Annotated in this window: 114 protein-coding genes and 4 tRNA genes (1 of these 118 only partly in view); 46 read left to right on the forward strand and 72 right to left on the reverse strand. The window is 66.5% G+C overall.

Going from position 1 to position 110490, the window contains the following annotated elements; translation table 11 throughout:
* Positions 1-148: 148 nt before the first annotated feature.
* Entirely contained in the window at positions 149-874 is a 726-nt protein-coding gene (gene hutC, locus AC1Q6E_RS00005; RefSeq protein ID WP_492572002.1) for a histidine utilization transcriptional repressor HutC, read from the reverse strand.
* Between the two features lie 262 nt (positions 875-1136).
* Here hutC and AC1Q6E_RS00010 point away from each other — a divergent pair, with 262 nt between their 5' ends.
* From AC1Q6E_RS00010 to hutG, 11 genes are all read left to right on the forward strand, one after another.
* The gene (locus AC1Q6E_RS00010; RefSeq protein ID WP_152792776.1) at positions 1137-2138 is read left to right on the forward strand and encodes an ornithine cyclodeaminase family protein; all 1002 of its coding nucleotides are present in this window, start codon (positions 1137-1139) and stop codon (positions 2136-2138) included.
* Positions 2135-2956, forward strand: a complete 822-nt coding sequence (locus AC1Q6E_RS00015; protein WP_492572003.1) for a phosphate/phosphite/phosphonate ABC transporter substrate-binding protein — start codon at positions 2135-2137, stop codon at positions 2954-2956. Before AC1Q6E_RS00010 ends, AC1Q6E_RS00015 begins: the two co-directional genes overlap by 4 nt.
* Positions 2953-4152 (forward strand): CaiB/BaiF CoA transferase family protein, encoded by a 1200-nt coding sequence (locus AC1Q6E_RS00020; RefSeq protein WP_296555557.1) that lies wholly within the window; start codon positions 2953-2955, stop codon positions 4150-4152. The genes AC1Q6E_RS00015 and AC1Q6E_RS00020 overlap by 4 nt, the downstream gene beginning before the upstream one ends.
* Positions 4152-5333: an acyl-CoA dehydrogenase family protein gene (locus AC1Q6E_RS00025; protein ID WP_152792774.1), complete on the forward strand. Its 1182-nt coding sequence runs from the start codon at positions 4152-4154 to the stop codon at positions 5331-5333. Before AC1Q6E_RS00020 ends, AC1Q6E_RS00025 begins: the two co-directional genes overlap by 1 nt.
* Before the next feature lie 42 nt (positions 5334-5375).
* Positions 5376-7106: a urocanate hydratase gene (gene hutU / locus AC1Q6E_RS00030; protein WP_152792773.1), complete on the forward strand. Its 1731-nt coding sequence runs from the start codon at positions 5376-5378 to the stop codon at positions 7104-7106.
* 11 nt (positions 7107-7117) lie between these two features.
* Entirely contained in the window at positions 7118-8035 is a 918-nt protein-coding gene (locus AC1Q6E_RS00035; RefSeq protein ID WP_492572004.1) for a fatty acid desaturase, read from the forward strand.
* 79 nt (positions 8036-8114) lie between these two features.
* On the forward strand, positions 8115-9080 hold the full coding sequence (locus AC1Q6E_RS00040) for a Bug family tripartite tricarboxylate transporter substrate binding protein (RefSeq protein ID WP_152792771.1): 966 nt from the start codon (positions 8115-8117) through the stop codon (positions 9078-9080).
* A gap of 44 nt (positions 9081-9124) precedes the next feature.
* A complete protein-coding gene (locus AC1Q6E_RS00045) occupies positions 9125-9706 on the forward strand; it encodes a HutD/Ves family protein (RefSeq protein WP_492572005.1) in 582 nt (193 codons plus the stop codon).
* 50 nt (positions 9707-9756) lie between these two features.
* The gene (hutI, locus tag AC1Q6E_RS00050) at positions 9757-10971 is read left to right on the forward strand and encodes an imidazolonepropionase (protein WP_492572006.1); all 1215 of its coding nucleotides are present in this window, start codon (positions 9757-9759) and stop codon (positions 10969-10971) included.
* Positions 10972-11023: 52 nt separating this feature from the next.
* On the forward strand, positions 11024-12427 hold the full coding sequence (locus tag AC1Q6E_RS00055) for a formimidoylglutamate deiminase (protein ID WP_296555565.1): 1404 nt from the start codon (positions 11024-11026) through the stop codon (positions 12425-12427).
* Positions 12428-12456: 29 nt separating this feature from the next.
* Entirely contained in the window at positions 12457-13281 is an 825-nt protein-coding gene (gene hutG / locus AC1Q6E_RS00060; protein ID WP_152792767.1) for an N-formylglutamate deformylase, read from the forward strand.
* 231 nt (positions 13282-13512) lie between these two features.
* Here the strand turns inward: hutG and yghX are convergent, their stop codons facing one another.
* The 20 genes from yghX to AC1Q6E_RS00160 all read right to left on the reverse strand — a co-directional run bounded on the left by yghX (position 13513) and on the right by AC1Q6E_RS00160 (position 25079).
* Entirely contained in the window at positions 13513-14400 is an 888-nt protein-coding gene (gene yghX, locus AC1Q6E_RS00065; protein ID WP_492572007.1) for a YghX family hydrolase, read from the reverse strand.
* Between the two features lie 124 nt (positions 14401-14524).
* Positions 14525-14911: a 50S ribosomal protein L17 gene (gene rplQ / locus AC1Q6E_RS00070; protein ID WP_152793449.1), complete on the reverse strand. Its 387-nt coding sequence runs from the start codon at positions 14909-14911 to the stop codon at positions 14525-14527.
* Between the two features lie 207 nt (positions 14912-15118).
* A complete protein-coding gene (locus AC1Q6E_RS00075; protein WP_152793450.1) occupies positions 15119-16105 on the reverse strand; it encodes a DNA-directed RNA polymerase subunit alpha in 987 nt (328 codons plus the stop codon).
* A 151-nt stretch (positions 16106-16256) separates the two neighbouring features.
* Positions 16257-16880, reverse strand: a complete 624-nt coding sequence (rpsD, locus tag AC1Q6E_RS00080) for a 30S ribosomal protein S4 (RefSeq protein WP_296556684.1) — start codon at positions 16878-16880, stop codon at positions 16257-16259.
* A gap of 318 nt (positions 16881-17198) precedes the next feature.
* Positions 17199-17600, reverse strand: a complete 402-nt coding sequence (gene rpsK / locus AC1Q6E_RS00085) for a 30S ribosomal protein S11 (RefSeq protein WP_087838298.1) — start codon at positions 17598-17600, stop codon at positions 17199-17201.
* A 29-nt stretch (positions 17601-17629) separates the two neighbouring features.
* The gene (rpsM, locus tag AC1Q6E_RS00090; protein ID WP_152793451.1) at positions 17630-17995 is read right to left on the reverse strand and encodes a 30S ribosomal protein S13; all 366 of its coding nucleotides are present in this window, start codon (positions 17993-17995) and stop codon (positions 17630-17632) included.
* A 42-nt stretch (positions 17996-18037) separates the two neighbouring features.
* Positions 18038-18151: a 50S ribosomal protein L36 gene (rpmJ, locus tag AC1Q6E_RS00095; RefSeq protein WP_087780027.1), complete on the reverse strand. Its 114-nt coding sequence runs from the start codon at positions 18149-18151 to the stop codon at positions 18038-18040.
* A 36-nt stretch (positions 18152-18187) separates the two neighbouring features.
* On the reverse strand, positions 18188-18406 hold the full coding sequence (gene infA, locus AC1Q6E_RS00100) for a translation initiation factor IF-1 (protein ID WP_124687634.1): 219 nt from the start codon (positions 18404-18406) through the stop codon (positions 18188-18190).
* Positions 18407-18413: 7 nt separating this feature from the next.
* Positions 18414-19736: a preprotein translocase subunit SecY gene (gene secY, locus AC1Q6E_RS00105; RefSeq protein ID WP_152793452.1), complete on the reverse strand. Its 1323-nt coding sequence runs from the start codon at positions 19734-19736 to the stop codon at positions 18414-18416.
* Between the two features lie 17 nt (positions 19737-19753).
* The gene (gene rplO / locus AC1Q6E_RS00110) at positions 19754-20185 is read right to left on the reverse strand and encodes a 50S ribosomal protein L15 (protein WP_152793453.1); all 432 of its coding nucleotides are present in this window, start codon (positions 20183-20185) and stop codon (positions 19754-19756) included.
* A gap of 10 nt (positions 20186-20195) precedes the next feature.
* On the reverse strand, positions 20196-20384 hold the full coding sequence (rpmD, locus tag AC1Q6E_RS00115; protein ID WP_152793454.1) for a 50S ribosomal protein L30: 189 nt from the start codon (positions 20382-20384) through the stop codon (positions 20196-20198).
* A 3-nt stretch (positions 20385-20387) separates the two neighbouring features.
* Complete coding sequence (gene rpsE / locus AC1Q6E_RS00120) at positions 20388-20909, reverse strand: 30S ribosomal protein S5 (RefSeq protein ID WP_152793455.1); 522 nt, start codon at positions 20907-20909, stop codon at positions 20388-20390.
* An 11-nt stretch (positions 20910-20920) separates the two neighbouring features.
* Positions 20921-21286, reverse strand: a complete 366-nt coding sequence (gene rplR / locus AC1Q6E_RS00125; protein WP_130356784.1) for a 50S ribosomal protein L18 — start codon at positions 21284-21286, stop codon at positions 20921-20923.
* Between the two features lie 18 nt (positions 21287-21304).
* Complete coding sequence (rplF, locus tag AC1Q6E_RS00130) at positions 21305-21838, reverse strand: 50S ribosomal protein L6 (protein ID WP_152793456.1); 534 nt, start codon at positions 21836-21838, stop codon at positions 21305-21307.
* 9 nt (positions 21839-21847) lie between these two features.
* On the reverse strand, positions 21848-22243 hold the full coding sequence (rpsH, locus tag AC1Q6E_RS00135; protein WP_152793457.1) for a 30S ribosomal protein S8: 396 nt from the start codon (positions 22241-22243) through the stop codon (positions 21848-21850).
* Positions 22244-22254: 11 nt separating this feature from the next.
* The gene (gene rpsN / locus AC1Q6E_RS00140; RefSeq protein WP_087838307.1) at positions 22255-22560 is read right to left on the reverse strand and encodes a 30S ribosomal protein S14; all 306 of its coding nucleotides are present in this window, start codon (positions 22558-22560) and stop codon (positions 22255-22257) included.
* A gap of 11 nt (positions 22561-22571) precedes the next feature.
* Positions 22572-23111, reverse strand: coding sequence for a 50S ribosomal protein L5 (rplE, locus tag AC1Q6E_RS00145; protein ID WP_152793458.1), 540 nt, complete (start codon positions 23109-23111; stop codon positions 22572-22574).
* A 15-nt stretch (positions 23112-23126) separates the two neighbouring features.
* The gene (rplX, locus tag AC1Q6E_RS00150) at positions 23127-23444 is read right to left on the reverse strand and encodes a 50S ribosomal protein L24 (RefSeq protein WP_152793459.1); all 318 of its coding nucleotides are present in this window, start codon (positions 23442-23444) and stop codon (positions 23127-23129) included.
* A 10-nt stretch (positions 23445-23454) separates the two neighbouring features.
* Entirely contained in the window at positions 23455-23823 is a 369-nt protein-coding gene (gene rplN, locus AC1Q6E_RS00155) for a 50S ribosomal protein L14 (protein ID WP_087780015.1), read from the reverse strand.
* 266 nt (positions 23824-24089) lie between these two features.
* The gene (locus AC1Q6E_RS00160; protein WP_492572008.1) at positions 24090-25079 is read right to left on the reverse strand and encodes a LysR family transcriptional regulator; all 990 of its coding nucleotides are present in this window, start codon (positions 25077-25079) and stop codon (positions 24090-24092) included.
* A gap of 109 nt (positions 25080-25188) precedes the next feature.
* Here AC1Q6E_RS00160 and AC1Q6E_RS00165 point away from each other — a divergent pair, with 109 nt between their 5' ends.
* Complete coding sequence (locus tag AC1Q6E_RS00165; RefSeq protein WP_152793461.1) at positions 25189-26367, forward strand: MFS transporter; 1179 nt, start codon at positions 25189-25191, stop codon at positions 26365-26367.
* A gap of 61 nt (positions 26368-26428) precedes the next feature.
* On the opposite strand, the gene AC1Q6E_RS00170 is transcribed toward AC1Q6E_RS00165, so the two are convergent.
* On the reverse strand, positions 26429-27379 hold the full coding sequence (locus tag AC1Q6E_RS00170; RefSeq protein WP_492572009.1) for a dioxygenase family protein: 951 nt from the start codon (positions 27377-27379) through the stop codon (positions 26429-26431).
* A 40-nt stretch (positions 27380-27419) separates the two neighbouring features.
* Entirely contained in the window at positions 27420-28940 is a 1521-nt protein-coding gene (locus AC1Q6E_RS00175; RefSeq protein ID WP_296556688.1) for a glucan biosynthesis protein G, read from the reverse strand.
* A 447-nt stretch (positions 28941-29387) separates the two neighbouring features.
* Between AC1Q6E_RS00175 and bglX the strand changes: the two genes are divergently transcribed.
* On the forward strand, positions 29388-31679 hold the full coding sequence (bglX, locus tag AC1Q6E_RS00180) for a beta-glucosidase BglX (protein ID WP_492572010.1): 2292 nt from the start codon (positions 29388-29390) through the stop codon (positions 31677-31679).
* Between the two features lie 19 nt (positions 31680-31698).
* Here the strand turns inward: bglX and cynS are convergent, their stop codons facing one another.
* The 16 genes from cynS to rpsL form a co-directional block, all read right to left on the reverse strand.
* Positions 31699-32142 carry a cyanase gene (gene cynS / locus AC1Q6E_RS00185; protein WP_152794666.1) on the reverse strand — a complete coding sequence of 148 codons (444 nt, stop codon included), beginning with the start codon at positions 32140-32142 and terminating at the stop codon, positions 31699-31701.
* Between the two features lie 351 nt (positions 32143-32493).
* Positions 32494-32757 (reverse strand): 30S ribosomal protein S17, encoded by a 264-nt coding sequence (gene rpsQ, locus AC1Q6E_RS00190; protein WP_152793464.1) that lies wholly within the window; start codon positions 32755-32757, stop codon positions 32494-32496.
* Between the two features lie 2 nt (positions 32758-32759).
* Positions 32760-32951, reverse strand: coding sequence for a 50S ribosomal protein L29 (gene rpmC / locus AC1Q6E_RS00195; RefSeq protein WP_087838317.1), 192 nt, complete (start codon positions 32949-32951; stop codon positions 32760-32762).
* A 10-nt stretch (positions 32952-32961) separates the two neighbouring features.
* On the reverse strand, positions 32962-33378 hold the full coding sequence (gene rplP, locus AC1Q6E_RS00200) for a 50S ribosomal protein L16 (RefSeq protein WP_087780002.1): 417 nt from the start codon (positions 33376-33378) through the stop codon (positions 32962-32964).
* A gap of 2 nt (positions 33379-33380) precedes the next feature.
* Positions 33381-34238 (reverse strand): 30S ribosomal protein S3, encoded by an 858-nt coding sequence (gene rpsC, locus AC1Q6E_RS00205; protein WP_152793465.1) that lies wholly within the window; start codon positions 34236-34238, stop codon positions 33381-33383.
* Between the two features lie 9 nt (positions 34239-34247).
* On the reverse strand, positions 34248-34577 hold the full coding sequence (gene rplV / locus AC1Q6E_RS00210) for a 50S ribosomal protein L22 (RefSeq protein ID WP_152793466.1): 330 nt from the start codon (positions 34575-34577) through the stop codon (positions 34248-34250).
* Between the two features lie 5 nt (positions 34578-34582).
* Positions 34583-34858 carry a 30S ribosomal protein S19 gene (gene rpsS / locus AC1Q6E_RS00215; RefSeq protein ID WP_152793467.1) on the reverse strand — a complete coding sequence of 92 codons (276 nt, stop codon included), beginning with the start codon at positions 34856-34858 and terminating at the stop codon, positions 34583-34585.
* Between the two features lie 12 nt (positions 34859-34870).
* The gene (gene rplB / locus AC1Q6E_RS00220; RefSeq protein WP_152793468.1) at positions 34871-35698 is read right to left on the reverse strand and encodes a 50S ribosomal protein L2; all 828 of its coding nucleotides are present in this window, start codon (positions 35696-35698) and stop codon (positions 34871-34873) included.
* Positions 35699-35998: a 50S ribosomal protein L23 gene (gene rplW, locus AC1Q6E_RS00225; RefSeq protein WP_087779997.1), complete on the reverse strand. Its 300-nt coding sequence runs from the start codon at positions 35996-35998 to the stop codon at positions 35699-35701.
* Positions 35995-36618, reverse strand: coding sequence for a 50S ribosomal protein L4 (gene rplD / locus AC1Q6E_RS00230; protein ID WP_152793469.1), 624 nt, complete (start codon positions 36616-36618; stop codon positions 35995-35997). Before rplD ends, rplW begins: the two co-directional genes overlap by 4 nt.
* A 2-nt stretch (positions 36619-36620) precedes the next feature.
* A complete protein-coding gene (gene rplC, locus AC1Q6E_RS00235) occupies positions 36621-37313 on the reverse strand; it encodes a 50S ribosomal protein L3 (protein WP_087838323.1) in 693 nt (230 codons plus the stop codon).
* A gap of 244 nt (positions 37314-37557) precedes the next feature.
* On the reverse strand, positions 37558-37869 hold the full coding sequence (gene rpsJ, locus AC1Q6E_RS00240; protein WP_087779994.1) for a 30S ribosomal protein S10: 312 nt from the start codon (positions 37867-37869) through the stop codon (positions 37558-37560).
* A gap of 180 nt (positions 37870-38049) precedes the next feature.
* Positions 38050-39240, reverse strand: coding sequence for an elongation factor Tu (gene tuf / locus AC1Q6E_RS00245; protein WP_152793470.1), 1191 nt, complete (start codon positions 39238-39240; stop codon positions 38050-38052).
* Between the two features lie 55 nt (positions 39241-39295).
* Complete coding sequence (gene fusA / locus AC1Q6E_RS00250) at positions 39296-41398, reverse strand: elongation factor G (RefSeq protein WP_152793471.1); 2103 nt, start codon at positions 41396-41398, stop codon at positions 39296-39298.
* Positions 41399-41476: 78 nt separating this feature from the next.
* Entirely contained in the window at positions 41477-41947 is a 471-nt protein-coding gene (rpsG, locus tag AC1Q6E_RS00255; protein WP_087838326.1) for a 30S ribosomal protein S7, read from the reverse strand.
* Between the two features lie 152 nt (positions 41948-42099).
* The gene (rpsL, locus tag AC1Q6E_RS00260) at positions 42100-42477 is read right to left on the reverse strand and encodes a 30S ribosomal protein S12 (protein ID WP_130356768.1); all 378 of its coding nucleotides are present in this window, start codon (positions 42475-42477) and stop codon (positions 42100-42102) included.
* 491 nt (positions 42478-42968) lie between these two features.
* Here rpsL and AC1Q6E_RS00265 point away from each other — a divergent pair, with 491 nt between their 5' ends.
* A complete protein-coding gene (locus AC1Q6E_RS00265) occupies positions 42969-43919 on the forward strand; it encodes an amidohydrolase family protein (RefSeq protein ID WP_152793472.1) in 951 nt (316 codons plus the stop codon).
* 53 nt (positions 43920-43972) lie between these two features.
* On the forward strand, positions 43973-44953 hold the full coding sequence (locus AC1Q6E_RS00270; RefSeq protein WP_296554858.1) for a Bug family tripartite tricarboxylate transporter substrate binding protein: 981 nt from the start codon (positions 43973-43975) through the stop codon (positions 44951-44953).
* 38 nt (positions 44954-44991) lie between these two features.
* Here AC1Q6E_RS00270 and AC1Q6E_RS00275 read toward each other — a convergent pair whose 3' ends face one another.
* Both AC1Q6E_RS00275 and AC1Q6E_RS00280 read right to left on the reverse strand, forming a co-directional pair.
* Positions 44992-46728 carry a M28 family peptidase gene (locus AC1Q6E_RS00275; protein ID WP_492572011.1) on the reverse strand — a complete coding sequence of 579 codons (1737 nt, stop codon included), beginning with the start codon at positions 46726-46728 and terminating at the stop codon, positions 44992-44994.
* A 27-nt stretch (positions 46729-46755) separates the two neighbouring features.
* Positions 46756-47802: a phosphotriesterase family protein gene (locus AC1Q6E_RS00280; protein ID WP_492572012.1), complete on the reverse strand. Its 1047-nt coding sequence runs from the start codon at positions 47800-47802 to the stop codon at positions 46756-46758.
* 280 nt (positions 47803-48082) lie between these two features.
* Here AC1Q6E_RS00280 and AC1Q6E_RS00285 point away from each other — a divergent pair, with 280 nt between their 5' ends.
* Genes AC1Q6E_RS00285 through AC1Q6E_RS00295 form a run of 3 tightly spaced genes read left to right on the forward strand, consistent with a single transcriptional unit; the run spans position 48083 to position 51395 of the window.
* Positions 48083-49189: a DJ-1/PfpI/YhbO family deglycase/protease gene (locus AC1Q6E_RS00285; protein ID WP_152793475.1), complete on the forward strand. Its 1107-nt coding sequence runs from the start codon at positions 48083-48085 to the stop codon at positions 49187-49189.
* 49 nt (positions 49190-49238) lie between these two features.
* Complete coding sequence (locus AC1Q6E_RS00290; RefSeq protein ID WP_296554852.1) at positions 49239-50219, forward strand: Bug family tripartite tricarboxylate transporter substrate binding protein; 981 nt, start codon at positions 49239-49241, stop codon at positions 50217-50219.
* A gap of 12 nt (positions 50220-50231) precedes the next feature.
* Positions 50232-51395, forward strand: a complete 1164-nt coding sequence (locus AC1Q6E_RS00295) for a M20 family metallopeptidase (protein WP_152793477.1) — start codon at positions 50232-50234, stop codon at positions 51393-51395.
* 16 nt (positions 51396-51411) lie between these two features.
* Here AC1Q6E_RS00295 and AC1Q6E_RS00300 read toward each other — a convergent pair whose 3' ends face one another.
* On the reverse strand, positions 51412-52149 hold the full coding sequence (locus AC1Q6E_RS00300; RefSeq protein ID WP_152793478.1) for a FadR/GntR family transcriptional regulator: 738 nt from the start codon (positions 52147-52149) through the stop codon (positions 51412-51414).
* Positions 52150-52406: 257 nt separating this feature from the next.
* Here AC1Q6E_RS00300 and AC1Q6E_RS00305 point away from each other — a divergent pair, with 257 nt between their 5' ends.
* The 18 genes from AC1Q6E_RS00305 to AC1Q6E_RS00390 all read left to right on the forward strand — a co-directional run bounded on the left by AC1Q6E_RS00305 (position 52407) and on the right by AC1Q6E_RS00390 (position 69748).
* Positions 52407-52877, forward strand: a complete 471-nt coding sequence (locus tag AC1Q6E_RS00305) for an RrF2 family transcriptional regulator (protein WP_152793479.1) — start codon at positions 52407-52409, stop codon at positions 52875-52877.
* A 160-nt stretch (positions 52878-53037) separates the two neighbouring features.
* On the forward strand, positions 53038-54498 hold the full coding sequence (locus tag AC1Q6E_RS00310) for a catalase (RefSeq protein ID WP_492572013.1): 1461 nt from the start codon (positions 53038-53040) through the stop codon (positions 54496-54498).
* Positions 54499-54759: 261 nt separating this feature from the next.
* Positions 54760-55746, forward strand: a complete 987-nt coding sequence (locus AC1Q6E_RS00315) for a tripartite tricarboxylate transporter substrate binding protein (protein ID WP_492572014.1) — start codon at positions 54760-54762, stop codon at positions 55744-55746.
* Between the two features lie 30 nt (positions 55747-55776).
* The gene (locus tag AC1Q6E_RS00320) at positions 55777-56769 is read left to right on the forward strand and encodes an ABC transporter substrate-binding protein (protein WP_152793482.1); all 993 of its coding nucleotides are present in this window, start codon (positions 55777-55779) and stop codon (positions 56767-56769) included.
* Between the two features lie 7 nt (positions 56770-56776).
* Complete coding sequence (locus AC1Q6E_RS00325) at positions 56777-57640, forward strand: FAD binding domain-containing protein (RefSeq protein ID WP_152793483.1); 864 nt, start codon at positions 56777-56779, stop codon at positions 57638-57640.
* Between the two features lie 8 nt (positions 57641-57648).
* Positions 57649-58155: a (2Fe-2S)-binding protein gene (locus tag AC1Q6E_RS00330; protein ID WP_152793484.1), complete on the forward strand. Its 507-nt coding sequence runs from the start codon at positions 57649-57651 to the stop codon at positions 58153-58155.
* Complete coding sequence (locus AC1Q6E_RS00335; RefSeq protein WP_492572015.1) at positions 58145-60520, forward strand: xanthine dehydrogenase family protein molybdopterin-binding subunit; 2376 nt, start codon at positions 58145-58147, stop codon at positions 60518-60520. The genes AC1Q6E_RS00330 and AC1Q6E_RS00335 overlap by 11 nt, the downstream gene beginning before the upstream one ends.
* A gap of 74 nt (positions 60521-60594) precedes the next feature.
* Positions 60595-61320 (forward strand): SRPBCC family protein, encoded by a 726-nt coding sequence (locus tag AC1Q6E_RS00340; protein ID WP_492572184.1) that lies wholly within the window; start codon positions 60595-60597, stop codon positions 61318-61320.
* Positions 61321-61384: 64 nt separating this feature from the next.
* On the forward strand, positions 61385-61693 hold the full coding sequence (locus AC1Q6E_RS00345) for a non-heme iron oxygenase ferredoxin subunit (RefSeq protein WP_492572016.1): 309 nt from the start codon (positions 61385-61387) through the stop codon (positions 61691-61693).
* On the forward strand, positions 61677-62966 hold the full coding sequence (locus AC1Q6E_RS00350; protein WP_492572017.1) for an NAD(P)/FAD-dependent oxidoreductase: 1290 nt from the start codon (positions 61677-61679) through the stop codon (positions 62964-62966). The genes AC1Q6E_RS00345 and AC1Q6E_RS00350 overlap by 17 nt, the downstream gene beginning before the upstream one ends.
* A 22-nt stretch (positions 62967-62988) precedes the next feature.
* The gene (locus AC1Q6E_RS00355) at positions 62989-64293 is read left to right on the forward strand and encodes an aromatic ring-hydroxylating dioxygenase subunit alpha (RefSeq protein WP_492572018.1); all 1305 of its coding nucleotides are present in this window, start codon (positions 62989-62991) and stop codon (positions 64291-64293) included.
* A gap of 20 nt (positions 64294-64313) precedes the next feature.
* Complete coding sequence (locus AC1Q6E_RS00360) at positions 64314-64826, forward strand: aromatic-ring-hydroxylating dioxygenase subunit beta (protein WP_492572185.1); 513 nt, start codon at positions 64314-64316, stop codon at positions 64824-64826.
* Between the two features lie 11 nt (positions 64827-64837).
* The gene (locus AC1Q6E_RS00365) at positions 64838-65800 is read left to right on the forward strand and encodes an amidohydrolase family protein (RefSeq protein WP_296554840.1); all 963 of its coding nucleotides are present in this window, start codon (positions 64838-64840) and stop codon (positions 65798-65800) included.
* Between the two features lie 23 nt (positions 65801-65823).
* Complete coding sequence (locus tag AC1Q6E_RS00370; RefSeq protein ID WP_152793491.1) at positions 65824-66579, forward strand: maleate cis-trans isomerase family protein; 756 nt, start codon at positions 65824-65826, stop codon at positions 66577-66579.
* Positions 66580-66608: 29 nt separating this feature from the next.
* The gene (locus tag AC1Q6E_RS00375) at positions 66609-67436 is read left to right on the forward strand and encodes an alpha/beta fold hydrolase (RefSeq protein WP_492572019.1); all 828 of its coding nucleotides are present in this window, start codon (positions 66609-66611) and stop codon (positions 67434-67436) included.
* Between the two features lie 33 nt (positions 67437-67469).
* A complete protein-coding gene (locus AC1Q6E_RS00380) occupies positions 67470-68501 on the forward strand; it encodes a 2,5-dihydroxypyridine 5,6-dioxygenase NicX family protein (protein WP_492572020.1) in 1032 nt (343 codons plus the stop codon).
* 13 nt (positions 68502-68514) lie between these two features.
* Positions 68515-69159, forward strand: coding sequence for an isochorismatase family protein (locus AC1Q6E_RS00385; protein ID WP_152793494.1), 645 nt, complete (start codon positions 68515-68517; stop codon positions 69157-69159).
* A 79-nt stretch (positions 69160-69238) separates the two neighbouring features.
* Positions 69239-69748 carry a MarR family winged helix-turn-helix transcriptional regulator gene (locus AC1Q6E_RS00390; protein ID WP_152793495.1) on the forward strand — a complete coding sequence of 170 codons (510 nt, stop codon included), beginning with the start codon at positions 69239-69241 and terminating at the stop codon, positions 69746-69748.
* Here AC1Q6E_RS00390 and AC1Q6E_RS00395 read toward each other — a convergent pair.
* Genes AC1Q6E_RS00395 through AC1Q6E_RS00415 form a run of 5 tightly spaced genes read right to left on the reverse strand, consistent with a single transcriptional unit; the run spans position 69721 to position 74125 of the window.
* Positions 69721-70971 carry a LysR family transcriptional regulator gene (locus AC1Q6E_RS00395; RefSeq protein ID WP_296554867.1) on the reverse strand — a complete coding sequence of 417 codons (1251 nt, stop codon included), beginning with the start codon at positions 70969-70971 and terminating at the stop codon, positions 69721-69723. The genes AC1Q6E_RS00390 and AC1Q6E_RS00395 overlap by 28 nt on opposite strands.
* A gap of 22 nt (positions 70972-70993) precedes the next feature.
* Positions 70994-71911 carry an MBL fold metallo-hydrolase gene (locus AC1Q6E_RS00400; protein WP_152793497.1) on the reverse strand — a complete coding sequence of 306 codons (918 nt, stop codon included), beginning with the start codon at positions 71909-71911 and terminating at the stop codon, positions 70994-70996.
* 25 nt (positions 71912-71936) lie between these two features.
* Entirely contained in the window at positions 71937-72902 is a 966-nt protein-coding gene (locus tag AC1Q6E_RS00405) for a Bug family tripartite tricarboxylate transporter substrate binding protein (protein ID WP_492572021.1), read from the reverse strand.
* A gap of 11 nt (positions 72903-72913) precedes the next feature.
* Complete coding sequence (locus tag AC1Q6E_RS00410) at positions 72914-73579, reverse strand: cysteine hydrolase family protein (protein WP_492572022.1); 666 nt, start codon at positions 73577-73579, stop codon at positions 72914-72916.
* A gap of 12 nt (positions 73580-73591) precedes the next feature.
* A complete protein-coding gene (locus AC1Q6E_RS00415) occupies positions 73592-74125 on the reverse strand; it encodes a 3-hydroxyanthranilate 3,4-dioxygenase (protein ID WP_152793500.1) in 534 nt (177 codons plus the stop codon).
* Between the two features lie 239 nt (positions 74126-74364).
* Between AC1Q6E_RS00415 and AC1Q6E_RS00420 the strand changes: the two genes are divergently transcribed.
* Complete coding sequence (locus tag AC1Q6E_RS00420) at positions 74365-75360, forward strand: Bug family tripartite tricarboxylate transporter substrate binding protein (RefSeq protein ID WP_296554833.1); 996 nt, start codon at positions 74365-74367, stop codon at positions 75358-75360.
* Positions 75361-75370: 10 nt separating this feature from the next.
* On the opposite strand, the gene AC1Q6E_RS00425 is transcribed toward AC1Q6E_RS00420, so the two are convergent.
* From AC1Q6E_RS00425 to AC1Q6E_RS00440, 4 genes are read right to left on the reverse strand one after another with little or no spacing between them, the layout of a single operon-like run.
* Positions 75371-76918 carry a gamma-glutamyltransferase family protein gene (locus AC1Q6E_RS00425; RefSeq protein ID WP_492572186.1) on the reverse strand — a complete coding sequence of 516 codons (1548 nt, stop codon included), beginning with the start codon at positions 76916-76918 and terminating at the stop codon, positions 75371-75373.
* A gap of 29 nt (positions 76919-76947) precedes the next feature.
* A complete protein-coding gene (locus tag AC1Q6E_RS00430) occupies positions 76948-78396 on the reverse strand; it encodes an amidase (RefSeq protein WP_492572023.1) in 1449 nt (482 codons plus the stop codon).
* Positions 78396-80063 (reverse strand): amidohydrolase, encoded by a 1668-nt coding sequence (locus AC1Q6E_RS00435; RefSeq protein ID WP_152793502.1) that lies wholly within the window; start codon positions 80061-80063, stop codon positions 78396-78398. Before AC1Q6E_RS00435 ends, AC1Q6E_RS00430 begins: the two co-directional genes overlap by 1 nt.
* Positions 80060-81031 carry a Bug family tripartite tricarboxylate transporter substrate binding protein gene (locus tag AC1Q6E_RS00440; protein ID WP_492572024.1) on the reverse strand — a complete coding sequence of 324 codons (972 nt, stop codon included), beginning with the start codon at positions 81029-81031 and terminating at the stop codon, positions 80060-80062. Before AC1Q6E_RS00440 ends, AC1Q6E_RS00435 begins: the two co-directional genes overlap by 4 nt.
* A 243-nt stretch (positions 81032-81274) precedes the next feature.
* Here AC1Q6E_RS00440 and AC1Q6E_RS00445 point away from each other — a divergent pair, with 243 nt between their 5' ends.
* A complete protein-coding gene (locus AC1Q6E_RS00445) occupies positions 81275-82255 on the forward strand; it encodes a Bug family tripartite tricarboxylate transporter substrate binding protein (protein WP_152793504.1) in 981 nt (326 codons plus the stop codon).
* Between the two features lie 8 nt (positions 82256-82263).
* Here AC1Q6E_RS00445 and AC1Q6E_RS00450 read toward each other — a convergent pair whose 3' ends face one another.
* Genes AC1Q6E_RS00450 through AC1Q6E_RS00475 form a run of 6 tightly spaced genes read right to left on the reverse strand, consistent with a single transcriptional unit; the run spans position 82264 to position 87079 of the window.
* Complete coding sequence (locus AC1Q6E_RS00450; protein ID WP_492572025.1) at positions 82264-82971, reverse strand: isochorismatase family protein; 708 nt, start codon at positions 82969-82971, stop codon at positions 82264-82266.
* A gap of 13 nt (positions 82972-82984) precedes the next feature.
* Positions 82985-83710, reverse strand: a complete 726-nt coding sequence (locus AC1Q6E_RS00455) for a class II aldolase/adducin family protein (protein ID WP_296558596.1) — start codon at positions 83708-83710, stop codon at positions 82985-82987.
* Between the two features lie 10 nt (positions 83711-83720).
* Positions 83721-84521 (reverse strand): ABC transporter permease, encoded by an 801-nt coding sequence (locus AC1Q6E_RS00460; protein WP_152793507.1) that lies wholly within the window; start codon positions 84519-84521, stop codon positions 83721-83723.
* On the reverse strand, positions 84514-85317 hold the full coding sequence (locus tag AC1Q6E_RS00465) for an ABC transporter permease (protein ID WP_296558595.1): 804 nt from the start codon (positions 85315-85317) through the stop codon (positions 84514-84516). Before AC1Q6E_RS00465 ends, AC1Q6E_RS00460 begins: the two co-directional genes overlap by 8 nt.
* Positions 85314-86120: an ABC transporter ATP-binding protein gene (locus AC1Q6E_RS00470; RefSeq protein WP_152793509.1), complete on the reverse strand. Its 807-nt coding sequence runs from the start codon at positions 86118-86120 to the stop codon at positions 85314-85316. The genes AC1Q6E_RS00465 and AC1Q6E_RS00470 overlap by 4 nt, the downstream gene beginning before the upstream one ends.
* Positions 86117-87079 carry an ABC transporter substrate-binding protein gene (locus tag AC1Q6E_RS00475; protein WP_492572026.1) on the reverse strand — a complete coding sequence of 321 codons (963 nt, stop codon included), beginning with the start codon at positions 87077-87079 and terminating at the stop codon, positions 86117-86119. The genes AC1Q6E_RS00470 and AC1Q6E_RS00475 overlap by 4 nt, the downstream gene beginning before the upstream one ends.
* A gap of 134 nt (positions 87080-87213) precedes the next feature.
* On the opposite strand from AC1Q6E_RS00475, the gene AC1Q6E_RS00480 reads away from it, so the two are divergent.
* Complete coding sequence (locus tag AC1Q6E_RS00480; protein WP_492572027.1) at positions 87214-88422, forward strand: LysR family transcriptional regulator; 1209 nt, start codon at positions 87214-87216, stop codon at positions 88420-88422.
* Positions 88423-88494: 72 nt separating this feature from the next.
* Here the strand turns inward: AC1Q6E_RS00480 and rpoC are convergent, their stop codons facing one another.
* The 13 genes from rpoC to AC1Q6E_RS00545 all read right to left on the reverse strand — a co-directional run bounded on the left by rpoC (position 88495) and on the right by AC1Q6E_RS00545 (position 102732).
* Entirely contained in the window at positions 88495-92760 is a 4266-nt protein-coding gene (rpoC, locus tag AC1Q6E_RS00485; protein ID WP_152793512.1) for a DNA-directed RNA polymerase subunit beta', read from the reverse strand.
* 11 nt (positions 92761-92771) lie between these two features.
* Positions 92772-96884, reverse strand: coding sequence for a DNA-directed RNA polymerase subunit beta (gene rpoB, locus AC1Q6E_RS00490; protein WP_152793513.1), 4113 nt, complete (start codon positions 96882-96884; stop codon positions 92772-92774).
* 304 nt (positions 96885-97188) lie between these two features.
* Complete coding sequence (rplL, locus tag AC1Q6E_RS00495) at positions 97189-97572, reverse strand: 50S ribosomal protein L7/L12 (RefSeq protein WP_152793514.1); 384 nt, start codon at positions 97570-97572, stop codon at positions 97189-97191.
* Between the two features lie 87 nt (positions 97573-97659).
* Complete coding sequence (gene rplJ, locus AC1Q6E_RS00500) at positions 97660-98181, reverse strand: 50S ribosomal protein L10 (protein ID WP_296558585.1); 522 nt, start codon at positions 98179-98181, stop codon at positions 97660-97662.
* Between the two features lie 291 nt (positions 98182-98472).
* The gene (gene rplA / locus AC1Q6E_RS00505) at positions 98473-99177 is read right to left on the reverse strand and encodes a 50S ribosomal protein L1 (RefSeq protein WP_152793515.1); all 705 of its coding nucleotides are present in this window, start codon (positions 99175-99177) and stop codon (positions 98473-98475) included.
* Positions 99178-99179: 2 nt separating this feature from the next.
* Positions 99180-99611, reverse strand: coding sequence for a 50S ribosomal protein L11 (gene rplK / locus AC1Q6E_RS00510; RefSeq protein WP_152793516.1), 432 nt, complete (start codon positions 99609-99611; stop codon positions 99180-99182).
* Positions 99612-99745: 134 nt separating this feature from the next.
* Positions 99746-100279 carry a transcription termination/antitermination protein NusG gene (gene nusG, locus AC1Q6E_RS00515; RefSeq protein WP_124687571.1) on the reverse strand — a complete coding sequence of 178 codons (534 nt, stop codon included), beginning with the start codon at positions 100277-100279 and terminating at the stop codon, positions 99746-99748.
* Positions 100280-100297: 18 nt separating this feature from the next.
* The gene (gene secE / locus AC1Q6E_RS00520; RefSeq protein ID WP_152793517.1) at positions 100298-100678 is read right to left on the reverse strand and encodes a preprotein translocase subunit SecE; all 381 of its coding nucleotides are present in this window, start codon (positions 100676-100678) and stop codon (positions 100298-100300) included.
* Between the two features lie 126 nt (positions 100679-100804).
* A tRNA-Trp gene (locus AC1Q6E_RS00525) sits at positions 100805-100880 on the reverse strand.
* A 162-nt stretch (positions 100881-101042) separates the two neighbouring features.
* The gene (gene tuf, locus AC1Q6E_RS00530) at positions 101043-102233 is read right to left on the reverse strand and encodes an elongation factor Tu (RefSeq protein ID WP_492572028.1); all 1191 of its coding nucleotides are present in this window, start codon (positions 102231-102233) and stop codon (positions 101043-101045) included.
* Between the two features lie 53 nt (positions 102234-102286).
* A tRNA-Thr gene (locus tag AC1Q6E_RS00535) sits at positions 102287-102361 on the reverse strand.
* A 70-nt stretch (positions 102362-102431) separates the two neighbouring features.
* Positions 102432-102505, reverse strand: a tRNA-Gly gene (locus AC1Q6E_RS00540).
* Between the two features lie 140 nt (positions 102506-102645).
* Positions 102646-102732, reverse strand: a tRNA-Tyr gene (locus AC1Q6E_RS00545).
* 168 nt (positions 102733-102900) lie between these two features.
* On the opposite strand from AC1Q6E_RS00545, the gene AC1Q6E_RS00550 reads away from it, so the two are divergent.
* From AC1Q6E_RS00550 to AC1Q6E_RS00575, 6 genes are read left to right on the forward strand one after another with little or no spacing between them, the layout of a single operon-like run.
* Complete coding sequence (locus AC1Q6E_RS00550; RefSeq protein ID WP_152793519.1) at positions 102901-103866, forward strand: Bug family tripartite tricarboxylate transporter substrate binding protein; 966 nt, start codon at positions 102901-102903, stop codon at positions 103864-103866.
* Positions 103867-103887: 21 nt separating this feature from the next.
* Positions 103888-104664, forward strand: coding sequence for an enoyl-CoA hydratase/isomerase family protein (locus tag AC1Q6E_RS00555; RefSeq protein ID WP_152793520.1), 777 nt, complete (start codon positions 103888-103890; stop codon positions 104662-104664).
* A gap of 16 nt (positions 104665-104680) precedes the next feature.
* Positions 104681-105811, forward strand: a complete 1131-nt coding sequence (locus AC1Q6E_RS00560; protein WP_296554808.1) for a thiolase family protein — start codon at positions 104681-104683, stop codon at positions 105809-105811.
* Positions 105808-106218 carry a Zn-ribbon domain-containing OB-fold protein gene (locus tag AC1Q6E_RS00565; protein WP_296554806.1) on the forward strand — a complete coding sequence of 137 codons (411 nt, stop codon included), beginning with the start codon at positions 105808-105810 and terminating at the stop codon, positions 106216-106218. The genes AC1Q6E_RS00560 and AC1Q6E_RS00565 overlap by 4 nt, the downstream gene beginning before the upstream one ends.
* A complete protein-coding gene (locus AC1Q6E_RS00570) occupies positions 106215-107501 on the forward strand; it encodes a CaiB/BaiF CoA transferase family protein (RefSeq protein ID WP_492572029.1) in 1287 nt (428 codons plus the stop codon). Before AC1Q6E_RS00565 ends, AC1Q6E_RS00570 begins: the two co-directional genes overlap by 4 nt.
* A 23-nt stretch (positions 107502-107524) precedes the next feature.
* On the forward strand, positions 107525-108499 hold the full coding sequence (locus tag AC1Q6E_RS00575) for an NAD(P)H-quinone oxidoreductase (protein ID WP_152793524.1): 975 nt from the start codon (positions 107525-107527) through the stop codon (positions 108497-108499).
* A 7-nt stretch (positions 108500-108506) separates the two neighbouring features.
* Here the strand turns inward: AC1Q6E_RS00575 and AC1Q6E_RS00580 are convergent, their stop codons facing one another.
* Both AC1Q6E_RS00580 and AC1Q6E_RS00585 read right to left on the reverse strand, forming a co-directional pair.
* A complete protein-coding gene (locus AC1Q6E_RS00580) occupies positions 108507-109295 on the reverse strand; it encodes a GntR family transcriptional regulator (protein WP_152793525.1) in 789 nt (262 codons plus the stop codon).
* Between the two features lie 21 nt (positions 109296-109316).
* Positions 109317-109808, reverse strand: a complete 492-nt coding sequence (locus tag AC1Q6E_RS00585) for an Lrp/AsnC family transcriptional regulator (protein WP_152793526.1) — start codon at positions 109806-109808, stop codon at positions 109317-109319.
* A gap of 151 nt (positions 109809-109959) precedes the next feature.
* Here AC1Q6E_RS00585 and hppD point away from each other — a divergent pair, with 151 nt between their 5' ends.
* Positions 109960-110490, forward strand: partial view of a 4-hydroxyphenylpyruvate dioxygenase gene (hppD, locus tag AC1Q6E_RS00590; protein ID WP_152793527.1) — the 5' end (the start) only. Its footprint extends 573 nt past the window's final position; the window shows 531 of its 1104 coding nt (coding positions 1-531); it begins with the start codon at positions 109960-109962; its stop codon lies beyond the right edge, outside the window.

Consider the following 110490-nt stretch of genomic DNA (forward strand, 5'->3'; position numbering starts at 1 on the left):
TTCCCGCCCGAGTTCTGCGCCCGCCCCGGCCACCCTGTCCCCACCGGGTAGTCCCGCGCAGCGGGACCGGCTTCGCTTGCGACACGCCCGCCCCCCGGCCCCGGTGCCCCGGACAAGACCGGGTAAAGAACATCAATGTCGATTCAGCCTAGGCCGCGCTGGAGAAAGCCCCGATCAAACGGTAGCTGTGGCCCGGATGGTAGAGCCGTGCCACCGAGGCCACCCTGCCCTGCGACTCCGTGCGGCGCGAGACGCGCAGCAAGGCCGCGCCGTCGGCCACGCCCAGCAGCCGGGCCACGGCCGGCTCGGCATTGACGGCCTCGATCACCTGTTCGGCCGCCGTGAGAGGCGCGCGCGCAAACAGGTAGCTCGATGCGGTATGGCTGTCCAGGTCCAGGTCCAGGAAATCCGGAATCACTTCTGGATTGATGAAACGCTCTTCGAACTGGATGGGCACGCCGTTCTCGAAGTGCAGGACCTCGCAATAAAACACGTCGGACTGGCGCCCCAGGCCCATCGCATCCGCGATGGCGGCGCTTGCGCGCAGCTTTTGCCTGGACAGCACCTTGCTGCTGTGGCGATGGCCGCGCTCCACGATTTCCTGATGCACGTCCTTGACCATCAGGACATTGGAGATTGAGTTGAGGTCCGCCACGTAGGATCCGGAGCCGTGGCGGCGCTCGATAAGGCCTTCCGCCTGCAATTCCTGCAATGCCCGCCGCACGGTCAGGCGCGCGCACCCGAACTGGCTTTCGAGCGCGCGCTCGGAAGGCAGCCTGACCCCGGGTTTCCAGCCGCCGCGTTCGATCATTGCGCGGATCTCGGCCTTCACCTCGGAATAGCCGGTCTTCTGACCGGAGGCATTCAGCGACATTGGTCTCTCCCACAAAGCGCGCATTCCACATTCAAGCGACAGCCATGTTGCCACAACTGCGCAACCTGCCATCCCCGGCCCCATACCCGGGGAAACGCGAGCGCGGAACCGCCGCCAACACCCGGCGCGCAGGGTACCGGTCCCTGCCCGGCCCCTGGGTTAACCCCTGGGAATTGCCGTGCAAAGCACATTGACTCCCGTTGCCGCTCTCGCGTAAATTGGTATACACCACTTCATCAATCGCAAGCCGGAGCACAAGCACATGAAGTCGATCTCGATGACCTACCTGAACGGCCCCGACGTGGAACGCATCGCGTTGACCGACGAGGAAATCCTTGCCGCGGTCGAGGGCGGCCTGCGCGCGCAGGGCAACGGACAGACGGTGATCGAACCGCGCATGCACCTGATGCCCGACCCCGCCTTCAATGGGCACTTCAATGTGCTGCGCGGCTATGTCGCGCCGCTGAACCTGGCCGGCGTGAAGATCGTGGGCGACTTCGTGGACAACTACAAGCAGGGCCTGCCATCGGAGATGGCAATGCTGAACCTGTTCGACCCGCGCACCGGCATTCCCGTCGCCGTGGTCGACGCGACCTTCATCACCGATGCGCGCACCGGTGCCGTGACCGCGCTGGGCGCCAAGCACCTTGCGCGCAAGAACAGCAAGATCCTCGGCCACGTCGGCGCGCGCGGCACGTCCTACTGGAACGTTCGCCTGCTCGATCGCCTGTTCGACTTCGACGAGATCCGGGTCCACTCGCGTCGCCCCGAAAGCCGCAACGCGTTCGCCGCCCGCCTGGAGAAAGACCTGGGCAAGAAGATCACCGTGACCGAGGACTGGCAGTCCTGCGTCGAAGGCGCCGACATCGTGGTCGAGGCCTCTCGCCTGGATGCCCCCCGACCGCTGCTCAAGACCGAGTGGATCAAGAAGGGCGCCTTCGTCGTTCCCTACGGCACCATGAGCGCGGTCGAGCTTTCGCTGACCGACATCATGGACAAACTGGTGGTCGACGACTGGGGCCAGTGCAAGGGCGGCATCCTGGGTTCGCTGCGCCGCCACGTGGAAACCGGCCGCTTGTCCGAACAGACGCTGCACGCCGAACTCGGGCAGATCGTCGCTGGCAGGAAGCCCGGGCGCCAATCCGACGACGAGACCAACCTGTTCTGGCATCGCGGCCTGTCGCTGTCGGACATTGCCCTCGGCGACGCCCTGCTCAAGAAGGGCGAGGCGATGGGTATCGGCCAGAAGCTGGTGTACGCGTGATCTGCAACGCGCGCATGTATGCGCTGACACCGGCCATCACCGACGCCTGGCGCACCCTTTTGCTGCGTGTCGGCCAGCGCGCGAGCCTCGCGTGGGACTACGAGCCGCACGTGGCTCCCGCCCCCATGCGCAGCCTCTGGGACCGCGGCGACAACGCATGTGTGTTCATGTGCGGGCTGCCCTTCATCACCGGAACGCCGCGCCCCATCCTGCTGGCGGCCCCCGTTCCCTCGGCGCCGCGTTATGAAGGCCGGCCGATCTACTTCACGGAATTCATCGCGCGCGCCGACGGCGCGATGACGGATCTCGCCTCGGTCCCCGCGGGCACGCGCCTGGCGCACATGCTGCCCGAAAGCAACTCGGGCTACAACGCACCGCGCCATCACCTGCTCACCCTGCGGGGCGCGACCGGCGTATCGCCCTTCATCCGCGCCGGACAACCCACGCCCACGCCAATGGCCGTGATCCAGGCGGTTGCCGAAGGCCGGGCCGAACTCGGCGTGGTCGACAGCTATGTCCTCGATCTGTTGCGCCGGCACGCGCCACAGATCATGGCGCCGCTGCGCACCGTCGCCACCACCGTCGCTTCACCGATTCCGGTACTGGTCGCATCGCCGGGCAGCTCCGAAGACGAGGCCGCTCGTGCGCGCACGGCGCTGCTGTCGGCGCACGAGGACGAGGTCTGCCGCGCCGCCATGCAGCAGCTGCAATTGGCGCGCTTCGCCCAGGTGCGGGCGTCCGACTACAGCGTGCTCGCCGAACGCCAGGCCGAGTCCGAACGGCGCGGCTTCTCCCTCACAGAAGAGACGGCCCGATGAACACGCCGACGCACGACGATCCGCCGCTGGCCGGGCTGAAAGTACTGGACTTCACGCGCGTGCTGGCCGGTCCCTTCTGCACGGCCATGTTTGCCGACGCCGGCGCGCAAGTGCTCAAGGTCGAGCCTTTCGACGGCGACGACTATCGCCACATGGGCTTCCAGGTCCAAGGCCGCAGCACCAACTTCGCGTTCGTGAACCGTGGCAAGCACAGCTTGCGCATGAATCTCAAGAGTCCGTCGGCCGCACGCATCATCGACCGTCTCGCGCCGTGGGCCGACGTGGTGGTCGAGAACTTCAAGCCGGGCGTGGCCGATCGGCTGGGCATCGGCTATGAACGGCTCTCGGCCCTGAACCCGGGCCTGATCTACTGCAGCATCTCGGGCTTTGGCCAGCAGGGTACATGGGCCGACCGGCCCGCCTACGACACCATCATCCAGGCTTTGAGCGGGTTGATGGCGGCCAACGGCCATCCCGACGGACCGCCCACCGTGGTCGGGGAGTCGCTGGCCGACGTCTCGGCCGGCATGTTCGGCGCGTGGGGGATCATGGCCGCGCTGTGGCAACGCAGCCAGACGGGCCGCGGGCGCCATCTGGACATCGCGATGTATGACTGCCTGGTCAGCATGATGCCCACGCTTGTCTCACGCGTGGTGGCCGGCGGCGCGGAATGCGTGCGAGTGGGTAACCGCCACCTGAACTCCGCCCCCTTCGGCGCCTTTCGCGCGGTCGACGGCATGTACGTCCTGGCGGTGGCGAACCAGAAGCTGTTCCAGCAGTTGGCCGACGCGATGGGCCAGCCCGCCCTCGCACGGGACGCGCGCTTCGCGAGCAATGCACTGCGCAAGAAGAACGAAGCGGCGCTGGCCGAGACCATCGAACGCTGGTCCGGCGCGATGACCGTCGGGCAGGCCGTTGCCGCGCTGCAGGCGCACGACGTGCCGGCCGCGCCGGTGCTGGATGTCCGCCAATCGGTCGCCACGCCCTATGCGACGGAGCGCGGCCTCGTCCGCACGCATGAGCTCGACGGCGGCGGCACGGCCTGCCACGTCGAACAACCCGTACGTTTTGGCAACCTGCCGCGACGCGGCACCGCCCCCGCCCCCGAGCTGGGCATCCATACCCAGGCCATCCTGCGGGAACTCGGCTTTGCCGAGCAGGACATCCTGGTCTTCAGGAACGAGGGACTGATCTGATGAGCGCAGCCACGCAACATGTCGACGACGAGAGCTTCGACGCCCTGATGGAACAAGTCGCGCGCTTCGTGCGCGAGCGCCTCGTTCCGATGGAGCAGCGCGTCGAGGAAGAGGACGCGGTGCCGCAGGACATCGTGGACGATATGAAGGCCATGGGCTTCTTCGGCCTGTCGATCTCGCCCGAGTACGGCGGCGCCGGCCTCACCGCCGAGCAGCAGGCACGCTTCCAGATGGCGATCAGCACCTCGTCGCCGGCCTTCCGCTACATCTACAGCTCCAACCTGGGCATCGGCTCGCGCGCCATCGCCCTGGACGGCACGCCAGAGCAGAAAAGCGAATTCCTGCCACGCCTGGCAACGGGCGAGCTGGTGGGCTGCTTCGCGCTGACGGAGCCGGGCGCCGGCTCCGACGCGGGTGGGCTGACGACGCGTGCCACGCGTGATGGCGGCGACTACCTCATCAACGGCAGCAAGCGCTTCATCACCAATGCCACGCGCGCCGATCTCTTCACCGTCATGGCGCGCACCGACCCGGCCTCCACCGGCGCCGCGGGCGTCAGCGCCTTCCTCGTCGACCGGCACGCCCCCGGCGTCAGCGTAGGCAAGCCGGAGAAAAAGATGGGCCATCGCGGCTCCCAGGTGGCCGACGTCATCTTCGACAACGTACGCGTGCCCGCCGAACGGCTGGTCGGCGGCCAGGAAGGCCAGGGCTTCCGCTCCGCGATGCGTACGCTCGACCATGGCCGCATCAACATCGCCGCGATGGGCGTGGGCATGGCCGATCGCATGCTCGAGGAGGCGATTGCCTATGCCGCGCAGCGGCGCCAGTTCGGCTCGGCCATCATCGACTTCCAGCTGATCCAGGCCATGCTGGCCGACTCGCAGGTCGACGTGCAGGCCGCGCGCGCCATGACGCTCGATGCCGCGCGCCGCATCGACGCGACGGGATCGGCCGTCAAGGAGGCCGCGGGCGCCAAGTATTTCTCGTCCGAGATGGTCTGCCGCGTGGCCGATCGCGCGGTGCAGATCTTCGGTGGCGCCGGCTACATCGCCGAGTACCCCATCGAGCGCATGTATCGCGACGCGCGCCTGCTGCGCATCTACGAAGGCACGAGCCAGATCCTGCAACTGCTGATCGCCAGGCAGATGGGCCGCGAGCGCGGCATCCGCTTCGGCCGCTGAGCGGCCCATCGCTCAGTTCCCGCACCAATCACGGAGACGACCATGAACGCACCTGAGAAAATGCTCCGCCAGGACGCCGACCCCCGCCTTGACCCCACGCGCGAAATCCGCGCGCCGCGCGGCGCCGACCTGAGCTGCAAGAGCTGGCTGACCGAGGCACCGTTTCGCATGATCCAGAACAACCTGGACCCGGACGTAGCCGAGAATCCGCAGGCGCTGGTGGTGTACGGCGGCATCGGCCGCGCCGCGCGCAACTGGCAGTGCTTCGACCAGATCCTCGCCTCGCTCAAGGACCTGGAAGCCGACGAGACACTGCTGGTGCAGTCCGGCAAACCCGTGGGCGTGTTCAAGACCCACGCCGACGCCCCCCGCGTGCTCATCGCCAACTCCAATCTCGTGCCCAAGTGGGCCAACTGGGAACACTTCAATGAACTGGACCGCAAAGGCCTGTTCATGTATGGCCAGATGACCGCCGGCAGTTGGATCTACATCGGCAGCCAGGGCATCGTACAGGGCACCTTCGAGACTTTCGTTGAAGCGGGCCGCCAGCATTACGGCAACGATCTCACGGGCAAGTGGATCCTCACGGCCGGACTGGGCGGCATGGGCGGCGCACAGCCGCTGGCAGCCACGCTGGCCGGCGCCTGCTCGCTGACCATCGAATGCCAGCAAAGCAGCATCGACTTTCGCCTGCGCACTCGCTATGTCGACAAACAGGCCAGGGACATCGATGACGCGCTCGCGCTCATCAAGCAGCACACCGGAAAAGGCGAGGCCGTCTCCATCGCGCTGCTGGGCAATGCGGCCGAGGTGCTGCCCGAACTCGTCAGGCGGGTGAAGTCGGGCGGCGCGGGTGTCCCCAGGCCCGACATCGTGACCGACCAGACCTCGGCGCACGACCTGATCAACGGCTACCTGCCCGTGGGCTGGAGCGTGGAGCGGTGGAAGGCCGCGATGGCGGATCCCGCGCAGCATGCCCTCCTCACCAAGGCCGCCGCGCAAAGCTGCAAGGCGCACGTCCAGGCCATGCTCGACTTCCACGCGATGGGGGTCCCCACGGTGGACTACGGCAACAACATCCGCCAGGTCGCCTTCGACGAAGGCCTGAAGAATGCCTTCGATTTCCCCGGCTTCGTCCCCGCGTACATCCGCCCGCTTTTCTGCGAGGGCAAGGGCCCGTTCCGCTGGGTGGCGCTGTCGGGCGATCCGGAAGACATCTACAAGACGGACGCCAAGATCAAGGAACTCTTCCCCGAGAACAGGCATACGCACCGCTGGCTGGACATGGCCAGGGAACGCATCAGTTTCCAGGGCCTGCCCGCGCGCATCTGCTGGCTGGGTCTGGGGGAACGCCACATGGCCGGCCTGGCCTTCAACGAGATGGTGCGCAAGGGCGAGCTCAAGGCGCCCATCGTGATCGGGCGCGATCACCTGGACACCGGCTCGGTCGCCAGCCCCAACCGCGAGACCGAAAGCATGAAGGACGGCACCGATGCCGTCAGCGACTGGCCGCTGTTGAACGCGCTGCTCAACACCGCCGGCGGAGCGACCTGGGTGAGCCTGCACCACGGCGGCGGCGTGGGGATGGGCTATTCGCAGCATTCGGGCATGGTGATCGTGTGCGACGGCACCGAGGCCGCCGACAAGCGACTGGCACGCGTGCTGGTCAACGACTGCGGCACGGGTGTGATGCGCCACGCCGACGCCGGTTACGAGCTCGCCGTGCGGACGGCCGGACAGTTCGGGCTCAAGCTGCCGATGATCGACGGCTGAGGGACACCGCCATGGATCGCAATTCCCGTGTCGCGGCGATGCCCTTCTGGGACCGCTACGAGCTGCCCACGGTGCTGCTCGGCCTGGTGCTGTATGCAAGCTGGGTAGCGCTGGTCTGGTATCACGCCTACATTCCGGGGTGGCTGCTGTTCTTGCTGGGCGGCTATGTCGTGCAGTGGCACTTCTCGCTGCAACACGAGAGCATCCATGCGATGCGCAACTGGCCCACGTGGCTGCGCAATGCCTTCGTCTGGCCGCCGCTGGGACTCTGGCTGCCCTACCCGCTCTACAACCGCAGCCACAGCACGCATCACGTCAATTTCCATCTCACCCATCCGCAGCGCGACACCGAAAGCTACTACCGGCTTGCCGGCGACTGGCAGCACCTGGGCAGGATAAAGAAGGCGCTGCTGATGCTCAACCAGACGCTGGCCTGCCGCCTTGTGTTCGGGCCTTTCGTGCGCCTTTACAAGCTGGTCAGGCGCGAAGCCGCCAGATTGCTCGCGGGGGACTTCTCCCACGTCGGACACTGGATCGTGCACGCGGTCTGCGTCGGCCTGCTGCTGTACTGGGTCACGCAGGTGGCGGGCATGCCGCTGTGGATGTACCTCGTATGCTTTGCGTGGCCAGGCATGTCGTGGGGCATGTTGCGCACCTTCACCGAGCACCGCTGGGGCGATCGGCCGATGGAACGCACCGCCATCGTCGAATCCAACCACCTGATGGGCGTTCTCTTTCTCTACAACAACCTGCACCTGGTCCACCACCAGCAGCCGACGCTGCCCTGGTATCGCATCCACGCGCGTTGGCAGCGCGACCGGGAAGCGCTGCTCGAGGACAACGATCATTTCTTCTACCCCGGCTATCTGGACATTGCCCGGCGTTTCCTGGTCACACCGGTGTTCCATCCCGGACACCCCAAGTGGTGAACGTGGCGACAGCCACCACCCCGCTCCCGTTCTTGCGTTGCTCTGCCCGGTCTCAACCTGAACTCTCCATGGAGTCACCATGCGCCACGCTGCTCGACTGACCATTGCCCTGGCCGCCACGCTGGCCGCTACCGCGTCGTGGGCCGACGACTATCCATCGAAGATGCTTCGCATGGTCGTGCCCTACCCGCCCGGCGGCATCACGGACAAGATCGCACGCGAAGTATCCGAGGAACTGTCCAAACGACTGAAGCAGACCGTGGTGGTCGAGAACCGCGCCGGCGCGGCAGGCAACATCGGCTTCGACTATGCCGCGCGCCAGCCGGCCGACGGCTACACCCTGGTCCTGGCGCCCGCCTCCAATCTCACGGTGCAGCCAGCCTTGTTCAAACGTCTGAGCTACAACCTGGAGAAAGACTTCGCGCCCGTTTCCCTGCTCGTGAACACGCCGCAAGTGCTGCTCGTCCACCCCAGCCTGCCGGTCAACAGCGTCAAGGAACTGGTGGAGTACTCGAAGAAGAACCCTGGCAAGACCAACTTCGGCGTCACGCTTGGCGCCTACTCGCACCTGGCCGGTGAAATGCTGGCAACGCAGACCGGCGCCGACTTCAAGGCCGTGCCTTACCAAGGCGTCGCGCCCGCGCTCAACGACCTGTTGGGCGGCACCACGCAGTTCGGCTTCAACGAAGTGACCACCGCCATTCCGCAGATCGCGGGCAACAAGATCAAGCCCCTGGCCGTGGCCTACCGCTCGCGCGTCCCCTGGCTGCCGAACGTACCGACCATGGCCGAGGCCGGTTTTCCCAACTTCGAAGTGACCTCATGGTACGCCGTCGTCACCCGGCAAGGCACACCCAGGCCCATCATCGACAGGCTTTCCAAGGAATTCCACGATATCGTGCAAAGTCCCGATTTCAAGAAACGCTATGACGACATGGGCGCCTTCGTGGTCGGCAGCACCCCCGAGGAATTGGACCAGCACATCAAATCCGAGACCGCCCGGTGGATTCCTGTCGTCAAGCAAGCGGGCATCGAACCGAACTGACGCCGGCAGCCCTTCGGACACCCGCCTGGATCAGGAACCCGACCATGGCAAAGCATCGCTTTGACGTAGCTTGCGCGAAGCCGGCACCGTGGAAGAACGGCGCCGGCAGCACGCGCGAAATCGCGTGCTGGCCCCCCGGGGCGGGCTTCGATACCTTCGACTGGCGCGTGTCCATCGCCTCCATCGCGTCGAGCGGCCCCTTCTCGACCTTCGCGGGGGTGGACCGCATCATCACGCTGCTCGATGGAGACGGCGTGCGCTTGCGAGGGCCGGGCATCGATCACCCGCTCGACGCAGCCTTGCAGCCTTTTGCTTTCAACGGGGAACTTCCCATCGACTGCGCGCTGCTCGGTGGCGAGTCCAGCGATTTCAACATCATGAGCCGGCGCGGCCGCGTGCGTGCCGACCTGCGTGTTCTGCGCGGCGCGGCCGAGCTGGCCGCCGCGCCCGCCGGACTGTTGTTGGCCGTGCATGGGCAATGGCGGGCCGACGGCGAAACGCTGGCTTCCTGGCAAGGCCTGTGGTGGAGCGGCGAGGATCACGCATGGTCGCTGCGCGGTACCGAGGCCGGCGCGGCACTGCTGGCGGTGGCGTGGCACCCGGCGGAAGCCGGCGCAGCCGTATAGTCAAACAGCCATCCGGCCGCACAACGTCCGGACGGACTCAAGGATGTCAGATGCAAGCCTTCGACACGCTACCTTCCGCCGACGGCCTGTGGACGCAACTGCGCGCCATCGATGGCGCACCCTGCGCCCTGGTCGTGGCCAACGGCCGGATCCAATGGATAGGCCCTCCCGGCGCGGTGCCCGCCGAACATGCCGGCGCCCCGCGCCATGACGGTGCCGGCGCGCTCGTTACTCCGGGCCTCGTGGATTGCCATACCCACCTGGTCTACGGCGGCCAGCGCGCCAACGAATTCGCGATGCGCCTGGCCGGCGCGACCTACGAGGAAATCGCGCGGGCGGGGGGCGGCATCGCCTCCAGCGTCCGCGCGACGCGCGAGGCCGGCGAGGATGAACTCTTCGCCAGTGCCTCCCGGCGCCTGGAGCAGTTGTTGGCCGAGGGCGTGTGCGCCATCGAAATCAAGTCAGGCTATGGCCTGTCGCTCGAACAGGAACGCAAGCAACTGCGCGTGGCTCGACGGCTGGCGCAGGCATATGGCGTGACGGTACGGGCCACCTTCCTTGGCGCGCACGCGCTGCCGCCCGAATACGCGGGCCGCAGCGGCGAGTACATCGACCTCGTCTGCAACGAGATGATGCCCGCGCTCCACGCCGAAGGACTCATCGACGCCGTCGATGCCTTCTGCGAGCGCATCGCCTTCACGCTCGAAGAAACCGAGCGCGTATTCAAGGCCGCGCGGTCGCTGGGCATTCCGGTCAAGCTGCATGCCGGGCAACTGTCGGACATGGGCGGCGCCGCGCTGGCCGCGCGTCATGGCGCGCTGTCGTGCGACCACATCGAACATCTCTCGCAGGCCGGCATCGATGCCATGAAGGCCTCCGGCACCGTGGCCGTGCTGCTGCCCGGCGCTTACTACACGCTGCGAGACACACATCTACCCCCGATCGAAGCGTTGCGTGCCGCCGGCGTGCCCATGGCCGTATCGACCGACCACAACCCCGGCACCTCGCCCGCGCTGAGCCTGCTGCTGATGGCCAACATGGCCTGCACCCTGTTCCGCCTGACGGTGCCCGAAGCCCTCGACGGCATCACCCGCCACGCCGCGCGCGCGCTGGGCCTGCAGGACACGCACGGCGTGCTGGCCGCGGGCCGGCCAGCCAACTTCGTACTCTGGAAACTGCGCGACGCGGCTGAACTGGCCTACTGGCTCGGCAGCCGGCCCCAATGCACCATCGTGCGCCAGGGCCGCGTGGCACGCGGGAATTGAGCAACATGCCGTCCGGCTCCCGAACTCAACCGACTCATCGATCCCTTCGTCCATGACCGCCCCCTCCCGCAACCATGCCCTGTTCTCCGCCGATGCCCTGCTGCCCGCCGGCTGGGCGCGCAACGTGCTCCTGCGCTGGAGCGGGGACGGCACGCTGGTCGAAGTGCTGCCAGACCAACGCGCCCCCGCCGGCGTGGACGTCGCCGCCGGTCCCCTGCTGCCCGGCATGCCCAATCTGCATTCGCACGCTTTCCAGCGCGGCATCGCGGGCCTGACCGAATTCCGCGCGCGAGACCAGGACAGCTTCTGGAGCTGGCGGGCATTGATGTACCGGTTCGCGCTGCAACTGGACCCCGCGCAGCTCGAAGCCATTGCCTTCGGTCTGTACGTGGAAATGCTCGAAGCCGGCTATACCAGCGTGTGCGAGTTCCACTACGTGCACCATGACCGGGACGGCCGCGCCTATGCCGACGACGCTGAACTGGCACTGGCCGTCATGCGCGCGGCAAGACGGGCGGGCATCGGCCTCACGCTGCTCCCCGTGCTTTACCAGACCAGCGGCTTCGGCGGCAAACCGCCGAGCGAAGACCAGCGCCGCTTCATTCGCACCACCGACAGCATGCTCGCGCTGCTGGAGCGCCTCAAGCCGCAATGCGAGGCGCAAGGCGCGCGCCTGGGTCTCGCGCCGCACTCGCTGCGCGCGGTGCCGCCCGATCCGCTGCGCGACGCACTGGCCGGCCTCGACGCCATCGACGCAACGGCCCCCATACACATCCACATCGCCGAGCAGACGCAGGAAGTCGACGACTGCGTGGCCTGGAGCGGCCAGCGCCCCGTCGCCTGGTTGCTGGACCACGCGCGGATCGATGCACGCTGGTGCCTCGTTCATGCGACGCACATGGACGCCGACGAATACCGCCTCGGCGCCGCCAGCCGCGCCGTCGCCGGGCTGTGCCCGACCACCGAGGCCAATCTCGGCGACGGCATCTTCGACTGGAGCCGCTGGCAGGCGGCGGGTGGCGCCTGGGGCGTGGGGTCGGACAGCCACATCGGCGTGAACGCCGCCGAGGAATTGATGATGCTGGAGTACGGCCAGCGCCTGTCCACCCGCCGCCGCAACGTCATTGCCACGCCGCGGCAACCGCAGGTCGCCACCGCGATGACCTTGGCCGCCGTGCAGGGCGGCGCGCAGGCAGCGAGCCGGCCCGTGGCGGGATTCGCCGTGGGCCAGCGCGCCGATGCCGTCGTGCTCGACGCGTCGCATCCGGCGATCGCGGGCCTCTCGGGGCCGGACGCACTGTCGGCCCATGTGTTCGCGAGCCACCGCACGAACGCGATCCACAGCGTGTACGTCGGTGGCCAGGTACGGGTGCACGCCACCGCCCACGCCGAACGGCACGCCGCGCGCGAAGGCTTCCGGCAGGCCCGCCGGCAATTGCTCAACGGCGCGCCCTGAGCGCGCGCCATCCCTCACGCGAGACCGCCATGACCTTTACCACCACCGAAGCGCCTTTTCGTTTTCGCCGCGGCACGCGGCCGCTGCTGATCTCCATGCCGCACGTGGGCACGCATGTGCCCCACGCGCTGGCCACGCGCTTCACCGAGGAGGCACGCCAGGTTCCCGACACCGACTGGCATCTCGAGCGCCTGTACGACTTCGCCGATGAACTCGGCGCGTCGGTGCTCGTCGCCACGCATTCGCGCTACGTCATCGACCTGAACCGCACGCCCGACGGCGCGAGCCTCTACCCCGGCCAGAGCGTCACCGGCCTGTGCCCGGTCGACACTTTCGACGACACGCCGATCTACGCCGACGCGGCCGACCAGCCCGACGAGGCCGAGATCGCCGCGCGCCGCGAGGCCATCTGGGAACCGTATCACGCGCAACTGGCCGACGAACTCGCGCGCCTGCGCGCCGGGCATGGGGTAGCCGCGCTGTGGGACGCGCATTCCATCCGCTCCGTATTGCCGCGCTTCTTCGAAGGCAGGCTGCCCGACCTCAACCTGGGCACGGGCAACGGCACCAGTTGCGACCCCGCGCTGGCCGATCGCCTGCTTGCCATCGCCAGGCAGGCCGACCGCTTCACCAGCGTCCTCAACGGCCGCTTCACCGGTGGCTATATCACTCGGCATCACGGCCTGCCCGCGGACAACGTGCATGCCGTGCAACTCGAAATGACGCAGAGCAGCTACATGCAGGAACACCTGCCCTTCGACTATCTGCCCGACGTGGCGCGCGGCGTACAACCACACCTGCGACGCATGGTCGAAGCCATGCTCGAGTTCGCCGAAAGCCGCGCGAAACGATGACAGGCCCTGGGCTAAATCGACATTCGTTTTCTTTACCCGGTCTTGTCCGGGGCACCGGGGCCGGGGGGCTATTCCCGCGCGAGTTCACGCCCGCCCCGCCAACCGCGCCAACTCCGGGAAGTCCCGCGCAGCGGGACCGGCTTCGCTGCGCCCCAACGCGGGCCGCCCCACCCCACCGGTCAAGGACGATTCAAGAACCCGATCCCGGACATTCATGAGTGTCGATGCAGCCTAGAACAGATAGCGCTTGAACCAGGCGATCGTCCTGTCCCAGGCCAGTTTCGCCGCGGCCTCGTCGTAGCGGGGCGTGGAGTCGTTGTGGAAACCGTGGGTCGTGCCCGGATAGACGTAGGCCTCGTAGGTCTTGCCGGCGGCCTTCAACGCCGCCTCGTAGGCGGGCCAGCCGTCGTTGATGCCCTTGTCGTTCTCGGCGTAGTGCAACAACAGGGGCGCCTTGATGCGCGGCACGTCCGCCGCGCTGGCCTGCCGGCCGTAGAAGGGCACGGCTGCGGCCAGCTCGGGATACGCCACGGCGGCGGCATTGGCCACGCCGCCCCCATAGCAGAAGCCGGTGATCCCCACCTTGCCGGTCGTCCTGTCGCCCTGCATCAGGAACTCGACCGCGGCGAAGAAATCGTTCATGAGCTTGGCCGGATCGACCTGGCGCTGCAGATCCCGCCCCTTGTCGTCATTGCCCGGATATCCCCCCACCGAACTCAGGCCGTCGGGCGCCAACGCCAGGAAACCCGCCTTGGCCAGCCGGCGCGCGACGTCCTCGATATAGGGATTCAAGCCCCGGTTCTCGTGCACCACGACCACGCCCGGCACCTTGCCCGCCGCCTTGGCCGGCCGCGCCAGGTAGCCCCGCACCGTGCCATGACCCTTGGGCGACGGATAACCGATGTACTCGGCAACGATGTCCGGATCCGTGAAGGATACCTGCTCGGCCAGGGCGTAGTCGGGACTCAGCGACGCCAGCAATCCGGCAGCGGTGAGGCCGCCCACCGCGTACCTGGCCGCCCGGTCCAGGAACTCCCGCCGGGAGATCCTGCCGTGGACATAGTAGTCGTACAGCTCCAGCAGACGGGGGTCAAAGTCCTGCGCAGTCAGACGAGCCATGGCATGCCCTTTTCGGTGTGGTTCGCGAGTGCGGACAACATTACACCGGACGAAAAAAAACTGCGAGACAAGCTCGCAGTTTTCATGAAACCGGACACTCGACAGGGCCCAGGCCCCGCCTTGCTTACTCGGCGTCGACGGCTTCGCCTTCCGGCGCACGGTCGACCAGCTCCATGTAGGCCATGGGAGCGTTGTCACCCTGGCGGAAACCCATCTTCAGGATGCGGGTGTAACCACCGTTGCGCTCCTTGAAGCGGGGGCCGATTTCGGCGAACAGCTTGACGACCAGGTCGCGATCGCGCAGGCGGGCGAACGCCAGGCGCTTGTTGGCCAGGGTCGGTTCCTTGCCCAGGGTGATCAGCGGCTCGACGATGCGGCGCAGTTCCTTGGCCTTGGGCAGGGTGGTCTTGATGGCTTCGTGCGTAAGCAGCGAGACAGCCATGTTGCGGAACATGGCCAGACGGTGGCTGCTGGTGCGGTTCAGTTTACGGAGACCGTGACGGTGACGCATGATGACTTCCTTTATGAATCTAAAAGCGGCGATGCCGCGGGGTTTCCAGCTCTTCTATCGGCAAAGTGCCGCGGGCCGGTGGAAAAATTGTTGGTACGACAACTACGTAACGAAAGAAGCTCCGCTACCCAGGGCACCGCGGATCCGGCTTTGCCGGTCCGCCAGTGCCGCCCCCTGGGGGGCACCCGTAGGGCGTAGGGGGGACCCCTACGGCCTTTCCAGGCCCAGAGGGGGCCAATTTTCCAGCTTCATGCCCAGGGTCAAACCGCGGGCAGCCAGGACTTCCTTGATCTCGTTGAGCGACTTGCGACCCAGGTTCGGGGTCTTGAGCAATTCGTTCTCGGTACGCTGGATCAGGTCGCCGATGTAGTAGATGTTCTCGGCCTTCAGGCAGTTGGCCGAACGAACCGTGAGTTCGAGGTCGTCGACCGGGCGCAGCAGGATCGGGTCGATCTGCGGCGTGCCACGGGCGGGCGCTTCGATGGTTTCGGTCGAGCCTTCCAGCGCGGCGAACACCGACAACTGGTCCATCAGGATGCGGGCCGACTGGCGCACGGCTTCCTCGGGCGAAATCACGCCGTTGGTCTCGATGTCCAGCACCAGCTTGTCCAGGTCGGTACGCTGCTCGACGCGAGCGCTCTCGACCGTGTAGCTGACGCGGCGGATCGGGCTGTACGAGGCGTCCAGCACGATGCGGCCGACGGCACGGGAATGATCATCGGCGAAGCTGCGCAGGTTGCCCGGCACGTAGCCGCGGCCCTTTTCCACCTTCAATTGCATTTCCAGGCGGCCGTTGTCCGTCAGGTTGGCAATCACGTGCTGCGGATTGACGATCTCGACATCGTGCGAGATCTCGATATCGGCGGCCGTGACCACGCCGGGGCCTTGCTTGCGCAGGGTCAGGACGACTTCGTCGCGGTTGTGCAGCTTGAACACCACACCCTTCAGGTTCAGCAGGATGTCGACCACGTCTTCACGCACGCCATCGATGGCCGAGTATTCGTGCACGACACCGGTGATCTGCACTTCGGTCGGCGCATAACCCGCCATGGACGACAGCAGGATGCGGCGCAGCGCGTTGCCCAGGGTATGACCGTAGCCGCGTTCGAACGGCTCCATGATCACCTTGGCATGATTCGAGCCGATGGTCTCGACGTCGATATTGCGCGGTTTCAGAAATGCGGCATTCGCCATGAATCTTCCTTATCAATACCCTCGGCTCGTTACACCGATAAGGCTGGGAAAAAAGCGGTATTGCGGGGTGTTGCCGCGGCCCGCGGAAGCGGACCGCCTTGAAAGCCAAAAGCCGCGCTGGTCCAGCGCGGCTGAGCGAAGCGAAAAACGCTTAGCGAGAATACAATTCCACGACCATGGATTCGTTGATGTCGCGGGCGACATCGGCGCGATCCGGAGCCTGCTTGAACGTGCCTTCCAGCTTGGTCGCGTCGACGCTGACCCACTGCGGCATGCCCTGGCTGGAGGCCAGTTGCAGCGCTTCCTGGATACGGGACTGCTTCTTGGCCTTCTCACGGACGGTGATCACATCACCGGCCTTGACGATGATGGACGGCACGTTGGCGGTGTGGCCGTTCAGCATCAGCGCCTTGTGGCTGACCAGCTGCCGCGCTTCGGCGCGGGTCGAGCCGAAGCCCATGCGATAGACCACGTTGTCCAGGCGCGATTCGAGCAGCTGGATCAGGTTTTCGCCGGTATTGCCCCTGCGGCGCTCGGCTTCTTCGAAGTACTTGCGGAACTGCTTTTCCAGAATGCCGTACATGCGCTTGAGCTTTTGCTTCTCGCGCAGCTGCAGACCGTAGTCCGAGGTACGGGCACCCGAGGTGCGGCCATGCTGGCCGGGCTTGCTCTCGAGCTTGCACTTGGAATCCAGCGAACGACGGGCACTCTTCAGGAAGAGGTCCGTGCCTTCGCGGCGGGAAAGCTTACATTTGGGGCCAATATAACGTGCCACGATGTATCCTTTTCTCTGTCAGGCCATGCACACGCATGGCGAGGAGTTTGCCTTGGTCTCTTACGTTCGATGAACCAGAACGCGGCAAACGGTGGTCTTACTCGGCGCACCCGACCCATGCCGGCTGCGCCCCCATAAAACAATGAAACTACGTACTGCAAACAGCAAAGCCCACCATTCTACCGCGCTTTGCCCCGGCCCCCTAGGCAACGTTGCCCAACGGGCAACGAGCCAAGCGATCCAGGATGCGGTGGATCCGGCTCCGCCGGTCCACCCGCATCGCCCCCTGGGGGGCGCGCGAAGCGCGTAGGGAGGGGCCTAGATCCTTCTGCGCTTCGGCGGACGGCAGCCGTTGTGCGGCACCGGCGTGATGTCGGCGATGCTGGAGATCTTGATGCCCAGGGCGTTCAGGGCGCGAACCGACGATTCGCGGCCGGGGCCGGGGCCCTTGATACGCACTTCCAGCGTCTTGATGCCGTATTCCATCGCCACGCGACCAGCGGACTCCGCCGCGACCTGGGCCGCGAACGGGGTGGACTTGCGCGAGCCCTTGAAGCCTGCGCCGCCCGACGTCGCCCACGACAGGGCATTGCCCTGGCGATCGGTGATCGTGATGATGGTGTTGTTGAAGGACGCGTGAACGTGCGCAATGCCGTCCGAGACGTTCTTCTTGACTTTCTTGCGAACGCGCTGGGCGCCGCTGTTCGGGGATTTCGCCATTTCTGAATCCTTGACTGGCTGTCAGCCGATTACTTTTTGAGCGAGGCAGCGGCGCGACGCGGGCCCTTGCGGGTGCGAGCGTTCGTGCGGGTCCGCTGGCCACGCACGGGCAGGCCGCGCTTATGGCGGAAACCACGATACGAGCCGAGGTCGATCAGACGCTTGATCGACAGTTGGATTTCACGACGCAGATCGCCTTCGACGGTGAAGGTGTTGATCTGTTCGCGAATCCGCTCGAGTTCGGCGTCGTTCAGATCCTTGACCTTCTTGTCGACGGCGACGCCGGCCACTTCGCAAATCTTGCGAGCGCGCGAACGGCCGATGCCGAAGATAGCCGTCAGACCGATTTCGGTGTGCTGATGCGGCGGAATGTTGATGCCAGCGATACGGGCCATAACGTTTCCTTGAATACCTTTAGCGTAGAACCGAGCCTAGGCTCAGCCCTGACGTTGCTTGTGGCGCGGGTCGGTGCAGATGATCCGCACTACGCCCTTGCGCTTGATGACCTTGCAGTTCCGGCAAATTGCTTTGACCGATGCCATTACTTTCATGATTGACTCCTAATTCTTACCCGGCAAGCCCGAGGCTTACTTCGAGCGGAACACGATTCTTGCTCGCGATAGATCGTATGGCGTCAGTTCGACTGTCACACGATCCCCCGGCAGGATGCGGATATAGTTCATCCGCATTTTCCCCGAGATATGTCCCAGGACGACATGGCCATTCTCGAGCTTTACACGAAACGTCGCATTGGGCAGGTTTTCCACGACCTCGCCCTGCATCTGGATAACGTCGTCTTTGGACATTTTCTCGTTACCGCACCGGTAGATTTCCGCCCTTGAAGTTCGCTTTCTTGAGCAGAGAATCATATTGGTGCGACATCACGTATGCCTGCACCTGGGCCATGAAATCCATCGTGACCACAACGATAATCAGCAAAGACGTACCACCGAAGTAGAACGGCACATTCCACCGCAGGACCAGGAACTCCGGCAGCAGGCACACCAACGTGATGTAGATGGCGCCGCAGAACGTCAGGCGCATCAGTATCTTGTCGATGTACCGCGCGGTCTGCTCGCCCGGACGGATACCCGGAACGAACGCGCCGCTCTTCTTCAGGTTGTCGGCGGTCTCGCGGCTATTGAACACGAGCGCCGTATAGAAGAAGCAGAAGAACACGATCGCAATGGCATACAGCGTGATGTACAGCGGCTGCCCGGGCGACAACGCGGCGGCCAGGTCCTTCAGCCAGCGCAGTCCGTCGCCGCTCGAAAACCAGCTGACCACCGTAGCCGGGAACAGAATGATCGACGATGCGAAGATCGGCGGAATCACCCCGGCCATGTTCAGCTTCAGCGGCAGATGCGAGCTTTGTCCGCCATACACCCGGTTGCCCACCTGGCGCTTGGCGTAGTTGACGACGATCTTGCGCTGTCCGCGTTCCACGAACACCACGAAAGCCGTCACCAGCACCACCAGCACGACGATGAACAACGCCGACAGCACGGCCATCGCACCCGTATTGACCAGCTCGAACAGCCCGGCCAACGCGTGCGGCAGTCCAGCCGCGATACCCGAGAAAATCAGGATCGAGATCCCGTTGCCCAGGCCCCGCTCGGTGATCTGCTCACCCAGCCACATCAGGAACATCGTTCCCGTGACGAGCGAAATCATCGTGGTGGCCCGGAACATCAGGCCAGGATCGATGACCAGCCCGGGCTGCGATTCCAGCGCGACCGAGATGCCTACCGACTGCACCAGCGCCAGCGCCAGCGTACCGTAGCGCGTGTACTGCGTAATCTTGCGCCGCCCGGCCTCGCCTTCCTTCTTGATCGCTTCCAACGACGGCACGATGACCGTCATCAGCTGCATGATGATCGACGCCGAGATATACGGCATGATCCCCAATGCAAAGATCGAGAAACGCGAAAGCGCACCGCCCGAGAACATGTTGAACAGGCCCAGAATTCCGCCCTGGTTCTGATGGAACAGGGAAGTCAACTGGACCGGATCGATCCCGGGAACAGGGATGTGCGTACCGATCCGGTACACCACCAGGGCGAGCAACAGGAAGACCAGCCGGCGCTTCAGGTCGCCATACTTGCCGGTCTTGCCCAGTGCGTTCGCATTAGCCAAAGCTCAGTCCTCGGTTATCAGACCAGGGAGCCGCCGGCGGCTTCGATCGCCGCCTTGGCACCGACCGTCGCCGTCATGCCCTTGAGCACCACCTTGCGGGTGAGCTCGCCGGTCTTGATGACCTTGACGTAGCGGACCTGCTGGCCGACCACGCCGGCCTGCTTCAGCGCCTGCACGTCGATCTCGTCGACCGGCAGGGCTTGCAGTTCGGACAGGCGGACCTGCGCATACAGGTGCTGGTCCAGCGACTTGAAGCCGCGCTTGGGCAGCCGGCGCTGCAGCGGCATCTGGCCGCCTTCGAAACCGACCTTGTGGAAGCCACCCGAACGGGACTTCTGTCCCTTGTGGCCACGACCGGCGGTCTTGCCGAGGCCGGAGCCGATACCACGACCGACACGGCGCTTGGCGTGCTTGGCGCCTTCGGCGGGCTTGAGCGTATTGAGTTGCATGCTAGACCTCTCAGGCTTCCGACACGGTGATCAGATACGACACCTTGCGGATCATGCCGCGCACTTCGGGCGTGTCGACCAGGACGCGCGAGCTGTTCAGGCCGCGCAACCCCAGGCCACGGATCGTGGCGCGGTGCGATTCGGGCGTTCCGATGGGGGAACGCACGAGCGTCACTTTGACGTTTTTCTTCGTCGTCATGGCTTACCCCAGGATCTCTTCGACCGACTTGCCGCGCTTGGCGGCGACGTCGGCCGGAGTCGAGCTTGCGCTCAGACCGTTGAGCGTCGCGCGGACCAGGTTGTACGGGTTGGTCGAGCCGAGGCTCTTGGCCACCACGTTACGCACACCCAGCACGTCGAAAATCGCGCGCATCGGGCCACCGGCGATCACGCCGGTACCTTCGACGGCGGGCGAGATCAGAACGGTCGAGGCGCCGTGCTTGCCGACCACGTTGTGGTGCAGGGTGCCGTTCTTCAGCGGCACCTTGACCATCTTGCGGCGGGCTTCTTCCATGGCTTTCTGGACGGCGACCGGGACTTCCCGGGCCTTGCCCTTGCCCATGCCGACGCGACCGTCGCCATCGCCGACCACCGTCAGCGCTGCGAAACCGAGGATACGACCGCCCTTCACGACTTTCGTGACGCGGTTGACGGCAATCATCTTCTCGCGAAGACCGTCGTCGCGCTCCTCAGCCGCTGCATTCTTACCTTGCATCTTGGCCATGTAATCCTCGCTTAAAACTTCAGGCCGGCTTCACGCGCGGCATCAGCCAGGGCCTTGACGCGGCCGTGGTAGCGAAAACCGCTGCGATCGAACGCGACGGTCTCGATACCGGCGGCCTTGGCCTTCTCGGCCACGCGCTTGCCCACCAGGGTTGCTGCGGCCACGTTACCGCCCTTGCCCGAATCGCCAGCCAGTTGCTGACGGACTTCGGGTTCGACGGTCGAGGCACTGACCAGCACCTTATCGCCTTCAGGCGAAATGATGTTTGCGTAGATGTGCAGGTTGGTGCGGAACACCGAAAGGCGATGCACACGCAACTCGGCGATCTTTCGGCGGGTAGGTACCGCACGACGCAAACGAGCTTGCTTCTTGTCCATGATTCGTCCTTGCCCGCCTTATTTCTTCTTGGTCTCTTTGATGATGACCCGCTCGTCCGCATAGCGCACGCCCTTGCCCTTGTAGGGTTCGGGAGAGCGGTAGGCGCGGATTTCTGCGGCCACCTGACCAACCTGTTGCTTGTTGGCGCCCTTGACGATCACTTCCGTCTGCGTGGGGCACTCAACCTTCACGCCGGCAGGCATCTGATGCACGACATCGTGCGAGAAGCCGAGCTGCAGCTTGACGGCATCGCCCTGCGCCTGGGCACGGTAGCCCACGCCAACCAGGGTCAGCTTGCGCTCGAAACCCTTGCTGACGCCGGTCACCATGTTGTTGACCAGTGCCCGGACGGTACCGGACATGGCCTTGGCTTCACGGCTGTCGTTGGCAGCGACGAAAGTCAGCTTGCCGGCATCCAGCGCGATCGTGACCTGACCGGTCAGAGGCTGGACCAGCGTGCCCAGGGGGCCCTTGACGGTGATCTGGTCAGCGGCGATCGTGGCTTCGACGCCCTTGGGCAGCTCGACGGGATATTTAGCTATACGCGACATGTCGACTCCTTACGCCACGTAGCAGAGGACCTCGCCGCCCACGCCATTGGCGCGTGCCTTGCGATCGGTCATCACGCCACGGGAGGTGGACACGATGGTCACGCCCAGGCCGTTCATTACCTGGGGAATGGAATGACGTCCCTTGTAGATACGCAGGCCAGGCTTCGAGACGCGTTCGATGCGCTCGATGACCGGACGGCCGGCGTAGTACTTCAGGGAGATTTCGAGTTCAGGTTTGCCATCATTGGCCTTGACCTCGAAACTGTCGATGTAGCCCTCGTCCTTCAGCACGGTGGCAATCGCCACCTTCAGCTTCGAGGAGGGCATGGACACGGACGCCTTATCTACGCGCTGCGCATTGCGGATGCGCGTCAGCATATCGGCGATCGGATCGCTCATGCTCATGAATGACTCTCCTACCAGCTGGCCTTGGTCATGCCCGGAACTTCACCGCGCATAGCCATCTCGCGCAGTTTGTTACGAGCCAGACCGAACTTGCGAAACACGCCACGGGGGCGACCGGTCACCGCGCAACGATTGCGCTGGCGGGTGGGGTTGGCGTTACGGGGCAGTTGCTGAATCTTCAGCCGAGCCTGGTAACGTTCTTCGTCCGACTTGGACGCATCGTCGACGATAGCCTGGAGCGCGGCACGCTTGGCGGCATACTTGGCCGCCAGCTTGGCACGCTTGATATCGCGGTTGATGAGTGAAAGCTTAGCCACTATTTCACCCCTTAATTACGGAACGGGAAGCGGAAGGCCGACAGCAGCGCCTTGGCTTCTTCATCGGTCTTGGCCGTGGTCGTGATGCTGATGTTCAGCCCACGAAGCGTGTCGATCTTGTCGTACTCGATCTCGGGGAAGATGATCTGTTCTTTCACACCGATGTTGTAGTTGCCGCGACCGTCGAAAGCACGGCCGGACACGCCACGGAAATCGCGCACGCGCGGCAGCGCGACGCTGATCAGGCGATCGAGGAATTCGTACATGCGGGCGCCACGCAGGGTCACCATGCAGCCGATCGGATAGTTCTCGCGGATCTTGAAACCGGCGATAGCCTTGCGCGACTTGGTCACGACCGGCTTCTGGCCGGCGATCTTGGTCAGGTCGCCAGTGGCGTGCTCGATGACCTTCTTGTCGGCAACCGCTTCCGAGACACCCATGTTCAGGGTGATCTTGGTGATGCGGGGCACTTCCATCACGCTCTTGTACGAGAACTGCTTGGTCAGGTCGACAACGACCTTCTCGCGGTAAAACTCTTGAAGACGGGCCATTATGTTTGCTCCCGCTTACGCTTTCGTCGCAATGGCTTCGCCATTGGAACGGAAAACGCGCACATTCTTGCCGTCGACTTTCTTGACGCCCACGCGATCGGCCTTGCCGGTGGCGGAGTTGAAAATCGCCACGTTGGACACGTGGATGGGCATGGTCTTGTCGATGATGCCGCCAGGCTGGTTGGCCATCGGATTCGGCTTCACATTTTTCTTGACGACGTTGATGCCTTCGACCAGGACGCGGTCTTCGGCAACGCTCAGCACGACGCCGCGCTTGGCCTTGTCCTTGCCGGTCAGGACGACGACTTCGTCACCCTTGCGAATCTTGTTCATCGCGGCCCCTTTACAGCACTTCGGGCGCCAGCGACACGATCTTCATGAAACGCTCGGTACGCAGTTCACGCGTAACGGGTCCGAAGATGCGAGTGCCGATGGGCTCGAGCTTGGCATTGAGCAATACGGCGGCATTGCCACCGAAACGGATCAGCGAACCGTCCTTGCGACGGACGCCCTTGGCGGTACGAACCACCACGGCGTTGTAGATTTCGCCTTTTTTCACGCGCCCGCGCGGGGCCGCATCCTTGACGCTCACTTTGATGACGTCGCCGATGCCGGCGTAGCGGCGCTTGGAGCCGCCGAGCACCTTGATGCACATAACCGAGCGCGCACCGGTGTTGTCGGCCACGTCCAACGTGGTCTGCATTTGAATCATGGTTTACCCTGTTCCAACTTAACCCGAAATGCCCGACGCAAGCGCCAGACCCTCCGATCAGTTTTGGTCCCGTCAGGCGGCAATGCGACTTGCGCACCCTGGGTTGAAATTCCGAAGCGGACACCGCAAGGATGCGATGCCAGGCCACTTACTTTTCTGACACTACCCACTTCTGGAGCAAAAACCCAGAAGTAAGCCTGCCATCATACCCGGCCAACCATCAATTAGCAAGCCTTTTATCGGGATATCCCCCACACCCCGGCGGCTCATCCGGGACGGGACGAGACCCGGGGCGGGGGCGTGCGTTCCGCGTATCCGAGGTCGACGTTGGCCTGCAGGAAATCCAGCACTGCCCGGGTCCGCGGCGGCAGCCGGCCGGGCTTGCCCACGTAGACGGCATGGATGGGTTCCAGGTCGCCCGCGTTGCAGGACTCCAGCACCGGCACCAGGCGTCCGGCCAACAAGTCTTCCCACGCATGGTAGACCGACAGGCGGGCCAGCCCCACCCCGCTCAGGGCGAGCTTGCGCATCACTTCGCCATCGTTGACCCGGACGATGTCGCCGATCTCCACCTCGACCCTCCGCCCCGCCACCTCGAAGGGCCAGCGCGGCACCTCGCGCCGGTAGTTCCAGCCCAGGCGCAGATGCGCGCCCAGGTCGTCGGGGTGGACGGGGGTGCCGTGGACGGCGAGATAGTCCGGGCTGCCGACGACGACCTGCCGGGTGCGGCCCAGCAGCCGCGCCACCACGTCCGAGACGGGCAGCCGCCCCCAGCGGATCGCGATGTCGACCCCGGCCTCCAGCAGGTCCACCACCTGGTCGGTAAAGCTGAGATCCAGCCTCAACCCGGGATGCGCCGCCAGCAGGCGGGGGACCAGCGGGCCCAGCAGGGTTTGTCCGGTCGACGTGCTGGCGGTGATGCGCACCAGGCCCCGGGGCTCGGCCTGCCCCGCCACCGAGGTCTCCAGCTCGTCCAGGTCGGCCAGGACGCGCTTGCCCTGCTCATAGTATTGGGTGCCTTCCGCCGTCAGCAGGATCCGTCTCGTGCTGCGTTGCAACAATTGCACTCCCAGCCGAGCCTCCAGGCGGGACATCACCTTGCTCACCGCCGAAGGCGAGATACCCAGCCTGCGGGCGGCGGCGGACAGGCTGCCGCGCTCGGCCACCAGCACGAAGGTCTCCAGTTCGCCCGACCGGTTGGCGTCCGCCGGGGCCGGCGCGGCGCGATTCCGGGCGGTCTTGTCGAAAGACGGCATCCTTTTCCTTGAAGGAACAAATGTCGTTCCATTATTCCAGCTACACAAAGATCGGGCCAGGTCCCACAGTGTTGCTTCCCGGACGCAATCCGTTCACAGGACATGGACCATGCCACTCTCTCTTCTGGCGCTGGCCGCCGGTGCCTTCGGCATCGGCACCACGGAATTCATTATCATGGGCTTGCTGACCCAGGTCGGCACGGACCTGGGCATCACCCTTCCCACCGCGGGCACGCTGATCTCGGGCTACGCGATCGGTGTCGCCGTGGGCGCGCCCGTGCTGACGCTGCTGACCCGCAACTGGCCGCGCAAGCGGCTGCTGCTGTCCCTGATGCTCATCTTCATCGCCGGCAACGTCGCGGCCGCCGCGGCGCCCGGCTATGGCTGGCTGATGGCCGCGCGCATGCTGACCTCGCTCACGCACGGCACCTTCTTCGGCGTGGGCGCGGTGGTCGCGACCGGCCTGGTTCCGCCCCACAAACGCGCCTCGGCCATCGCCCTGATGTTCTCGGGCCTGACGCTGGCCACCCTGCTGGGCGTTCCCGCCGGGGCCTGGATCGGCCAGCACTTCGGCTGGCGCTCGGCGTTCATCGCGGTGGCCGCGGTGGGCGTGGCCGCCTACGCCATCCTGGCCCTGTTCGTGCCACGCGACCAGGGCCGCCCCCCGCTCTCGCCGCTGGGCCAGGAACTGGCCGTGCTGGGCCGCGCCCCGGTCTGGGTGGGGCTGGGGGTCACCGTATTCGGGTTCGCCGGCCTGTTCGCGCTCTATACCTATATCGAGCCGCTGCTCAGGCAGGTCACCGGCATGAGCGACAACCTGGTCGCGGTCACGCTGCTGCTGTTCGGCGCGGGCCTGGCCGCCGGCAACCTGCTGGGTGGACGCATGGCCGACCGCGGCGTCATGCCGGCGTTGCTGCTGACCACCGCCGGACTGATGGCGGCGCTCGCACTCGGCCCCTGGGCCTTCGCCCAGCCCTTGGTGGCCATGGCCTACACCGTCGCGCTGGGCACCGTGGCCTTCGCCACCGTCGCCCCCATGCAGATGCGCGTGCTGCAGCAAGCCGGCCCCGCCGGCGCCACCCTGGTCTCCAGCCTGAACATCGCCGCCTTCAACCTGGGCAACGCCCTGGGCGCGTGGACGGGAGGCCTGGCCTTGTCGGGCCTGGGGCTGCGGTCGGTGGGCTGGGCCGGCGCCGCGCTCACGGGCGTGGGCCTGCTGCTGGCGCTGTGGAGCGCCCGGATGCCGGCCTCGGTGCCCGCCATCGGTCCCGCGCAACAGAGCCTGTGACGAAGCATGCCGCTACGCGGCGGCGCCCTCCCAGGAGCGTGCTTTCATCCCGGGACGGCCGTCAGGGCCGCCGCGCCAGCACCGTCGGCACCGGCCGCTCGCCGTCCGCCTTGCCGGTGATGGGCGGCCGGGGCAGCCTGGCCTCGCCGGGCTCGATCACGAAATGGTGGTCCATCGAATACCACTTGCCCCGCACCGACGGATCGGGCGCCGGCTCGGTGGCGCCGTCGTGCAGCACGTACCGCCCCACCAGCGCCTGCGTGACGCCGAACTGCACGTCGGTCTCCAGATTGGGATCGTCGCTGGAATAGACCTGCGAGAACTGGGTCTTGAAGCCCGGCTTGTGGATCATGAAGTGGATATGGGCCGGACGCATGTTGTGCCGGCCCTGGGCCTGGATCAGTTCGCCCACGGGGCCGGTCACCGGTATGGGATAGCCGGCTGGCTTGATGCTGCTGAACGCGATGCGGCCGTCGCCGTCGGTGGCGAATTTGCCGCGCAGGTTCATGTCGCCCTGCGCCGGATCCTGGTTCTCGTAGAAGCCTTCGGTCGAACTGTGCCATACATCAACCTCGGCGCCTTCGACCGGGCGGCCTTCACGGTCGCGCACCCAGGCCTGGACGAACACCGGATCGCCCGGCGTGGGAGACCGCACTATGGACCCGCCGCTGGGGGTCTCCGGCGCCCCCATCCGCCAGAACGGCCCCATCAGGTTGGCGGTGGTCTCGGTCTGGCCACCGTCGCCGTTGTTGAGCAGACAGACCAGCGAGGACAGCCCCAGCGAACCGGCCGCCAGCACCACCTCGTTGTGCGAAGCAGTCGTCGCTTGCCCCAGCCGCGCGATCACCCCGCACAACTGGTGGAACTCCGATTCGGTCAGCCGCGCCTCGCGCGCGAAGGCATGCAGGTGGCGGATGCCCGCCGACAGGATCTCGCGGAATCGCGCATCAGGCGCGCGGGCGGCCTCGGCCAGCACCGCGCGGGTGACGTCTTCCTGGTTCTTGATGATCATGGTGGGTCCGTCGGGAAACTCGGCTTGCGGACCCTCCAGATTACCGCGCCTGCAGTTGATAGCTCCAGGTCTCGGTCAATGCCCGGCTGCCTTCGACCAGCGCGGCGCGCATCTCGACCGGCCGCTTCGGATCCTTGACCTTGACCCGCAGCGTCAGGCGCCAGCCCTGGATGGCCGGATTGCGCTGCAGGACGTTCTCGATCAACTCGCCGTTGTCGCCCACGCTGACCTCGGCGCCCACCGACGCGTCGGACGGCAGCCGCGCCAGCACCGGCCCCTCGAAGTCGACGATCAGGGCCGTGCTGCCGTCCAGGTGGCGGATCAGGTTGGCCTGGCGGATCTCGCCGTCGGTGCGCAAGGTCTGCTTGACCCAGCCCACGTCCTTCTCGATCAGCGCGGGTTCGTTCATCGTCCAGTGGATGCGGTAGTCGTGGCGCATGGGCTGTCCCTTGGGCGGCAGCACGTCGGGCGTCCAGAACGCGACGATGTTGTCATTGGTCTCGTCCGCCGTCGGGATCTCGACCAGCTCCACCTTGCCCGGCCCCCAGTTCCCCCTGGGCTCTATCCACGCGCTGGGACGCAGGTCGTAGCGGTCGGCCAGGTCCTCGTAGCGAGAGAACTCGTGCCCCCGCTGCAGCAGGCCGAAGCCCTTGGGATCGGTCACCTGGAAGGAACTGACCGACAGCGCGGGCGGATTGTTCAGGGGCCGCCACAGCCATTCGCCGCTGCCGGCATGGATCGCCAGGCCATTGGAGTCATGCAGCGCCGGACGGAAGTTGTTGCCCCGCACGCCCTGGTTCGGTCCGTACAGGAACATGCTGGTCAGCGGCGCGACGCCCAGCTTGTTGATCTGGCCGCGCAGGAACACGCGCGACTCGACGTCCAGCACCGCGTCCTCGCCCGGGCGCAGCACGAAGCGGTAGGCGCCGGTGGCGCGCGGCGAATCCATCAGCGCGTAGATCACCAGGAAGCGGTCCTGCGGCCTGGGCCGCTCGATCCAGAATTCTCGGAAGCGCGGGAACTCCTCGGCCATGCCATCCTTCCACGCGGTGTCCAGCGCCAGGCCGCGCGCCGACAGGCCATACACCTGGCCCTTGCCGATCACCCGGAAATAGCTCGCGCCCAACATGCTCATGATCTCGTCGTGCACGCCGTCGCGATTGATGGGGTAGAGCACGCGAAAGCCCGCGTAACCCAGGTTGCGCGTCGCGCCGGCGTCGAAGGACAGTCCGCCGAAATCGAACTTGGCGGGGTCGTACTTGATCTCGTGGACCTGGCCGTCGACCACTTCGTTGATGCCGACCGGCGTGGAGAAATGCATGCCCTGGTGATAGAACGCCAGCCTGAACGGTGTATCGCGATCGTGCCACTCGAATTGGTCGCGGCGCGGCTGGATGCGCAGATAGTCGGCGAACTGCATCGCGCTGAAGGCCGGCGGCAGGTTGCTGACCGGCGCCTGGTAGGCGTGGTCGGCAAGCGTCCTGGCCCGCGCCGTCACGTCGTCGAGCGAAAAGGCGTGCGCCGCGGCCGCGCCCAGCAAGGACAACAAGACCGTGGCGATCCCGAGCGCGGCAGGCGCGAACCTGTTGCGCGCGAAGCTGGCTACGTCTGCAAAACCCACTGCTTTCTCCCTGGAACGATGTGGACGATGAAACTCCGAGTCGGGTTACGACCACGGCAAGGCCCAATGATTCCTTTGCCGTGGCCGGCTGGACGGCCGCGGTTGTAACAAGCCGTCTGGCGCGCCACCGCCCGCGCGGTCCGGGCGAAACGGAAAGTATCACAGCCGGCCGCCGCGCCAGGGCGCGCGGGCGCAGAATCGCGCGGTGCGCCCGTACAATCGGGCGACCCTCCGCGGCACCGCGAGTCCCGCATCGCCGCGCCCCAGGCCCGCCCCATGGAGGACGACCACTTGGCGCCAAGCTCTTCCCATCGATTCCGCCTTCTCCGCAACCTCCCTCTCTCCCTGCCCCGCGTCCCGCGCGGGATGGCCCGCGCCGCAGGGCCGATGGCCGCGCGGCTCGCCCTGGGGCTGTGCGCCGTCCTGCTTTCTCCGGGCACCCGGGCCGCGCCCGACCCGGCGCTGCTGAACGACAAGCCGGCCTTCATTGCCGACCTGATGTCGCAGATGACGCTGGACGAGAAGATCGGCCAATTGCGCCTGATCAGCATCGGCCCCGACATGCCGCGCGAGAAAATCGCCGGGGAAATCGCCGCTGGCCGCATAGGCGGGACGTTCAACTCGGTGGTCCATGCCGATAACCGCATGATGCAGGATGCCGCCAGGAAGAGCCGCCTCCGGATTCCGCTGTTCTTCGCCTATGACGTCGTGCACGGCCACCGGACCATCTTCCCCATCGGCCTGGGCCTGGCGTCGAGCTGGGACATGGGCGCCATCGAGCGCGCCGCGCGCGTGTCCGCCATCGAGGCCGCCGCCGACAGCCTGGACATGACCTTCGCGCCCATGGTGGACATCTCGCGCGATCCGCGCTGGGGCCGCACCTCGGAGGGCTTCGGCGAGGATCCCTACCTCGTCTCGCGCATCGCGCAGGCGACCGTCAAGGGCTACCAGGGCCCGTCACCGGCACGGGCGGACAGCATCATGGCCAGCGTCAAGCATTTCGCGCTATACGGCGCCGTCGAAGGCGGCCGCGACTACAACGTCGTCGACATGAGCCCGCTGCGCATGTATCAGGACTACCTGCCGCCCTACCGCGCGGCCATCGATGCCGGCGCCGGCGGCGTGATGGTGGCGCTGAACTCCATCAACGGCATCCCCGCCAGCGCCAACACCTGGCTGTTGCAGGACCTTCTGCGCAAGGACTGGGGGTTCCGGGGCGTTGCCGTCAGCGACCACGGCGCCATCACCGAACTGGTCCGCCACGGCGTGGCGCGCGACGGGCGCGAGGCCGCGCGGCTGGCCATCAGGGCCGGCGTGGACATGAGCATGGCCGACACCCTGTATCTCCAGGAGCTGCCCGGCCTGGTGAAGTCGGGCGAGGTCAACGTCGCCGAGATCGATCGCTCGGTGCGCAACGTGCTGGGCGCCAAGTACGACATGGGCCTGTTCCACGACCCCTATCTGCGCATCGGCGCCGCCGTCGACGATCCGCCCGATCTCTATGCCGAGGGCCGCATGCATCGCGCGGATGCGCGCGAGCTGGCGCGCAAGGCGCTGGTCCTGCTGGAAAACCGCAATCAGGCCCTGCCGCTGGCCAGGACGGCCGCCGTCGCGCTGGTGGGACCGCTGGCCGATTCGCCGTTGGACATGATGGGCAGTTGGTCGGCGGCAGGCAAGGGCCAGTCCTCGATCACGCTGCGACAAGGCATGGAAGAGGCGATGCGCGGCAAGGGACGCCTCTTGTACGCGCGGGGCGCCAACGTCACCGACGACCCGCGCGTCGTCGATTACCTGAACTTCCTGAACTGGGACCGCAAGGAAGTGTTCCAGGATTCACGTCCGCCCGCCGACATGATCGCCGAGGCGGTCGGCCTCGCCGGGCAGGCCGACGTGATCGTCGCGGCGGTGGGCGAATCGCGCGGCATGTCGCACGAATCCTCCAGCCGCACGCGCCTGGACATCCCCGCCAGCCAGCGCGCCCTGCTGCACGCGCTCAAGGCCACCGGCAAGCCGCTGGTGCTGGTGCTGATGAATGGCCGGCCACTGGACCTGCAATGGGAAAGCGCCAACGCCGACGCCTTGCTCGAGACCTGGTACAGCGGCACCGAGGGCGGCCACGCCATCGCCGACGTACTGTTCGGCGATTACAACCCCGCGGGCAAGCTGCCCATCTCCTTTCCCCGTTCGATCGGCCAGATCCCGACGTACTACAACCACCCCCGCGTGGGCCGGCCCTTCGTCGAGGGCAAGCCGGGCAACTACACCTCGCAGTATTTCGAGGAAAAGAACGGACCGCTCTACCCGTTCGGCTACGGCCTGAGCTATACCGACTTCACGGTGTCCGACATATCCCTGAGCAGCACCCGGATGGAGCGCGGCGGCCGCCTGGCGGCACGGGCGACGGTCGCCAACATCGGCCAGCGCCCGGGAGAAACCGTCGTCCAGCTATACCTTCGCGACGAAACCGCATCGGTCGTGCGTCCGGTCAAGGAACTGCGGGATTTCCGCAGGGTCTCCCTCGCGCCGGGCGAATCCCGCGTCATCCAGTTCGATATCGGGGAGGAAGACCTGAAATTCTTCAACGCCCGGCTGGAACATGTGGCGGAGCCCGGAGAGTTCGAAGTCCAGATCGGGCTGGATTCGCGGGCAGTCCGGAGCCAACGCTTCGAACTGCGATAGCCGGCGCGCGCGGATACGGTCAGTAGGCCTTGTACGGCAGGAATTTCCCGCTCATGACGATCTGCACGCGATCGCCCTTGGGATCGGCCTCGCGCGACAGGTCCATCTTGAAATCGATGGCGCTCATGATGCCGTCGCCGAACTCCTCGTGTATCAGTTCCTTGAAGGTGGTGCCGTACACGCTGACCAGTTCGTAGAATCGATAGATCAGCGGGTCGGTCGGCACGGCGGTCGGCAGCGATCCCTTGTACGGCACGACCTGCAGTTGCAGGACGGCTTCGTCGGGCAGGTCCAGCAGCTTCGCGACGGCCCGTGCCTGCGCCTCGGTCAGGGTCATCTGGCCCAGCAGCGCGGCGGTGCTCCACTCCTTGCTCTGGCCCAGCACCTTGGCGATCTCGGCCCAGCCGAGCTTCTTCTCGATCTTGCGGGAAACGATCAGTTCGGTCACTTCGACGCGGGACATCATGATGCGACGGACTCCTTCTTGGTAGCCTTGCCGACCAGGAAGTCGACCAGGTGGTGGCGGATATCGCGGTTCCAACGAAAGAGTTGTAGTGATCGAACTACGTGGTGCGCAACGCCTATCGTTGGTGCGCGATGCCCCGATACGGGACGCAGATCGTGCTGCCGGGCTCCAGGCTGAGCGCCTGACTGGCCGCTCAGGCACGGTATGCCCGAGCAAAAAGCAAGGTCCGTGCCTTCGCGCGGCAAAACCCTCGCGCGAATACCGACGACACGGACGAAAAAAACCGCCAGAGCCTTGCGACTCGGGCGGTTTCTTCTACAACGCGCTCGCGGCGTCAGTAAAGCGCGCTCAGATGATCCGGGCGGCTTCGACCAGACGGACCACCGACCAGGCCTTGGTCTTGGAAACCGGACGGGTTTCCGAGATCTCGACCAGATCGCCAGTCTTGTACTGGTTGGTTTCGTCGTGAGCGTGGTACTTGGCGGACCGGACGACGATCTTGCCGTACAGCGGATGCTTCACCCGCCGCTCGACCATCACGGTTACCGTCTTGTTCATCTTGTCGCTGACCACACGACCGGTCAGCGTACGCTTCAGGTTGGTTTCGCTCATGTTTACTTCCCGGCTTTCTCGCGCAGCACGGTACGGACGCGCGCGATGTCGCGACGCACCTTGCCGAGCTGGCTGGTATTGGAAAGCTGCTGGGTAGCCAGCTGCATGCGCAGACTGAACTGAGCCCTAAGCAGACCCTCGAGCTCCTTACCGAGCTCGCCGGCGTCTTTCGAACGGAGTTCGCTTGCCTTCATTGCTATCTCCTTACGTTCCGAGATGACGCGTCACGAAGACGGTCGAGATCGGAAGCTTGGCAGCCGCCAGGCGGAACGCCTCGCGCGCCAGTTCTTCGTTGACGCCTTCCATTTCGTACAGCACCTTGCCGGGCTGGATCTCGGCGACCCAGTACTCCGGGTTGCCCTTGCCGTTACCCATACGGACTTCGGCCGGCTTTTGCGAAATCGGCTTGTCCGGGAAGACGCGGATCCAGATACGGCCGCCACGCTTGATGTGGCGGGTGATGGCACGACGGGCCGATTCGATCTGGCGAGCAGTCAGGCGACCACGACCCGTGGCCTTCAAACCGAACTCGCCGAACGAAACGTTGGCGCCGCGCGTAGCCAGGCCGGTATTGCGGCCCTTTTGTTCCTTGCGGTATTTCCTGCGCGATGGCTGCAGCATGCTTATTCTCCGTCTTTGGCAGGCGCGGCCGCATCAGCAGCCGGCTTGCGCGGCGCACGCCGGGCACCACCCTCGGGCGCGGCAGCAGCAACTGCCTCACCTTCGGGCCGGCGGCCGCCACGACCACGACCGGCGCCGGGGCGGTTGTTGCCCGGACGGTCGTTGCGCGGGCCGCGGCGCGGCTTGCGCTCGTCGTCCTTGGTTGCTTCAGGGGCGGCGGCCAGCTCGGCCGAGCCCAGCGTGTCGCCCTTGTAGACCCACACCTTGATGCCGATCAGACCATAGGTCGTACCGGCTTCGGACGTGCCGTAGTCGATGTTGGCGCGCAGGGTGTGCAGCGGCACACGGCCTTCGCGGTACCACTCGGTACGGGCGATCTCGATACCGTTCAGGCGACCGGCGCTCATGATCTTGATGCCCTGGGCGCCGAGGCGCATGGCATTCTGCATGGCGCGCTTCATCGCCCGGCGGAACATGATGCGCTTTTCGAGCTGCTGGGCGATCGAGTCGGCGATCAGCTGGGCATCGACTTCCGGCTTGCGGATTTCTTCGATGTTGACGTGCACGGGCACGCCCATCAGACGCTGCAGATCAGCCTTCAGGATCTCGATGTCCTCGCCCTTCTTGCCGATCACGACGCCCGGACGAGCCGAGTAAACCGTGACGCGTGCATTCTTGGCCGGACGCTCGATGATCACGCGGCCCACCGAAGCGCCTTTCAGCTTCTTCTTCAGGTACTCGCGGACCTTGATGTCTTCCGCCAGCATGCCGGCATAGGCGCTTCCGCTGGCGAACCAGCGCGAAGACCAGTTGCGGCTGACCGAGAGACGGAACCCGGTCGGGTGAATTTTCTGTCCCATCGTGGCTCCTTAGCTACCGACTTTGACCACGATGTGGCAAGTCTGCTTCTCGATCTTGACGCCCCGGCCCTTCGCGCGGGCATCGAAACGCTTGAGCGACGTGCCCTTGTCGACGTAGATGGTTTTCACCTTCAGCTCGTCGATATCGGCACCGTCGTTGTGCTCGGCATTCGCGATGGCGGATTCGACCGCCTTCTTGATGATGCCGGCGGACTTCTTGGGCGTGAACGTCAGAATGTTGATGGCCTGGGCCACCGACTTGCCGCGGATCATATCCGCGACCAGACGGGCCTTCTGGGCCGACACGCGTACGCCACGAACAATCGCAGTGGTTTCCATCGCGCTTACCTCTTGGCCTTCTTGTCCGCCGCATGACCCTTGAACGTACGGGTCAGCGCGAACTCGCCGAGTTTGTGGCCGACCATGTTCTCGTTGATATACACGGGAACATGCTGGCGACCGTTGTGAACCGCGATCGTCAGACCGATGAACTCGGGGAGGATCGTGGAACGACGCGACCAGGTCTTGATCGGGCGCTTGTCTTTTCCGGCCGTGGCCGACTCAACCTTCTTCAGAAGGTGCAGGTCGACAAACGGGCCCTTTTTAATAGAACGTGACATGGCTCGCCTCGCTTACTTCTTCTTGCGCCGCTGGACGATCATATTGCTCGTCCGCTTGTTGCGGCGGGTCTTGAAACCCTTGGACGGAGTGCCCCAGGGGCTGACCGGCTCACGGGCTTCGCCAGTACGGCCTTCACCACCACCGTGCGGGTGGTCGATCGGGTTCATGGCAACACCGCGAACGGTGGGACGAATGCCACGCCAACGGGTAGCGCCAGCCTTGCCGATCTGGCGCAGGCCATGCTCTTCGTTGCTGACTTCGCCGATGGTCGCGCGGCACTCGATGTGCACCTTGCGGACTTCGCCCGAACGCAAGCGAACCTGGGCATAGGTACCTTCACGAGCCAGCAGCACGGCCGATCCACCCGCCGAACGCACCATCTGGGCGCCCTTGCCGGGGATCATTTCCACGCAGTGGATGGTGCTACCGACCGGGATGTTGCGGATCGGCAGGGTATTGCCAGCGCGGATGGGCGCTTCGCTACCGGACACCAGCGTGGCGCCGACTTCAAGACCGCGCGGGGCGATGATGTAGCGACGTTCGCCGTCGGCATAGCACAACAGAGCGATGTGCGCCGTACGGTTGGGGTCGTATTCGATGCGCTCGACCTTGGCCGGGATGCCGTCCTTGGTGCGCTTGAAATCGACCAGACGATAATGCTGCTTATGACCACCGCCGCGGTGACGCGTGGTGATATGGCCGTTGTTGTTACGGCCGGCATTCTGCATCTGCTTTTCGAGCAGACTGTCGAGCGGGCGACCTTTGTGCAGGTGGGGGTGAACCACCTTCACCATCGCGCGGCGACCGGCGGAAGTCGGCTTCAGCTTGACGAGGGGCATTTACTTCACCTCCTGCGCAAAGTCGATTTCCTGACCCGGCTTCAGCGACACGTACGCCTTGCGCTCGTTGCGGCGGCGACCGATGAAGCGGCCAAAGCGCTTGACTTTGCCCTTGGTATTGAGAACCTGCACGGACTCGACCTGCACCTTGAAGAGCAGTTCGACGGCAGCCTTGATTTCCGGCTTGGTGGCGTCTTGCAGGACGCGGAAAGCCACTTGCTGGTTCTTGTCGGCGATGAACGTGCTCTTTTCAGAGACGATCGGAGCCAGCAGAACCTGGAGCAGACGGTCGTTGCTCATCCCAGCATCTCCTCGAGCTGAGCGATCGCGGGCTTGGTGATCAACACTTTGTTGTAGTGGATCAGCGACAGCGGATCGGCATAACGGGACTCGACCACCGCCACGTGCGGCAGATTGCGCGTGGCCAGATAGAGGTTTTCGTCAACCGTATCGGTAATGATGAGGACCGAGTTCAAGCCCAGGTTCTTGAGCTTGTCGGCGGCCGCCTTGGTCTTGGGCGAATCGACCACGAAGTTCTCGACGATCGCGATCCGGTCTTCGCGGGCCAGCTGCGACAAGATCGACCGCACACCGGCGCGGTACATCTTCTTGTTCACTTTCTGGCTGAAGTTTTCTTCAGGCGAATTCGGGAAAATGCGACCACCCCCACGCCACAGCGGCGACGAGGTCATACCGGCGCGAGCGCGGCCGGTACCCTTCTGGCGCCAGGGCTTCTTGGTGGAGTGCTTGACTTCCGTGCGATCCTTCTGGGCGCGGTTGCCGCTGCGGGCGTTGGCCTGGTAGGCGATAACGACCTGGTGCACCAGCGCTTCGTTGAATTCGCGGCCGAAGACCGTATCGGGGGCGCTGACGGTCGCAGCGACCTGGCCCTGGTCATTCAGGAGCTTGAGATCTGCCATGTTCAGGCTCCTTTCACAGCGGGACGAACGACGATGTTCGCGCCGGCATGGCCCGGGACGGCGCCACGGACCAGCAGCAGGCCGCGCTCGGCGTCCACGCGGATCACGTCGAGGTTCTGCACGGTACGGGTGACGTCGCCATAATGGCCGGCCATCTTCTTGCCCGGAAACACGCGGCCCGGATCCTGCGCCATACCGATGGAGCCGGCCGAGTTGTGCGATACCGAGTTACCGTGCGAAGCGCGGTTCGACGAGAAGTTGTGACGCTTGATCGCGCCCGAGAAGCCCTTACCAATGGTCGTGCCCGTCACGTCGACCTTCTGGCCGACCGTGAAGACAGATTCCACGGTGATGACTGCGCCCGGAGCGAACTCGGCCGCTTTGGCCGGATCAAGGCGGAATTCTTTGAGCACGCTGCCCGCTTCGGCACCCGCTTTCGCGAAGTGGCCGGTGAGGGGCTTGGTGACGCGCGAAGCACGGCGCGTACCGAACGTGACCTGAACGGCGGCATAACCGTCCGTTTGCGGGGATTTGACCTGGGTCACACGGTTGTTCGACACGTCCAGCACGGTCACGGGGATGGATTCACCATCGTCCGTGAAAATGCGGGTCATGCCAACCTTGCGACCCACCAGGCCGAGCCGGAATGCGGCTGGCGTGGAGGCCGTCGATTGGGTCGACATCGTTTTCTCCATTCCCGACTACGATTGGCCGGGGCTAAAAATGGCGACACACCGAAGTGCGGCGCCGGACAGCAACGCCAGAGGCGCTGCGCCTACATTGATGCGATCAGGATTGCTGGCGGCACGATCCGGAAAAACGCCGGGAAGCCCCCGCCGGAAAACACGTGCCAAAAGCCCATGGGGTTTACCCACGGGCTAGCCGGCTAGTATAGCCTGCGCCCGGCAGCTTTTTCAAGCCCCGGGCGCAAATACTACGTTACTGCAAAGCGATTTCCACATCCACGCCAGCCGGCAGGTCCAGGCGCATCAGCGCGTCCACGGTCTTGTCGGTGGGATCCACGATATCCATCAGGCGCTGATGGGTGCGGATCTCGAACTGGTCGCGCGACGTCTTGTTGACGTGCGGCGAACGCAGCAGATCGTAGCGGCGGATACGGGTCGGCAGGGGAACCGGACCACGGACCACGGCACCCGTGCGCTTGGCGGTTTCGACGATCTCGGCGGCCGACTGGTCGATGAGCTTGTAATCGAACGCCTTGAGGCGGATGCGAATCTTCTGCTTTTTCATGAAATATCCTAAAGAGCGATGAGGCGAGGAAACCTCGCCTCGGTAGTAGTCAGATACCGCAGGCACCACAACCACACCTTCCGCACTACCACGACCCCGATCCAGGGGACAGCGGATCCGGCTCCGCCGGTCCGCCAGTCCCGCCCCCTGGGGGGCGCGCGTAAGCGCGTAGGGGGGGTCTTACTTAACGATCTTGGCAACGACGCCGGCGCCGACGGTACGACCGCCTTCACGGATGGCGAAACGCAGGCCTTCTTCCATGGCGATCGGAGCCAGCAGCTTGACCGTGATCGACACGTTGTCGCCCGGCAGCACCATTTCCTTGCCTTCCGGCAGCTCGATCGTACCCGTCACGTCCGTCGTGCGGAAGTAGAACTGGGGACGATAGCCCTGGAAGAACGGGGTGTGGCGGCCGCCCTCTTCCTTCGACAGCACGTACACTTCGGCCGTGAAGTCGGTGTGCGGCTTGATCGAACCCGGCTTGCACAGAACCTGGCCCCGCTCGACGTCCTCACGCTTGGTGCCGCGCAGCAGGATACCAACGTTGTCACCGGCCTGGCCCTGGTCCAGCAGCTTGCGGAACATTTCCACGCCCGTGCACGTCGTCTTGACCGTGTCCCGGATACCGACGATCTCGATTTCCTCGCCGACCTTGACCACGCCCCGCTCGATACGGCCCGTCACCACCGTGCCACGACCCGAGATCGAGAACACGTCTTCCACCGGCATCAGGAACGCGCCATCGACCGCGCGCTCGGGCGTCGGGATGTACGAATCCAGCGCCTCCGCCAGTTGCAGGATCGCCGCTTCGCCCAGCTCGCCCTTGTCGCCTTCCAGCGCCAGACGCGCCGAACCCTTCACGATCGGGGTGTCGTCGCCCGGGAAATCGTACTTGCTCAGCAGCTCCCGCACTTCCATTTCCACCAGTTCCAGCAGCTCGGCGTCGTCAACCAGGTCAGCCTTGTTCAGGAACACGATGATGTAGGGCACGCCAACCTGGCGCGACAGCAGGATGTGCTCGCGCGTCTGCGGCATCGGGCCGTCGGCCGCCGACACCACCAGGATCGCTCCGTCCATCTGCGCGGCACCCGTGATCATGTTCTTCACGTAGTCCGCGTGGCCCGGGCAATCAACGTGCGCGTAGTGGCGCGTCGCCGTCTCGTATTCCACGTGCGCCGTGTTGATCGTGATGCCCCGCGCCTTCTCTTCCGGCGTCGCGTCGATCTGGTCGTACGCCTTCGCCTCGCCGCCGAACTGGCGCGACAGCACCGTCGTGATCGCCGCCGTCAGCGTCGTCTTGCCGTGGTCAACGTGACCGATCGTGCCCACGTTCACGTGCGGCTTGGTACGCTCAAACTTGCCTTTTGCCATGTTCTCTCTTCCTGCAGTTTGCCTGGAGATTTAACGATTATTTGCCTGCCGCCAATTACTTGGCGCGGGCGCTGATGATTGCGTCGGCGACGTTCTTCGGCGCTTCCGCGTAATGCTTGAATTCCATCGTGTACGTCGCACGACCCTGGGTCGCGGAACGCAGCGAGGTGGAATAACCGAACATCTCGGCCAGGGGAACCTCGGCCTTGATGACCTTGCCGCCGCCGACCATGTCGTCCATGCCCTGGACCATGCCGCGACGCGAGGACAGATCGCCCATCACGGTACCGGCGTAGTCTTCCGGGGTCTCGACTTCCACGGCCATCATGGGCTCGAGCAGCACGGGGCTGGCCTTGCGCATGCCGTCCTTGAAAGCCATCGAAGCGGCCATCTTGAACGCGTTTTCGTTCGAGTCCACGTCGTGGTACGAACCGAAGAACAGAGTGACCTTGACGTCCACCACCGGATAGCCGGCCATCACGCCAGCCTGCAGGGTGTCGACACAACCCTTTTCCACGGCCGGGATGAATTCGCGAGGCACCACGCCGCCCTTGATCGCATCGACGAACTCGAAGCCCTTGCCGGCTTCCTGGGGCTCGACCTTCAGCACCACGTGACCGTACTGGCCGCGTCCGCCCGACTGCTTGACGAACTTGCCTTCGGACTCTTCGCAGACCTTGCGGATGGTTTCGCGGTAGGCCACCTGGGGCTTGCCCACGTTGGCGTCCACGCCGAACTCGCGCTTCATGCGGTCGACCAGGATTTCGAGGTGGAGCTCGCCCATGCCCGCGATGATGGTCTGGCCCGATTCTTCATCGGTACGCACGCGGAACGAGGGATCCTCGGCGGCCAGGCGGTTCAGGGCGATGCCCATCTTTTCCTGGTCGGCCTTGGTCTTGGGCTCGACGGCCTGCGCGATCACGGGCTCGGGGAACTCCATCTTTTCCAGCGTGACGATCGCGTCCGGATCGCACAGCGTTTCGCCGGTCGTGACGTCCTTCAGGCCCACGGCCGCGGCGATGTCGCCCGCCAGCACTTCCTTGATTTCTTCACGCTGGTTGGCGTGCATCTGCAGAATACGGCCGACGCGCTCTTTCTTGCCCTTGATCGCGTTGTAGACGGTGTCGCCGGAAGTCAGCACGCCCGAGTACACACGGATGAAGGTCAGCTGGCCGACGAACGGGTCCGTCATCAGCTTGAACGCCAGCGCCGAGAACTTTTCCTTGTCGTCCGCCTTGCGGACCACGGGCTGCTCGTTCTCGTCGGTACCATCGACCGGCGGAATGTCGATCGGCGAGGGCAGGTAATCGATGACCGCGTCCAGCATGGCCTGCACGCCCTTGTTCTTGAAGGCGGTGCCGCACAGCATGGGCTGGATCTCGCCGGCGATGGTGCGCTGGCGGATGGCGGACTTGATCTCGGCTTCCGACAGCTCGCCGGACTCCAGATACTTGTTCATCAGCTCTTCGGACGACTCGGCGGCGGCCTCGACCAGCTTTTCACGCCATTCGCTGCAGGTATCGGCCAGCTCGGCGGGAATGTCGCCGTAGTCGAACTTGGTGCCCTGGGTGGCGTCATCCCACAGGATGGACTTCATCTTGACCAGGTCGACCACGCCCTTGAAGCCATCCTCGGCGCCGATCGGCACTTGCAGCGGAACCGGGTTGGCCTTCAGGCGCAGACGCATCTGCTCGTAGACCTTGAAGAAGTTCGCGCCGGTCCGGTCCATCTTGTTGACGAACGCGAGACGGGGCACGCCGTACTTGTTGGCCTGGCGCCAGACGGTTTCCGACTGGGGCTGCACGCCGCCCACGGCGCAATACACCATGCAGGCGCCGTCGAGCACGCGCATGGAGCGTTCGACTTCAATCGTGAAGTCCACGTGCCCCGGGGTGTCGATGATATTGAAGCGATGCTCGGGATAATTGCCCGCCATGCCCTTCCAGAAGCAGGTGGTGGCAGCCGAGGTGATCGTGATGCCGCGTTCCTGCTCCTGCTCCATCCAGTCCATCGTGGCGGCGCCGTCGTGCACTTCGCCAAGCTTGTGGTTGACGCCCGTATAGAACAGGATACGTTCGGTGGTGGTGGTCTTCCCTGCGTCGATGTGCGCAGAGATGCCGATGTTGCGGTAGCGCTCGATCGGGGTCTTGCGGGCCATGATCGGATTTCCTTGGTGGCTGGACTGGTTGGCCCACGGCGATCGGCCGCGGGCCATTTGAGAAACGAAGAGTGCCGCTTACCAGCGGAAGTGGCTGAATGCCTTGTTGGCCTCGGCCATCTTGTGCGTGTCGTCGCGCTTCTTGACCGCGCCGCCGCGACCTTCGGACGCGTCCATCAGCTCGCCCGCCAGGCGCAGGTCCATGGACTTCTCGCCACGCTTCTTGGCGGCCTCGCGAACCCAACGCATAGCCAAGGCCAGGCGGCGCACGGGGCGCACTTCAACCGGCACTTGGTAGTTGGCGCCGCCGACCCGGCGGCTCTTGACCTCGACGATGGGCTTGACGTTGCCGATCGCCTGACCGAACACCTCGATGGGGTCCTTGCCGGTCTTGGTCTGGATTTGTTCGAGGGCGCCGTAAACGATCCGCTCTGCAACGGCCTTCTTGCCGGAGAGCATGACGACGTTCATGAATTTGGCGAGTTCAACGCTGCCGAACTTGGGATCGGGCAGGATTTCACGCTTGGGTACTTCGCGACGACGAGGCATTTCTACTTCCTATGTCTTCAGTTGAACCGCGGGCTTTCGCCGACGGCCGTGGCCTGTCATGGTGGGCTTGCGCCCCGACGGGCCCCTTACTCGTGCCGCCCCTGCAGACCAGGACGCGGCAACGCAACGGGTAAAGCGGCAAGACCCGGGGATCAGGCCTTCTTGGGGCGCTTGGCGCCGTACTTCGAGCGGGACTGCTTGCGATCCTTCACGCCTTGCAGGTCCAGCGAACCGCGGACGATGTGGTAGCGCACACCCGGGAGATCCTTCACCCGGCCGCCGCGCACCAGCACCACCGAGTGCTCCTGCAGGTTGTGACCTTCGCCGCCGATATACGAAATGACTTCGAAACCGTTGGTCAGGCGCACCTTGGCAACCTTACGCAAAGCCGAGTTCGGCTTCTTGGGGGTCGTGGTGTAGACACGGGTGCAAACGCCGCGACGCTGCGGGCTGCTTTCAAGAGCGGGCGACTTGCTCTTGGCGTGGCTGGATTCGCGCGGCTTGCGCACGAGTTGGCTGATAGTTGGCATAAGCCCTCTTCCGTAACCTTTTGGGGTCTTTTGGTTAGGTCTGCGGCCTACGTCACAAGGCCCAGACGTCTACAACAAGCCGTCCGGCAGCGCGGCCCCGAGCAGGAAGCCGCTACCGGGGCGAACCGGAAGAGGAACATGCACGGGCCGCACGATCGTGCGGCATGAAAACCTGCTGGGGGAGGAACGCCGCGACGCGGCTCTTGAGAAAGGCAGGATTTGCGGGACATCCGAGCGATTGTGCCTGCCGGATATTGCAATTCTGCACATCAAAGAACGCGCGGCCCGGGCGAGCCGACTCCAGAGAGCTTGCCATAATAACGCGGCCAAAAACAGGCTGTCAATGCTCTACGTAGGCGCGGCCCCCGTCCCCGCGGTCGGGGCCCAGGGAATTCCCGATTTTCTCAAAAAACGATTGCGTTCGTTGCGCAAACGCCTAAACTTCAACCAGGCTGCCTTACAGCCTTACATCCAAGAAGGTTGATTCAACCATGCCATGCGCCTGCCATCATCGCATCGACGTGCATCATCACCTGTTCCCACCGTCGTTCCAGTCCTGGCTCGGCACCCAGGACCATTACCTGGCGCGCGGCCCCGCCGCCGACTGGACGCCCATGCGCTCCATCGAGGATATGGACGAGGCGGGCATTCAGACCGCGATGACCTCGTTGACGGCCCCCGCCTTCGAGGCGATGAAGCCGGCCGCGCGGCGGGAAGCCACCCGCGCGGGCAACGAATTCGGCGCCACCATGATGCGCGACCATCCCGGCCGCTTCGGCCTGTTCGCCAGCCTGCCCCTGCCCGAGGTCGACGCCAGCCTGGCCGAGATCGCCCATGCGCTGGACACCCTGGGCGCCGACGGCATCGGCCTGCTGACGAGCTACGCCGGCAAATGGCTGGGTGACCCCGCGTTCGCGCCGGTCCTGGACGAATTGAACCGCCGCCGCGCGGTCGTCTATGTCCATCCCACCGCGCCGGACTGCTGCGTGAATCTGATTCCAGGCGTGCAGAACTGGGTCGTGGAGTTCCCGGTGGATACGACGCGGACGCTGGCGAGCCTGATTTTTTCCGGCACGGTGCGGCGCTGCCCCGACATCCGCTTCATCTTCGCCCATTGCGGCGGCGTGCTGCCGCTGCTGGCCGACCACTTCGAACGCATGCTGGCGGTCACCCCCGACGGCGCACGCCTGCTGCCGCAGGGCCTGCCCGCCGCGCTGCGCCAGTTCCACTACGACATCGCGCTGCGCGCCCACCCGGTCGGGCTGTCCTCCATGCTGCAGACGGTAGGCGCCTCGCGGCTGCTGTTCGGCACGGACGCCCCGCTGCGCCGCAGCCTCGACACCGTGCGAGGCCTCCATGGGCTCGCACTCGACCCGGAAAGCGTGGCCGCGATCGAGCGCGGCAACGCCGTCCGCCTGCTCGACCGCTTCCAGACGGACTGACGGCCGCGCGCCGCCCGCCCGTTTCCGATGGCCCCATGTATCGAGAACGAACCATGATGACGACACCGAAAGCCTTGAGCGGGGCGGTTCTGGCCACTGCCCTGGCCCTCCAGCCGGCCCTCGCGCAGGAGGGAGACTTCCCCAACCGGCCCATCCGGCTGGTCCTGCCCTTTGCCGCCGGCGGCGGCGCCGACGCCGTCGGACGCCTGTTCGCCCAGCAGATGAGCGCCGACCTGGGCCATCCCGTGGTCGTGGAGAACATCACGGGCGCTGGCGGCATGATAGGAACGGCGCGCGCCGCGCGGGCCGAACCCGACGGCTACACCCTGCTGATCGGCACGCCCAGCACCCACGGCACGAACTCCGCGGTCTATACCAAGCTGAGCTACGACCCCATCAAGGATTTCCGCCCGGTCTCGCTGCTGGCGACATCGCCGCTGATGCTGATCGCCGCGCCGGGCTTCCAGGGAAGCACCGTCCGGGATCTCATCAACGCGGCGAAGGCCTCGCCCGGCGCACTGGCCTACGGCTCGTACGGACTCGGCAGCATCAATCACCTCGCCATCGAAATGTTCCTGTCCGCGGCGGGCATCCAGGCCAACCACATCCCTTATAAGGGGTCGGCGCCCGCGATGACCGACCTGATCTCCGGCCAGATCCAGTTCACCATCGACGGGCCGACGGCGCTGGGCTTCATCCGCAGCGGCAAGGTCAAACTACTGGGAACAGGCAGCGCGCAACGCTGGGCGACCTTTCCGGACACACCGACCATCGCCGAATCGGGCCTGCCCGGCTACGAGGCGCTGACCTGGTTCGGCATGTTCGCGCCGGCCGGAACGCCGGACGCTGTGGTCGCCCGGCTCAACCGGGCGGTCGACCAGGCGCTGGCGAACGAGAAAACCCGCGCCGGCCTCGCGTCCATGGGCCTGGACCCGGCTGGCGGCGCGCCGAAGAAGCTGGGCGAGACCGTCGAGGCCGAGATACGCAAGTGGACCGCCATCGCGCGGGAAAAATCGATCCGCCTGGATCCCTGAACCACCGCCCCCCCGCCGGGCGGGGCCCGCCACGAGCCTCAGCCCGCGGCCCCCAGGCACCGCTCGATCTCGCCGACCGCCTCGGCCAGGGCATCGCCGATACGGTTGCGCTGGCGCAGGAAGTCGATCTCCTGTCCCACCCACTCCGGCGTGCCGGCCGCTTCCGCCGCCCAGTCGCCCAGGCCGTGCAGTCCGGGCAGCGGCGCGGTCTGCGCGCTCAGCCCGTACGTGTCATGGCCATAGCGCCCCCGGACCGTATGGGTGACGGGAATCAGGAGGCGGCTCAGCCGCTTCAGGCTGGCATTGACGGCGCCCGCATGGGCCGCCGCGCCGCCCGCCTCGATCCACGCGTCCAGCCGGGCGACTCCGGCCTGGAACCGGCGCGCCTCCGCCGCGATCTCATCCAGGGGCAGCGGCGCCCCCGAGCCTGCCAGTTCATCCAGGCGCCGGACGATTTCCTCGGCCACGCCGCCGAACGCCATCGGCAGGATGGGGGCGGTACACAACTCCCACAGGTAGGCGCCATACACACGCAGGTGCATCGCCAGGGCGTCCCAGTCGACCTTGTCCAGCGTGTTCTCGACCGTGTGATGCCAGGCCCCCAGGGTGGCGTTGGCCGTCTGCCTGAGCGTGCCGGCGTCGAACGTGGCCAGGCCGCTCAGCATCGGCACGCCAGCGCCGAAGAACGAGGTATCGCCGATCTTCAGCGCCCGGCGCCAGGACCACGGCCGCCCCTCGGTCCACTGCTTGTCCACCCGTTCCTGGAACCCTCGCAACTCGGTGTTCGAGGTGGCTCCCCACTGGGTGGCGCCGGCGCAACCGGGCTGGTCGATCTGGAGATAGGCGACCGCATGGCGCTGCAGGCGCCGCCAATGCCGGTCCGCGTACCAGGACGAGCCGATCATCGTGCCCGTCTCGTGCCCGACCCAGAATCCGAATTCCAGTCCGCGCAGCAGCTTTCCCCGGTGCGGCGCGAACACCCGCGCCAGCTCCAGCATGCAGGCCATGCCGGTGGCGTTGTCGGTGGCCTGCGGACCTTCCCACGAATCGATGTGCCCACCCACCAGGACGAAATCGTCGGTCCGGCCCCGCAAGGTGCCGACCCCGACCTGGACCGGCCGCCAGGGGTTGGCCACGCGCGTGTGCAGGCACGCGCGCAGCGGCCCCTCGCGCAGCCGCGCCCGCAGGCGCTCCCCTTCGGCCCGCGACACGCCCACGCACGGCAGGACGGCCGCCTCTCCCCGCGTGGAGGCGGGCGAAGGATTGCCCCAGCCCGGCTTGACCGAACCGTACGGCAGGGTCTCGTCGGCGGGATGCCCCCAGTTGATGCCGATGTAGCCGACGGCGCCGTGCAGGGCCGCCAGGCGCTGCTTTTCCTGGCGCCCCGGGCCCGACAGGGTATCGACGAGTACGATGCGCCCGCCCACGTCCAGCCTGCGGAAATCGGCGGCCGATCCACCTCCCGCGTCGACGATCTCGGCCTCGACGCCAGCCTCGGGAGTGGGCGCGCTGTGGCCCAGCGTCATCGCGCGCACGCGCCGGGCGCCGGGTCCCGCCAGGTCGACGTGGGTTTCCCGCGGGAAACTCACCAGCCCCGGAAAGCTGTGCACCGCCGCCTCCAGGCCCGACCGGCGCATCGCCTCCACACAATATTCGGCGGTCAGCCGCACATGCTCGGTACCGGCGAGCCGCGTCGGGTAGCGTTCGGTCGTGGCGACCACGTGCTGGCGCAGTTCCTGCGCCGAGAAACCATCCACCACGGGATTGTCGGACATGCCTTTCTCCTGGTCGGACGGAAACTGCTACAGGGAATCCATGGACAGCAGCCGGCGCGGATTCTCGACCATCATGCGGTGGACGTCGGCATCGGTGAAGCCCTTGCCGCGCAGCCGCGGCACGAAGGTCTCGAAGATGTACCCCAGGCCCACGCCCTGGTTCAGCAACTGCGGATTCTCCTGGGTGGCGGGTCCCCGCGGATTGAAGAACCAGCGGTCGTAGGTAATGACCATCTGGTCCATGTAGCCTTTGTCGGCCAGGACCTGCATCAGCCCGGCCATGGACTCGTCCAGGCCTTCGTCGCCGTCGAAGCGCCAGGGAATCCCGATGTGATCCACCTGCACGGTCGCGCCCCGCCGCACGATGGCCTCGATCTGCTCGACGCCCCGCGGCTCGACGAAGGCATGGCCGACAATCACCTTGCCGAGGTCCGCGCCTTCCTCTTCCAGTATCTCGAGCTGCTCGACCCCCGGATTGGTCACCGTATAGTCCATCGGGTCGGTATGAGTGTTGATGCAGCACAGGGTCTTGCGCTGGGCCCGGGCGGCCGCGCGGATCAACCTGTCTTCGTACTGGTGGATGCGGCGCCCGTTGGGCCCCATGGGACTGGGGGCCGGATGCACGCTTTCCTGCCCGGTGGCGATCTTGATCGCCCCAGCCTTGATGCCGGTCGCGGCGCCGGCGAACACCATGCCCTCGGTCAGGTCCCGGTAGTAGAAGTCCGTCAGTTCGTCCACGGACTGGCGCCGGAACCAGTAGGGAATGCCCATGCGCTCGGGAAAGAAGCCGCTGACGGCGATGATATTGGCCCCCGTGCGCTCGGCAACCCGCTTCATCAGTTCGGGATTGCGGCCCACCTCCGCCGGCGTCATGTCGACCAGGGTACCGTAGCCGTATGCATCCATGCCCGCCTTGAGTTCGGCCGAGATCCGCGCCACGGCATCCTCCAGCACATAGCTGGACCGGTGGTCGTGCTCGCCGCCCGGATAGGTGTAGAGCAGATGCTCATGCGTCAACGTCACGCCCATCCGATCGACCGGCACATCGCCCGTCACGGTCCTGATCTTCTTCATTGCCATCTCCACGGGTTGTCCAAAAAAGCGATCCTGCCGGGATCGCCCATCCTGTCATACAGCTATGTGCAACAACAATGGGCCGAAAGGGGGCACTCCGCCCCTGCCTCACTCCGGCCTTACCTCAAAATGAATTCCAGAATAAAAATTTATTCTTATAAATCAATAGCTTGATTAAAAACACCGGATGCATCGGTGAAAAACATTGCCAAAGCATTGATGGATGGATAGAGTACAACCTATCTTACAGCCTTACAACTAATTCCGTAGGGAGTGATCCGTGAGTAAACCCGTCGCAGTGCTTCTCTATCCCGGCTTCCAGGAGCTGGAGTTCTGGTATCCCGTCCTGCGGCTGCGCGAGGCGCGGCGGGAAGTGGTGGTGCTCGGCACGGCGGGCCAGGATGCCGCCTACAGCCGCCTGGGCTATCCGGTCGTGCCGAACCGGGCCGTGGCCGGGGCTTCGGGAGCGGACTTCGCCGCCGTCGTGATCCCTGGCGGCAACACCGGCGCGTTGGGGCACGACCCCGTCCTGCGCGCATTCCTGGACGAGGCGGCCCAGGCCGGCGCCTTGCTGGCGGCCGTCTCCGAAGGCCGGTCCCTGCTGGGCAAGGCCGTGGATGGCGCGATCACCGCCGCCAGCACGGACGACCTGCCCGCCTGGGGACACCGGCTCATGTCCGCGCTGGACGCCACGTCCTCCCTCGCCCTGCCCCGCGAAGCCCGCATCGCCATCCTGGCCGAGAACCAGTATCAGGAACTCGAACTCTGGCACCCCTTGCTGCGCCTGCGCGAAGCGGGCGCCCACGTGCTGGTCGTCGGTCCCGCCCGGGACCAGGTCTATGCGAGCAAGCTCGGCTACCCCGTCCGGCCCGACTTGGCCGTGGCGGACGTGACCGCCGGGGATTTCGATGCCGTCGTCATTCCGGGCGGGTTCGCCCCCGAAGGCATGCGCCGGCACAAGGCGATGATCGACTTCGTGCGCGACATGGACGCACGCGGCAACCTGGTGGCCGCCATCTGCCACGCCGGCTGGGTACTGGCCTCGGCCGGCATCGCCAAGGACCGGGACGTCACCTGCGTCGCGCTGATCCGCGACGACGTGATCCACGCGGGCGGACGCTACCGCGACGAAGCCGTCGTACGCGACCGCAACCTGATCACCTCGCGCCTGCCCAGCGACCTGCACCTGTTCTGCGGCGCCATCCTGGACTACCTGCGCGACGCGCCGGCCGCATCGCCGGCCGGCCGGCGCCTGGCGCCCGCAGACGGACGCGCCCCGGCCTCGGCGGTCCATGCGCAACGCGCCGTCCTCGGCATGGGACCGCGCGGCATCGCTTCGGCCGATTACACGACCGTGGTCAACCTGGGCGAAACCGTCGTCCGCTGAGTCCCGCCCTTCCTGCCGTCTCGACGTCCCTTTCCGTGGAGCGATGAACATGAAACCGCGCCTCTCGCATCTGTTGTCCGTGCTGGTCCTGCCCACCGCGATACCGATAGCCGCGCAAGCCGCCGGCCAGTATCCCGAAAAACCCGTGCGCATCGTCGTCGGCTTCACCGCCGGCGGCCCGGCGGACATCATCGCCCGCGTCATGGCGCAGAAACTGGGCGAAAGCCTCGGCCAGAGCTTCATCGTGGAAAACGTGCCGGGCGCCGGTGGCAATATCGCCGCGGCCCGGGTCGCCAAGGCCTCGCCCGACGGCTACACGCTGCACGTCATCAGCACCGGCTTCATCATCAATCCCAGCCTGTACGTGCGCGACGTCGGCTACGATCCGCTCAGGGACTTCGAGCCCATCGCCATGCTGGCGGCCTCGCCCAACATCGTCAGCGTGAACACGCAGATGAAGGTGGACTCCGCCAAGGGCCTGATCGATCTCATCAAGGCCCACCCCACGCAGTACAGCTACGCCCACCCCGGCATAGGCTCCACCCCCCATCTGAACGGCGAGCTGTTCAAGCTGACCTACAAGCTGGACGGACTGACCACGGTTCCCTTCAACGGCACGCCGCAACTGCTGGCTTCCGCCGTCTCCGGGGACACGCCCATCGTCTTCACCTCGCTGCCCTCGGCCCTGCCCTTCATACGCGACGGCAAGCTCAAACCCGTCATGGTGCTGAGCAAGGAACGCAGCGAGATCCTGCCCAACGTCCCCGGCACGATCGAGTCAGGCACGCCTGGCCTGGAAGGCGACACGGTATCGGGAATCCTGGCGCCCGCCGGCACGCCGCGGCCCATCATCGACAGGCTCAACGCGGCCATCAGGAAAGCCGCGGCCATGCCCGAGGTCAAGACGCAGTTGCTGAACGTGGGCTTCTCCGTCGCCCCGAGTTCGCCGGAGGAATTCCGGACCCGCATCAAGGGCGAGATCGACAGGTGGCAGCACGTCATCCGCAATGCCAACATCCGGATCGAATGAAGGAAACCGCCCATGAAGGCGACACAGGAACGGGCACTGGCCGACTGGCTACGGCGGCGTGAACCCGCGATGCTGGAACTGCTGGAAGCACTGGTCAACATGGACAGCGGCAGCAGCGACAAGGGAAACGTGGACCAGGTGGGACTGCGGCTCGAAGCCGCGCTGCGTGAGGCCGGCATCGCCACGGTGCGCCACCCCCTGCCCGAACACGGGGATTGCGTCAGCGGGGAGCTGCCCGGCGCATGCGCGGGACAGGGACATGTGCTGCTGCTGGGCCACATGGACACGGTCTTTCCCCCGGGCACGGCGCAGGCCCGGCCATTCCGGGTGGACGGCCGCACCGCCTACGGCCCCGGCGTGGCGGACATGAAGGCAGGCCTGGTCATGAACCTGTTCGTGGTCCGCGCGTTCGCCGAAGTCGGCGGCAACCCGCTGCCGCTGCGCGTACTGTTCACCGGCGACGAGGAAATCGCCTCCCCCGCCTCGCGCGGCCTGACCCAGGACATGGCCCGGGGAGCGCGCGCGGTCTTCAATGCCGAACCGGGTCGGCCCACCGGCAATGTGGTGACCGGCCGCAAGGGGGCGCTGTTCATGGATTTCGAGATCCGGGGCGTAGCGGCCCACTCCGGCGTCAATCCCGAGCAGGGTGCCAGCGCCATCGAAGCCCTCGCGCGCAAGACCATGGCCCTGCACGGACTGGCGGATCCCGGGCGAGGCGTCTCCACCAACGTGGGTACCGTGTCGGGGGGCATGTCCGTGAACACCGTGGCGGATTTCGCGCGGGGCCAGCTCGACGTGCGCTTTCCCGATGGCGTGGATCGCGCCGAACTCCGGCAGAGGATCGCCGGCATCATCGAACAGGAATCGCCCGCCTGCACCTGCGGCAGGATCGTGCGCGAAGGCCTTTTCCTGCCGCTCGCCACCACGGCCATGACCCTGGACGTGCTGGCCCGCTACCAGGATGCCGCGCGCGAGACGGGCTTCTCGGTCGAAGGCGAATACACCGGCGGCTCGGCCGACAGCGGCCTGACCTCGGCGGTGGGCGCTCCGACGTTGTGTGCGGTCGGCCCGGTGGGAGGACACGTCCATACGGACCGCGAATACTGCCGGCTGGACTCGTTGGTGCCGCGGGCCCAGGCGCTGGCGCTGGCCATCGCACGGCTCGAGCCGGCCTGAGCCGCCCGCGGCCCCGTCAGGCCGGAGAACCGTCCGGAGCGGCGACCCGCGACAGCGCGGACGCCCCGCCCCCGAACACCGCCTCGCCCGCTTCCAGATGCCTGGCCATGGCCTGGCCGGCCGCGGCCGGATCGCGCCGCACGATCGCCTGGTAGATCTCCGCGTGCTCCGTCCTGGCCTCGCCGCGCCGGTGCGGCGCCTTGGTCAGTTCCTTGGTGTAGTCCTCCAGGATGCCCCGCATCTCTTCGATCAACATCACGAAGAGAGGGTTGCCCGAGGCGTTCGCGATGGCCACGTGAAAATCCATGTCGAGCTGGTTGCGGCGGTCCGGATCGCTGGTTTCGGCAATGCGGCCGAGCAGCGAAGCCAGGACGCCTATGTCCTGTTCGGTCCGCTTGACGGCGGCCAGTTGCACCACGGGAACCTCGAGCGCACAACGGACCTCCTGTATCTGCGCGGGGGTGTAGCGCCCGAAGATCAATGCGCCGCTGATGCGATCCGACACGACGAACGTGCCCCGCCCGGTCTGCGACTCGGTGTAGCCCAGGGCCTGCAGGGACATCAGGGCTTCCCGCACCACCGGACGGCTGACGCCGAACGAGCTGGCCAGCTCCGCTTCGGAGGGCAGGCGTTCTTCCGGTCGGAACGCGCCGCTTTCTATCCGCTTCTGCAACTGCGCCTGCACGTAGGCGGCGGCTGTGCGCCGCTCCATTTTCTCGAACGGCTCGATCTCGGTTCTATTCTCTGCTGGCATGACCTGGACACCCGGAACGATGGCAAAGCCATCTTGCTGCCTGACAGGTTACCACGACTCCCCCACGGGAAGCCGGCCCGGGGTGCCCTGCGGGTCCGGCGCCACCGCCGGCTTGCCGCCGTTGCGATCCAGGCAGAGCGTGCAGCCGCCGTACATGTCTTGCGCCGAGCGCGGCCTGCGGACCCTCTCGTTCGGAACGCTGGTCAATCATAATCTGGATGGATATAGTCCGGATTATCCATTGCGAGGCACGAACCATGAGGATGAGCGAAGGCGTGGAATGGGGCCTGCATTGCTGCGTGGCCCTGGGCTGGATGGGGCAGGACGAGGTGGTGTCCACCGCCAGGCTGGCGGCCAAGTTCGGGCTGCCCGCCGCCTATCTGAACAAGTCGCTGCAGGCGCTCGCGCGGGCCGGCATCCTGGCGTCGTCGGCGGGCCCCAAGGGCGGCTTCCGGCTGGCCCGCCCGCCGGCGCGGATCACGCTGCTGGACGTGGTCGATGCCATCGAAGGCCAGGAGACGGCTTTCCGCTGCACCGAGATCCGGCGCAACGGCGAAGGCGCGGCCCCGCCCGCCGAATGCCGCCGGCCCTGTGCGATCGCCTCGGCCATGCATGGCGCCGAAGCCGCCTGGCGCAAGGAGCTGTCGCGCCAGACGATCGCCATGATCATGGACAAAGCCCCGAGGAGCGCGGTGGAGCGCACGGTGCGCTGGCACGCGTGCGCCTGACCGGCGGCGCGCCGCCCCAATCAAGTTACATTTTGACACACAAGGCAGGGCGGGCTTTGTGCGCCCCGTCACGGCTTCTTGGCTAGGATGGGCCATTCGCAGGGCAAAGACCGAAAGCGTCCTTGGACACGAACATCAACCGCCATTCAGGAGTCCCACAATGAGCGACAAGACCCCCCTCCCCGGCCACAGCACCACCAGCGCCGGCGCCCCCGCCCCCAGCGACCGTAATTCGCTGACGGCGGGCAGCGACGGACCGCTGGTCCTGCACGATGTGCATTTCCTCGAACAGATGGCGCACTTCAACCGGGAAAAAGTCCCCGAGCGCCAGCCCCACGCGAAGGGCTCGGGCGCCTTCGGCGTCTTCGAGGCCACCGAGGACATCTCCCGCTACACCAAGGCCGCCCTGTTCCAGAAAGGCTGTAAGACCGAGATGCTGGCCCGGTTCTCCACGGTGGCCGGCGAATCCGGCAGCCCGGACACCTGGCGCGACGTGCGCGGCTTCTCGCTGAAGTTCTACACCACCGAAGGCAACTACGATCTGGTCGGCAACAACACGCCCGTCTTCTTCGTACGCGATCCGATCAAGTTCCCCCATTTCATCCGCAGCCAGAAGCGCCTGCCCGACTCGGGCCTGCGCGACGCCCACATGCAGTGGGACTTCTGGACGCACAATCCCGAATCGGCGCACCAGGTCACCTACCTGATGGGCGATCGCGGCATCCCGCAGTCCTGGCGCCACATGAACGGCTTCGGGTCGCACACCTACATGTGGGTCAACGCGGCGAGCGAGAAATTCTGGGTCAAGTATCACTTCCACAACCAGCAGGGCGAAAAGAACCTGACCAACGAGGAAGCCGCCCGCATCGCCGGCCAGGACGCCGACTACCACCGGCGCGACCTGTTCGAAGCGATCGCGCGCGGGGAACATCCCAAGTGGGTGCTGTCGGTGCAGGTCATGCCGTATGCCGAGGCCAAGACTTACCGCTTCAACCCCTTCGACCTGACCAAGGTGTGGCCGCACAAGGACTATCCGCTGATCAAGGTCGGCGTGATGACCCTGAACCGCAACCCGGTCAACTTCTTCGCCGAGATCGAACAGGCCGCCTTCTCGCCCGGCAATACCGTGCCGGGCATCGGCCTGTCGCCCGACAAGATGCTGCTGGGCCGCGCCTTCGCCTACAACGACGCCCATCGCGCCCGCATCGGCACCAACTTCCACCAGTTGCCCGTGAACCGTCCGAAAGTGCCGGTCAACACCTACATGTTCGACGGCCACATGGCCTATGAGCACGCCGGCAATGCCGCCACCTACGCGCCCAACAGCACGGGACGCGCCTGGGCCGACGGCGGCGCGGCGCAGGAAGAAAGCTGGGAGGTCGACACCAGCCTGGTCCGGGAAGCCTACAAGCTGCGCAAGGACGACGACGACTTCGGCCAGGCCGGCGCGCTGGTGCGCGACGTCTTCGACGACGCGCAGCGCCAGCGGCTGGTCGATACCGTGGTGGGCGGGCTGAAATCCGGCGTGCGCTCGCCGGTGCTCGAGCGGGCGTTCGACTACTGGAAGCAGGTCGACGCCGACATCGGCCGCCGCATCGAGGCCCAGTACAAGGCGGGCTAGCCCCCCGCCATCCGGCGGCGCATCCCCCGCGCCGCCGGCCCCCATCTGGCCCGGAACTTGCTCGCAGAAGGATCGATGACCGGTCGGCGCCCACATCCGGGGCAAACATTTCGCATCATTAGGTGATTCCCCCAATGAGCGCTCGGCCAAATACTCAGTACAGTGAATATATTGATCAGTCTACTGAGTAATTTTGGTGCATCACGGCACACATCCAGTGCGCCACTCCGATCCGATCAACCCGACCCCTGCGAGCTCCCCATGCTGACCAAGATGCCCGTCCAACTGCTGTGCTCCCTGGCCTTCGCCGCGGCCCTCCTGCCCGCGGCGAAGGCCGAAGTCAAGGCAGCCCCAACCTTCCCCGTCAAGACGGTCGAGATCACCGTGCCCTACGCCGTGGGCGGCGGGGTCGACATGCTGGCCCGGCTCATCGGCGACCAGCTCGGCAGGCTCGGGCAGTCCGTCATCGTCGAGAACAAGGCGGGCGCCGGCAGTACCGTGGGCACCCGCATCGTCGCGGGCAAGCCCAAGGACGGCCATTCCCTGCTGATGATGAACGACGCCTATTCCCTGGCGCCCGCCATCTACAAGAACCTGGGCTACGACCCCAAGAAGGATCTGGCGGCCGTGATCAATGTCGCCTACGCTCCCATGCTGGTGGTGGTGCCGGCGTCCTCGCGCTTCAAGACCCTGGCCGACGTGGTGGAGGTGGGCCGCCAGCCGGGCTCCAAGCTGTCGTACGGCTCCTGCGGCGCCGGGACCGACCCGCACCTGGCGGGCGAAATGATGAACATCGAGTTCAAGATGCACAACGTGCACGTTCCGTACAAAGGCTGTGGCCCCGCCCTGGTCGACGTCCTGGGCGGGCAGGTGGACCTGGCGATAGTCACCATCTCCGGCGCGCTGACCTACATTTCCTCGGGCAAGCTGCGCGCGCTGGCCATCACCTCCAGCGACCGCTCGAAGGCCGTGCCCGACGTGCCCACCGTGGCCGAGAGCGGCGCACCCGGCTTCAACCTCAGCCAATGGCAGGGGCTGGCGGTTCCCGGCGGCACGCCGGACAACGTCAAGATGGACATCTACAAGACGGTGTCGGCCATCATGAAGACCGACGCCATGCGCAAGCGGCTCGAGGACCTGGGCTACACCACCGCGGACGAAGGCCCGGCCGCGTTCCAGAAAATCGTCAACGACGACATCGACCGTTTTGCCGCGCTGGCCAAGAAGATCGGCCTGAGCGCGGACTGAGAATCCGAGCATCCACCAAAAGGAAAATCGATGAACAAACTGAACATCAGTCTCTCCGTAGGCAACTACGACCGCACCCAGGCCCTGTTCGACGGCCGCGTGGCCATCGAGGGCTGCAACGTGCGCGCCGTGCCGCTGGAGCCTGAGGAGGCCTTCCACCGCGCCTTCCGCTACGAAGAGTTCGACGTGACGGAAATCTCGATGAGCAGCCACATGATGACCACGGCGCGCGGCGACAACAAGTACGTCGCGGTGCCCGCCTTCCTGTCGCGGGTCTTCCGCCAGTCGGGCATCTACGTGCGCACCGACCGCGGCATCCAGCGCCCGCAGGATCTCAAGGGCAAGACCATAGGCGTCCCCGAGTACCAGATCACCGCGAACGTCTGGATCCGCGGCATCCTCGAGGACGAATACGGCGTCAAGCCAGCCGACATCAAGTGGCGGCGCGGCGGCGTCGAGGAACCGGGGCGGGGCGAACGCGCGCCGATCGAGCTGGATCCGTCCATCGACCTGCGGCAGATCCCCGACGACAAGACCCTGTCGGGCATGCTGGAGTCCGGCGAGATCGACGGCTACATCGGCGCCCGCGCGCCGTCCTGCTTCCTGCGCGGCGCCCCCAATGTGGGCCGCCTGTTCGGCGATTACATCGACGCCGAAAAGGACTATTTCCGCCGCACCCGCATCTTCCCCATCATGCACATGGTGGGCATACGCAAGTCGCTGGTGGAAGAAAACCCATGGCTGCCGGTCAGCGTCTACAAGGCCTTCCTGAAGGCCAAGGCCCTGGCCGTCAAGGAGCTGGACGAGATCTGCCATCTGGCGGTCACCCTGCCCTGGATGGTCCACCACCACAACGAGGCCAAGGCGCTGATGGGCGAGGACTACTGGCCCTACGGCCTGCCCGCCAACCATCACGTGATCGAGACCTTCGCGCGCTACCACCACGACCAGGGCCTGTCGCGCCGGCGGGTCGCGCCCGAGGAACTGTTCGCCGCCTCGGCCCTCGACCTGTCGAAGATCTGAACACGCCATGAAAGCTCCCGCTGTCGACTACGTGGCGCCGCGCAGCCTGGACGAGGCGCTGCAATGCCTGGCCGGCGCGGACAACGCGCGGGTGCTGGCGGGCGGCCAGTCGCTGATGGCCATGCTGAACATGCGGTTCGCGTTCCCGGACTGCCTGGTGGACATCAATCGCATCCCGGAACTGGCCTACCTGCGCGACGAAGGCGACTCGGTCCGGATCGGCGCCATGACCCGGCAGCGGGACGTCGAGTTCTCGGACATGGTGCGGGACCGGCTGCCCATCCTGCGCGAGGCGATCCTGAACGTCGGCCACCGGCAGACGCGCAACCGCGGCACCGTGGGCGGCAGCCTGTGCCAGCTCGACCCCTCGGCCGAGATCCCCACCATCGCCATGGCCCTGGACGCGCAGGTCCACGTGGCCAGCGCCAGCGGCACGCGCAGCCTGGCGATGGCGGATTTTCCCGCCGGCTACATGACGCCGGCGCTGGAGGCCGACGAAATGCTGGTGGGCGTGTCGATGCGCCCCTGGGACCCGGGACATGGCTGGAGCTTCCTGGAATTCTCGCGGCGGCACGGCGACTTCGCCATCGCCTCGGCCGCCGTGCTGCTGAGCTTCGGCGCCGACGCGCGGGTGGACCGCTGTTCCATCACCCTGGGCGGCGTATCGACGGCGCCCGTCCGCATGGCGCAGGCCGAGCAGGCCCTGCTGGGCACGAAAGCCGAGGCGGCGGACATCGAACGAACCGCCGCGCTGTGCGGCGCGGTGGAGGCCAGCTCCGACGCCTACGTGCCCGGCTGGTACCGCCAGCGGCTGGCGCGGGTGCTGGCCGGCCGCGCGATCACCCGCGCGCTCGAACGCGCAACAAGATGACATCCACCATGGCAACCACGCAAAACTCCCGCCCCGTGCATCTGTCCGTCAACGGCAAGCCTTGCCAGGGCATGGCGGAGCCCCGCCTGCACCTGGCCGACTTCCTGCGCGGCGAACTGAAGCTGACCGGCACCCACGTGGGTTGCGAGCACGGGGTCTGCGGCGCCTGTACGGTACTGGTGGACGGCGTCTCTGCCCGCAGCTGCCTGATGCTGGCGGTCCAGGGCGAGGGCTGCGCCATCACCACCATCGAAGGCCTGGCCGCCAGCGAGCACGACACGCATCCGCTGCAGCAGGCCTTCCATGAATTGCACGCGCTGCAATGCGGCTTCTGCACCCCGGGCATCCTGATGTCGCTGTCCGAGCTGCTGGCCGCCAACCCCGACCCCGACGAGGACGCCGTGCGCGACGTGCTGTCCGGCCACCTGTGCCGTTGCACGGGCTACCAGAACATCGTGGCGGCGGCGCTGCGCGCCGCGCAGATCCTGCGTGAACGAGGCGGCCATGCACGCTGAGCGCCAACTGACCGCCATCCCCGGCATGGGCGCGAGTCCCGGCCGCATCGAGGACGATACGCTGCTGCGGGGCAAGGCCTGCTTCCTGGACGACGTCCCCGTCCCCGATGCGCTGCACGCCTGCTTCGTGCGCAGCCCGCATGCCCACGCGCGGCTGCACGGGGTGGACGCGGGCCAGGCCCGCGCCATGCCCGGCGTCGTCGCGGTCTATACCCGCCAGGACCTGTTCGGGCACGTCACCTCGTGGCGCATGCCGTTGGGCTTTCCGCTCGCGGCCCTGCCCGAGAACACCACGCCGTTCGCGCTGGCCGGCGACGAGGTCGCCTTCGTGGGCGAGGCCTACGCGGTAGTGGTGGCCCGGACGCGGCACGAGGCCGAGGACGCCGCGGCCGCCGTGCTGGCGGAGTTCGAGGTCCTGCCCGCCATCGCGGACTGCCGGCGGGCCGTGCACGACGATGCCCCCCGGGTGCGCACCGAACTGGCCAGCAACGTGCTGCAGGACTACACCCTCGCCTACGGCGACTGCGACGCCGCCTTCGCCCGTGCCGACATCGTGCTGGACGACGACTTCCGGGTCCATCGCGGCTGCGGCCATCCCATGGAAGGGCGCGGCGTGGTAGCCATGCCCGACCCCGCCACCGGCATGCTGACCGTCTGGTCCTCGACCCAGATGGCGCACGAACTGCACTACACCATCGCCCACATGCTGGACCAGCCCGAGGACCGGTTGCGGGTGATCACGCCGGACGTGGGCGGCGGCTTCGGCGCCAAATTCATGATCTACCCCGAGGAAATCGTGGTGCCGGCCGTCGCCCGAGCGCTGGACCGCCCGGTCAAGTGGGTGGAGGACCGCCGCGAAAACTTCCTGACCACCATCCAGGAGCGCGACCAGTTCTGGCGCATCTCGGTGGCCGCCGACCGCGACGGCCGCGTGCTCGGCGTGCGGGGCGGCTTCGTCCACGACCACGGCGCCTACACGCCCCAGGGCACCAACGTCCCGTACAACGCCGCCTCGTCCATGACCGGGCCCTACGTCGTACCGGCTTTCTCGCTGCGCGTGCAGGTGGCCTATACCAACAAGGTGCCGGTCGCGACCATACGCGGGGCCGGCTATCCGCAAGCGGCCTTCGTCATGGAACGCATGATGGACCGGCTGGCGTCCACCGCGGGCATCGACCGGCTCGAATGCCGCCGGCGCAATCTCATACCCCCGGAGAAGATTCCCTACACCAAGCCGCTCAAGTCGCGCGCCGGCGTGCCGCTGGTCATCGACAGCGGCGATTTCCCCGCGCTCCAGGCCACCGCCGCCCGGGCCATCGACTACGACGGCTTCGCGCAACGGCGGGAAGCCTCGGCCCGCGCCGGCCTGCTGCGCGGCATCGCGCTGGCCAACAGCGTCAAGCCCACCGGGCGCGGCCCCTACGAGACCGCCCGTGTCAAGGTCCATCCGTCCGGCCGCATCGTGGTCCATACCGGCGCCCTGGCCATGGGCCAGGGCATCAAGACCACGCTGGCGCAATTGTGCGCGGCGCACCTGGGCGTGGAGCCGCAGGCGGTGGAGGTCTCGGCGGGCGATACCGGCCTCTCCGGCTATGGCATGGGCGGCTTCGCCAGCCGCCAGGCCATGATGGCCGGCTCGGCCGTCTCCGAGGCCGCGGCCCAGGTCAAGGACAAGGCGCTGGCCACGGCCGCCGCCGTGCTGGGCGTCGGCGCGGACGAACTGATGCTGAGCCAGGGCGAGGTCCATACCCCGGACTTCGACAAACGCGTCTCGCTGGCCCGGCTGGCCATGCTGCTCAAGGGCGTGCCCGGCTACGCGCTGCCCGTCCCGGGCGATCCGGGCCTGGATGCGACCGTGCATTTCCACTGCGACGCCCAGGCCTACGCGGGCTCCTCGCACGCCTGCGAAGTCGAGGTCGACCCCTTGACGGGCGCTGTCCACGTGCGGCGCTACGTGGCCGTGCAGGACAGCGGCAACCTCATCAATCCGCAGATCGCGCATGGCCAGGTCCATGGCGGCGTGGTGCACGGCATCGGCAACGCCTTGTTCGAATGGATGGGCTACGACGACAACGCCCAGCCCCTGACCACGACGTTCGCGGAATACCTGCTGCCCACCGCGCCGGAAGTCCCCGACATCGAAGTGATCTTCCAGCCTTCGCCTACCCGCTTGAACCCCCTGGGCGTCAAGGGCATAGGCGAATGCGCGACGCTGGCGGTGGCCGCCGCGGTGATCGGCGCCGTCGAGCACGCGCTGGACGGCCACGGCGTGCGCATCACCGAATTCCCGCTGACCCCGGTGCGCCTGGCCGAGTTGCTCGACCCGCCGGCCCTGGACACCACGGCGCCGAGCGCCAACCTTTGACCCCGATCGCAGACGCCATGGAATTCACCAATCGCTTTCACGTCCCGCTGCCGCTGGAAGAAACCTGGAAACTGATGCTGGACGTTCCCCGCATCCTGCCGTGCCTGCCCGGGGCCCGGCTCAAGGAAGCGCTGGGCGACGACAAATACCTCGGCTCGGTGTCGGTCAAGCTGGGCCCCATCAAGCTGGCCTTCGACGGCCAGGCCGAACTGGTGCGCAAGGACGACGCGCAGCACATCGCCTGGCTGCGCGGCTCCGGCCTGGACCCCAAGGGCCGCGGCTCGGCCCAGTCGGAATTCAGTTTCGCCCTGGTTCCCGCCGCGGGCGGCGGCACCGACGTCACCGTCACGACCCAATTGCAGTTGTCCGGCGCGGTGGCGCAATATGGACGCGGCAGCGGCATGATCGCCGAGGTCGCGGGCCACATCCTCAAGCAGTTCGAGCACAACCTGGCCGCGTCCCTGCAGGACGACACGGATGCCGCCGAACCGGCCATGCCCGTGGTGTCCGCGCCGACCGCCGCCCCCGCGCAGGGCGAGGCCGGCGCGCCCCGGCCGGCCGTCGCCGCGGGAAGCGCGCCAACGTCGCCCGAAGCCCAGGCGCTGCTGCTGCAGGCCCAAGCCGTGCTGGCCCAGGCACAGGCGGTGCTGGCGGCCACGCAGCAGGCCTTGAACCAGAACCGGCGGGGCGCGGGCCGCGCCGCGCCGCCGCCCCAGGAACTGAACATGCTGAGCATAGGCATGAAGGCGTTCTGGTCCCAATTCAAGCAAGGCGTGGGGGGGCTGTTCGGCCGCCGCTAATCCACACAGGCCCTGTGCCCGGGGCCGCAACACGAAATTCAGCATACTGACCAACGGAAACATCATGAACTGGACACGAATCGCCGCGGTGGACGAAGTCGAAGACGACGCCGGCATGCCGTTCAAGCTGGACGGCCGCGAACTCGCCCTGTTCCGCAGCGGCGGCGAATTCTTCGCCGCCGACAACATCTGCACCCATCAATATGCGCTGCTGACCGACGGCTATGTCGAGGACGGCTGCGTGGAGTGCCCGCTGCACCAGGCGCAGTTCGACCTGCGCACGGGCGAGCCGCGCTGCGCGCCGGCCACGCAGCCCATCCGGATCTATCCCGTCAAGGTCGAAGACGAGGCCGTCTATGTCGCCATCGAATGAAACCGCCGAAGGCCGCGAGGCCCCCCTGGTCATCGTCGGCGCGGGACAGGCCGGCGCCATGGCGGCCCGCGCCCTGCGCGAGCTTGGCCATGCGGGCGAACTGGTCCTGATCGGCGACGAACCCCACGCGCCCTACGAACGCCCGCCCCTTTCCAAGGCCGTGCTGGCCGACGAGGGCATGCCGGACATCGGCCTGCTGCCTGAGCCCTTCCAGGCCCAATCCGGCCTCGCGCTGAAACGGGGCCGGCGCGTCGTCCGGCTCGATCCCGCGCGGCGCGAACTGCACCTGGACGACGGCGGGGTCCAACCCTACCGCGCCTGCCTGCTCGCCACCGGCGGCGGCGTCCGTGTCCTGCCGGCCCTGCCCCCCGGCACCCCGGGCGTCCATTACCTGCGCACACTTGACGACGCACGAGGCCTGCGCGCGGCCCTGCGCACCGCGCGCAGCCTGCTGGTGATCGGCGGCGGCTTCCTGGGACTGGAGATCGCGTCCACCGCCCGCGCGCTGGGCCTGGACGTGACCGTGATCGAACTGGGACCGGCGCTGCTGGGCCGCGTGATGCCGCCCGAGGCATCGCGGTGGCTGGCCACGCGCGTCCAGGCCCACGGCGTGCGCCTGCTCCTGGGCGCGAAGTTGTCGGGCCTGGAAGCCGTCGGCGGCGGCATCGCCGCCACGCTGGCCGACGCGGGCGAACTGCGCGCGGAACTCGCCATGGTGGCCGTGGGCCAGGTGCCCAACGTGGCGCTGGCGCGCGAAGCCGGATTGCTGATCGATGCCGCCAACGGCGGTATCCGGGTGGACGCGCGCTGCCGCACCAGCGCCGAAGGCGTCTACGCCGCGGGCGATTGCGCCAGCGGCTTCGATGCCGCCACCGGCACGCACCGCCGCCTGGAATCCTGGCAAAACGCCAACGAACAGGCTCGCATCGCCGCGGCCGCGATGCTGGGCGAGGCCGCCGAACCGCCCCCGCCGCCCTGGTTCTGGACCGATCAGTTCGGCTGCAACATCCAGATGCTGGGCCATGGCGCGCCCGGCCTGGCCTACCACTTGCGCGGCCCGCTCCCGGAAGGCCGGGAGCCCGGCAAGGCCATGCTCTTCGGCATCGACGGCGACCGCCTGGTCCACGCCATCGCCATCAATGCCGGCGGCGACCTGCGCGCCTTCCGGAACGTACTGGGGCGCTCCCTGGCCTGCGCGCCGGAAACCCTGGCCGATGCCGGCATCCCCGCCAAACAGCTTGCGCGCCTGGCCCTGGGCCCGGCGTCCGCCTAGACCCGGAACGAAAGGAAGCACGATGTACAAGAACCAGGAAATCCTCGACTACACGGTCGGCGCCAAGAACGCTCCCGCCGACGACTATGCCTGGCCGGCGGACGACCACCTGATCCCCGACTGGGTCTACACCAGCCAATCGGTATACGAGCGCGAGATGGAGCGCATCTTCAAGGGCCGCGCGTGGAACTTCGTCGCCCTGGAAGCCGAGATCCCCAACCCGGGCGACTACAAGCGCTCCTACGTCGGCCCCGTGCCCGTCGTGGTCTCGCGGGCGGACGACGGCAGCATCCACGTCTTCGAGAACCGCTGCGCGCACCGGGGCGCGGAATTCTGCCGCAGCAGCCGGGGCCATGCGAAGGAGTTCGTCTGCCCTTACCACCAGTGGTCCTACGACCTGAAGGGCAACCTGCAAGGCATCCCCTTCAAGCGCGGCGTGAACAAGCAGGGCGGCATGCCGCGCGAGTTCCGCAACGAGGAACACGGCCTGCTCAAGCTGCACGTCACGACCCGGCACGGCGTGGTGTTCGCGTCATACTCGGCCGACGTGGAGCCGCTGGAGGAATACCTGACGCCCGAGATCCTGAAGGACTTCGACGTCGTCTTCCCCGGCAAGCCGCTGAAGATCCTGGGCTATTACAAGAACGAACTGCCCTGCAACTGGAAGATGTACCACGAGAACCTGAAGGACCCGTACCACGCCACGCTGCTGCACTCGTTCCTGGTGGTGTTCGGCCTGCTGGTCGCGGGCAACGACTCGGCCATGATCGCCGACCCGGTGCACCACCGGCACGGCACCATGGCCTCCGCCAAGAAAGAAGACAAGTACGCCGCCGTCAGCGAAGAGAACAAGAAGGAGATGCGCTCCTTCCACGACGGCATGCGGCTGCAGGACGACCGCTTCCTGGAGTTCGTGAAGGAATTCGACTCGCCCTGGTCGGTGACGATGCAGACCATCTGGCCCAACCTGGTCGTACAGCGCGAGATGAACACACTGGGCGTGCGGCAGATCGTGCCCAACGGCCCCCACAGCATGCTGATGACCTGGACCATGTTCGGCTACGAGGACGACACGCCCGAGATGACCCGGCACCGCCTGCGCCAGGGCAACCTGATGGGGCCGGCGGGCTTCCTGGGCCTGGAGGACAACGAAGCCATGAAGTTCGTGCAGGAGGGCGTGCGCCGCAGCAGCCTGGACATGAACGTCGTGAAACTGGACGCGGGCAACGTCGGCACGACCACGTCGCTGATCTCGGAAGCCGCCATACGCGGCATGTACCAGTATTACCGAGAGGTCATGGGCTGGAGCAGCCCGATCGCCGGATAAGGAATCAGGACATGATGACATTGCAGCTTTCAGGATACGCGCCCTCCCGGGTGGGCGCGCGGCGGGCGGCGGAATTGCGGCCGCTGGTCGAGCATTTCAACATCGAGTACTGCGCGGTGCTGGACAGCGGCCAGATCGAGGAATGGCCGCGCTTCTTCACCGAGGACTGTGTCTACCGCATTACCGCGCGCGAGAACGCCGAGCTGGACATGCCGGTAGGGCTGGTCTATGCCGAAGGGCGCCCCATGCTGCACGACCGCGCGGTGGCGATCTCGCGCACGCAGATGTTCGCGCCCCGGACCATGGCCCACCTCCTGTCCGCCCCCCGCATCGTTGGCGAGGACGGGCAGGAAATCTGGGCCCAATGCAACTACGTGCTGCTCCAGACCCTGGTGGAAGGCCCCACCACGCTGCATCTGGCCGGCACCTACCACGACCGGTTCGTCCGCGACGGCGACGAGCTGCTGCTGCGGGAGAGGCAGGTGATCCACGAATCGTCGGTGATCGCCAACGACCTGGTCTACCCCGTCTAGGAGGAATGAAATTGGCTACCTTACGCAAGATCGCGCTGGAAGAACACTTCATGATGCCGGGCTTCGAGGCCTACTCGAAAGCCTTCCTGAACTTCATCGACCCGGCCACCATGAAGGAACTGGGCCAGCGGCTGGCCGACTTCGACACGCTGCGGCTCGATGAAATGGACAAGGCGGGCATCGAGCTGGTCGTGCTGTCCCAGTCCGGACCGGGCGTGCAGGCCGAGCCCGACACTACCCTCGCGTTGCGCCGGGCGCGCGAGAACAACGACTTCCTGGCCGAGCGCATCGCGCGGCGTCCGGACCGCTACGCCGGTTTCGCCATGCTGCCCATGCACGACCCTCTCGAAGCCGCGCGCGAACTGGAACGCGGCGTGACGCAACTCGGATTCAAGGGCTCGCTGGTGAACGGCCATACGCTGGGCCGCTACTACGAGGGCCGCGAGTACGACCCGTTCTGGGAACGGATGCAGGAGCTGGACGTGCCCATGTACCTGCACCCCATCGACCCCTGGAAGCCGCTGCATGCGCTGGACGGCGCGCCGGTGCTGGCCGGCGCCAGCTGGGGCTGGGGCGTCGAGACCGCCAGCCACGCGCTGCGCCTGGTGTTCGGCGGCGTGTTCGACCGCTTCCCCCGGCTCAAGGTCATCCTGGGCCACATGGGCGAGGGCCTGCCCTTCCAGCGCTGGCGCTTCGACAGCCGCTTCGCCGCCTACCCCTACGGCATCACCCTGCAGCGGCGCCCGTCGGAATACATAGGCAGCAACCTGCTCATCACCACCTCGGGCGTATGCTCGCATCCCACGCTGGTCGGCGCCGTGGGCGAGATGGGCGTGGACGCCGTGATGTTCTCGGTCGACTACCCGTACGAATCGACCGAGGCCGCCGCCCGCTTCATCGACACCGCGCCCCTGGAACCCGCCCAGCTCGAAGCCATCTGCCGTGGCAACGCGGCACGGATCCTGGGCCTGTGAACCCAACCCGACGGAGACCCCTCATGACCAAGCCACTGTTTCGCATCGGGCAGATCGTGCCCAGCTCCAACACCACCATGGAAACGGAGATTCCGGCCATGCTGACGGCGCGCCAGCAGATACGGCCGGAGCGCTTCACCTTCCACTCCAGCCGCATGCGCATGAAGCACGTGGTCAAGGAAGAACTTGCCGCCATGGACGCCGAGTCCGACCGCTGCGCCGTCGAACTGAGCGACGCGCGCGTCGACGTACTGGGCTACGCCTGCCTGGTCGCCATCATGGCGATGGGGCGCGGCTATCACCGGCAGTCCGAGGCGCGCCTGGCAAGCCATACCGCCGCCAACGGCGGCGACGCGCCGGTCATCACCAGCGCCGGCGCGCTGATCGAGGGCCTGAAGGTCATCGGCGCCCGGCGCATCGTGGTGGTGGCGCCGTACATGAAGCCGCTGACCGACCTGGTGGTCGACTACATCCGCCACGAGGGCTTCGAGGTTGCCGACTACCGCGCCCTGGAAATCCCCGACAACCTCGAGGTCGGACGCCACGACCCCGAGAACCTGCCCGCCATCGTCGCGCAGATGGACACCAGCCAGGTCGATGCCATCGTGCTGTCGGCCTGCGTGCAGATGCCGTCGCTGCCGGTGGTGGCCAAGGTCGAGGCACTGACCGGCAAACCGGTCGTCACGGCCGCCATCGCCACGACCTATGCCATGCTCAAGGCCCTGGACCTCGAACGCGTCGTGCCGGGAGCCGGCGCGCTGCTGTCCGGCGCCTATTGACACGGCCCATTCCTTCCAGCGAGCCCCTCATGACCGACAGCCACTTCCTCCACGGCGCCAACGTGCGCGCCAACGGCATCCGCCAGCACTACCTGCGCTACGGCGGCGCCGACGGCGAACGCGCCTCGCGCGACCCCGTCATCGTCATTCCCGGCATCACCAGCCCCGCCATCACCTGGGGCTTCGTGGGCGAACGCCTGGGCCGGCACTTCGATACCTACATCGTCGATGTGCGCGGCCGCGGCCTGTCCACCGCCGCCGCCGGCCTGGACTACAGCCTGGACGCCCAGGCCGAGGACCTGATCGCGCTGGCCGAGGCCCTGGGCCTGTCGCGCGCCAGCGTGGTGGGCCATTCCATGGGTGCCCGCATCGGCCTGCGCGCCGCGCGCGTCGGCATGCCCGCCATGGCCCGCCTGGTGGCGGTCGACCCGCCCGTCTCCGGCCCCGGACGCCGTCCCTACCCCGCCAAGCTTCCCTGGTACGTCGACTCGATGAAGGCAGCGCGCGCCGGCATGGACTGGACCGCCATGCGCGAATTCTGCCCGACCTGGACCGAGGAACAACTGCGCCTGCGCGCCGAATGGCTGCACACCTGCGACGAGGAGGCGGTGCTGGCCAGCTTCGAAGGTTTCCACACCGACGACATCCACGCCGATCTTCCCGCGATCCGGCAGCCCGTCCTGCTGATGACCGCCGAACGGGGCGGCGTGGTCGAGGACGTCGATGTCGCGGAGTTCGGGCGCGTGCTCGCTTCGATGCAGACCGTGCGCGTGCCCGGCGCCGGCCACATGATCCCGTGGGACAACGAGGAAGGCTTCTACCAGGCCTTCGGCACGTTCCTCGGCGTTTCGATCTGAGCTCCCTCCCACCTCCAGACCACAGGCAAGACCATGGCCATCAGCGACTATCCGTTCATCGAAGCCTGGCGCCAGGTGCTGACGCTGTCCCGCCTGGAGGCGGGGCAGACCGTGACCATCCTGACCAGCGCGTCCACCCATCCGCAGACCCTGTCGTGCGCCACCATCGCCGCGCAGTCCCTGGGCGCCATCGTCAACCGGCTGGACCTGCCGCCGGTCAACGGCGACAAGGCCCTGAGCCGGGACGCGCTGGCCTACCTGGGCACGACGCCCCTGACCGGCAACCACGCCGCCATCGCCGCCCTGAAGGCCAGCGACCTCGTCCTGGACCTGATGACCCTGCTGTTCTCGCCCGAACAGCATGAGATCCTGCAGGCGGGCACCAAGATCCTGCTGGCGGTCGAGCCGCCCGAAGTCCTGATGCGCATGGTCCCCACCCAGGCGGACAAAACCCGCGTCACCGCCGCCGCCGCGCGCATCCAGGCCGCCGGCGAGATGCGCGTGCGCTCGGCCGCCGGCACCGACCTGCGCTGCCCCCTGGGCGAGTTCCCCGCCATCAGCGAATACGGCTTCGTCGACGAACCCGGCCGCTGGGACCACTGGCCCAGCGGCTTCGCCCTGACCTGGCCCAACGAGGGCGGCGCCAGCGGCCGTATCGTCATCGACCGCGGCGACATACTCCTGCCCCAGAAATGCTACGTGGACGACCCCATCACGCTCACGGTGGAGAACGGCTACGCCGTGCGCATCGAGGGCGGCCTGTCCGCCGACCTGCTCAACGACTACATGGCGTCCTTCGACGATCCCGAGGCCTACGCCATCTCGCACATAGGCTGGGGATTGCAGCCACGCGCCCGCTGGTCCACACTGGGACTGTACGACCGCGAGGCCACCATAGGCATGGATGCCCGCGCCTTCGAAGGCAACTTCCTGTTCTCGCTCGGTCCCAACAACGAAGCGGGGGGAAATCGCACCACCGCCTGCCACATCGACATCCCGCTGCGCCGCTGCACCGTCAGCCTGGACGGGCGGGACATGGTCGTGGACGGCAAGGTCCTCGACTAGATCCGGAGCCATCATGCACAAGGAAATCTCGACCTACCAGCGCCAGGGGTTCGGCGCCGACCTCGAACTGCGGGGTCCGGCCGCGCTGCTCATCGTCGACTTCGTCAACAGCTTCGCCGATCCGGCCATGTTCGGCGGCGGCAACATCCGCGATGCCATCGAGCGCACCACCGTCCTGCTGGCCGAGGCCCGCAGGCTGGGATGGCCCGTGGCCCACACACGCATCGTGTTCGCCGACGACGACGCCGATGGCAACGTCTTCACCGAAAAGGTGCCCGGCCTGCTGAAACTGAAGGAACACGATCCCGCCAGCGCCATCGTTCCCGAACTGGCCCCGGCTCCCGGCGAACTCGTGGTGCGCAAGACGCTGCCCTCGGCCTTCTTCGGCACCACGCTGGCCGCATGGCTGACGCAGCGCGGCGTGCGCACGCTGGTCGTGGCCGGCGCGGTCACCAGCGGCTGCGTGCGCGCCAGCGTCGTGGACGCCATGTGCCACGGCCTGCGCCCCATCGTCGCCTCGGACTGCGTGGGCGACCGCGCGCTCGGCCCGCACGAGGCCAATCTGTTCGACATGCAGCAGAAGTACGCGGCCGTCCTGCCCCGCGACGAGATCTTGAAGGCCCTGGGGGCGGCCACGAGCCATGGGTCCAGGGGGTGACGCCGGTCGGTCCGCAGTATACTGATTAAAATGCACCGGCTTTCACCGGTGCCGGTACACCTGCGAAGCACCCCCAACGATGATCCACGACGAAGCGGACCCCAACGACCACGACACTTCCTCGCCTCCCTTCGATCCCGCCGAACAGGTGCTCTGGTCGCGCTCGGGATACCTGGTCCGCCGGCTGAACCAGATCCACTATGCGATGTTCTTCGAAGAATGCAGCCATGAGATCACCCCGGTCCAGTACGGCATCCTGACCGCGCTGTCCCTGCAACCCGGCAGCGACCAGAAGACGATCGGCCACGAGCTCGGCCTGGACCGCACCACCACCGCCGACGTCGTCAAGCGGCTCGAACGCAAAGGCTACCTGACCCGCCGCGTCGACCCCGAGGACCGCCGCTCGCGGCAGTCCTTCATCACCGAGGAAGGACTGCGCGTCATGGGCCAGTTGCAGGCGGGCATGACGCGGGCCCAGCAACGGTTGATTTCGCCGCTCAGCAAGAAGGACCAGGATACGTTCATGCGCCTGCTCTCCAAGCTGGTGCAGGCCAACAACCACTACGGCCGCGCCGCCGCCGATCTCTGATCCTGCCCGCGGCGGTGTTCATCGCGGCACACCTGGCGGATCGCCTCGATCAGCAACTGCGCGCCCGGCGACGAATGCTCCTGCGTGCGGCGCAGGATGCCCATGGACCGCTCGGTGCCCGCCAGCGCGACGGGCAGCTCGACCAGGATGCCCGCCCGCAGCTCGTGGGGAAACAACTGGCGCGAGGCCGCCGACAGCATGTCGGTCTCCAGCAGCAGCCCCCGGATCAGGGAAATATCCGACGATTCCACCGCCACCTGCGGTTCCGGCAAGCCATGCTGCGCCAGGCAGGCGCCTAGCGCCTCGCGGGTGGGCGTCCCCTGCCGGGGCAGCACCCACGCGGCTTCCATCAGGTCGGCCAGGTCCAGCTCGGCCGCCCCGGCCAGCGGATGATCGCGTCGCGCCAGCACCACCATCGGCTCGCGCATCAACTGTTCGACCACCAGCGCGCTTTCGAGCGGCTCGACCGGCAAGGCCCCCACCAGGAAGTCCACGTCGCCCAGCCTCAGCCCCGCCACCAGCGTATCCATGGGCGCCTCCAGTGTGCGCACCTGCAATCGCGGATGCTGCGCCAGCACGCGCCCGATCGCCACCGGCAGCACGTAGGGGCGGCTGAACGGCAGCGCGCCCACCACCACCTGCCCCTCGATCACGCCCTTCAATGCCGAGATCTCGGTGCCGGCCAGGCGCAGCTGCGCCAGCGCCCGCTTCACATGCGCCAGCAGCAGTTCGCCGCTGTCGTTCAGCGCGACGCCGGCATGCGCGCGGTCGAACAGGGGCACGCCGACGCTGGCCTCGAGGTCGTACAGCGCCATGCTGGCGGCCGGCTGCGAGACGCCCACGGCGGCAGCGGCGGTGCTGATGTGCTTGCGTTCGGTGAAAGCGAACAGCAGCTCCAGGCGCCGCTCGTGCACGGCCAGGGAAAAGAACGGCGCGGTGCGCAGCCGCGGCGCCGACTCCGGATAGCGCGCGCACAAGGCATCGCACGCCTGCTGGAGTTCCGTGAACGCCAGCTCGGTCCGCCGGTGCAACGCCTGGCCGAAATCTGTCAGCAACCACTGGCGCGCGCTGCGCTCGAACAGGGCGACGCCGAACCGGTTCTCCAGTTCCTGCACCGAACGCGACACCGCCGACTGGGCGCGGCGCAGTTCCTCGCTCGCGCGGGCCAGGTTGCCGTGACGCACGACGGTCAGGAAGGGGCGCAGGTGCTTGGTGTGGAGCATGCTCACGAGCCCGGCCCCCCGCTCAGGCCGCGCGCCAGCGCGGCCGGTACCCCTGGCCCGCGCCCTCGATGCGGCAACAGAATGGCGCGGCGAAATGGGTAGGCAGCAGCAGGTCGCCGGAGGCCGCCGCCGCGTCCAGGACCCGGCGGCGGGTAGCCAGGGCCAGGGCCGGATCGTCATCGAACACCGAGCACAACTCTGGATAGGGCAACTGGACCGGATGATGGATCACATCTCCGCTGAACAGGGCGCGCTCGCCCGCCGCCCGCAGGCGGATCACCGCGTTGCCCGCGGTATGCCCGGGCGCGGGCTCGACCGTCAGCCTGTCATCCACGACATGGCCATCGTCGATCAGCACCGCCTGGCCGGCCTCGACCACCGGAAGCACGCTGTCGGCGAACACGAAACGCTGCGATTCGCGCGGCACGTGGTCGGCCCGGCGCTCGTCCCAGCGGTCGAACTCTTGCCGCTTGAACAAATAGCGGGCATTGCGGAAAGTCGGCACCCAGCGGCCGTCCACCCGCCGCGTATGCCAGCCCACATGGTCGGCATGGAAATGGGTGCACATCACGAAATCGATCTCGTCCGGATGGGCCCCGGCGGCGGCCAGGCGCTCCAGCCAGGGCTCGTTGCGCATGTGGAAACGCGGGTCGGACGGACGATGCTTGCCGTTGCCGATGCAGCAATCGATCAGTATCTTGTGCCGGGGCGTGGTGACCAGCCAGCTATGGATGCTGGTGCGCAGGCGGTCCGTGGCGGGATCGTAGAAATGCGGCACGAGCCAGGACGCATGGGACAGCCACATGTCCGGACGGCAGGCCGGGAACATACCGGTGCTGCTCAGGCCCGGCCCCTGGTAGTCCTCGATGCGCGCGATCGAGACATCTCCCAGGCGAAAAGACAGGGATGGCAGGATGGCGGAAGCCGGGGTCGCGTTCATGGCGGCATTATCGCAACAAGGCGCGTCACGGATCGATACGCACGCCGGCTTCCCGGATTACCCGCCCCCACCGCGCCGCGTCCTCGACGATGAATCGCTTGAAATCCCGGCCACTGGTCGTGTCCACGGTGTAACCCTGGCCGACCATGAAAGCGCGCAACTCCGGACTGCGCATCGCGCCGATGGCCGCGCCACGGATGCGATCGAGCGCGGCGGCCGGCGTACCCGATGGCGCGAACAGGCCTTGCCAGCTCACGAAACCGTCGAGCTGGGCCAGGCCCCGCTCGGCGAAGGTCGGCACGTCCGGCAGCATCGGATGCCGCCGCGCCCCGGTAATGCCCAGCCCCTGGATCCTGCCGCTTTGCAGATAGGGCAGATAGAACGGCACATCGCTGATGGCCGTATCGATCTGTCCACCCAGAAGCGATTGCAGCGCATCGATGCTGCCCCGGTAGGGAACGTGCAGGAAATGGATCCCGGCGGTACGCGTCAACAGTTCGCCTGTCAGGTGCATGGACGTCCCCTTGCCCGGCGTGCCGTAGCTCGGCCCGGGCTCCTGGCGCCCCAGCCGCAGCAGGTCGTCCAGGCTTCCGATCGGCCCGCCCTTGCGGGCGACCAGCAGCAGCGGCGAAGTGACCAGCATGGTCACCGGTTCCAGTTCGCGCTGGGGATCCAGCGGCAAGCTCTGGTAGAGGCTCGGGCTGATGGAAAGGATACCCGTGAAGCCAAGCAGCAGCGTATGCCCGTCGGGCTTGGATCGGGCGACGGCGGCGGCGCCGATCAGGCCGCCGCTGCCGGTCCGGTTCTCGACGATGACCGCCTGCCCCAGCGTGCCGGCCATGCGCTCGGCCAGCTTGCGGGCCAGCGCATCCGTCCCGCCCCCGGCGGGAACGGGGACGATGATGCGCACTGGGCGCTGGGAAGACTCCTGCGCCGCCAGGGGACCGACGGCGGCCAGGGCGGCCACACAGCAAAGGAACAGGCGACGCATGGAAAGACTCCTCAGAGCACCGGCGAAACGCCGGCGCGAACGTGCTGGTCGAACAATTGCAGCAGGTCGGCGCAGGTCGTGACTTCGCCGAAGTTGACCTTGACGGTCGACAGCGTGCCTTCGTGTCCCGTCTGGTTGCCGCTGCCCACGCAGTCCTCGGCCACGACGATGTGATAGCCCAGGAAGAAGCCATGGCGCAAGGTGGAGTCGACGCAGACATTGGTGGCCACGCCCGTCATCACCAGCGTCTTGATTCCTCGTGCCTGCAATTGCGCGTGCAGGCCGGTCTCGTGGAAACCGCTGAACGTGTGTTTGTCGACGACCACGTCGCCTTCATGCGGCTGGATGCGGAAAAAATCGGCGCCCCACGTTCCTTCCATGCAGCAGCCCTCGTCGTCCCGCATGGCGACGTGGGCATCCGCCAGGTACTTGAAATCGTAGACCGAGCGCAGCCAGGCCACGGTCGCCCCGGAACGCCTGGCCACGGCGGCCAGTTGGCCGATGCGGTCCGCGATCACGGCGTTCTCGTCCACCCGGATGGGATTGCGTCCGCTCTCGGCCCGGGTGCGCTGCAGGTAGCCGCCCTGGGCGCAGAAGTCGTTCTGCATGTCGACGATCAGCAGGGCCGTATGGTTCGGCTGCGCCTTCTCGGCCAGCGTGCGTAGGATGTTGCTCATGAACGCACCTGCTCAGCAATCGGGCATGATGGTGCCGCACTTCTTGCAGGTGCGGAATTCGAGCGAGCCCCAGAAGTTGTCGTAGGCTCGCGAAACGGGATCGGTGCCGTAGTCGCTGACGATGAAAGTCTCCTCGTGCAGCAGGTTGTCGCACGACGGGCAGAACCAATGGAAGCGATCCACTTCGCCGGGCCGGCGCTTGCGCTCGACCACCAGCTGGAACGCATCGGGCGGAAACCTGGGCGAATGCGGCACCATGGGCGGCTGGTAGAGGCAATGCCCCTCGGGGACCACCGCCACCTTTTCCACGCCCTCGGGCGTGCGGTAGTGCAGGTGCAGGTCGCCCTTCAGGGAATACTGCATTTCATGGCTGGGATTGAGGTGGAATTCGCTGCGGTATTCACGGCCGCGGGCGATGAAGCAGAGGCAATCGTCCTCCTGCCATAGCGGGTAGGTTCGCCGCGCTTCGGTGTGCCGCAAATGCTCCATGATTTCCTGCAGATCGATCTGCGGCATGTGGAGCTGCAGGCTGGGAAACAATTTCATCGTGGTGTCCTCGGAGAGTCCCCCTATTCTCGGCGCCCGGGCGGCCCCTTGCCAGCCGCGAATGCTTCTTTGACGCCCTAAAAAGCTTATGGCGCGCCGCGGGATGCGGTGGGCGGGGCGACATAAGGAGATTGCGGGCCGGCAGAACCATTTTGCGACGCGCCGGGCCGCCAGCCGCCCGAGAATGCCCTATTGCTGGCGCGTACCCGGTGCCGGCCTGTCCCTCAAGGAGCTCCAGGATGAAACGTTTGCGCAGCACCGTCCCCTGCCTGCTGGCCGTGGCCGCCCTGTCCCTGATCGCGGCGGCGCCGCAGGCCCGCGCGAATGAGCCGTCGAACTGGCCCGACCGGCTGATCAAGCTGGTCGTGCCGTTCCCGGCGGGCAGCGTGACCGACCGGATCGGCCGCGTGCTGGCCCAGCGGCTGGAGACGAACCTGAAGCAGCCGGTCGTCGTCGAAAACCGTCCCGGCGCCGGGGCCACCATAGGCAGCGACTACGTCGCCAAGTCCCGGCCCGATGGCTACACCGTCCTGCTGGGCGCCAACGCCTCGCATGCGGTGAATGTCGCCTTCATGAAGCTGCCCTACGATCCGGTCTCCAGTTTCGAGCCCATCAGTCTGGTCGCGGCGGTTCCCAGCGTGCTGATGGTGAACCCCGGCGTGGCTGCCCGCAACGTGAACGAGCTGCTGGCCCTGGCCAAGGCCAGTCCCGGCAAGCTCACCTACACCTCGGCCGGCATCGGCACCACCGGCCACCTGGGCATGGAAATGCTGGCGTCGATGGCGGGTGTCCAGTTGCTGCACGTACCGGCCAAAGGCCCCGCCCAGGCCTTGCAGGATGTGATGGCCGGCCACGTGGACATGCTGATCGAAAGCATCGCGCTGTCGGCGCCGGTGGTCAAGGACGGACGGCTGCGCGGCCTGGCCATCACCGCGCAGCAGCGCTCGCCGGCCCTGCCGGAGCTTCCCACCCTGTCGGAGGCCGGCCTGCCGGGCTACGAACTTCTGCTGTGGTTCGCCCTGTATGCGCCGGCCGGAACGCCGCAGGACATCGTGGCCAAGCTGCACGCGGAGACGGCCCGCATCTTCGCCGATCCGGCCGTCCGTGACCCGCTGGTGCGCGACGGCGTGACGGTGGTCGCGGGTACGCCCAGGGAACTGGCCGATTTCCAGCGCTCGGAAATCGACAAGTTCGGCACGCTCATCCGGAAGCTGAACCTGGATCTCAAGCAATAGCGCCGGGCCGTCAGAATCCGGCGGCCAATCCATCCCGGCGCGGCTCGGATGCGCCGAGGTAGCCGGCGCCGGTCCGCAACACCAGTTGCGCCCCGCCAAAATCCAGGTGCTCGTGCGTCGCGCGCCGCTGCACGGGATGGCCGCGGTCGGCCAGCGCCTGGGCCACGGCGGGATCGAAAGCGGCTTCCAGCCGCAATTGCCCGCTGTCGTCGATCCGCCATCGCGGCATGTCCAGCGCCGCCTGCGGATTGAGCCCCAGGTCGGCCAGGGCGCAGATGATCTGGAGTTGCCCCTGGGGCTGCATGTTGGCCCCCACCACGCCCAGCGCGGCCAGCGGCCGGCCGGCCCGGCTCAGCATGGCCGGGATGATGGTGTGGAATGGCTTCTTGCCGCCCGCCACCGCATTGGGATGACGCGGGTCGAGGACGAAACCCGACCCCCGGTTGTTCAGGCTCACCCCGGTTCCCGGCACCACGACCCCCGACCCGAAACCCTGGAAATTGGACTGGATCAGCGAAACCATGCGGCCATCGCGATCGGCTGCGGCAAGATACACCGTGCCGCCGCCAGGCAGGGGTCTTGCGCCGTACCCGGCGGCCCGCCCGGGCGACAGCTCCCGGGCGCGGCGCGCCAGGTAGCCCGGCTCCAGCAGCCAGCCGGCGGGGCAGTCCATGCAGGCCGGATCCGCCACGTGGGCGTACACGTCGGCGAATGCCATCTTCATCGCTTCGATCTGCAGATGCGCGCGCTGGTCCGGCGCGGTGGCCGGCCCCATCTCGAAATGCCGCAGGATCCCGAGCGCGATGAGCACCGCCATGCCCTGGGACGCGGGCGGCAGTTCGTGGACGCGGACGTCGCGATAGTCCATGTGCAAGGGCTCGACCCATTGCGCCCGATGCGCGGCGAGGTCCTCCGCCGTCATCGCGCCGCCCTGCTCGCGGGCGTGCGCGGCCAGACGCCCGGCGGTTTCGCCCCGGTAGAAATCCTCGCCGTCGCTGTCCGCGATGCGGGCCAGCGTGGCGCCCAGTTCGGGCAGCCGGACCCGCTCACCCGGCAACGGCGCCCGGCCGCCCGGCAGGAAGGCCTCGGCAAAACCCGGCTGGCCGCGCAGCCTGGCAACCTGGGACGCCCACAGGCGCGCCACGTTGGGCGACACCGCGTAGCCTTCCCGCGCATAGCGTATGGCGGGCGCCATCAAGACGCGCAGCGGCAGCGCCGCGCCGTGGCGGGCAAGCTCGACCCATGCCGACACGCCCCCCGGGACCGTCACGCTATCCCAGCCCTCGGCAGGCATGCGCGCGCGGCCGGCGAACCGCGCCGCCGACCATGCCCGGGGCGAACGGCCGCAGCCGACAAGACCGCGCAGGGCGGCGCCATCCCATAACGCGACCTGCGTATCGCCGCCCAGGCCGTTCATGACCGGCTCGACCACGGTCAGGACGGCGGCGGCGGCGATGGCCGCATCGACGGCATTCCCGCCACGCGCCATCATGGCCAGGCCCGCCTGGGCCGCCAGCGGCTGCGAGGTGGCGACGACGTGGTCGGCCAGCACCGGCATGCGCTGCGAGGGAAAGGGAAAATCCCAGTTCACTTCATCCCCGGCGGCGGCTCGAACCCGCGAAAGCCCGCCTCGAGCCAGCGCGCCAGCGCGATGCAGGTCAGGTCGCCATGGCGCGGCCCCACGATCTGCACCCCCGTCGGCAATCCCTCCGGGCTGCGCCCCGCTGGCGCGACGGTCGCGGGCAGATAAGCGATACCGGCCAGGCCCGCCCAGAAGACCTGCTCGATGGACGGCCGCGGGCGGCCATTGACCGGCACCAGCCTCAAGTGCCTGGGCGGGACCCGATCATGCCTGAAGGCGATCGTCGAGGCGGGTGGACACAACAGCACGTCCCACCGCGAAAAAAAATCATCCCAGGCCTGCTGCATGGCATGGCGCCGCGCGTGCGCGCCCAGCCATTCCCGATGGGTGGCCGCGATGGCGCGCGCGTACGCCGCCTCGTGGCTGTCGTCGTCGAGGGCCGCGGCCTCCCGCCGGCGCCGCTGGCGCTCGTATTCGCCATCCGGCAGCCTGGCGCTCTGGGCGCCCCGTATCAACAGCGTCGCGTCGCGCGCGACGCCGGCGAAGTCGATGGCGGGACGGGCATCGAACGACACTTCCGCGCCCTCCCCCGCCAGGAACCGGGCCACGCCTTCGATCGCGTCGCGCACCGGCGCATCGACCTCGGCCTGCGGGGCATCGAGCAGGACGGCGACCCGGAAATCGGCGATGCGGGCGCGCGGACAGGGGGGCAGCCGCAGCGACCAGCCGCGCGCCTCGGCGCCCTCGGCACCCGCGGTCAGCCGCAGGCCCAGTTCGAGATCGGCCGTCCCCCTCCCCATCGGCCCGCATACCGAGACATCCGTGGCCGGACCGGGGCCCAGGCCATGCCCCGACACCGGGACGATGCCCCAGGTCGGCTTGTGGCTGTAGACCCCGCAGAAGTGCGCCGGTACCCGCAGCGACCCGCCGATGTCGCTGCCGAACTCGAATCCCGTCAGCCCGGCCGCGAGCGCCGCCGCCGATCCCCCCGACGAGCCGCCCGGGGTCCGGGCCGGATCCCAGGGATTGGTCGTCACGCCGTACAGTTCGTTCGCGCATTGCCAGTCGGCCAGCATCAGCGGCACATTGGTCTTGCCGAAGACGATGGCGCCCGCGGACTGCAGCCGCCGGACCGCCTCCGCCGCCCTGCGGGCGACGTTGCCGCGCAGGGCGGGCGCCCCCCAGGTCGTCGGCAGTCCCGCCACGTCGAAGGACTCCTTGACGGTCATCGGCACCCCGTGCAGCGGCCCCGTGGCTCCACCCCGCGCCAACTCGCGATCGGCCTCGTCCGCGGCGGCGCGCGCACCCGCCACGTCCATGGCCACGACGGCGTTCAACGCCGGGTTGTAGCGGTCGATCCGGTCCAGGTAGTACTCCAGCAACTCCCGGCTGCCCGCGCGCCGCGCGCGCAGTTGCCGCGCCAATTGCACCGCCGTGGCGAAGGCTTGCTCCATCAACGCTCCCCGTGCACCCAGCGCCCGCCCACCATCGCGGCCGCGCACGACAGTTCCCGCAGCGCGTCGCCCTCGACCGCCAGCGGGTCGCCAGACAATACCGCGATGTCCGCATGATGGCCGGGCACGAGTTGCCCCTTCTCGCCTTCCTCGAAGGTCAGCCATGCCCCGGCCCGGGTCACGAGCCGGAGCGCGACATCATTGCTCACCATGCCGCCCCGCCCCATGACCTGGCCCGTGGTCCGCTCGCGGCGCGTGGTCATCGCCCACATGCAGAACAGGGGATCGTAGGGCACGGAGTCCGTGCCGGCCGCGACGGGCACGCCCAATTCCGACAACTGCCGCGCCGGCGAAAGATAATCGAGCGCTTGCGGATCGACGCGCAGAAACGGCCGCCCGTGCTTCCACAGATACTGCGCGGGGATCAGCGTGGTGGCCACGCCCAGCCTGCGCAACGCGGCCAGGTCCCCGGGCGAGGACCGGCTGATGTGCTCCAGCACCCAGCGCCGCTCGCCGATGGGATAGCGCCGCGCCAGTCGCTCCATCACGGGCACGATGCGATCGAGCTTGTCCGAGACCACGGTGTGCACCCGCAGATCGTACTGGCCGGCAAGCTCGCACAGGGACTCGAACTCTTCGGTCGAATTGACCTGCTGCACGTAGCCCGACCACCCCATGTAATCCAGCTCCCGATGCTGGATCGCGCGCACGCACGGATCGCCGCCATGGGCGATGAAAACGCCGGACACCCTGAACATGGCGTCGCCCATGCCCCGCCCCCGGAGCAGCGGCGACCAGTCCCGCATCGCGGCCGCCGCCTCGCCCGCGTCGCGCCAGCGCGGGCTGGCCGTCATGGCGGTGCGCATCGTCAGGTCGCCGCGCTCCCACATCTCCCGGTAGGCGGCGATCACTTCCGGCGCGCTGCCGTGTCCCTCATAGATGCTGGTGATGCCCGCGCGGTGATAGAGATCCATCGCGCGGGCGATGCCGGCGCGCCGCTGCGCGTAGGTAAAGCGCGGCACCGCCGGCAGCAGGTCGGGCTCCAGCACGTTGACGAACCCCAGCTCCGCGAATATGCCGAGCGGTTCGCCGTGGGCGTCCTTCTCGATCACCGTATTGGGCGAGGCCGGCGCGCTGTCCCGGGTGATGCCGTTCAGCCGCAGCCCGAGGGAATTCATCGCCGCGTATCCCGGCGGCTGGCCCCAGTAGCCGCCGGGGGCGGGTATGTAGACCGGATGGTCGGGCGCCACTCGGTCCAGCTCGTGCCGGTTCGGCAGGCGCCCTTCGCGCAGGGTGGCCGGGGCCTCGAAGTAGTAGGGCGGATCTCCCACCGGAAGCGTGACGATCCATTCCCCTTTCGGCGTGCGGGCGGCCAACGCCCCGATGCGCGCCAGCACGTCCTCGATGCCGCGCGCGCCTTCGAGCGAGGGCCGCAGTTGCCGGGTCCCGATGGAGTCCATGTGCGCATGGGCGTCGTTGAACCCGGGAATCAGCGTGGCGCCGGGAAAATCCCGCACCTGCGTGGCGGGGCCGCGCAGCTCGAGCATGGCCTGGCGGCTGCCGGTCGCCACCACGCGGCCACCGGCGATGGCCACCGCCTCGGCACGCGTGCCGGCATCGTCCAGCGTCAGGACCTGCCCCAGCAGGATGTGGTCCGCCCGCGTCATTTTTCCCCCACCTTCTTCATCACGCCATCCCAATAACCCAGATCCCGGGCGACGATGCGGCCGAATTCGTCGGGACCGATGGCCGTCGGCGTCAGCGCCATGTCGGTCAGGCGCTTCGAGACGTCCGGCGACTTCAGGATTTCCCCGGTCTGCCGCGCGATCTTGTCGACGACGGCCCGCGGGGTACCCGCGGGCGCGAACATCCCGAACCATCCGACCACCCCCAACTGGGGGTAGCCCACCTCCTCGAAGCCGGGCACCCCGGGCAACAGCGGCGAACGCGGCCCCGCCACCGCCAGCGGGCGCAGCTTGCCCGCCTCGATCAGCGGCCCGGCGGTGGCGATCGTGGCGAAACCCGAGGACACGTGTCCCGCCACGATATCCCCCACCAGGGCCGCGTCGCCCTTGAACGCCACGTGGGCCATGTCGAGACCGGCCGCCTCGTTGAACACGGCTCCCAACAGGTGCAATGTCTGGTTGACTCCGCCCGAGCCGAAGGAATGCTTGCCCGGTTCGCGCTTGACCAGTGCCACGTACTCGGCCAGTGTGTTGGCGGGCAGGCGGGGATTGATGCAGAACACCACCGGCGCCAGCGTCATGTGCATCACCGGCGAAAAATCGCGGATGGGATCATAGGGAGGCGTCCCGGCCACGGTAGAAACCGCCCCTTGCACCAGGGCGGAATTGGTGACCAGCAGCGTGTAGCCGTCGGGCGCCGCCTCCTTCACGTGGCGGGCGCCGATCAGCCCTCCCGCGCCCGCCCGGTTCTCGACGATGACGGGCTTCCCCCAGGCCGTGGCCAGATGGGTTCCCACGATACGCGCCAAGGCGTCCATCGACCCGCCGGGCGGAAACGGCACCACCAGCGTGGTACTGCGCTGCGGGAACCCGGCCGGCTCCTGTGCCGGCGCGTTTATCGCGACGCATGCAAGCACCACGGCAACGATACGTATCAGGCAGGCAGGCATGGCGATCTCCCGGATGGCGGCCACCCACCGTGGCGCCGGACCCATTATGGAATCGCGCGCCCCGCCCCATGATGCAAAAGCCTGACTCGCCCGCCGAATCTGCTTATGTGTCGCCGCCCCGGCACTCAAAATGCTTCTACCGCGTCCGAAAGCGCTTATGGGCATGCCACGCCGGGGCGGGGCAATGGCACAGTCCCAGCCGAGCACCACCGACAGACGGCTCGACTTTCCGGAACCAGGATCATGAAAACACCCATCATTTCCGCCGCGCTCGCAACCGCCGCCCTGGCCCTGGGCGGCACGGCCCCGCTGCACGCCCAGGACTACCCCGCCCGGCCCGTGCGGGTCGTCTCGACCTTTCCCGTAGGCAGCGGACCCGACGTCGCGCTGCGGCTGGTGGCCGACCGGCTGTCGCAGAAATGGGGGCAGCCCGTCATGGTCGAAAACAAACCGGGTGGCAACGGTTTCATCGCCATCGACGCCGCCCGGCGCAGCCCCGCCGACGGCCACACCCTGCTGCAGATGGACAACGCGCAGACCAGCGCCCATCCCTATCTGTTCAAGAAGCTGCCCTACGACCTGATGCGCGATTTCGAGCCCATCACGCCCATGCTGCGCAACTACTTCTTCGTGGTCGTGCCGGTGGACAGCCCGTTCCGCAATACCGGCGACCTGCTCCAGGCGGCGCGCGCCAGGCCGGGCTCGGTCACCTACGGCTCCTGGTTCGTCGGCAGCCCCGGGCACATCGGCGGCGCCATGCTGGAACAGGGCGCGGGCGTGGAAATGATGCACGTCCCGTACAAGGACATGGGACAGCTCTATGCCGCGGTGGCCAACAAGGAATTGACCTGGGCCTTCGGCAGCGGCGGCAGCGCCGGTCCGCTGCAACGCGCCGGCAAGGTGCGCTACCTGGCCGTCTCCGCGCCCCGCCGCCTGGCGGGGTTCCCGGAAGTGCCCACCATTTCGGAGTCCGGCGGACCAGCCGGCTTCGACCTCGCGGGCTCGGTCGCGCTGCTGGCGCCCAAGGGCACGCCCGCGGCGGTCGCCGACAAGATCCAGCGCGACGTGGCTCAGGTGCTGCGCGAACCGGACATCCTCAAGCGCTATGACGCGATGTTCTACGAACCCTATGTGCTCGACCGCGCCGGGTACGTCAAGGAACTGGCCGACGAGACCCGGCGCTTCGGGCAGGTGCTCGAGCGGCTGAACATCGCGCTGGATTGAAACGCCGGTCAGGCCGGCGCGCCGAAGTGCCCCACGATCTCCGCCGTATCCAGCACATCGGCATACTTCGCATGCATGTCCAGCAGACTCATCGCGTGGCTGGACTGCAAGCGGTCGAAACAGGCATCGGCGGCAACGGCGATGCGGTAGTTGGCGCTGAAGCCGTCCACCACGGTGGCGCGCACGCAGCCCGAAGTGCTGCCGCCCGCCACGACCAGCGAATCCGCGCCCAGCAACGTCAGATAGGACTGCAGCGGCGTCGAGAAAAACGCCGACGGCTTCTGCTTGCCGATGACGAGGTCGCCAGGCCGGGGCGCGATGTCGTGGACGATCTCGTCATGGTGCCGGCCGGACGGCGGCGGCGCTTCCTGGGGCCTCGACCGGGCATGCTTCCATAGCCACGACCCCATGTCCCATTTGTCGTCCCGATACGCGCCCCGCGTGTAGATGACGGGCCGCTGCTGCGCGCGGAAAGCGTCCAGCAACGCGCGGATGCGGTCGATGGCATCCCAGCTCGCCTCGCCGCAGGAGTTGGGCCAACGGCGGACAGAGTCGGCGATGGGCTCGCGCCGGTCGCCGCAGAATCCATAGGTGGCGTCCACGATCACCAGGGCCGGCCGCGCGCCGAATCCCATGCGGGCGCCGTAGCCGGACAGCTCGATGATCTCGCGGTCGCGAGGCGTCAGGTACGAGTACAGCGATTCGATCGTGGCCATGTCCGTGGGCTCCCTACGCGAAAAGCGCCGCGTCGCCCCGCGCCTTTTCCTGCCACGCGAGTTTGCGCACGAAGTAGTCCCAGGAATGCTGGACGTGGACGGGCGTCATGATCTGCTCGCGCCGGCGCTGCCGCACTGGCGGGACAGGGAAGCTCGCTTGCGTGCGCATCTGCGAACCCAGCACGTGGATGCGCGCGGCGCGCTCCAGGAAAACTCCCACGCAGACGGCATGGGCGACGGACGTGCCGCAGAAGGTGACGCCGTGATTGGCCATCAGAACGGCGAAATGCGATCCCAGTGTCCTTGCCAGCGCGGCGCCCTCTTCCCCGGTCGTGAGCAGCGCGGCTTCGTCGCGGTGGCAGGGCAGCTCGTCGAAGTAATCGGCATCCAGCGTGAAGGGCGCCAGCGCGGTGCCGAACGACGACAGGATGCTGGCGTGGAAAGGATGGGTATGGGCAACGACATTGACATCGGGACGCGCCTTCAGGATCTCGGCATGGATGGGCCATTCCGAATGGCGGCCGCCTTCGCCTTCCAGCTTGGCGCCATCGTGGCCGACCAGCACGAAATCGGCGGCGGACAGGATCTCTCCCAGGCCGCGGGCGTTGCGCTTGAGCCAGAAGCCGCGGCCCTGCGGATCGCGCAGCGACAGGTGGCCCAGGGTCATGTCGCCATGGCCTTCCATTTCCAGGACGCGGCAGGCCGTCGCCAATTGGTCCAGTTGTTCTTCGAGTGACATCGCGGGAGCCTCAATGGGAAGGACGGGAAGTCTGGGCCGCGCCATCGGGCTCCCAGAAAATGATCCTGCCGCGCAGTGCGACGAGCAGGCGATCAAGGGTGAAACCGATCAACGCCACGGCGATCACGCCGGCATAGGACTCGGCATACATGAACGAGGCCGACGCGTAGGCGATGTAGTAGCCCAGCCCGGTGCTGTCGCCGATCATCTCGGTGATGATCACGACCACCATGGACAGGGGCAGCGCGACGCGGATGCCCGACATGATGGCGGGCAGCGCCGCCGGCAACAGCACGCGCAGGAAGACGCGCACGGGCCCCGCCCCCATGTTGCGGGCGCTCCAGACCAGGCGCGGCGCCACGGCGCGGATGCCGAAGTAGGTGTTGACGGCGATAGGGAAAGTGCATTCCAGCGCGATCAGCGCGATCTTCGATGGCGAGCCGAATCCCAGGAGCAGGATGAAAACGGGGTACAGCGCGATCTTCGGAACCGGGTAGCCGAACGAGAAGATGGGCTCCACCATCCATTCGAACCAGCGGCTGCGCGCCATGAACACGCCCAGCAGCACGCCGATGACGATGGCCAGGCCGAAACCGCTCAGGGCCCGCGAGAACGAGATGGACGCGTGATAGACGAGGTCGCCATTGGCCAGCCCTTCCACGAACGCCCGCCCCACCTTCACGACGGAGGGCATCAGCCGCGGCGAGACCCACCCCGAACGGGACAACAGCTCCCAGGCCAGGGCCAGGACCGCGAGCGGGTACAGCGGCGCCATGGCTTGCCGCGCGGCGGCACGCAAACGCTCAACCATGGCGGGCCTCCCCGGGGTACTTGTCCGCCAGCAGGCGCCGCCGGATGGCCAGCAGGACGCGGTCGCTGACGAAGCCCATCAGGCCGATGGCCAGGATGGCCGTATACATCCAGTCGTAGCGCATGGCTTCCTCGGCCCGCACGACCATGTCGCCCAGGCCGTCGTGGGACCCCACCATCTCGGCGGCGAACAGCACGATGAACGAAAGCGCCAGGCCGGAGCGCAGGCCGGTGAATATCTGCGGCAACGCGGCCGGGAAGATGACGCGCCGGAAGATATAGGCGCGGCCCGCGCCCATGTTGCGCGCGGCCCAGAGCAGGGACAGGGGGGTGGCACGCGCCCCGTACAGGGTGTTGATAAAGGTGGGAAAGAAGACGGCCAGCGTGATGAGGGCGATCTTCGAAACGTCGCCAAAGCCCAGCCAGGTAATGATGACGGGCAGCAGCGCGACCTTGGGCACCGGGTACAGGGTGGAGACGAGCGGATCGAAGAAGGCCCGCGCCTGCCGCCACACCGCGCTCAGCAGGCCGATGGCGACCCCTAGCGCCGCACCCATGAAAAAACCGCTGTAGGAGCGCACGCCCGACGCCATCGCATCGCGGACAAGCTCGCCGTTCGCCAGCAATTCCCAGGTCGTGGCGGCAATGTCGGTCGGCGCCACGACATAGCGGGGCGCCCCGGGCTGGCCGGCCGCCAGTTGCATGGCGACCAGCAGCGCCACCGGCAGGATCCAGCCCGCCACCCAGCGCAGCGGACGGTGCCAGGCACCCGCCGCAGCGGTCCGGATGCCGCTCATGAGCCTTCCCGCGCGCGCAGGACCTCGTCGCGCAGCATGTCCCAGATCCGGGCGTGGTAGTCCATGAACCGGGGCGACTTGCGGATGGCCGCGCCGCGCGGACGGGGCAGGTCCACGCGCAGGTCGGCCTTGATGCGGCCCGGGCGCGCCGTGAAAACGATGATCCGGTCGCTCAGGTAGATGGCCTCTTCGATGTCGTGCGTGACGAACAGCACGGTGCGGCGGTCCTGCTGCCAGATGTCGGTCAGCTCTTCCTGCATGAGTTCGCGCGTCTGCGCGTCCAGCGCGCCGAACGGCTCGTCCATCAGCAGCATCCTGGGCTCGTAGGCCAGGGTGCGGGCCAGCGCCACGCGCTGCCGCATGCCGCCCGACAGCTCGCCCGGGTAGGCGTGCTCGAACCTGGCCAACCCGACCATGGCGATGTACTTGCGGGCGATCTCCAGGCGCCGCGGCTTGGGCAGGCCCTGCACTTCCAGCGACCAGGCCACGTTGCCCAGCACCGTGCGCCAGGGAAAGAGCGCGTAGTCCTGGAACAGCATGCCCCGGTCGGGTCCCGGCTCCGAAACCGGGCGGCCGGCCAGGCTGATCGTGCCGCTGGTGCGCGGTTCGAACCCACCCACCATGTGCAGGAAGGTGCTCTTGCCGCAGCCCGAGGGGCCGACAATGCTGACGAACTCGCCTTCGGCGATGGAGAGGTCGAAATCCTCCAGCGCGGTCACGGCCTGGCCGTTGCGCAGGAAGCGTTTGCCGACGCCCTCCGCCTTCAGGTAGTCGGCGGTGCTGGTACTCGCGGCGGCGTTCATTTCGGCAGGTAGCCCATATCCACGACCTTGGCGGGATCCAGGTTGTCCAGATAGCCGAACGCCTTCAGTTCGGTCACCATCCTGCGCATGGAATCCAGGTCGACCTTGCCGTCCCGCGGATGCAGGTACTTGCGCATGCCCAGCGACACGTCCAGCGGGATGTTGACGAATTTCGCGTCGATCAATTGCTGGTGGCTTTCGCGCGGATGGTTGACGTAGAAATCGGTGGCCTTGACCAGGTCGGCCAGGAACGCGCGCAGCGCGGCGGGATGCCTGGCGGCGAACTCTTCCTTGACCAGCAGCAGCATCAGGTCTTCCTGCTGCCCGATGCCGTCGGTCGACGTGAAGACCGTGCGCATGCCGCCGCGCTTCTCCTCGAAGGCGGCGAAGGGCTGCGGGAAGGCGCCGATGTCCAGCTTGCCGGCCCGCACCGCCTCGCCCTGGGCGGGGAAGGGAACGGCCACCCATTTGACGTCGCGCTGCGGATTGAGTCCGTGCTTCTTGATCGCCAGCCGGGCCCAGATTTCCGCCGACGAGCGCGCGCCATTGATGCCGACGGTCTTGCCCTTCAGGTCGGCGATGGTCTTGACCGGCGAACTGTCGAGCACCATGTACTGCGTGGCGAAGCCCTGGGGGCCGCCCTCGCGCGACAGCGACGCGACAATCTTGAACTTGATGCCCTGGGCCGCGGCCATCATGACGCTGTGGGCCGAGCCTGTGGCAATGTCCAGCTCGCCGGCCTCGAATGCTTGAAAACGCTTATCGGTGCCTCTGAAAAGAGTGTATTCGAGCTTGTAGTCGCGGTTCTGTCCGGGGGTGACGGCGGGCGACGCCTTCATCGTCCACAGCGGTTCCTCGGCGGACGAACCGTGGCCCACCCGGATGGGCACGACCTCGGCATGGCTGGCCATGGAAGCCATAAAAAACAAGGACAAGGCGGCATGGCAGAGCGTCTTCATCGCGGCTTTCATAGTGCGGTCTCCCCTGGGATTGTCACGACTGCGTCAAGCGCGATTGTAGGTTCTTGCCCCCGATGAAACGACCAAGTTATTCTTGCTGAGCCAGCAATTTTTCTTATCGGATGCATTTCCTGATGCAAGAACGAAACCACATGCGGCACCTGCGGGCGCTCATCGCCGTGGTGGAAGAAGGCAGCGTCGCGCACGCGGCCGGGCGCCTGCTGCGCACCCCTTCTGCGGTCGCCAGCTCCATCCGCCAGCTCGAAGCCAGCTTCGAGGCCGCGCTGTTCGAACGCCAGTCGTCCGGCATGGCACCCACGCCTTTCGGCGACGCGGCCTACCGCCGCGCCCTGCGCATCGACGCCGAACTGCGCCAGGCCTGCGCCGAACTGGCGCCCTACCGGGTCTCGCCCGGCGCGCCGCTGTTCTCCATGCTGGTGGGAGAACGCCAGTTGACGGCGCTGGTCCGCCTGCGCGAGATGGGCCACATGCCCAGCGTGGCGGCGGTGATGGGCCTGACGCAGCCCGCCGTCAGCGCCCTGCTGAGGCAGGCGGAAGCCTCGCTGGCGTTGCGCCTGTTCCGCCGCACCGCCAAGGGCATGGCCGTGACCGAGGCCGGCGAACTCCTGTTGTTCCGCGTGCGGCGAGTGCTGGCGGAACTGCGCCACCTCGAGGCCGACATCGCGCAGCAGCGCGGCGAAATCACCGGCCGGGTCATGTTCGCCGCCCTGCCGTCGATGCGGACGCGGGTCCTGCCGCAGGCGATCGCGGCGTTGGTGGAACGGCACCCCAACGTGCAGATCTCCATGGTGGACGGGCCCTTCGAGATCCTGTTCGCCGGCGTGCATTCGGGCGAGATCGATTTCATCCTGACCGGGCTCAACGCCAACTATTCACACCGCGACTTTGTCATCCGCGTGATAGGCAGCGACCGCCTGGTCGTCGTGGTCCGGGCCGGGCATCCGCTGTGCGGCAGGAAGCGGATCGAGATCACGGATCTCGTCCGCTACCCCTGGATCCTCAGAGATCGCGGCGCGCCCACGCGCGAGTTGCTGAACGGCCTGTTCCACGACCTCGGCCTGGCCGCCCCGCATGTCGCCGTGCAGGCGGGCGACCTGGGGCTGCTGCGCGGACTGCTCAGCCACAGCGACATGATCTCGGCGGTATCGCCGGAATACCTGTCCTACGAAATCGCCTCGGGCGCCGTCAAGATACTGGAGGTCGAGCTGCCTCCCACCGGGCGCGACATCGGCTTCATCCTGCGGCGCGACGCCCAGCCTTCACTGCTGTGCGAAACCCTGATGCAGGACATCGAGGCGGCCACCCGCGAAAAAAAAACCTGAACCCGGTTTCCCGGATTCAGGCTTTCGACACTTGCGCGGGCGAGGTCCCGCAGGCCCCCGCCGCGATGCGGCTTACTCCTGGCCGCCGCCTTCGGCCGGCTCGTCGCCCGAGGGCTCCGACGCCGTTACGCTTTCGGCGGGCGTATTGAAGATTTCGCTTTCGTCGAAGGTGTTGCCCACGTCGGCGAATACCACTTCGCGCTCGGCGGCCTCCTGGGCTTCCTTCTCCTTGCGGGCGCCATGGTAGGCCATGCCGGTACCCGCGGGGATCAGACGGCCCACGATGACGTTTTCCTTCAAGCCGCGCAGGTCGTCGCGCTTGCCCATGATGGCGGCTTCGGTCAGGACACGCGTGGTTTCCTGGAACGAGGCGGCCGAGATGAACGAGTCGGTCGACAGCGAGGCCTTCGTGATACCCAGCAGCACGTTCTCGTAGGAAGCGGGACGCTGGTTGTCGGCATTGACGCGATCGTTCTCGTTCAGCATTTCGGCGCGTTCGACCTGCTCGCCCGGGATGAACGAGGTGTCGCCCGGATCGACGATGTTCACGCGGCGCAGCATCTGGCGCACGATCACTTCGATGTGCTTGTCGTTGATCTTCACGCCTTGCAGACGGTAGACGTCCTGCACTTCGTCGACGATGTAGATCGCCAGCTTCTCGATGCCTTGCAAACGCAGGATGTCGTGGGGATCGGCGGGGCCGTCCACGATCATTTCGCCCTTGTTCACCACCTGGCCGTCGTGCACCAGCACCTGCTTTTCCTTGGGAATCAGGAACTCGTGGCTGACGCCGTCCAGATCGGTGATGACCAGGCGCTGCTTGCCCTTGGTGTCCTTGCCGAACGAAACCGTGCCGGTGACGTCGGCGAGCATGCCGGCATCCTTGGGCGAACGGGCTTCGAACAGCTCGGCCACGCGCGGCAGACCCCCGGTAATGTCGCGGGTCTTCTGCGATTCCTGCGGGATACGCGCCAGCACCTCGCCCACGCCGACCTGCTGGCCGTCGCGAACGGTGATCAGCGCGCCCACCGGGAAGGAGATGCTGACCGAGTGATCGGTACCGGCGATCTTGACTTCCTCATTGGCGCCGTCGAGCAGCTTGACCTGCGGACGCACGGTCTGCTTGGCGCTGCCGCGGGTCTTGGGCGTGATCGCGACCAGGGTCGACAGGCCGGTGACTTCGTCGAGCTGACGGGCCACCGTGACGCCTTCTTCCACGTTCTCGAACTTGATCGTGCCACCGTACTCGGTGATGATCGGACGCGTCAGCGGATCCCAGCTGGCCAGTTGCGCGCCGGCCTTGACCCCGGCGCCGTCGCCGTGCAGCAGGATCGCGCCGTACGGCACCTTGTGGCGCTCGCGCTCGCGGCCGTTGTCATCCACGATCAGGATTTCACCCGAACGCGAGATGGCGACCTGCTCGCCCTTGCCGTTGGTGACGTAGCGCATGGCGCTGGTGAAGCGCACCGTGCCGTTGGACTTCGTTTCCACGCCCGAGGCCAGTGCCGCGCGCGATGCCGCGCCACCGATGTGGAACGTACGCATCGTCAGCTGCGTGCCGGGTTCGCCGATGGATTGGGCGGCGATCACGCCGACCGCCTCGCCGACGTTGACCGGCGAACCGCGGCCCAGGTCGCGGCCGTAGCACGCGGCGCACAGGCCATGGCGGGTTTCGCAGGTCAGGGCGGAACGCACCTTCACTTCGTCGATGCCCAGGCGCTCGATGGTGTCGACGGCATCCTCGTCCAGCAGCGTGCCGGCTTCGAACACGGTTTCCTGGGTATCGGGGTTGACCACGTCGGCGACCACGGTACGGCCGAGGATACGGTCGCGCAGCGGCTCGATGACTTCACCGCCTTCCACCAGCGCCTTCATGGCGAAGCCGAAGGTGGTGCCGCAATCGTCCTCGGTAATGACCAGGTCCTGCGTCACGTCGACCAGGCGGCGGGTCAGGTAACCCGAGTTCGCCGTCTTCAACGCCGTGTCGGCCAGGCCCTTACGCGCGCCGTGGGTGGAAATGAAGTACTGCAGTACGTTCAGGCCTTCGCGGAAGTTCGCGGTGATGGGCGTCTCGATGATGGAACCATCGGGCTTGGCCATCAGGCCCCGCATGCCGGCCAGCTGACGGATCTGGGCCGCGGAACCGCGGGCGCCGGAGTCGGCCATCATGTAGATCGAGTTGAACGATTCCTGGCGGGTCGCGGTACCGTGGCGGTCGACGACGGGCTCGGTCGAGAGCTGTTCCATCATCGCCTTGCCCACGCGGTCGCCGGCCTTGCCCCAGATGTCCACCACGTTGTTGTAGCGTTCCTGGGAAGTCACCAGACCCGACGAGTACTGCTTGTCGATTTCCTTGACCTCCTTGCTGGCTTCGGCAAGGATGCCTTCCTTGGCGGACGGGATCAGCATGTCGTCCATGCAGATCGAGATACCGCCGCGGGTGGCCAGGCGGAAGCCCGACTGCATCAGCTGGTCGGCGAAGATCACCGTGTCGCGCAGGCCGCAGCGGCGGAACGACTGGTTGATCAGGCGCGAGATTTCCTTCTTCTTCAGGGGCTTGTTCAGCACCGAGAAGGGCAGACCCTTGGGCAGGATCTCCGACAGGATGGCGCGGCCGACCGTGGTCTCGAAGCGGCGCAGCACCGGCTGGTATTCGCCGTTCTCGTCACGTTCGTACTCGTTCAGGCGCACGGTGATGCGCGATTGCAGCTCCACCGCCTTGTTCTCGTACGCACGCAGCACTTCGGCCACGTCGATGAAATGCAGGCCTTCGCCCGTGCCGTTCACCCGCTCGCGGGTCGCGTAGTACAGCCCCAGCACGATATCCTGGGACGGGACGATCGAGGGCTCGCCGTTGGCCGGGAACAGCACGTTGTTGGACGCCAGCATCAGCGTGCGGGCTTCCAGCTGGGCTTCCAGCGACAGCGGCACGTGGACGGCCATCTGGTCGCCGTCGAAGTCGGCGTTGAACGCCGCGCAGACCAGCGGGTGCAGCTGGATGGCCTTGCCTTCGATCAGCACCGGCTCGAACGCCTGGATGCCCAGACGGTGCAGCGTCGGCGCGCGGTTCAGCATGATCGGGTGCTCGCGGATCACCTCTTCGAGGATGTCCCACACCACCGGTTCCTGCGTTTCCACCAGCTTCTTGGCCGCCTTGATGGTCGTGGCCAGGCCCATCATTTCCAGGCGGTTGAAGATGAAGGGCTTGAACAGCTCCAGCGCCATCAGCTTGGGCAGGCCGCACTGGTGCAGCTTGAGCTGCGGGCCCACCACGATCACCGAACGGCCCGAGTAGTCGACGCGCTTGCCCAAGAGGTTCTGGCGGAAGCGGCCGCTCTTGCCCTTGATCATGTCGGCCAGCGACTTGAGCGGACGCTTGTTGGCGCCGGTCATGGCCTTGCCGCGGCGGCCGTTGTCCAGCAGCGAATCGACGGCTTCCTGCAGCATGCGCTTCTCGTTGCGCACGATGATTTCAGGAGCCTTCAGTTCGAGCAGGCGCTTCAGGCGGTTGTTGCGGTTGATGACGCGGCGATACAGGTCGTTCAGGTCGGACGTGGCGAAGCGGCCGCCGTCCAGCGGCACCAGCGGGCGCAGCTCGGGCGGCAGCACGGGCAGCACTTCCAGGATCATCCAGTCGGGCTTGATGCCGGACTTCTGGAAGCCTTCCAGCACCTTCAGGCGCTTGGAGATCTTCTTGATCTTGGCGTCCGAGCTGGTGGCCTGGAGGTCGGCGCGCAGCGTCTCGATTTCGCGGTTGATGTCGATCGTGCGCAGCAGTTCACGCACGGCCTCGGCACCCATCACCGCACGGAAATCGTCACCGTACTCTTCGGTCTTGGCCAGGAAGTCGTCTTCCGACATGATCTGGGCGCGCTTGAGCGGCGTCATGCCCGGATCGATGACGCAGTAGGCTTCGAAGTACAGCACGCGCTCGATGTCGCGCAGCGTCATGTCCAGGACCATGCCCAGGCGCGACGGCAGCGACTTCAGGAACCAGATGTGAGCGACCGGGCTGGCCAGCTCGATATGGCCCATGCGCTCGCGGCGAACCTTGGCCAGCGTGACTTCCACGCCGCACTTCTCGCAGATCACGCCGCGATGCTTCAGGCGCTTGTACTTGCCGCACAGGCACTCGTAGTCCTTGATCGGCCCGAAGATCTTGGCGCAGAACAGCCCGTCGCGTTCGGGCTTGAACGTGCGATAGTTGATCGTCTCGGGCTTCTTCACCTCGCCGAACGACCACGACCGGATCTTCTCCGGCGACGCGATGCCAATGCGAATGGCGTCGAACTGTTCTTCCTGCGTAACCTGCTTGAACAGATCCAATAGCGCTTTCATGGCGACTCCTATCAGTTACGCTCGAGGTCCATGTCGATCCCGAGCGACCGGATTTCCTTGACCAGCACGTTGAACGACTCGGGCATGCCGGCGTCGATCACGTGGTCGCCCTTGACGATGTTCTCGTACACCTTGGTACGGCCGTTCACATCGTCGGACTTCACGGTCAGCATTTCCTGCAGCACATACGAGGCACCGTAGGCTTCCAGCGCCCACACTTCCATTTCCCCGAAGCGCTGGCCGCCGAACTGCGCCTTGCCGCCCAGCGGCTGCTGGGTCACCAACGAGTACGGGCCGGTCGAACGGGCGTGCATCTTGTCGTCGACCAAGTGGTGCAGCTTCAGCATGTGCATGTAGCCCACCGTGACCGGACGCTCGAACATCTCGCCGGTGCGGCCGTCGTACAGATAGGCCTGGGTCTTGGAGTTGGTCAGCTTGAGGCTCTCGGCCAGCTCATCCGGATAGGCCAGGTCGAGCATCGCGCGGATGTCGTCTTCCGAGGCGCCGTCGAACACCGGCGTCGCGAACGGCACGCCGTTGCGCAGGTTCTGCGCCAGCTCGATCACCGCGTCGTCATCCAGCTCTTCCAGGTGGGCAGCCGTGCCGGTGGTGTTGTAGACCTTGCCGACGAACTCGCGCACCTTGGCCACTTCGACCTTGCGCGCTTCGGCCAGCATTTCGTTGAAGCGCTGGCCCAGGCCCTTGGCGGCCCAGCCCAGGTGCACTTCCAGAACCTGGCCCACGTTCATCCGCGAGGGCACGCCCAGCGGGTTCAGCACGATGTCGACGGGCGTGCCGTCGGCCATGTGCGGCATGTCTTCCACCGGGGTGATCTTCGAGACCACGCCCTTGTTGCCGTGACGGCCGGCCATCTTGTCGCCAGGCTGCAGGCGGCGCTTGACGGCCAGATAGACCTTGACCATCTTCAGCACGCCCGGGGGCAGCTCGTCGCCCTGGGTCAGCTTCTTGCGCTTCTCTTCGAAGGCGAGATCGAACTGGTGGCGCTTCTGCTCGATCGACTCCTTGGCCTGCTCCAGCGCGGTGGCCGCGCCTTCGTCGGCCAGGCGGATGTCGAACCACTGCCAGCGGTCCAGCTCGGCCAGGTAGGACTTGGCGATCGCCGCGCCCTTGGCCAGCTTGCGCGGGCCGCCGTTGACGACTTTGCCGACCAGCGATTTCTCGATACGGTCGAAGGTATCGTTTTCCACGATACGCAGCTGGTCGTTCAGGTCCTGGCGATAGCGCTTGAGCTCATCGTCGATGATGGACTGGGCACGCTTGTCGCGCACGATGCCCTCGCGCGTGAACACCTGCACGTCGATGACGGTGCCGACCATGCCCGAGGGCACGCGCAGCGAGGTGTCCTTCACGTCGGAGGCTTTTTCGCCGAAGATCGCGCGCAGCAGCTTCTCTTCCGGGGTCAGCTGGGTTTCGCCCTTGGGCGTGACCTTGCCGACCAGCACGTCGCCCGCCTCGACTTCGGCGCCGATGTAGACGATGCCGGATTCGTCCAGGCGGTTCAGCTGGCCTTCGGACAGGTTGCTGATGTCGCGCGTGATTTCTTCCGAGCCCAGCTTGGTGTCGCGGGCGACGACCGTCAGTTCCTCGATGTGGATGGAGGTGTAGCGGTCATTGGCCACCACGCGCTCCGACATCAGGATCGAGTCCTCGAAGTTGTAGCCGTTCCAGGGCATGAACGCGACCAGCATGTTCTGGCCCAGGGCGAGTTCGCCCAGGTCGCTGGAGGCGCCATCGGCCAGCACGTCGCCCCGGGCGATGATGTCGCCGCGGCGCACGATGGGGCGCTGGTTGATGTTGGTGTTCTGGTTGGAACGGGTGTACTTGATCAGGTTGTAGATGTCGACGCCCACTTCGCCGGCGGCGTTTTCGTCATCGTTGACCCGGATCACGACGCGCTCGGCGTCGACATAGTCGACCAGGCCGCCACGGAGCGCCTGCACGGTGGTGCCGGAATCGACCGCCACGGTGCGCTCGATGCCGGTGCCGACCACGGGCTTCTCGGGACGCAGGCAGGGCACGGCCTGGCGCTGCATGTTCGAGCCCATCAGCGCGCGGTTCGCGTCGTCATGCTCCAGGAACGGGATCAGCGAAGCGGCCACGGACACGATCTGCGACGGCGCCACGTCCATGTAGTGGACGTTCTCGGCGGCGGTCAGCATGGTCTCGCCGGCCTGGCGGCAGGCCACCAGGTCGTCCATGAAATGGCCTTCGTCGTCGAGCGTGGCGTTCGCCTGCGCGATCACGTAGCGGCTTTCCTCGATGGCCGACAGGTACTCGATCTGGTCGCTGACCTTGCTGTCCACGACCTTGCGGTACGGCGTCTCCAGGAAACCGTATTCGTTCAGGCGGGCGTACAGGGCCATCGAGTTGATCAGGCCGATGTTCGGGCCTTCAGGCGTTTCGATGGGGCAGACACGGCCGTAGTGGGTCGGGTGCACGTCGCGCACCTCGAAGCCGGCGCGCTCGCGCGTCAGGCCGCCGGGGCCCAGGGCCGAGACGCGGCGCTTGTGCGTGATCTCGGACAGCGGGTTGGTCTGGTCCATGAACTGCGACAGCTGGCTCGAACCGAAGAACTCCTTGATGGCGGCCGAGATCGGCTTGGAGTTGATCAGGTCGTGCGGCATCAGGTTTTCGGCCTCGGCCTGGCCCAGGCGTTCCTTGACGGCGCGCTCGACACGCACCAGGCCCGCGCGGAACTGGTTCTCGGCCAATTCGCCCACGCAGCGCACGCGGCGGTTGCCCAGGTGATCGATGTCGTCGATCTCGCCGCGGCCGTTGCGCAGCTCGACCAGCACCTTGATGGTGTCGAGGATGTCCTCGTTGCTGAGCGTCATCGCGCCCGTGATGTCGTTGCCGCGACCCAGGCGGCTGTTGACCTTCATGCGGCCCACGCGCGACAGATCGTAGGTTTCCTCGTTGAAGAACAGGCGCTGGAACAGGGCCTCGACCGCTTCCTCGGTAGGAGGCTCGCCGGGGCGCATCATGCGGTAGATCGCCACGCGCGCGGCGGTCTGGTCAGTGGTTTCGTCCACGCGCAGCGTCTGCGAGATGTACGGGCCCTGGTCCAGGTCGTTCGTGTAGAGCGTCTGGATCTCGCGCACGTTGTTCTCGCGCAGCTTGTTCAGCAGCGCTTCGGTCAGCTCTTCGTTGGCGTGCGCCACGATCTCGCCGGTTTCCGGATCGACGACGTTGCGGGCCAGCGCGCGGCCCAGCAGGAAGTCTTCCGGCACCGAGATGCGCTTGGTCTCCGCGGCCACCAGGTCGCGGATGTGCTTGGCGTTGATGCGCTTGTCCTTGGCGACGATGACGCTGCCGGACTTGTCGTTGATGTCGAAGCGCGCGACTTCACCCTTCCAGCGGTCGGGCACGAATTCCATCAGGCCGCCCTCGCTCGCCAGCTCGAAGCTGTCGAACGAGAAGAAATGCGCCAGGATGCTCTCGGGCGTCATGCCGATGGCCTTGAGCAGGATGGTCACGGGCATCTTGCGGCGGCGGTCGACACGGAAGAACAGGATGTCCTTGGGGTCGAACTCGAAGTCCAGCCACGAGCCGCGGTAGGGAATCACGCGGGCCGAGAACAGCAGCTTGCCGGAGCTGTGGGTCTTGCCGCGGTCGTGCTCGAAGAACACGCCCGGCGAACGGTGCAGCTGCGAGACGATGACCCGCTCGGTACCGTTGATGACGAACGATCCGGTGGAAGTCATGAGCGGGATTTCGCCCATGTAGACTTCCTGTTCCTTCACTTCCTTGACGGTGGGTTTGCTGGCCTCGCGATCGAGCAGGACCAGGCGCACCTTGGCGCGCAGGGGCGATGCGAAAGTCAGTCCACGCTGCTGGCATTCGCGTACGTCGAAGGCGGGCTCGCCCAGCACGTAGCTGACGAATTCCAGCCTGGCCATCTGGTTGTGGCTGACGATGGGGAAGATCGAGGAGAATGCGGCTTGCAGCCCTTCTTCCTTGCGCTGCAGGGGTGCGGTGTCCGACTGCAGAAAGGTACGATAGGACTCGAGCTGGGTTGCCAGCAGGAAAGGAACGATTTGCACGTCCTCGCGCTTGGCGAAGCTCTTGCGGATGCGCTTCTTTTCGGTGAACGAGTAGGGCATGAGCACTCCGACTCAGGTTGCACGAACCACGGGTAGTGGTCCTAAAATACGACTTCGAAATCTAAATGGGGCAACCCGCCGGCTGGGCCGGTGCCCCCCTGCCGGGCTCCCCGGCACGGGTTTCTGGTCCGCAGGCGGCATCATCCCCACCTGCGCACCGGAAATCCGTCGCCCGATCCGTGCGCGCACAGCTGCGCGGACCGGCCGTATTGCCACGGAAAACAGGCTTTAAAAGCCCTTTTCCAAAAACGCAAAAACCCGGAGGCCGTTGTTTAGCGGCCACCGGGTACCGGCAAAGATCGAATTACTTGACTTCGACCTTGGCACCGGCTTCTTCGAGCTTCTTCTTGGCGGCTTCGGCGTCGGCCTTGGAAACCGCTTCCTTGACAGGCTTCGGAGCGCCGTCGACCAGGTCCTTGGCTTCCTTCAGGCCCAGGCCGGTCAGTTCGCGCACGGCCTTGATGACGTTGACCTTGTTGGCGCCGACTTCGGCCAGGATCACGTTGAACTCGGTCTGCTCTTCAGCAGCGGCGGCAGCGCCAGCGCCAGCGGCGGGGGCGGCAACGGCCACGGCGGCGGCAGCAGCCGACACGCCGAACTTGTCTTCCAGATCCTTGATCAGTTCCGACAGTTCCAGGACGGTCAGGCCGGCGATGGCTTCGATGATTTCAGCTTTGCTAAGTGCCATTTTGTTTAAAACTCCAATGAATTTAATACCAGGTATTGGGTGTCGCTTCGTATCGCGAAATTCCGAGGGGAAACATCCCCTTGCCGCTTAAGCGGCCTGCTTGTCCCGCACGGCCGCGAGGCCACGCACGAACTTGGTCGGAACTTCGTTGAGCGTACGCACAAACTGCGCAACGGGTGCCTGCATGGTACCCAGCAACTTCGCCAGCAATTCGTCGCGCGAGGGCAGCGAGGCCAGGGCCTTGACACCATCGACGGACATGACGTTGTTCGGCAGGGCACCGCCCTTCAGAACGAGCTTGTCGTTGCTTTTGGCAAAAGTGGACAGGACCTTGGCGGCCGCGACCGGATCGGCGCTGATGGCGTACATCAGCGGACCGGCCAACTGCGACGACAATCCCTCGAAGGGAGTGCCGGCCACAGCGCGGCGAGCCAGCGTGTTCTTCAGAACACGCAGGTAAACGCCCGATTCACGTGCTTGCTTGCGCAGTACGGTGACGGAAGCGACGTCCAGACCACGATATTCGGCGATAACGATCGATTGAGCCTTGGCGACTTGGGCCGAGATCTCTTCGACGACCACCGTTTTCTCTTGACGATTGAGACTCACGGTTTGAACACTCCATCATAAGACGCTCGGGATACCACCCCTTGCGTCAACCGAATGCGGCGAACCTGGTCGATTTCTTTGGATAAAGAATTCTTCCTGGGAGCGCCGTCTGCGCTGGATCCGTGCTTGGGCGGGCAGCATTCCAGCCTGCCCGCGAGTCGCGGTTTTAAGATCCTCCGGGTACCTGGCGGGCCAGGGATTCCGGTTTCACTCCAGCGGTCTTTGACAGCAGCACCGCGCTTTTGGCTATCGCCTCGCGCCCGGTGCAGCCCAAAGTCTGTTGCCCTGCGATTACTGCTGGCTGGCCGCCAGGGAGGCCTGGTCCACGCGGACGCCGCCCCCCATGGTGGACGACACCGCCAGCTTGCGCAGGTAAATACCCTTGGCCGTCGTCGGACGGGCCTTGTTCAGCGCGTCGACCAGCGCGAGCAGGTTGCTCTGCAGCTGCTCGACGTTGAAGGAAGCGCGACCGATGGTGGCGTGGATGATCCCGGCCTTGTCGGTACGGTACTGGACCTGGCCAGCCTTCGCGTTCTTGACCGCGGTGGCGACGTCGGGGGTCACGGTGCCGACCTTGGGGTTCGGCATCAGGCCGCGCGGGCCCAGGATCTGGCCCAGCGCGCCGACGACACGCATCGTGTCGGGCGAGGCGATGACCACGTCGAAGTCCATCTGGCCGGCCTTGATGCGCTCGGCCAGGTCTTCCATGCCGACGATGTCGGCGCCGGCGGCCTTCGCGGCCTCGGCCTTCTCGCCCTGGGCGAACACGGCCACGCGGACCGACTTGCCGGTGCCGGCGGGCAGGACCACCGAGCCACGGACCAATTGGTCGGACTTCTTGGCGTCGATGCCCAGCTGCACGGCCAGGTCGATGGATTCATCGAACTTGGCGGTCGCGGTTTCCTTGACCAGCGCCAGAGCTTCGGCGACGGGATACAGCTTGCTGCGGTCGATCTTGGCGCGCAGCGCGGTTACACGTTTGGACAAGCGTGCCATGATTACAGACCCTCCACCGTGATGCCCATGCTGCGGGCGCTGCCGGCGATCGTGCGGACCGCGGCGTCCATGTCGGCAGCCGTCAGATCGGCTTGCTTGGTCTTGACGATTTCCTCGACCTGGGCGCGCGTCAGCGAGCCAACCTTGTCGGTATGGGGCTTGGGCGAACCCTTCTGGATGCCCGCGGCCTTCTTGATGAGAATGGTCGCCGGGGGCGACTTCATCACGAAGGTGAAGCTCTTGTCGGCGTAGGCGGTGATCACCACGGGAATCGGCAGACCGGGCTCCATGCCCTGGGTCTTGGCGTTGAACGCCTTGCAGAATTCCATGATGTTCAGGCCGCGCTGACCCAGCGCCGGACCGATCGGGGGGGAGGGATTGGCTTTACCAGCTGGCACTTGCAGCTTGATGAAGCCGACGATTTTCTTCGCCATGCTTGACTCCTTGCGGGTACGTTCGCAGGCCGTTCAGGCCTGCTCCCCGGGGTTGACGGTCGGGATTGTCCGCGGCGCGAACGCCGCGGGCCGGATGGCGCTGACCGTAGCGCCCCATCCGGCCAAAGATCTGATCAGGACTTCTCGACCTGACTGAAATCGAGTTCCACCGGGGTCGATCGCCCGAAAATCGTGACCGACACGCGCAGCTTGCTCTTTTCGTAGTTCACGTCTTCCACGTTGCCGTTGAAGTCGGTGAACGGACCTTCCTTGATGCGGACCATCTCGCCCACTTCGAAGAGGATCTTGGGACGCGGCTTCTCCACGCCTTCTTCCATCTGCGACAGGATATCGTCGACTTCGCGCTGGGGGATGGGCGTGGGGCGATTGCCGGATCCGCCCACGAAGCCCGTCACCTTGTTGGTGTTCTTCACCAGGTGCCAGGTTTCGTCGGTCAGGTCCATCTCGACCAGCACGTAGCCGGGGAAGAAACGGCGCTCGGTGATGGACTTCTGGCCACCCTTGACCTCGATGACCTCTTCCGTGGGCACCAGGATGCGACCGAAGGAGGTCTGCAGCGCGGCCCGCTCGATGCGTTCCGTCAGCGCCTTCTGGACGCTTTTTTCCATGCCGGAATAGACATGGACAACGTACCAACGTTTGCTCATCGTCTTGTTTCCGCCGTGTTATTTCCAACCGAGAATGAGGTCGTACAACACCCACTCGATGGTTTTATCCGTAAGCCACAGGAACAGTGCCATGACCACCACGAAGGCGAACACTGCGACCGTGGTCTGGATGGTTTCCTTGCGGGAAGGCCATACGACCTTGCGCGTTTCCTGAACCGAATCCTGGCCGAACGCGACCAGGCGCCGCCCGGGTTCGCTGAACCAGGCAATCACGAGGGCAACGACCACACCGGCGACGATGACGCCCACCCGGGCGATCGTGGGGCTGCTGGCCAAGGCGTAGAACCCCACCAGCCCCGCGACGAACGCCGCGATGGCCAGGCCCAGCTTGATGCGGTCGGCAGTGCTAGTTATGGTTTCTACGTTTGGATTCGACATCTTTTCGTCCGGGCAGCGCCAGACATTGCTGGCGGCGACGGTGCTTGCAAAAACAACCGGGGCTGGAGGCGCCGCGCCGGGCTTTTGTTGGAAGCCCCGGCTAGACCCCGATGGCTCCGGGAGAGGTGGCAGGGGAAGAGGGAATCGAACCCACAACCTTCGGTTTTGGAGACCGACGCTCTGCCAATTGAGCTATTCCCCTAATGGAGCCCCCCCTCGCGCTTCGCGCTCCCCCAGGGGCGACGCTGGCGGACCGGCAGAGCCGGGTCCACGGCGTCCTGGGTAGGGCCGGATTCTTAAGGAGAGGCCCTGGAACTGCTAACCTTCACTACAACACACCCCGCGCCAGCGCGGGGTGAGGATCTTACTTGATGATCTTGGCAACGACGCCGGCGCCGACGGTACGACCGCCTTCACGGATGGCGAAACGCAGGCCTTCTTCCATGGCGATCGGAGCCAGCAGCTTGACCGTGATCGACACGTTGTCGCCCGGCAGCACCATTTCCTTGTCCTTCGGCAGGTCGATCGTACCCGTCACGTCCGTCGTGCGGAAGTAGAACTGGGGACGATAACCGTTGAAGAACGGCGTATGGCGGCCGCCTTCTTCCTTCGACAGCACGTACACCTCGGCCGAGAACTCCGTGTGCGGCGTGATCGAACCCGGCTTGGCCAGAACCTGGCCCCGCTCGACGTCTTCACGCTTGGTGCCGCGCAGCAGGATACCAACGTTGTCACCGGCCTGGCCCTGGTCCAGCAGCTTGCGGAACATTTCCACGCCCGTGCACGTCGTCTTGACCGTGTCCTTGATGCCGACGATCTCGATTTCCTCGCCGACCTTGACCACGCCCCGCTCGATACGGCCCGTCACCACCGTGCCACGACCCGAGATCGAGAACACGTCTTCCACCGGCATCAGGAACGCGCCATCGACCGCGCGCTCGGGCGTCGGGATGTACGAATCCAGCGCCGCCGCCAGCTGCAGGATCGCCGGCTCGCCCAGCTCGCCCTTGTCGCCTTCCAGCGCCATGCGTGCCGAACCCTTCACGATCGGGGTGTCGTCGCCCGGGAAATCGTACTTGCTCAGCAGCTCCCGCACTTCCATTTCCACCAGTTCCAGCAGCTCGGCGTCGTCAACCAGGTCAGCCTTGTTCAGGAACACGATGATGTAGGGCACGCCAACCTGGCGCGACAGCAGGATGTGCTCGCGCGTCTGCGGCATCGGGCCATCGGCCGCCGACACCACCAGGATCGCTCCGTCCATCTGCGCGGCACCCGTGATCATGTTCTTCACGTAGTCCGCGTGGCCCGGGCAATCAACGTGCGCGTAGTGGCGCGTCGCCGTCTCGTATTCCACGTGCGCCGTGTTGATCGTGATGCCCCGCGCCTTTTCTTCCGGCGCCGCGTCGATCTGGTCGTACGCCTTCGCCTCGCCGCCGAACTGGCGCGACAGCACCGTCGTGATCGCCGCCGTCAGCGTCGTCTTGCCGTGGTCAACGTGACCGATCGTGCCCACGTTCACGTGCGGCTTGGTACGCTCAAACTTGCCTTTTGCCATGGCTGACTCCCGCCTCTGGATGCCTGCTATAACGGATGGAACCGCAAAAAAACTGGTGCCCATGACGCGGATCGAACGCGTGACCTCTCCCTTACCAAGGGAGTGCTCTACCACTGAGCCACATGGGCGAATTCTGTACTGCAACTACCGGACCGTCCGGCAACTCACCGGGAACCCGGGCGCCTGCGACGACCTCGTTGGAGCGGGTGAAGGGAATCGAACCCTCGTCGTAAGCTTGGAAGGCTTCTGCTCTACCATTGAGCTACACCCGCCTGCCACTACTGCCGCGGACCCCACCGCCGCCAAACCTTCCAGCCAAAATTTTGACCAGCCGCTTGAGTTACAGCACGCTCCAAGCTACTGGCCACGTCGCGGGTCCACCCACGAATTTCTACCGGAAAGCAAAGCTTTTTGGTGGAGGGGATTGGATTCGAACCAATGTAGGCGCAAGGCCAACAGATTTACAGTCTGCCCCCTTTAACCACTCGGGCACCCCTCCGCCGGGGAACGAAAGATTATGAAGGAGCCAAAAAGGAAAGTCAACTCAGCCTCCCCGCGCGGTACTCGAGTTGGCCAACCCAGGGTTTCCACTAGGAATTCATTCGTTTTAAAAGCCTAAAAGTCCATATATAGTCTTTTAGGTCTTATTAAAAACGAGGAGACTTCCGTGAGGATACGCCAGGTCCTGTATGCGGGCATCGCCGCCGTCGCCGCGTGTGCCGGCGCAGCGGCGCACGCCGCCGATTTCCCCCAACGCCAGATCCGCATCCTGGTGCCCTTCCCGCCCGGCAGCGGCACCGACGGATCGGCCCGCGTGCTGGCGCAGGAGATCACCAGGGCCACCGGGCAGACGGTGGTCGTGGAGAACAAGGCGGGAGCCAACGGCTTCATCGCCACCGAAGAGGTCATGCGCGCCCCGGCCGACGGCTACACGCTGCTGCTGACCAGCAATACGCACGTGGCCAACAAGTTCCTGTTCAAACGCACGCCCTACGACCCGGTCCAGGACTTCAAGGGCATCACCTTGCTCAAGGAGGGCCCCCTGGTGCTGCTGGTACGGGCCGACTCGCCGATCCGCAGCGCCGCCGACCTGACCCGCGCCGCGCGCGCCGCCAAGACACCGCTGGCCTTCGGCAGCGGCAACTCGTCTTCGCGGGTGGCCGCCGAACTCTATAAGCAGCTCGAGCACGTCGACATGCTCTACGTGCCCTACAAGGGCAACCCGCTGGCCATCGGCGACCTGATCGGCGGGCGGATCGACCTGATCTTCGCCGACTCGACCTCGGCCACTCCCTTGATCCGGGGCGGCAAGGTACGGGCGATCGCGACCACCGGGCGGGCCCGCACCCCCAACCTGCAGGAAACCCCCACTCTTATAGAGAGCGGATTGGCGGACTTCAACCTGGGCTCGTGGCTGGTCGTGCTGGCGCCGCGCGACACGCCCGATCCCGTGGTCGATCGCCTGAACCAGCTCTTCCGCGATGCGCTGCGCACCGAAACCGTGAAGCGCAACTTCCTGGAATCGGACGCGGTGCCGCTGGGGACCAGCCGCCAGGAACTGGCCGACTTCATGGACTCGGAGAACCGGCGCTGGGGTTCGATCATCCAGAAAGCCGGCATCCAGCCCGAGTAACCCCCCCCCCCCGGAGCATCCATGTCCATCGACACCCAGAAGACCGACCGCGGGGTCGGCATCATCACCATCAATCGTCCCGAGAAGCTCAACGCCATGGACGCGGAGCACTATCGGGGCCTGTCCGACGCCTGGGCGCAAATGCGCGACGACACCGACGTGCGCGCCATCGTCATCACCGGCGCCGGCGAGAAATCCTTCAGCACGGGCGCCGACCTCAAGACCTTCATCGGCAATCCGCCCCAGCTGTCGGAGTTCTGGCTGACCCAGCAGGGCATGCTGCTCAACCGCGGGCTGGAGATGTGGAAGCCGGTGATCGCCGCGGTCAACGGCTATTGCCTGGGCGGCGGCATGACGCTGCTGCTGGCGACCGATATCCGCCTGGCCGTGCCGCACGCGACCTTCGGCCTGTCCGAGGTCAAGCGCGGGGTGATCGCCGCCAACGGCGGCACGCAGCGCGTGATCGAGCAGTTGCCGCGCGCCATCGCCATGGAGTTCCTGCTGACCGGCGATGCCTTCGACGCCGCCACCGCCGAACGCTGGGGCCTGATCAACCGCCAGGTCGAGCCCGCGCAGTTGATGTCCGAGGCCCTGAAAATCGCCGGGCGCATCGCCGCCAATGCCCCGCTGGCCGTGCAGGCCGCCAAGGAACTGGCCCTGCGCGCGGGCAGCATGGACCTGAACGTCGGATTGCGCATGGAGCAGTTGTACAACCGCATGCTGTCGGCCACCGAAGACGCCGCCGAAGGCCGCCAGGCCTTCAAGGAAAAGCGTCCGGCCCGGTTCAATGCGCGCTGACGCCACAGGAAACCCCATGAGAGGAAAGTACGTCATCGCCGGGATCGGCCACACCCGCTACGGCAAGCTGCCCGGCCGCTCGACCGTCAGCCTGAATGTCGAGGCCTGCCGCAACGCACTGGCCGATGCCAACGTCGGCAAGGACATCATCGACGCCCTGTTCGTCAAGGTGCCGACCTCGGCCCGCGAATTCATGTACGGCCAGAAACTGGCCGAAGCCATGGGCCTGCGCCCGAAGCTGGGCGGGGCCTGGGACCAGGGCGGCGCGGCCAACGTGGCGCTGATCTCCCAGGCCGTCATGGCGATCGAGGCGGGCCAGTGCGAAGCCGCCCTGGTCTGCTACGCGGACAACCCCCGCACCGGCAACCGCGCCGTCTACGCGCGGCCGCGCGGCGACGACGCCGTGTACGGATGGTTTTCCACCGCCGCCGGCTACGCGATGATCCAGCGCCGCCACATGATCGAACACGGCACGCGCCCCGAAGATCTCGGCGCCATCGCCAAGGCCTGCCGGCGCCACGGCGCCGCCAATCCCAACGCGCAATTGCGCGCCGCCATTTCCCTGGACGACTACATGGCCTCGCCCATGCAGATCGACCCGCTGCGCCGCGACGACTGCTGCCTGGTCTCCGACGGCGGCGCGGCGGTGGTCGTGATGAGCGCGGCGCGCGCCCGCGCGCTGGGCGTGCCGAACGCCGTCCCCATCCTGGGCTTCGGCCAGGGCCAGACCTCGTGGGAAGTGGCGCAGCGGCCCACGCTCACTTCGACCGAGGCGGTCGTCTCCGGCCGCACCGCCTTCGCCATGGCCGGCCTCGCGCCCAAGGACATCGACGTCGCTCAGATCTACGACTGTTTCACCATCACCGCGCTGATGACGCTGGAGGACTACGGCTTCTGCAAGAAGGGCGAAGGCGGCCGGTTCGTCGCCGACGGCCGCATCGAGGCCGGCGGCGACCTGCCGCTCAACACCAGCGGCGGCCTGCTGTCCGAGACCGGCATGCCCGGCATGCAGCTGGTCATCGAGGGCGTGCGGCAGATCCGCGGGCAGGCCACGCTGCAGGTGCCCGGCGCCGACACCTGCCTCGTCAGCAACCAGGGCGGCACCATGCACACCCACAGCACGCTCATTCTAGGCAGCCAGCCATGACCGAATTTCCCCAGCCCGACATTACCGAGACCAACCGCCCGTTCTGGGATGGCCTGAAGGCCGGCGAGCTGCTGTTCCAGCAATGCGGGCAAGGCCACCGCTGGCTGCCGGCGCGCGACCACTGCCCGCACTGCCTGAGCGACGACGTCCGCTTCGTGCCCGCGGCCGGCGGCGCACGCCTCGTCAGTTGGGTGCTCTACCGCAGCGCCCACCATCCGGCCTTCGAATCGCGCGTGCCCTACAACGTGGCCATCGTGGAACTGGACGAAGGGCCGCGCATGATCTCCAACGTTCTTTGCGACGAACCGGCGCTGCGCGCCGACATGCCGCTGCGCCTGCGGATCGAGGCCCAGGACGACTACGCGGTGGCGCGCTTCGAGCCCGCCGGGCAGGGGGGCCACGCATGAGTGCCCGCGCCCGGCCGCCCCGAGGCGGCGCGCCCTCTCACGGGGAGGATGTCGCGCAGCGGCAGGAGGGTACACCCGTGGGCGCCGGCATGCCCCAGCCCCTGGCCGGCATCACGGTGCTGGACCTGACCCAGATCTACAACGGCCCCTACGCCACCTTCCTGATGGCGCGGGCCGGCGCGGACATCGTCAAGATCGAGCCGCCCGGCGGCGAACACCTGCGCAAGCGCGAAACACTGCCCGACGACGTGGTGACGGTGCCGTTCGCCATGTTCAACGCCAACAAGCGTTCGCTGTGCCTGGACCTGAAGACCGACACCGGCCGCGCCGTGCTGCGGCGGCTGGCCGCCCGCGCCGACGTGCTGGTCGAGAACTTCACCCCCAGCGCCATGGAGCGGCTGGGACTGGGCGCCGAATCGCTGATGGCGGCCAACCCCCGGCTCATCTACGCGTCGAGCTCCGGCTACGGCAGCACCGGCCCCTATCGCGACTACCCCGCCATGGACCTGGCGGTGCAGGCCATGTCGGGCGTCCTGAGCAGCACCGGCCAGCCGGACGGCGATCCGGTCAAGGCCGGCCCGGCCGTATGCGACTTCATGGCGGGCATCCACCTGTACGGCGCCATCGTCACGGCCCTGCTGCGGCGCGAACGCACCGGCGCGGGCGGACGCGTGGAGGTCTCGATGATGGAGGCGGTCTATCCGTCGCTGGCCTCCAACCTGGGCGGACTGCGCCGCGGCAACCGCAGGCCGCAGCGCACCGGCAACCGGCACGGCGGCATGGGGTTGGCGCCCTACAACGTCTATCCATCGGCCGACGGCCACGTCGCCATCATCACCACCAACGAAAAACACTGGCGCGCGCTGGTGGCCGCGCTGGACCTGGACGCGCTGGCCGCCGATCCCCGCTACGCCACGCGCGATGCGCGCGCGCGCCACATGGACGAGCTGGACGAGGCGCTGGGCGCCGTCACCCGGCGCCTGGGCAATGCCGAGCTGCTGGCCCGCCTGCGCGCGCGGACCGTGCCCTGCGCGCCGGTACAGGAGCTGCTGGACGTGGTGGACGACCCGCACCTGCATGCGCGCGGCGCGCTGCGCCACATCGACCATCCCGCCTACGGCCGCATCCTGGTGCCGGACACGCCGCTGCGATTCCTCGACCAGGAACCGCCCCCCTACCGGCCCAGTCCCGGCCTGGGGTCCCAGGCGCGGGAGATCCTGGCCGACCTGCTGCAATGCGGGGACGACGAACTTGATAGACTGCAAGCCGAGCTGTCCCCCTGACCCCCCATTTCGAGACTCCCATCATGCAGCAAGACGCGATCATCATTTCGCGGGCCGGCGGGCCCGAGGTCCTGGTTCCCGCGCGGTGCGACATCCCTCAGCCGGCCGCCGACGAAGTGGTCGTCAAGGTCGCATGGGCCGGCGTCAACCGCCACGACTGCGGCCAGCGTTCGCGCGGCCCCAACGACCACGAATCCGACATCCCCGGCCTGGAAGTCTCCGGCACGGTGCATGCCGTGGGACCGCTGGCGCGCGGGCTGGAAGTCGGCATGCAGGTGTGCGCGCTGGTCAACGGCGGCGGCTATGCCGAATATGTCGCCACGCACTGGCAACAAGTGCTGCCGGTTCCCGCCGGCCTGACGCTGCAGCAGGCCGCCTGCCTGCCCGAGGCGGCCTTCACCACCTGGTACAACTTCTTTTCCCTGGCGGCGCTGCAGGTGGGCGAGTCGGTGCTCATCCACGGCGCGACCAGCGGCGTGGGCGTGTTCGCCGTCCAATTGCTGTCGGCGCTGGGCCATCCGGTCTACGCCACCAGCGGCAGCGCCGAAAAGTGCGCCCTGGCGCTGAGCCTGGGCGCGCGCCGCGCCTTCAATTACAAGACCGAACCCTTCGCGCAGCTGCTGCAGGAAGCCGGCACGCCGGTGGACGTGATCCTCGACATGTCGGGCGGACGGCACATGGAGCAGAATCTGGCCGCGCTGGCCTACGGCGGCCGCATCCTGCACCTGTCGGGCGGTACCGCGCCGGTGCCATTGTCGCTGCGCGCCATCATGCAGAAGGAAGCCCGCGTGACCGGCGCCATGATGCGCCCCCTGCCGGCCGCCAGGAAGGCGCTCGTCGCGCAGGCGCTCAGGAAGGTCGTCTGGCCGCTGGTGGGCAGCCGCATCCAGACCCGGGTGCACCAGACCTATCCGCTCGCCCAGGCCAGCCAGGCCCACCGCGACATGGAGCAAGGCGACCACAGCGGCAAGCTGCTGCTGCAGGTGGACGCGGCCTGAACGACGGCTATCGGGGCGCCAGCACCGCGGCCGGCCGGTGGGCGATCAGCACGTCCTTGGGAATGACGATGTCCATCAGGAACACATCGCCCGGATAGTAGGAAATGCCGGCCGTCAGTACCCGCGAATCCGTGGCCATCAACTTGCGGACCAGCTTGGCCACCGGGGCGCCGTAGGGGCAGTCGAGCTTCCTGGCCAGCACCACGTCGGCCGTCTCGATGCTGATGGTCTGGTAGGAATGGTCGACGTCTTCCTCGGCATACTGCAGGGCGAGCTGCAGCAACAGTTCGGAGGCCGCGGCCCCGTCGGGGAAGCGCGCGTACAGGTGGCTCGCCACGAACATGTTGTAGACCCCGATGGGTTTGCCTTCCCGCACGTGCGTCTTGATCACTTCCACGTAGGAGTCGTAGAAGCTGCCGCTGGCGACCAGTTCCGGCGGCAGGACGGCGTCGCGCACCACCTCGTGCACGACGATGGAGAAGCCGCCGGCGCGCGGGGACAGGCCCGAAATGGGCGTGCGCAGATGCCCCGGCGCCGCGCCCGGGACCTCGCACACGAAGGTGCCGCGCCCACGGTTCGAGACCAGCACGTTTTCCTGGACCAGCACGTTCACGGCCTGGCGGACGGTAATGCGCGCCACCTGGTACTGTTCAGCCAGCACTTCATAGCGGGGAAGCTGGTAGCCGACCGGCCACGCGCCGGACGTGATCTTGTTGCGCAGCGCGTCGGCCAGCTGCACATATAGCGAAATCCGGCTCTTGGGATCGAGCTTGAACTGGTTGCCCTCGGTACTCATGCTTGCATCCTATCGTACTTTTCAGCGCGGATTCGCCGGACCGATGGCTTGCGGCACGTCCTTGATTTTCTTGAGCGCGAAGCTGGAACGCATATCCACGACCGCCGGATGTTTCATCAGGGTATCCATGGAAAAACGCGAGAAATGCGCGAGGTCGACCACCTGCACGCGCAGCAGGTAATCCATGTCGCCCGTCATCGCGTAGCAGGCCACGACCTCGGGCCAGCCCAGGACGTCGCGGGCGAACTGCTCGATGGGCGCATGGCCGCCATCCACATGCTTCTGGAGCCGCACGCTGACGTAGGCCAGGAGGCCCAGCCCCACTTTCTCGGCATCGACGATGGCAACGTACTGCCGGATCACGCCGGTGGTCTCCAGGCGCCGGACCCGCCTCAGGCAAGGGCTGGGCGACAGCGCCACGCGTTCGGCCAGTTCCTGGTTGGTCAGCCGGCCATCGCGCTGCAATTCCTCCAGAATCCGCCTATCCGTGCGGTCCAATTCGACTTCGGGCATGATTGACCAAAAATTGAATATACAGAGCAATTTTATTTCAAAAACATCGCCTTCATGAGCAATATTTGAAATCATTTGCCTCGCGATCATTCCTACAATTCCGTCTGACAGCCCTTTCGATCAGGCGCGCAGCGCCACAGCGGAGACAGCCATGACCACCCCCTTCCAGCCCTGGGACAACCCCATGGGCACAGCCGGATTCGAATTCGTCGAGTACGCCGCCCCCGACCCCGCGGCCCTGGGCAAGGTGTTCGAGGGGCTGGGTTTCAAGGCCATCGCCCGCCATCGCCACAAGAACGTGCTGCTCTACCGCCAGGGCGGCATCAACTTCATCGTCAACGCCGAACCAGACTCGTTCGCGCAGCGCTTCGCGCGCCAGCATGGCCCCTCGATCTGCGCGATCGCCTTCCGGGTGAACGACGCAGCGGCGGCCTACAAGCGCGCGCTGGAACTGGGGGCCTGGGGATTCGACGGGCATAGCGGCCCGATGGAACTCAACATCCCGGCCATCAAGGGCATCGGCGATTCGCTGATCTATTTCGTGGACCGGTGGCGCGGCAAGAACGGCCGCAAGGGCGGCATCGGCGACATCGACATCTACGACGTGGATTTCGAGCCGCTGGATCCGGCCCACGCCGGCGAAGACGCCCGCCACCGCGGCGCCGGCCTGGCCCTGATCGAC

The sequence above is a fragment of the Pigmentiphaga sp. MLSB6-MA01 genome, assembly GCF_058793475.1.

What these genes read in the sequence shown, in the direction of transcription:
- AC1Q6E_RS00165 (WP_152793461.1), top strand. Translation starts at nt 25,189, where the DNA reads ATGCCACTCTCTCTTCTGGCGCTGGCCGCCGGTGCCTTCGGCATCGGC.
- rpsK (WP_087838298.1), bottom strand. Translation starts at nt 17,600, where the DNA reads ATGGCGAAATCCCCGAACAGCGGCGCCCAGCGCGTTCGCAAGAAAGTC.
- AC1Q6E_RS00010 (WP_152792776.1), top strand. Translation starts at nt 1,137, where the DNA reads ATGAAGTCGATCTCGATGACCTACCTGAACGGCCCCGACGTGGAACGC.
- AC1Q6E_RS00350 (WP_492572017.1), top strand. Translation starts at nt 61,677, where the DNA reads ATGTCGCCATCGAATGAAACCGCCGAAGGCCGCGAGGCCCCCCTGGTC.
- AC1Q6E_RS00160 (WP_492572008.1), bottom strand. Translation starts at nt 25,079, where the DNA reads ATGCCGTCTTTCGACAAGACCGCCCGGAATCGCGCCGCGCCGGCCCCG.
- AC1Q6E_RS00400 (WP_152793497.1), bottom strand. Translation starts at nt 71,911, where the DNA reads ATGAACGCGACCCCGGCTTCCGCCATCCTGCCATCCCTGTCTTTTCGC.
- AC1Q6E_RS00035 (WP_492572004.1), top strand. Translation starts at nt 7,118, where the DNA reads ATGGATCGCAATTCCCGTGTCGCGGCGATGCCCTTCTGGGACCGCTAC.
- AC1Q6E_RS00170 (WP_492572009.1), bottom strand. Translation starts at nt 27,379, where the DNA reads ATGATCATCAAGAACCAGGAAGACGTCACCCGCGCGGTGCTGGCCGAG.
- yghX (WP_492572007.1), bottom strand. Translation starts at nt 14,400, where the DNA reads ATGGCTCGTCTGACTGCGCAGGACTTTGACCCCCGTCTGCTGGAGCTG.
- AC1Q6E_RS00450 (WP_492572025.1), bottom strand. Translation starts at nt 82,971, where the DNA reads ATGGCCACGATCGAATCGCTGTACTCGTACCTGACGCCTCGCGACCGC.
- AC1Q6E_RS00375 (WP_492572019.1), top strand. Translation starts at nt 66,609, where the DNA reads ATGACCGACAGCCACTTCCTCCACGGCGCCAACGTGCGCGCCAACGGC.
- AC1Q6E_RS00045 (WP_492572005.1), top strand. Translation starts at nt 9,125, where the DNA reads ATGGCAAAGCATCGCTTTGACGTAGCTTGCGCGAAGCCGGCACCGTGG.
- AC1Q6E_RS00585 (WP_152793526.1), bottom strand. Translation starts at nt 109,808, where the DNA reads ATGCCCGAAGTCGAATTGGACCGCACGGATAGGCGGATTCTGGAGGAA.
- AC1Q6E_RS00325 (WP_152793483.1), top strand. Translation starts at nt 56,777, where the DNA reads ATGAAAGCTCCCGCTGTCGACTACGTGGCGCCGCGCAGCCTGGACGAG.
- AC1Q6E_RS00320 (WP_152793482.1), top strand. Translation starts at nt 55,777, where the DNA reads ATGAACAAACTGAACATCAGTCTCTCCGTAGGCAACTACGACCGCACC.
- rplF (WP_152793456.1), bottom strand. Translation starts at nt 21,838, where the DNA reads ATGTCGCGTATAGCTAAATATCCCGTCGAGCTGCCCAAGGGCGTCGAA.
- AC1Q6E_RS00570 (WP_492572029.1), top strand. Translation starts at nt 106,215, where the DNA reads ATGAGTGCCCGCGCCCGGCCGCCCCGAGGCGGCGCGCCCTCTCACGGG.
- rpsS (WP_152793467.1), bottom strand. Translation starts at nt 34,858, where the DNA reads ATGTCACGTTCTATTAAAAAGGGCCCGTTTGTCGACCTGCACCTTCTG.
- AC1Q6E_RS00295 (WP_152793477.1), top strand. Translation starts at nt 50,232, where the DNA reads ATGAAGGCGACACAGGAACGGGCACTGGCCGACTGGCTACGGCGGCGT.
- rpsG (WP_087838326.1), bottom strand. Translation starts at nt 41,947, where the DNA reads ATGCCTCGTCGTCGCGAAGTACCCAAGCGTGAAATCCTGCCCGATCCC.
- AC1Q6E_RS00275 (WP_492572011.1), bottom strand. Translation starts at nt 46,728, where the DNA reads ATGTCCGACAATCCCGTGGTGGATGGTTTCTCGGCGCAGGAACTGCGC.
- rplE (WP_152793458.1), bottom strand. Translation starts at nt 23,111, where the DNA reads ATGGCCCGTCTTCAAGAGTTTTACCGCGAGAAGGTCGTTGTCGACCTG.
- nusG (WP_124687571.1), bottom strand. Translation starts at nt 100,279, where the DNA reads ATGAGCAAACGTTGGTACGTTGTCCATGTCTATTCCGGCATGGAAAAA.
- AC1Q6E_RS00385 (WP_152793494.1), top strand. Translation starts at nt 68,515, where the DNA reads ATGCACAAGGAAATCTCGACCTACCAGCGCCAGGGGTTCGGCGCCGAC.
- AC1Q6E_RS00405 (WP_492572021.1), bottom strand. Translation starts at nt 72,902, where the DNA reads ATGCGTCGCCTGTTCCTTTGCTGTGTGGCCGCCCTGGCCGCCGTCGGT.
- rpsJ (WP_087779994.1), bottom strand. Translation starts at nt 37,869, where the DNA reads ATGAAAAAGCAGAAGATTCGCATCCGCCTCAAGGCGTTCGATTACAAG.
- rplC (WP_087838323.1), bottom strand. Translation starts at nt 37,313, where the DNA reads ATGGAGAAAACGATGTCGACCCAATCGACGGCCTCCACGCCAGCCGCA.
- rpmC (WP_087838317.1), bottom strand. Translation starts at nt 32,951, where the DNA reads ATGAAGGCAAGCGAACTCCGTTCGAAAGACGCCGGCGAGCTCGGTAAG.
- AC1Q6E_RS00025 (WP_152792774.1), top strand. Translation starts at nt 4,152, where the DNA reads ATGAGCGCAGCCACGCAACATGTCGACGACGAGAGCTTCGACGCCCTG.
- AC1Q6E_RS00555 (WP_152793520.1), top strand. Translation starts at nt 103,888, where the DNA reads ATGTCCATCGACACCCAGAAGACCGACCGCGGGGTCGGCATCATCACC.
- fusA (WP_152793471.1), bottom strand. Translation starts at nt 41,398, where the DNA reads ATGGCCCGCAAGACCCCGATCGAGCGCTACCGCAACATCGGCATCTCT.
- tuf (WP_152793470.1), bottom strand. Translation starts at nt 39,240, where the DNA reads ATGGCAAAAGGCAAGTTTGAGCGTACCAAGCCGCACGTGAACGTGGGC.
- infA (WP_124687634.1), bottom strand. Translation starts at nt 18,406, where the DNA reads ATGTCCAAAGACGACGTTATCCAGATGCAGGGCGAGGTCGTGGAAAAC.
- tuf (WP_492572028.1), bottom strand. Translation starts at nt 102,233, where the DNA reads ATGGCAAAAGGCAAGTTTGAGCGTACCAAGCCGCACGTGAACGTGGGC.
- AC1Q6E_RS00460 (WP_152793507.1), bottom strand. Translation starts at nt 84,521, where the DNA reads ATGGTTGAGCGTTTGCGTGCCGCCGCGCGGCAAGCCATGGCGCCGCTG.
- rplD (WP_152793469.1), bottom strand. Translation starts at nt 36,618, where the DNA reads ATGGCAGATCTCAAGCTCCTGAATGACCAGGGCCAGGTCGCTGCGACC.
- cynS (WP_152794666.1), bottom strand. Translation starts at nt 32,142, where the DNA reads ATGTCCCGCGTCGAAGTGACCGAACTGATCGTTTCCCGCAAGATCGAG.
- AC1Q6E_RS00300 (WP_152793478.1), bottom strand. Translation starts at nt 52,149, where the DNA reads ATGCCAGCAGAGAATAGAACCGAGATCGAGCCGTTCGAGAAAATGGAG.
- rpmJ (WP_087780027.1), bottom strand. Translation starts at nt 18,151, where the DNA reads ATGAAAGTAATGGCATCGGTCAAAGCAATTTGCCGGAACTGCAAGGTC.
- AC1Q6E_RS00355 (WP_492572018.1), top strand. Translation starts at nt 62,989, where the DNA reads ATGTACAAGAACCAGGAAATCCTCGACTACACGGTCGGCGCCAAGAAC.
- AC1Q6E_RS00315 (WP_492572014.1), top strand. Translation starts at nt 54,760, where the DNA reads ATGCTGACCAAGATGCCCGTCCAACTGCTGTGCTCCCTGGCCTTCGCC.
- rplQ (WP_152793449.1), bottom strand. Translation starts at nt 14,911, where the DNA reads ATGCGTCACCGTCACGGTCTCCGTAAACTGAACCGCACCAGCAGCCAC.
- AC1Q6E_RS00335 (WP_492572015.1), top strand. Translation starts at nt 58,145, where the DNA reads ATGCACGCTGAGCGCCAACTGACCGCCATCCCCGGCATGGGCGCGAGT.
- AC1Q6E_RS00575 (WP_152793524.1), top strand. Translation starts at nt 107,525, where the DNA reads ATGCAGCAAGACGCGATCATCATTTCGCGGGCCGGCGGGCCCGAGGTC.
- AC1Q6E_RS00265 (WP_152793472.1), top strand. Translation starts at nt 42,969, where the DNA reads ATGCCATGCGCCTGCCATCATCGCATCGACGTGCATCATCACCTGTTC.
- AC1Q6E_RS00565 (WP_296554806.1), top strand. Translation starts at nt 105,808, where the DNA reads ATGACCGAATTTCCCCAGCCCGACATTACCGAGACCAACCGCCCGTTC.
- rpmD (WP_152793454.1), bottom strand. Translation starts at nt 20,384, where the DNA reads ATGACGACGAAGAAAAACGTCAAAGTGACGCTCGTGCGTTCCCCCATC.
- hutU (WP_152792773.1), top strand. Translation starts at nt 5,376, where the DNA reads ATGAACGCACCTGAGAAAATGCTCCGCCAGGACGCCGACCCCCGCCTT.
- rplV (WP_152793466.1), bottom strand. Translation starts at nt 34,577, where the DNA reads ATGGAAACCACTGCGATTGTTCGTGGCGTACGCGTGTCGGCCCAGAAG.
- rplP (WP_087780002.1), bottom strand. Translation starts at nt 33,378, where the DNA reads ATGCTGCAGCCATCGCGCAGGAAATACCGCAAGGAACAAAAGGGCCGC.
- AC1Q6E_RS00435 (WP_152793502.1), bottom strand. Translation starts at nt 80,063, where the DNA reads ATGACGCGGGCGGACCACATCCTGCTGGGGCAGGTCCTGACGCTGGAC.
- hutI (WP_492572006.1), top strand. Translation starts at nt 9,757, where the DNA reads ATGCAAGCCTTCGACACGCTACCTTCCGCCGACGGCCTGTGGACGCAA.
- rpsH (WP_152793457.1), bottom strand. Translation starts at nt 22,243, where the DNA reads ATGAGCATGAGCGATCCGATCGCCGATATGCTGACGCGCATCCGCAAT.
- AC1Q6E_RS00280 (WP_492572012.1), bottom strand. Translation starts at nt 47,802, where the DNA reads ATGAAGAAGATCAGGACCGTGACGGGCGATGTGCCGGTCGATCGGATG.
- hutC (WP_492572002.1), bottom strand. Translation starts at nt 874, where the DNA reads ATGTCGCTGAATGCCTCCGGTCAGAAGACCGGCTATTCCGAGGTGAAG.
- rpoC (WP_152793512.1), bottom strand. Translation starts at nt 92,760, where the DNA reads ATGAAAGCGCTATTGGATCTGTTCAAGCAGGTTACGCAGGAAGAACAG.
- rpsM (WP_152793451.1), bottom strand. Translation starts at nt 17,995, where the DNA reads ATGGCCCGTATCGCTGGCATCAACATTCCGCCGCATCAGCACACCGAA.
- AC1Q6E_RS00380 (WP_492572020.1), top strand. Translation starts at nt 67,470, where the DNA reads ATGGCCATCAGCGACTATCCGTTCATCGAAGCCTGGCGCCAGGTGCTG.
- rplN (WP_087780015.1), bottom strand. Translation starts at nt 23,823, where the DNA reads ATGATTCAAATGCAGACCACGTTGGACGTGGCCGACAACACCGGTGCG.
- AC1Q6E_RS00430 (WP_492572023.1), bottom strand. Translation starts at nt 78,396, where the DNA reads ATGGAGCAAGCCTTCGCCACGGCGGTGCAATTGGCGCGGCAACTGCGC.
- AC1Q6E_RS00465 (WP_296558595.1), bottom strand. Translation starts at nt 85,317, where the DNA reads ATGAGCGGCATCCGGACCGCTGCGGCGGGTGCCTGGCACCGTCCGCTG.
- AC1Q6E_RS00345 (WP_492572016.1), top strand. Translation starts at nt 61,385, where the DNA reads ATGAACTGGACACGAATCGCCGCGGTGGACGAAGTCGAAGACGACGCC.
- rpsC (WP_152793465.1), bottom strand. Translation starts at nt 34,238, where the DNA reads ATGGGACAGAAAATTCACCCGACCGGGTTCCGTCTCTCGGTCAGCCGC.
- AC1Q6E_RS00290 (WP_296554852.1), top strand. Translation starts at nt 49,239, where the DNA reads ATGAAACCGCGCCTCTCGCATCTGTTGTCCGTGCTGGTCCTGCCCACC.
- rplB (WP_152793468.1), bottom strand. Translation starts at nt 35,698, where the DNA reads ATGCCCCTCGTCAAGCTGAAGCCGACTTCCGCCGGTCGCCGCGCGATG.
- AC1Q6E_RS00075 (WP_152793450.1), bottom strand. Translation starts at nt 16,105, where the DNA reads ATGGCGAATGCCGCATTTCTGAAACCGCGCAATATCGACGTCGAGACC.
- AC1Q6E_RS00415 (WP_152793500.1), bottom strand. Translation starts at nt 74,125, where the DNA reads ATGAAATTGTTTCCCAGCCTGCAGCTCCACATGCCGCAGATCGATCTG.
- AC1Q6E_RS00370 (WP_152793491.1), top strand. Translation starts at nt 65,824, where the DNA reads ATGACCAAGCCACTGTTTCGCATCGGGCAGATCGTGCCCAGCTCCAAC.
- AC1Q6E_RS00475 (WP_492572026.1), bottom strand. Translation starts at nt 87,079, where the DNA reads ATGAAGACGCTCTGCCATGCCGCCTTGTCCTTGTTTTTTATGGCTTCC.
- rpsE (WP_152793455.1), bottom strand. Translation starts at nt 20,909, where the DNA reads ATGGCCAAGATGCAAGGTAAGAATGCAGCGGCTGAGGAGCGCGACGAC.
- AC1Q6E_RS00020 (WP_296555557.1), top strand. Translation starts at nt 2,953, where the DNA reads ATGAACACGCCGACGCACGACGATCCGCCGCTGGCCGGGCTGAAAGTA.
- AC1Q6E_RS00395 (WP_296554867.1), bottom strand. Translation starts at nt 70,971, where the DNA reads ATGCTCCACACCAAGCACCTGCGCCCCTTCCTGACCGTCGTGCGTCAC.
- hutG (WP_152792767.1), top strand. Translation starts at nt 12,457, where the DNA reads ATGACCTTTACCACCACCGAAGCGCCTTTTCGTTTTCGCCGCGGCACG.
- rplR (WP_130356784.1), bottom strand. Translation starts at nt 21,286, where the DNA reads ATGGACAAGAAGCAAGCTCGTTTGCGTCGTGCGGTACCTACCCGCCGA.
- rplX (WP_152793459.1), bottom strand. Translation starts at nt 23,444, where the DNA reads ATGAACAAGATTCGCAAGGGTGACGAAGTCGTCGTCCTGACCGGCAAG.
- AC1Q6E_RS00340 (WP_492572184.1), top strand. Translation starts at nt 60,595, where the DNA reads ATGCTGGACGTTCCCCGCATCCTGCCGTGCCTGCCCGGGGCCCGGCTC.
- AC1Q6E_RS00305 (WP_152793479.1), top strand. Translation starts at nt 52,407, where the DNA reads ATGAGGATGAGCGAAGGCGTGGAATGGGGCCTGCATTGCTGCGTGGCC.
- AC1Q6E_RS00470 (WP_152793509.1), bottom strand. Translation starts at nt 86,120, where the DNA reads ATGAACGCCGCCGCGAGTACCAGCACCGCCGACTACCTGAAGGCGGAG.
- AC1Q6E_RS00560 (WP_296554808.1), top strand. Translation starts at nt 104,681, where the DNA reads ATGAGAGGAAAGTACGTCATCGCCGGGATCGGCCACACCCGCTACGGC.
- AC1Q6E_RS00330 (WP_152793484.1), top strand. Translation starts at nt 57,649, where the DNA reads ATGGCAACCACGCAAAACTCCCGCCCCGTGCATCTGTCCGTCAACGGC.
- AC1Q6E_RS00040 (WP_152792771.1), top strand. Translation starts at nt 8,115, where the DNA reads ATGCGCCACGCTGCTCGACTGACCATTGCCCTGGCCGCCACGCTGGCC.
- AC1Q6E_RS00420 (WP_296554833.1), top strand. Translation starts at nt 74,365, where the DNA reads ATGAAACGTTTGCGCAGCACCGTCCCCTGCCTGCTGGCCGTGGCCGCC.
- AC1Q6E_RS00580 (WP_152793525.1), bottom strand. Translation starts at nt 109,295, where the DNA reads ATGAGTACCGAGGGCAACCAGTTCAAGCTCGATCCCAAGAGCCGGATT.
- AC1Q6E_RS00425 (WP_492572186.1), bottom strand. Translation starts at nt 76,918, where the DNA reads ATGCCGGTGCTGGCCGACCACGTCGTCGCCACCTCGCAGCCGCTGGCG.
- rplA (WP_152793515.1), bottom strand. Translation starts at nt 99,177, where the DNA reads ATGGCACGCTTGTCCAAACGTGTAACCGCGCTGCGCGCCAAGATCGAC.
- AC1Q6E_RS00440 (WP_492572024.1), bottom strand. Translation starts at nt 81,031, where the DNA reads ATGCCTGCCTGCCTGATACGTATCGTTGCCGTGGTGCTTGCATGCGTC.
- AC1Q6E_RS00310 (WP_492572013.1), top strand. Translation starts at nt 53,038, where the DNA reads ATGAGCGACAAGACCCCCCTCCCCGGCCACAGCACCACCAGCGCCGGC.
- AC1Q6E_RS00445 (WP_152793504.1), top strand. Translation starts at nt 81,275, where the DNA reads ATGAAAACACCCATCATTTCCGCCGCGCTCGCAACCGCCGCCCTGGCC.
- rplW (WP_087779997.1), bottom strand. Translation starts at nt 35,998, where the DNA reads ATGAGCAACGACCGTCTGCTCCAGGTTCTGCTGGCTCCGATCGTCTCT.
- AC1Q6E_RS00455 (WP_296558596.1), bottom strand. Translation starts at nt 83,710, where the DNA reads ATGTCACTCGAAGAACAACTGGACCAATTGGCGACGGCCTGCCGCGTC.
- rplK (WP_152793516.1), bottom strand. Translation starts at nt 99,611, where the DNA reads ATGGCGAAGAAAATCGTCGGCTTCATCAAGCTGCAAGTGCCAGCTGGT.
- AC1Q6E_RS00055 (WP_296555565.1), top strand. Translation starts at nt 11,024, where the DNA reads ATGACCGCCCCCTCCCGCAACCATGCCCTGTTCTCCGCCGATGCCCTG.
- rplO (WP_152793453.1), bottom strand. Translation starts at nt 20,185, where the DNA reads ATGCAACTCAATACGCTCAAGCCCGCCGAAGGCGCCAAGCACGCCAAG.
- AC1Q6E_RS00390 (WP_152793495.1), top strand. Translation starts at nt 69,239, where the DNA reads ATGATCCACGACGAAGCGGACCCCAACGACCACGACACTTCCTCGCCT.
- AC1Q6E_RS00480 (WP_492572027.1), top strand. Translation starts at nt 87,214, where the DNA reads ATGCAAGAACGAAACCACATGCGGCACCTGCGGGCGCTCATCGCCGTG.
- rpsQ (WP_152793464.1), bottom strand. Translation starts at nt 32,757, where the DNA reads ATGAGCGAAACCAACCTGAAGCGTACGCTGACCGGTCGTGTGGTCAGC.
- AC1Q6E_RS00410 (WP_492572022.1), bottom strand. Translation starts at nt 73,579, where the DNA reads ATGAGCAACATCCTACGCACGCTGGCCGAGAAGGCGCAGCCGAACCAT.
- rpoB (WP_152793513.1), bottom strand. Translation starts at nt 96,884, where the DNA reads ATGCCCTACTCGTTCACCGAAAAGAAGCGCATCCGCAAGAGCTTCGCC.
- bglX (WP_492572010.1), top strand. Translation starts at nt 29,388, where the DNA reads ATGGCCGCGCGGCTCGCCCTGGGGCTGTGCGCCGTCCTGCTTTCTCCG.
- AC1Q6E_RS00270 (WP_296554858.1), top strand. Translation starts at nt 43,973, where the DNA reads ATGATGACGACACCGAAAGCCTTGAGCGGGGCGGTTCTGGCCACTGCC.
- rpsL (WP_130356768.1), bottom strand. Translation starts at nt 42,477, where the DNA reads ATGCCAACTATCAGCCAACTCGTGCGCAAGCCGCGCGAATCCAGCCAC.
- rplL (WP_152793514.1), bottom strand. Translation starts at nt 97,572, where the DNA reads ATGGCACTTAGCAAAGCTGAAATCATCGAAGCCATCGCCGGCCTGACC.
- secE (WP_152793517.1), bottom strand. Translation starts at nt 100,678, where the DNA reads ATGTCGAATCCAAACGTAGAAACCATAACTAGCACTGCCGACCGCATC.